The organism is Streptomyces sp. NPDC055189 (assembly GCF_053606765.1).
In genome coordinates this window covers 167270-281281 of sequence record NZ_JBSGSG010000001.1, presented here as the reverse complement: position 1 = coordinate 281281, position 114012 = coordinate 167270, and the positions used below count along the sequence as shown (strand labels likewise).

92 protein-coding genes and 2 pseudogenes (2 of these 94 only partly in view) are annotated in these 114012 nt (G+C 70.7%); 39 read left to right on the top strand and 55 right to left on the bottom strand.

Going from position 1 to position 114012, the window contains the following annotated elements; translation table 11 throughout:
- Positions 1–602 carry the 3' portion of a glycosyltransferase gene (locus ACWFR3_RS01265; RefSeq protein WP_453732422.1) on the top strand. It extends 898 nt beyond the left edge of the window, so only the last 602 of its 1500 coding nucleotides appear in the window; the start codon falls outside the window, past its left edge; the stop codon is at positions 600–602.
- Positions 599–844 (top strand): hypothetical protein, encoded by a 246-nt coding sequence (locus ACWFR3_RS01260; RefSeq protein ID WP_453732421.1) that lies wholly within the window; start codon positions 599–601, stop codon positions 842–844. Before ACWFR3_RS01265 ends, ACWFR3_RS01260 begins: the two co-directional genes overlap by 4 nt.
- 10 nt (positions 845–854) lie before the next feature.
- On the opposite strand, the gene ACWFR3_RS01255 is transcribed toward ACWFR3_RS01260, so the two are convergent.
- On the bottom strand, positions 855–2078 hold the full coding sequence (locus ACWFR3_RS01255; protein WP_453732420.1) for a hypothetical protein: 1224 nt from the start codon (positions 2076–2078) through the stop codon (positions 855–857).
- 123 nt (positions 2079–2201) lie between these two features.
- On the bottom strand, positions 2202–2897 hold the full coding sequence (locus ACWFR3_RS01250; RefSeq protein WP_453732419.1) for a cytidylate kinase family protein: 696 nt from the start codon (positions 2895–2897) through the stop codon (positions 2202–2204).
- Between the two features lie 503 nt (positions 2898–3400).
- Between ACWFR3_RS01250 and ACWFR3_RS01245 the strand changes: the two genes are divergently transcribed.
- The gene (locus tag ACWFR3_RS01245) at positions 3401–4516 is read left to right on the top strand and encodes a PP2C family protein-serine/threonine phosphatase (RefSeq protein ID WP_453732418.1); all 1116 of its coding nucleotides are present in this window, start codon (positions 3401–3403) and stop codon (positions 4514–4516) included.
- Between the two features lie 205 nt (positions 4517–4721).
- Here the strand turns inward: ACWFR3_RS01245 and ACWFR3_RS01240 are convergent, their stop codons facing one another.
- Positions 4722–5627 carry an NADP-dependent oxidoreductase gene (locus ACWFR3_RS01240; RefSeq protein ID WP_453732417.1) on the bottom strand — a complete coding sequence of 302 codons (906 nt, stop codon included), beginning with the start codon at positions 5625–5627 and terminating at the stop codon, positions 4722–4724.
- A 152-nt stretch (positions 5628–5779) separates the two neighbouring features.
- Here ACWFR3_RS01240 and ACWFR3_RS01235 point away from each other — a divergent pair, with 152 nt between their 5' ends.
- The 3 genes from ACWFR3_RS01235 (at position 5780) to ACWFR3_RS01225 (ending at position 10887) form a co-directional block, all read left to right on the top strand.
- On the top strand, positions 5780–6166 hold the full coding sequence (locus ACWFR3_RS01235; RefSeq protein WP_453732416.1) for a winged helix-turn-helix transcriptional regulator: 387 nt from the start codon (positions 5780–5782) through the stop codon (positions 6164–6166).
- A 300-nt stretch (positions 6167–6466) separates the two neighbouring features.
- Positions 6467–8923 (top strand): carbohydrate-binding protein, encoded by a 2457-nt coding sequence (locus tag ACWFR3_RS01230; RefSeq protein WP_453732415.1) that lies wholly within the window; start codon positions 6467–6469, stop codon positions 8921–8923.
- Between the two features lie 5 nt (positions 8924–8928).
- A complete protein-coding gene (locus ACWFR3_RS01225; protein WP_453732414.1) occupies positions 8929–10887 on the top strand; it encodes a ThuA domain-containing protein in 1959 nt (652 codons plus the stop codon).
- A gap of 100 nt (positions 10888–10987) precedes the next feature.
- On the opposite strand, the gene ACWFR3_RS01220 is transcribed toward ACWFR3_RS01225, so the two are convergent.
- The gene (locus ACWFR3_RS01220; RefSeq protein ID WP_453732413.1) at positions 10988–12973 is read right to left on the bottom strand and encodes a potassium transporter Kup; all 1986 of its coding nucleotides are present in this window, start codon (positions 12971–12973) and stop codon (positions 10988–10990) included.
- A 414-nt stretch (positions 12974–13387) separates the two neighbouring features.
- On the opposite strand from ACWFR3_RS01220, the gene ACWFR3_RS01215 reads away from it, so the two are divergent.
- The gene (locus ACWFR3_RS01215) at positions 13388–13918 is read left to right on the top strand and encodes a hypothetical protein (RefSeq protein ID WP_453732412.1); all 531 of its coding nucleotides are present in this window, start codon (positions 13388–13390) and stop codon (positions 13916–13918) included.
- Positions 13919–14033: 115 nt separating this feature from the next.
- Here ACWFR3_RS01215 and ACWFR3_RS01210 read toward each other — a convergent pair whose 3' ends face one another.
- Together ACWFR3_RS01210 and ACWFR3_RS01205 are read right to left on the bottom strand one after the other, a co-directional pair.
- Positions 14034–15251: an MFS transporter gene (locus ACWFR3_RS01210; RefSeq protein ID WP_453732411.1), complete on the bottom strand. Its 1218-nt coding sequence runs from the start codon at positions 15249–15251 to the stop codon at positions 14034–14036.
- 5 nt (positions 15252–15256) lie between these two features.
- Positions 15257–16615 (bottom strand): FAD-dependent oxidoreductase, encoded by a 1359-nt coding sequence (locus ACWFR3_RS01205; RefSeq protein ID WP_453732410.1) that lies wholly within the window; start codon positions 16613–16615, stop codon positions 15257–15259.
- 168 nt (positions 16616–16783) lie between these two features.
- Here ACWFR3_RS01205 and ACWFR3_RS01200 point away from each other — a divergent pair, with 168 nt between their 5' ends.
- Positions 16784–17149 carry an ArsR/SmtB family transcription factor gene (locus ACWFR3_RS01200; RefSeq protein WP_453732409.1) on the top strand — a complete coding sequence of 122 codons (366 nt, stop codon included), beginning with the start codon at positions 16784–16786 and terminating at the stop codon, positions 17147–17149.
- 23 nt (positions 17150–17172) lie between these two features.
- On the top strand, positions 17173–17769 hold the full coding sequence (locus ACWFR3_RS01195; RefSeq protein ID WP_453732408.1) for a hypothetical protein: 597 nt from the start codon (positions 17173–17175) through the stop codon (positions 17767–17769).
- Positions 17770–17838: 69 nt separating this feature from the next.
- Here the strand turns inward: ACWFR3_RS01195 and arsM are convergent, their stop codons facing one another.
- The 4 genes from arsM to ACWFR3_RS01175 form a co-directional block, all read right to left on the bottom strand.
- Complete coding sequence (gene arsM / locus ACWFR3_RS01190) at positions 17839–18639, bottom strand: arsenite methyltransferase (RefSeq protein WP_453732407.1); 801 nt, start codon at positions 18637–18639, stop codon at positions 17839–17841.
- Positions 18640–18749: 110 nt separating this feature from the next.
- Complete coding sequence (locus ACWFR3_RS01185; protein ID WP_453732406.1) at positions 18750–19811, bottom strand: ArsO family NAD(P)H-dependent flavin-containing monooxygenase; 1062 nt, start codon at positions 19809–19811, stop codon at positions 18750–18752.
- On the bottom strand, positions 19808–20923 hold the full coding sequence (arsB, locus tag ACWFR3_RS01180; RefSeq protein WP_453732405.1) for an ACR3 family arsenite efflux transporter: 1116 nt from the start codon (positions 20921–20923) through the stop codon (positions 19808–19810). Before arsB ends, ACWFR3_RS01185 begins: the two co-directional genes overlap by 4 nt.
- Positions 20923–21228, bottom strand: coding sequence for an ArsR/SmtB family transcription factor (locus ACWFR3_RS01175; protein WP_453732404.1), 306 nt, complete (start codon positions 21226–21228; stop codon positions 20923–20925). Before ACWFR3_RS01175 ends, arsB begins: the two co-directional genes overlap by 1 nt.
- A gap of 66 nt (positions 21229–21294) precedes the next feature.
- Here ACWFR3_RS01175 and ACWFR3_RS01170 point away from each other — a divergent pair, with 66 nt between their 5' ends.
- The 5 genes from ACWFR3_RS01170 to ACWFR3_RS01150 all read left to right on the top strand — a co-directional run bounded on the left by ACWFR3_RS01170 (position 21295) and on the right by ACWFR3_RS01150 (position 25021).
- The gene (locus ACWFR3_RS01170) at positions 21295–21930 is read left to right on the top strand and encodes an arsenate-mycothiol transferase ArsC (protein WP_453732403.1); all 636 of its coding nucleotides are present in this window, start codon (positions 21295–21297) and stop codon (positions 21928–21930) included.
- A 54-nt stretch (positions 21931–21984) separates the two neighbouring features.
- The gene (locus tag ACWFR3_RS01165; RefSeq protein ID WP_453732402.1) at positions 21985–22404 is read left to right on the top strand and encodes an arsenate reductase ArsC; all 420 of its coding nucleotides are present in this window, start codon (positions 21985–21987) and stop codon (positions 22402–22404) included.
- 227 nt (positions 22405–22631) lie between these two features.
- Positions 22632–23144 (top strand): DinB family protein, encoded by a 513-nt coding sequence (locus ACWFR3_RS01160; RefSeq protein ID WP_453732401.1) that lies wholly within the window; start codon positions 22632–22634, stop codon positions 23142–23144.
- A 427-nt stretch (positions 23145–23571) separates the two neighbouring features.
- Positions 23572–24171, top strand: a complete 600-nt coding sequence (locus ACWFR3_RS01155) for a GOLPH3/VPS74 family protein (RefSeq protein ID WP_453732400.1) — start codon at positions 23572–23574, stop codon at positions 24169–24171.
- 178 nt (positions 24172–24349) lie between these two features.
- Entirely contained in the window at positions 24350–25021 is a 672-nt protein-coding gene (locus ACWFR3_RS01150) for a DNA alkylation repair protein (protein WP_453732399.1), read from the top strand.
- Between the two features lie 236 nt (positions 25022–25257).
- Here ACWFR3_RS01150 and ACWFR3_RS01145 read toward each other — a convergent pair.
- Positions 25258–25374: pseudogene (locus ACWFR3_RS01145) on the bottom strand (IS21-like element helper ATPase IstB); the annotation flags it as partial.
- A gap of 124 nt (positions 25375–25498) precedes the next feature.
- Here ACWFR3_RS01145 and ACWFR3_RS01140 point away from each other — a divergent pair.
- Complete coding sequence (locus ACWFR3_RS01140) at positions 25499–25798, top strand: hypothetical protein (RefSeq protein ID WP_453732398.1); 300 nt, start codon at positions 25499–25501, stop codon at positions 25796–25798.
- A 274-nt stretch (positions 25799–26072) separates the two neighbouring features.
- Here the strand turns inward: ACWFR3_RS01140 and ACWFR3_RS01135 are convergent.
- Positions 26073–26204, bottom strand: a pseudogene (locus ACWFR3_RS01135) (transposase); the annotation flags it as partial.
- Positions 26205–26560: 356 nt separating this feature from the next.
- Here ACWFR3_RS01135 and ACWFR3_RS01130 point away from each other — a divergent pair.
- Complete coding sequence (locus tag ACWFR3_RS01130; protein WP_453732397.1) at positions 26561–27199, top strand: hypothetical protein; 639 nt, start codon at positions 26561–26563, stop codon at positions 27197–27199.
- Positions 27200–27317: 118 nt separating this feature from the next.
- On the opposite strand, the gene ACWFR3_RS01125 is transcribed toward ACWFR3_RS01130, so the two are convergent.
- The 3 genes from ACWFR3_RS01125 to ACWFR3_RS01115 all read right to left on the bottom strand — a co-directional run bounded on the left by ACWFR3_RS01125 (position 27318) and on the right by ACWFR3_RS01115 (position 28299).
- Complete coding sequence (locus ACWFR3_RS01125; protein WP_453732396.1) at positions 27318–27644, bottom strand: hypothetical protein; 327 nt, start codon at positions 27642–27644, stop codon at positions 27318–27320.
- Positions 27641–27826, bottom strand: a complete 186-nt coding sequence (locus ACWFR3_RS01120; RefSeq protein ID WP_453732395.1) for a hypothetical protein — start codon at positions 27824–27826, stop codon at positions 27641–27643. The genes ACWFR3_RS01125 and ACWFR3_RS01120 overlap by 4 nt, the downstream gene beginning before the upstream one ends.
- A 62-nt stretch (positions 27827–27888) precedes the next feature.
- Positions 27889–28299, bottom strand: a complete 411-nt coding sequence (locus tag ACWFR3_RS01115; protein ID WP_453732394.1) for a VOC family protein — start codon at positions 28297–28299, stop codon at positions 27889–27891.
- Between the two features lie 219 nt (positions 28300–28518).
- Here ACWFR3_RS01115 and ACWFR3_RS01110 point away from each other — a divergent pair, with 219 nt between their 5' ends.
- A complete protein-coding gene (locus ACWFR3_RS01110) occupies positions 28519–28875 on the top strand; it encodes a hypothetical protein (protein WP_453732393.1) in 357 nt (118 codons plus the stop codon).
- 222 nt (positions 28876–29097) lie between these two features.
- Positions 29098–29703, top strand: a complete 606-nt coding sequence (locus tag ACWFR3_RS01105) for a peptidase inhibitor family I36 protein (RefSeq protein WP_453732392.1) — start codon at positions 29098–29100, stop codon at positions 29701–29703.
- Between the two features lie 234 nt (positions 29704–29937).
- Here the strand turns inward: ACWFR3_RS01105 and pip are convergent, their stop codons facing one another.
- The gene (gene pip / locus ACWFR3_RS01100) at positions 29938–30903 is read right to left on the bottom strand and encodes a prolyl aminopeptidase (protein WP_453732391.1); all 966 of its coding nucleotides are present in this window, start codon (positions 30901–30903) and stop codon (positions 29938–29940) included.
- A 205-nt stretch (positions 30904–31108) separates the two neighbouring features.
- Between pip and ACWFR3_RS01095 the strand changes: the two genes are divergently transcribed.
- Both ACWFR3_RS01095 and ACWFR3_RS01090 read left to right on the top strand, forming a co-directional pair.
- On the top strand, positions 31109–32413 hold the full coding sequence (locus ACWFR3_RS01095) for a DUF6348 family protein (RefSeq protein ID WP_453732390.1): 1305 nt from the start codon (positions 31109–31111) through the stop codon (positions 32411–32413).
- A gap of 187 nt (positions 32414–32600) precedes the next feature.
- Complete coding sequence (locus ACWFR3_RS01090) at positions 32601–33086, top strand: phospholipase (RefSeq protein ID WP_453732389.1); 486 nt, start codon at positions 32601–32603, stop codon at positions 33084–33086.
- A gap of 33 nt (positions 33087–33119) precedes the next feature.
- Here ACWFR3_RS01090 and ACWFR3_RS01085 read toward each other — a convergent pair whose 3' ends face one another.
- The 8 genes from ACWFR3_RS01085 to ACWFR3_RS01050 all read right to left on the bottom strand — a co-directional run bounded on the left by ACWFR3_RS01085 (position 33120) and on the right by ACWFR3_RS01050 (position 48940).
- A complete protein-coding gene (locus ACWFR3_RS01085; protein WP_453732525.1) occupies positions 33120–34001 on the bottom strand; it encodes a carbon-nitrogen hydrolase family protein in 882 nt (293 codons plus the stop codon).
- A gap of 43 nt (positions 34002–34044) precedes the next feature.
- Positions 34045–34365: an AzlD domain-containing protein gene (locus ACWFR3_RS01080; protein ID WP_453732388.1), complete on the bottom strand. Its 321-nt coding sequence runs from the start codon at positions 34363–34365 to the stop codon at positions 34045–34047.
- A 49-nt stretch (positions 34366–34414) separates the two neighbouring features.
- Complete coding sequence (locus ACWFR3_RS01075) at positions 34415–35170, bottom strand: AzlC family ABC transporter permease (protein WP_453732387.1); 756 nt, start codon at positions 35168–35170, stop codon at positions 34415–34417.
- A gap of 89 nt (positions 35171–35259) precedes the next feature.
- The gene (locus ACWFR3_RS01070) at positions 35260–40557 is read right to left on the bottom strand and encodes an amino acid adenylation domain-containing protein (protein ID WP_453732386.1); all 5298 of its coding nucleotides are present in this window, start codon (positions 40555–40557) and stop codon (positions 35260–35262) included.
- 20 nt (positions 40558–40577) lie between these two features.
- Entirely contained in the window at positions 40578–44345 is a 3768-nt protein-coding gene (locus ACWFR3_RS01065) for an amino acid adenylation domain-containing protein (protein WP_453732385.1), read from the bottom strand.
- Positions 44342–47308 carry an amino acid adenylation domain-containing protein gene (locus tag ACWFR3_RS01060; RefSeq protein WP_453732384.1) on the bottom strand — a complete coding sequence of 989 codons (2967 nt, stop codon included), beginning with the start codon at positions 47306–47308 and terminating at the stop codon, positions 44342–44344. The genes ACWFR3_RS01065 and ACWFR3_RS01060 overlap by 4 nt, the downstream gene beginning before the upstream one ends.
- A gap of 91 nt (positions 47309–47399) precedes the next feature.
- Complete coding sequence (locus ACWFR3_RS01055) at positions 47400–48230, bottom strand: SDR family oxidoreductase (RefSeq protein WP_453732383.1); 831 nt, start codon at positions 48228–48230, stop codon at positions 47400–47402.
- Complete coding sequence (locus ACWFR3_RS01050) at positions 48227–48940, bottom strand: thioesterase II family protein (protein ID WP_453732524.1); 714 nt, start codon at positions 48938–48940, stop codon at positions 48227–48229. Before ACWFR3_RS01050 ends, ACWFR3_RS01055 begins: the two co-directional genes overlap by 4 nt.
- A gap of 532 nt (positions 48941–49472) precedes the next feature.
- Between ACWFR3_RS01050 and ACWFR3_RS01045 the strand changes: the two genes are divergently transcribed.
- Positions 49473–50360, top strand: coding sequence for an MBL fold metallo-hydrolase (locus tag ACWFR3_RS01045; RefSeq protein WP_453732382.1), 888 nt, complete (start codon positions 49473–49475; stop codon positions 50358–50360).
- Here the strand turns inward: ACWFR3_RS01045 and ACWFR3_RS01040 are convergent.
- The 4 genes from ACWFR3_RS01040 to ACWFR3_RS01025 form a co-directional block, all read right to left on the bottom strand.
- Complete coding sequence (locus ACWFR3_RS01040) at positions 50348–50749, bottom strand: squamosa promoter-binding protein 15 (RefSeq protein WP_453732381.1); 402 nt, start codon at positions 50747–50749, stop codon at positions 50348–50350. The genes ACWFR3_RS01045 and ACWFR3_RS01040 overlap by 13 nt on opposite strands.
- Positions 50750–50865: 116 nt before the next feature.
- Positions 50866–51417, bottom strand: a complete 552-nt coding sequence (locus ACWFR3_RS01035; protein WP_453732380.1) for an adenylate kinase — start codon at positions 51415–51417, stop codon at positions 50866–50868.
- A gap of 203 nt (positions 51418–51620) precedes the next feature.
- The gene (locus tag ACWFR3_RS01030) at positions 51621–52706 is read right to left on the bottom strand and encodes a sensor histidine kinase (protein WP_453732379.1); all 1086 of its coding nucleotides are present in this window, start codon (positions 52704–52706) and stop codon (positions 51621–51623) included.
- Positions 52699–53394 (bottom strand): response regulator transcription factor, encoded by a 696-nt coding sequence (locus tag ACWFR3_RS01025; RefSeq protein ID WP_453732378.1) that lies wholly within the window; start codon positions 53392–53394, stop codon positions 52699–52701. Before ACWFR3_RS01025 ends, ACWFR3_RS01030 begins: the two co-directional genes overlap by 8 nt.
- A 467-nt stretch (positions 53395–53861) precedes the next feature.
- Here ACWFR3_RS01025 and ACWFR3_RS01020 point away from each other — a divergent pair, with 467 nt between their 5' ends.
- Positions 53862–54098 (top strand): hypothetical protein, encoded by a 237-nt coding sequence (locus ACWFR3_RS01020; protein ID WP_453732377.1) that lies wholly within the window; start codon positions 53862–53864, stop codon positions 54096–54098.
- A 27-nt stretch (positions 54099–54125) separates the two neighbouring features.
- Here the strand turns inward: ACWFR3_RS01020 and ACWFR3_RS01015 are convergent, their stop codons facing one another.
- The 3 genes from ACWFR3_RS01015 to ACWFR3_RS01005 all read right to left on the bottom strand — a co-directional run bounded on the left by ACWFR3_RS01015 (position 54126) and on the right by ACWFR3_RS01005 (position 55923).
- Positions 54126–54824 carry a hypothetical protein gene (locus ACWFR3_RS01015; RefSeq protein WP_453732376.1) on the bottom strand — a complete coding sequence of 233 codons (699 nt, stop codon included), beginning with the start codon at positions 54822–54824 and terminating at the stop codon, positions 54126–54128.
- Positions 54825–54895: 71 nt separating this feature from the next.
- Positions 54896–55195 carry a DUF6919 domain-containing protein gene (locus tag ACWFR3_RS01010; RefSeq protein WP_453732375.1) on the bottom strand — a complete coding sequence of 100 codons (300 nt, stop codon included), beginning with the start codon at positions 55193–55195 and terminating at the stop codon, positions 54896–54898.
- Entirely contained in the window at positions 55192–55923 is a 732-nt protein-coding gene (locus ACWFR3_RS01005; protein ID WP_453732374.1) for a vWA domain-containing protein, read from the bottom strand. The genes ACWFR3_RS01010 and ACWFR3_RS01005 overlap by 4 nt, the downstream gene beginning before the upstream one ends.
- 823 nt (positions 55924–56746) lie before the next feature.
- On the opposite strand from ACWFR3_RS01005, the gene ACWFR3_RS01000 reads away from it, so the two are divergent.
- The 4 genes from ACWFR3_RS01000 to ACWFR3_RS00985 all read left to right on the top strand — a co-directional run bounded on the left by ACWFR3_RS01000 (position 56747) and on the right by ACWFR3_RS00985 (position 60589).
- Complete coding sequence (locus ACWFR3_RS01000; protein ID WP_453732373.1) at positions 56747–57091, top strand: STAS domain-containing protein; 345 nt, start codon at positions 56747–56749, stop codon at positions 57089–57091.
- 275 nt (positions 57092–57366) lie between these two features.
- Positions 57367–57915 carry an EF-hand domain-containing protein gene (locus tag ACWFR3_RS00995; RefSeq protein WP_453732372.1) on the top strand — a complete coding sequence of 183 codons (549 nt, stop codon included), beginning with the start codon at positions 57367–57369 and terminating at the stop codon, positions 57913–57915.
- A 420-nt stretch (positions 57916–58335) separates the two neighbouring features.
- Entirely contained in the window at positions 58336–59814 is a 1479-nt protein-coding gene (locus tag ACWFR3_RS00990; protein ID WP_453732371.1) for a helix-turn-helix domain-containing protein, read from the top strand.
- 154 nt (positions 59815–59968) lie between these two features.
- Positions 59969–60589 (top strand): peptidoglycan-binding domain-containing protein, encoded by a 621-nt coding sequence (locus ACWFR3_RS00985; protein ID WP_453732370.1) that lies wholly within the window; start codon positions 59969–59971, stop codon positions 60587–60589.
- Positions 60590–60849: 260 nt separating this feature from the next.
- Here the strand turns inward: ACWFR3_RS00985 and ACWFR3_RS00980 are convergent, their stop codons facing one another.
- Positions 60850–61620, bottom strand: a complete 771-nt coding sequence (locus ACWFR3_RS00980) for a methyltransferase domain-containing protein (RefSeq protein WP_453732369.1) — start codon at positions 61618–61620, stop codon at positions 60850–60852.
- A gap of 402 nt (positions 61621–62022) precedes the next feature.
- Here ACWFR3_RS00980 and ACWFR3_RS00975 point away from each other — a divergent pair, with 402 nt between their 5' ends.
- Positions 62023–63102, top strand: coding sequence for a polyprenyl synthetase family protein (locus ACWFR3_RS00975; RefSeq protein ID WP_453732368.1), 1080 nt, complete (start codon positions 62023–62025; stop codon positions 63100–63102).
- Between the two features lie 214 nt (positions 63103–63316).
- Positions 63317–64114 (top strand): SAM-dependent methyltransferase, encoded by a 798-nt coding sequence (locus tag ACWFR3_RS00970; protein ID WP_453732367.1) that lies wholly within the window; start codon positions 63317–63319, stop codon positions 64112–64114.
- A gap of 185 nt (positions 64115–64299) precedes the next feature.
- Here the strand turns inward: ACWFR3_RS00970 and ACWFR3_RS00965 are convergent, their stop codons facing one another.
- Entirely contained in the window at positions 64300–65253 is a 954-nt protein-coding gene (locus tag ACWFR3_RS00965; RefSeq protein WP_453732366.1) for a LysR family transcriptional regulator, read from the bottom strand.
- A 124-nt stretch (positions 65254–65377) separates the two neighbouring features.
- On the opposite strand from ACWFR3_RS00965, the gene pcaD reads away from it, so the two are divergent.
- A complete protein-coding gene (pcaD, locus tag ACWFR3_RS00960) occupies positions 65378–66184 on the top strand; it encodes a 3-oxoadipate enol-lactonase (protein WP_453732365.1) in 807 nt (268 codons plus the stop codon).
- 367 nt (positions 66185–66551) lie between these two features.
- Positions 66552–66995 (top strand): hypothetical protein, encoded by a 444-nt coding sequence (locus ACWFR3_RS00955; RefSeq protein ID WP_453732364.1) that lies wholly within the window; start codon positions 66552–66554, stop codon positions 66993–66995.
- 347 nt (positions 66996–67342) lie between these two features.
- On the opposite strand, the gene ACWFR3_RS00950 is transcribed toward ACWFR3_RS00955, so the two are convergent.
- Positions 67343–67972 carry a TetR/AcrR family transcriptional regulator gene (locus ACWFR3_RS00950; protein ID WP_453732363.1) on the bottom strand — a complete coding sequence of 210 codons (630 nt, stop codon included), beginning with the start codon at positions 67970–67972 and terminating at the stop codon, positions 67343–67345.
- A 130-nt stretch (positions 67973–68102) separates the two neighbouring features.
- Between ACWFR3_RS00950 and ACWFR3_RS00945 the strand changes: the two genes are divergently transcribed.
- Complete coding sequence (locus ACWFR3_RS00945; protein ID WP_453732362.1) at positions 68103–69554, top strand: amidase; 1452 nt, start codon at positions 68103–68105, stop codon at positions 69552–69554.
- 183 nt (positions 69555–69737) lie between these two features.
- Here ACWFR3_RS00945 and ACWFR3_RS00940 read toward each other — a convergent pair whose 3' ends face one another.
- Positions 69738–70130: a tautomerase family protein gene (locus tag ACWFR3_RS00940; RefSeq protein WP_453732361.1), complete on the bottom strand. Its 393-nt coding sequence runs from the start codon at positions 70128–70130 to the stop codon at positions 69738–69740.
- 403 nt (positions 70131–70533) lie between these two features.
- On the opposite strand from ACWFR3_RS00940, the gene ACWFR3_RS00935 reads away from it, so the two are divergent.
- A complete protein-coding gene (locus tag ACWFR3_RS00935) occupies positions 70534–71190 on the top strand; it encodes a phosphotransferase (protein WP_453732360.1) in 657 nt (218 codons plus the stop codon).
- Positions 71191–71404: 214 nt separating this feature from the next.
- On the opposite strand, the gene ACWFR3_RS00930 is transcribed toward ACWFR3_RS00935, so the two are convergent.
- The 4 genes from ACWFR3_RS00930 to ACWFR3_RS00915 form a co-directional block, all read right to left on the bottom strand.
- Positions 71405–74341 carry a hypothetical protein gene (locus tag ACWFR3_RS00930; protein WP_453732359.1) on the bottom strand — a complete coding sequence of 979 codons (2937 nt, stop codon included), beginning with the start codon at positions 74339–74341 and terminating at the stop codon, positions 71405–71407.
- 2 nt (positions 74342–74343) lie between these two features.
- Positions 74344–76200 carry an HSP90 family protein gene (locus ACWFR3_RS00925; RefSeq protein WP_453732358.1) on the bottom strand — a complete coding sequence of 619 codons (1857 nt, stop codon included), beginning with the start codon at positions 76198–76200 and terminating at the stop codon, positions 74344–74346.
- Between the two features lie 148 nt (positions 76201–76348).
- Positions 76349–77335 (bottom strand): hypothetical protein, encoded by a 987-nt coding sequence (locus tag ACWFR3_RS00920; RefSeq protein WP_453732357.1) that lies wholly within the window; start codon positions 77333–77335, stop codon positions 76349–76351.
- A gap of 248 nt (positions 77336–77583) precedes the next feature.
- Positions 77584–79317 carry a chitinase gene (locus ACWFR3_RS00915; RefSeq protein WP_453732356.1) on the bottom strand — a complete coding sequence of 578 codons (1734 nt, stop codon included), beginning with the start codon at positions 79315–79317 and terminating at the stop codon, positions 77584–77586.
- A 279-nt stretch (positions 79318–79596) separates the two neighbouring features.
- Between ACWFR3_RS00915 and ACWFR3_RS00910 the strand changes: the two genes are divergently transcribed.
- The 4 genes from ACWFR3_RS00910 (at position 79597) to ACWFR3_RS00895 (ending at position 84438) form a co-directional block, all read left to right on the top strand.
- Positions 79597–80175 (top strand): phosphoesterase, encoded by a 579-nt coding sequence (locus ACWFR3_RS00910; protein WP_453732355.1) that lies wholly within the window; start codon positions 79597–79599, stop codon positions 80173–80175.
- Positions 80172–81737: an alkaline phosphatase D family protein gene (locus ACWFR3_RS00905; RefSeq protein WP_453732354.1), complete on the top strand. Its 1566-nt coding sequence runs from the start codon at positions 80172–80174 to the stop codon at positions 81735–81737. The genes ACWFR3_RS00910 and ACWFR3_RS00905 overlap by 4 nt, the downstream gene beginning before the upstream one ends.
- Before the next feature lie 265 nt (positions 81738–82002).
- Positions 82003–82803 carry a PTS sugar transporter subunit IIA gene (locus tag ACWFR3_RS00900; protein ID WP_453732353.1) on the top strand — a complete coding sequence of 267 codons (801 nt, stop codon included), beginning with the start codon at positions 82003–82005 and terminating at the stop codon, positions 82801–82803.
- Positions 82804–82866: 63 nt separating this feature from the next.
- Positions 82867–84438, top strand: coding sequence for a PTS ascorbate transporter subunit IIC (locus ACWFR3_RS00895; protein WP_453732352.1), 1572 nt, complete (start codon positions 82867–82869; stop codon positions 84436–84438).
- Positions 84439–84523: 85 nt separating this feature from the next.
- On the opposite strand, the gene ACWFR3_RS00890 is transcribed toward ACWFR3_RS00895, so the two are convergent.
- The gene (locus ACWFR3_RS00890) at positions 84524–85111 is read right to left on the bottom strand and encodes a hypothetical protein (RefSeq protein ID WP_453732351.1); all 588 of its coding nucleotides are present in this window, start codon (positions 85109–85111) and stop codon (positions 84524–84526) included.
- Positions 85112–85145: 34 nt separating this feature from the next.
- Positions 85146–88922: a CHAT domain-containing protein gene (locus ACWFR3_RS00885; RefSeq protein ID WP_453732350.1), complete on the bottom strand. Its 3777-nt coding sequence runs from the start codon at positions 88920–88922 to the stop codon at positions 85146–85148.
- Between the two features lie 100 nt (positions 88923–89022).
- On the opposite strand from ACWFR3_RS00885, the gene ACWFR3_RS00880 reads away from it, so the two are divergent.
- On the top strand, positions 89023–90009 hold the full coding sequence (locus ACWFR3_RS00880) for a hypothetical protein (protein ID WP_453732349.1): 987 nt from the start codon (positions 89023–89025) through the stop codon (positions 90007–90009).
- Here the strand turns inward: ACWFR3_RS00880 and ACWFR3_RS00875 are convergent.
- The 13 genes from ACWFR3_RS00875 to ACWFR3_RS00815 all read right to left on the bottom strand — a co-directional run bounded on the left by ACWFR3_RS00875 (position 89990) and on the right by ACWFR3_RS00815 (position 111494).
- Positions 89990–92662, bottom strand: a complete 2673-nt coding sequence (locus tag ACWFR3_RS00875) for an AAA family ATPase (protein WP_453732348.1) — start codon at positions 92660–92662, stop codon at positions 89990–89992. The two genes, ACWFR3_RS00880 and ACWFR3_RS00875, sit on opposite strands and share 20 nt — an antisense overlap.
- Positions 92659–94128 carry a hypothetical protein gene (locus ACWFR3_RS00870; protein ID WP_453732347.1) on the bottom strand — a complete coding sequence of 490 codons (1470 nt, stop codon included), beginning with the start codon at positions 94126–94128 and terminating at the stop codon, positions 92659–92661. The genes ACWFR3_RS00875 and ACWFR3_RS00870 overlap by 4 nt, the downstream gene beginning before the upstream one ends.
- Positions 94125–94826 (bottom strand): 4Fe-4S single cluster domain-containing protein, encoded by a 702-nt coding sequence (locus ACWFR3_RS00865; RefSeq protein WP_453732346.1) that lies wholly within the window; start codon positions 94824–94826, stop codon positions 94125–94127. The genes ACWFR3_RS00870 and ACWFR3_RS00865 overlap by 4 nt, the downstream gene beginning before the upstream one ends.
- Positions 94823–96397: a vWA domain-containing protein gene (locus ACWFR3_RS00860; RefSeq protein ID WP_453732345.1), complete on the bottom strand. Its 1575-nt coding sequence runs from the start codon at positions 96395–96397 to the stop codon at positions 94823–94825. The genes ACWFR3_RS00865 and ACWFR3_RS00860 overlap by 4 nt, the downstream gene beginning before the upstream one ends.
- On the bottom strand, positions 96394–97782 hold the full coding sequence (locus ACWFR3_RS00855; RefSeq protein WP_453732344.1) for a sugar kinase: 1389 nt from the start codon (positions 97780–97782) through the stop codon (positions 96394–96396). Before ACWFR3_RS00855 ends, ACWFR3_RS00860 begins: the two co-directional genes overlap by 4 nt.
- Positions 97779–100283 carry a hypothetical protein gene (locus ACWFR3_RS00850; protein ID WP_453732343.1) on the bottom strand — a complete coding sequence of 835 codons (2505 nt, stop codon included), beginning with the start codon at positions 100281–100283 and terminating at the stop codon, positions 97779–97781. Before ACWFR3_RS00850 ends, ACWFR3_RS00855 begins: the two co-directional genes overlap by 4 nt.
- Entirely contained in the window at positions 100280–101500 is a 1221-nt protein-coding gene (locus ACWFR3_RS00845; protein WP_453732342.1) for a hypothetical protein, read from the bottom strand. Before ACWFR3_RS00845 ends, ACWFR3_RS00850 begins: the two co-directional genes overlap by 4 nt.
- 41 nt (positions 101501–101541) lie before the next feature.
- Positions 101542–103455 (bottom strand): hypothetical protein, encoded by a 1914-nt coding sequence (locus ACWFR3_RS00840; protein ID WP_453732341.1) that lies wholly within the window; start codon positions 103453–103455, stop codon positions 101542–101544.
- A 461-nt stretch (positions 103456–103916) separates the two neighbouring features.
- Positions 103917–105041, bottom strand: coding sequence for a macro domain-containing protein (locus ACWFR3_RS00835; protein WP_453732340.1), 1125 nt, complete (start codon positions 105039–105041; stop codon positions 103917–103919).
- A gap of 15 nt (positions 105042–105056) precedes the next feature.
- Positions 105057–105773 carry an RES family NAD+ phosphorylase gene (locus ACWFR3_RS00830; protein WP_453732339.1) on the bottom strand — a complete coding sequence of 239 codons (717 nt, stop codon included), beginning with the start codon at positions 105771–105773 and terminating at the stop codon, positions 105057–105059.
- The gene (locus ACWFR3_RS00825) at positions 105773–106456 is read right to left on the bottom strand and encodes a hypothetical protein (protein ID WP_453732338.1); all 684 of its coding nucleotides are present in this window, start codon (positions 106454–106456) and stop codon (positions 105773–105775) included. Before ACWFR3_RS00825 ends, ACWFR3_RS00830 begins: the two co-directional genes overlap by 1 nt.
- A complete protein-coding gene (locus tag ACWFR3_RS00820) occupies positions 106440–109853 on the bottom strand; it encodes a CHAT domain-containing protein (protein ID WP_453732337.1) in 3414 nt (1137 codons plus the stop codon). Before ACWFR3_RS00820 ends, ACWFR3_RS00825 begins: the two co-directional genes overlap by 17 nt.
- A 759-nt stretch (positions 109854–110612) precedes the next feature.
- On the bottom strand, positions 110613–111494 hold the full coding sequence (locus ACWFR3_RS00815; protein ID WP_453732336.1) for an SDR family oxidoreductase: 882 nt from the start codon (positions 111492–111494) through the stop codon (positions 110613–110615).
- A gap of 90 nt (positions 111495–111584) precedes the next feature.
- On the opposite strand from ACWFR3_RS00815, the gene ACWFR3_RS00810 reads away from it, so the two are divergent.
- Both ACWFR3_RS00810 and ACWFR3_RS00805 read left to right on the top strand, forming a co-directional pair.
- Positions 111585–112163: a TetR/AcrR family transcriptional regulator gene (locus tag ACWFR3_RS00810; RefSeq protein ID WP_453732335.1), complete on the top strand. Its 579-nt coding sequence runs from the start codon at positions 111585–111587 to the stop codon at positions 112161–112163.
- Between the two features lie 774 nt (positions 112164–112937).
- Positions 112938–113333 carry a hypothetical protein gene (locus ACWFR3_RS00805; RefSeq protein ID WP_453732334.1) on the top strand — a complete coding sequence of 132 codons (396 nt, stop codon included), beginning with the start codon at positions 112938–112940 and terminating at the stop codon, positions 113331–113333.
- Positions 113334–113595: 262 nt separating this feature from the next.
- Here ACWFR3_RS00805 and ACWFR3_RS00800 read toward each other — a convergent pair whose 3' ends face one another.
- On the bottom strand, positions 113596–114012 hold the 3' portion of the coding sequence (locus ACWFR3_RS00800) for a hypothetical protein (RefSeq protein ID WP_453732333.1). It continues 36 nt past the right edge of the window; the window shows 417 of its 453 coding nt (coding positions 37–453); its start codon lies off the right edge, out of view; the stop codon is at positions 113596–113598.

The window sequence follows — 114012 nt, the reverse complement described above, 5'->3', positions numbered from 1 at the left end:
GGCGCACGGCACACGGCCAGGGACACCGCCTCGGCTCGTGGCTCTTCGGCCTGATCTGGTTCTCGCTCCTGGCCACACCCGTCCTGCTGGTGGCCTGCTCCGCCTCGCTGCTCTACCTCTACTTCACCGACCACGAGCGGGCCTGGCCCCTGTTCCACTACCTCTGGGTGATCAACCTCGTCTGCTACCTGCTGATCACACTGATGGCCGCCGTGATCGACCCCGGCACGTTCCGGCGCAGCTGGTTCGAGGCCCTGATCTACCCCGGTGTGATCGCCACCGCGATCCTGGTGATCACGGCGCTGCCGGGCGTCTTCCTGCCGCTGCTGGAACGCTCCGGGCTGCTGCCCGCGGACGGATCGGTGCATCCGCTGATGCTCGTCATCTACACCTGGCTCGCGCTGTCGATGCCCATCGCCTGGATCGCCAAGCTGCTGACGGGCACCCGGCTGCGGTGGCTGGCGCCGCCGTTGCTGCACCTGGCCGGGTACGGCGCGCTGCTGGCCGCCTGCCAGGTCGCCTCGTTCGTCCAGGAGATGCGCCATGCGGAGCTGCGCTGGGACAAGACGGAGAAGACGGGAAAGGTGGCGGCAGGGCAATGAGGAGCGACGACGACGGTGCCACAGCCGCTCCCCCGCCGGACGGCCCCGATCCGCACGCCCCGGCCCCACACGCTGATCCGCACACCCTGGCCCGCCACGCTGATCCGCGCGCCCTGGCCCGCCACGCCCGGGACCTCACGCGCCGGGACCGGCGCAGCGACCGGCGTCTGTTCTGGTGGGCGCTCCTGGTCCTGCTGCTGATCGCGGCCGCCCTCGCCGCCCGCTGGCAGTGGCTGCTGTGACAGCGGCCCGCTAGCCCAGGTCGAACGGGTTGTCGCCGCGCGCCGCCATCGCGAACCAGGCCGTCGTACCGGTGTGCAGACTGGCGTACAACTTGTCGCCGTCACCCGTGTCCAGCCCGTCGGAGGACGCCGCGACAAGACCGTAGCCGTCCGCGTTCGGCGCACCGGACTGCGCCGAACGCAAGGAATCCAGGAACCGGTCGGCCTGGCTGGAATCGCCGCTGCCGTCCCTCGCCCGCAGCGCGCACGCCAGATGGGCGGTGCCCTCGAACCACACCTTCGACGTGTCGGCGTCGCTCACCGACACCCCGACGAACCCGCCGTCCTTCGCGGCCAGGTTCCTCCGCGCCCAGTCAACAGAACCCGCGTGCCGCCCGTCCTTGGTCGCCAGATAGGACCAGGTCTGCGGATCCTCGGGCACCGGCGTGCGGTTCACCGTTTTGCCGTCCGTGCCCGTACCGGTCCAGAACGCGCCCCGCTCCTGGTCCCACATCGCGTGCAAGAACGCGGCGGCCGTGTCCGCCCGCTTGCCCCACACGTCGTCGCCCGAGACCTCGGCAAGCCGCCGGAAGAACCCGGTGACGTCGATGTTGTGCTCGGTCGACTTCCAGCGCAGCGCGGTGCCGCCGGAGTTGAAGCCTCCCGTATAGCCGTCGATGCCCCGGGAACTGTAGGCGTTGTCCTGGATCCACTGCGCCATGCGCAGGGCCCCTGCGCGGAAGGCGGCCGTGCCGGTGGCGTGGTGCGCGTGCAGCAGCGCGAGCCCGGCCCAGGCCGAGGTTCCGGTGAAGGAGTCCGCGGCGGCCGGCTCCGGCACGCGCTTCCCGGCGGGCAGCTTCCCCGACGTGTAGGACTGGCGCAGCCGCCCGTCGTCCTCGCTGTCCCGGTCCTGGAGGTCCAGGAGCGTCCGCGCCAGTGCCTCGGCCCGCTTGAGGTCACCGTCCTGGCCGCGCTTGCAGTACGCGATGAGCGTGACCGCGACGTCGTAGGTGAAGGCGACCGTGGAGTGGTGCCGCGCCATATAGCCGCCGGTGTAGCTCCGCGGAAGCCCCGGACGGGTGCCCGCGGCTTCGTCCACGCAGCGGTCCAGGAACGTGTAGGCGCGCTCGACGGAGTCACCGGAGGCAGCGGCACCGTCCGCCGAACACCCGCCGATGGCTCCGCCGGCGCCTCCCATCGCGCAGCTGGCGAGCAGCATCGTGAACATCCGCCGATTCATGCGCACTCGTGACATTTGGCCATCTTGCCCGTGCGGAGCCGCTCACGGCATGCGGACCACGCCCGAGGCGGGGCCGTCCGCCTGGCCGTCGAGGCGCCGACGGCCCTCGCGGAGTCATTGTCGGTTCCTGTGTATTGATCAGTGTGGTCGGACTTCCCAGGTCGGCAGTTGGAGCTGCTCGTTGTTCACGATGATGTCGGCGTGGTCGGTCGGGTGGGCTGTGGCGAAGTAGAGCTGCTGGGCGGGGATGTAGCGGTGGCGCCAGGACCGTTCGATTTCGGCGGTGTCGGCGGTGTCGGCCGTGGATCCGGCCAGTGCTGCGCCCCGGTCCCTGGCGCGCTCTACTGTCCGTTCGAAGGGAACGGACACGAAGATGCGCAGGTCCCATCGGTCGATGAGTTCCGGGCGCAGGAGGAAGACGCCGTCGAAGAGCAGTACGGCGTGTGCGGGGGCGGTCGCGGCCGGCGGGGACGATGGGGTGTCGGTGTCACGGTCGTAGACCGCGTGCCGGAACCTTCGGTCTCCGCCCGGGCCCAGCGGATCGAGCAGGACCCGGCACAGGGCAGCATGGTCGTGGGCGTCGAAGTAGCAGCCGTCGGCCGAGTACTGGCCGCGTCGGTAACGCTGTGCACGGGGGAAGAGGAAGTCGTCGACGGTCGCGCGGATGACGTTGCGGTCCTGCGCGCGCAGGGCGACGGCGAGCTCGTCGGCCAGCGTGGTCTTGCCGGAAGCGGGCGGCCCGTCGATTGCGACCCGCAGCGGGTGCGCCCTCGTGACGGATCTGACCTCCTCGGCCAGTCGGCTGATGAGCTCGCCTCGGGTGCCTTGGTCCATTGCTGCCTCTCTCACGGTGTTTTTGTTGAGCACCCACGTCAGGCTGCGGTCGCCGGCTCGCGTTCGACGAGGGCGCCTCGTTCGAAGCGGGCGCCGGCGCGGACCAGCGAGCCACACGTATCCGTGGTCGGTGGTGGCGAGATCACGGTCCTGGAAGGTCGTGGGGCCGGCCTGCCACTGTCCGGTCAACCGGGTCAACAGGGTGACGGTGGGCGGGGACAGCCCGGCCAAGGTACCCGGGAACTGCCCCGGCGCGGGGGCGAAGTCGCCGGTCGACGGGCCGTGCAGACCTGTCCGGTGCGGTGGCGCGCAGGCGGCCCCGAACCACCATCACCCACGCGTCCACCCGCGCATGGCTCGACACCCCGGCCAGCTCCTGGCCCCTCTAACGCCCACCGCACAACCGGCCATCTACCGGCCCGCAACCTTGCAGGCGCCGGCAGGCGGCCGTGCCGCCCATCTCTGCCGGTGCGAGCGGGACAAGCCCGGTGTAGATAGGAACCATGCCGCCGCGTCCCGATGCAATGCGCCGACCGGTGCGAGCGGGGCGGGCGTTGGTCGCCATCCCGATCGCGTGGATCGTTGCGGTGTCCGTGATCGACATTCTTGCGCCGCCCGACATCCATTTGGGGCCGCTGCTCGTCGCGGCTCCGGCGATCACACCGTCGTTCGGCGGCCCCCGGGCGGTGGGACTGGTCGCTGCGCTGGCGGTGATCGCGCAGACGACGATCGGGGTGGTGCGCGACCCTGACGACTTGCTCTCGGCCAACCACGAGGCACAGATCGCCGCCCTGGTGCTGGTCGGCACGAGCCTCGTGATCTTCTGCGTACTGCGCGAGCGCCGGGCCAACGAGCTGACCCAGGTGCGGTACGTGTCCGAGGCCGCCCAGCGTGTCGTGCTGCCGCCGCTGCCCACGCGGCTCGGACCGCTGCGCGTCGCCTCCCTGTACCTCGCCGCGGAGGCCGAGGCCCAGATCGGCGGGGATCTGTACGCGGCGGCACGCACCGCCTCCGGCACCCGGCTGATCATCGGCGACGTGCGGGGCAAGGGGATGACCGCGGTCAATGATGCCGCCCTGCTGCTGGGAGCGTTCCGGGTTGCGGCCCACCGCCAGGCGAACCTGGACGAGTTGGTGACCTACCTCGACCACAGCGTGTGCTGGGACCTGACGGAACCGGGCGAGACGGGCCGGTACGGAGAAACATTCATCACCGCCGCCATCCTGGACATCCCCGACAGCGGCACCCGAGTCCAGATGATCTCCTGCGGTCACCCGCCGCCGGTCATCCTGCGCGACGGCCGGCCGACGACGATGGACGCCCTTCATCCCGCGCCGCCGCTGGGCCTGGGCGAACTGGCACACCCGCGCTACCACGTCGAAAGCTTCGAGTTCGAGCCAGGAGACCTTCTGCTGCTGTACACGGACGGCGTCACCGAGGCCCGCGACGCCAGCGGCGCCTTCTACCCGCTCGCCGAGCGCATCACCGGCTGGAGCGAGATCGACCCCGACGCGTTCCTGCACCGCTTCCGCCGCGACCTGCTGCACCACATCGGCGGACACCTCAACGACGACGCCGCCATGATCGCCGTTGAGCGCCTCGCCACGCCCGGGGCCTGATCATCCGGCCGCGGACCCCGTGCGCCCGGCCACCGGCCAACAGGGGCCGCTTGGCAAAACCGTCCCCGCAGTGATGCTCCCTCACTTGCCGACCGGCGCGACGGCCGCCTGTTCCCCGCGTGTGCGGGGCTGGCCCGGGGCCCTTCGGCTGCCTGACCGCCCTACTGCCTGCACCAACCACGGCGAGTGCGTCTCGATAACGCGCTCAGATGCAGATCACGATCTTTCCGCGTGTGCGGCCGCGCTCGGCGTGCGCGTGGGCGTCGGCGATCTGCTCCAGGGGCCAGGTGTACTCGATGCGGGGTGTGTAGCGGCCCTGCCGGCCCAGTTCCGCGGCCGCGGACAGGAGGCCGGAGTCGTTCTCCGCGTTGACCACGTGGGTGCCCAGGCGCTGGCCGCCGGCGTGGTCGGCGACCGTCGCCACGCGCGTCGGGTCGCCCGTGATCGCGACGAGGTCCTCCAGGGATCCGGAGGCCGCGGTGTCGAGGGCGACGTCGATGCCGTGTGGAGCCAGAGCAGTCAGGCGCTGGGCGAGGCCGGGGCCGTAGGTGGTGGGGACGGCGCCGAGCGAGGTGAGGAACTCGTGGTTGCGTTCGCTTGCCGTCCCGATCACGGTGGCGCCCTGTGCCACGGCGATCTCGACCGCCGCGCTGCCCACGCCTCCGGCGGCGCCCTCGACCAGAAGGCGGCGTCCCGCCAGGGAGCCGAGCGCGTTCAGGCCGCGCATCGCGGTGACGGACGCGAGAGCGGCGCCCGCAGCCTGCGCGTCGTTCCAGGCGTCGGGGGTGTGGGCCCAGGCCGAGAGGATGACCAGCTCGGCGGTCGCGCCGGTGACGCCGCCCAGACCGAAGACGCGGTCGCCGATGCTCACCCCCTGCACTCCGTCACCGATTTCGTCGACCACACCGGCGGCGTCGCGCCCGGGAATGGCGGGCAGCTCCAGGGGAATCCACTGGCGCAGGGCGCCGGCGCGCAGCTTCCAGTCGATGGGATTGACGCTGGCCGCCGCGACGCGGACTCGGATCTCGCCGGGGCCGGGGCGGGGGTCGGTGACCTGCTCGATCACCAGGCTCTCCGCCGGGCCGTACTCGTGGAAGCGGGCTGCGCGCATGATGTTCTGCCTTGTCTGTACAGGTCGAGATGATGGTGTTCCTTCGACGCCCGTGCTCCGCACCGGAATACCTCCCGTTGCGCCGATGCTCGAGAAGGTATCCAGCGGGTCGGTCACCAGCTGGATACCAAGACCCGAACGGGAGACCCTCGATGCCGCAACGGCCGCCGCTGCCAGCCGACATGTTCGACGAACTGTGCCCCTCCTCGCTGCTGCCCTTCCGCTTCGGCGACAAATGGGCGGCCATGGTCCTGCGCTGCCTGGACGGCGGGCCGCGCCGATACTCCGAGCTGCGCGTACCGCTGCACCGCGTCACCCCGAAGGTACTCACCACCTCGCTGCGCAGCCTGGAGCAAAACGGGTTCATCTCCCGCACGGTCCACACCGACCCCAAATTGCGAGTCGAGTACGCGCTGACACCACTGGGCCGCAGCCTGCTGGAGCCGCTGGACGCCGCGTGCCAGTGGGCGACCGAGCACTGGGACGACCTGCTCGACGCCCGCGAGAACGGCGAGGACGCCGTCTCCCCTGCCCGCTGACCCCGACCCGCACCGTCGGCGCCTGCCGCACGGGAGGGCCGGCGCGTCCCCGTGGCGGGCGAGGCAGCGGCCGGGTGAAACCCAGCGCATTTTGACACGGCCTTGACAAACACGGGAGGGGTCGCCAGGATGCAAAGCGTTCGCACTTCTGCGCAATTTCCTGTACCGAATGCGTAATTCACGCATGCACCGGCACAGCAGGTCGTACTTCAGTACGCGCTCACCAGCACTCCCCCTCGCAGCCAGCGCGGCCGGCGCGCGCCCTGCCTGACACACCCCCAAGCGTCAGGAGGATGCCCCATGTCTCCACGCCCTCGTCCAGGGCCCACGTTGCTCACCGCACTCGCGCTCATGCTGTCCGGGCTCACCGCCACCGCGGCCGTCCCCGCGGGCGCAGACGCCCGGGGCATCCCGGCAGCCGACTACCAGCAGGTCCAACTGGCCACAGGCGCAGCCGAGTTGGGTGAGGCGATGTCCCTCACGGTGCTGCCCGACCGTTCGGTCCTGCATACCGCCAGGGACGGCACGCTCAGATACACCGACGCCGCCGGGAACACCACCCAGGCCGGAAAGCTGGACGTCTACACCCACGACGAGGAGGGGCTGCAAGGCATCTCCGCCGCCCCGGACTTCGCCTCCAGCCGCCAGGTGTACCTCTACTACTCGCCCAAGCTTGACACCCCTGCCGGCGATGCGCCGGCCACCGGAAGCGCCGCCGACTTCGAGCGGTGGAAGGGGCACCTGAACCTCTCCCGGTTCACCCTCAAGGCCGACAACACCCTCGACATGGCCAGCGAGAAGGTCGTACTCGAAGTGGCCAACGACCGCGGCCAGTGCTGCCATGTGGGCGGGGACATCGACTTCGACGCCGCCGGGAACCTGTATCTCACTACGGGCGACGACACCAACCCCTTCGACTCCTCCGGCTACGCGCCCATCGACGAACGGACCGACCGCAACCCGCAGTTCGACGCACAGCGCTCCTCGGGCAACACCAACGACCTGCGCGGCAAGGTGCTGCGCATCAAGCCGACGGCGGCCGGCGGCTACACCGTCCCCGCCGGCAATCTCTTCGCCCCCGGCACCGCGAACACCCGGCCCGAGATCTACGCGATGGGCTTTCGCAACCCGTTCCGCATGAGCGTCGACAAGAAGACCGGCGTCGTCTACCTCGGCGACTACGGACCCGACGCCGGCGGCGGCGACGCGAACCGGGGACCCGGCGGCCAGGTCGAGTTCGACCGCATCACGGCCCCGGGCAACTTCGGCTGGCCCTACTGCACCGGCACCAACACCAGCGCCGAGACGTACAACGCCTACGCCTTCCCCAGCGGCCCGTCCGGCGCCAAGTACGACTGCGCGGGCGGCCCGGCCAACGATTCGTTCCGCAACACCGGACGGTCCACCCTGCCCGCGGCACAGGCCAGTTGGATCAAGTACGGCTGGGAGGGATCACCCCCGGAGCTGGGCAGCGGCTCCGAGTCCCCCATGGGCGGCGAGGTCTACCGCTACGACCCTGATCTGCAATCGCCGGTGAAGTTCCCCCAGTCCCTCGACGGCCGCTTCCTGGCCACCGAGTACGGCCGCAAATGGATCAAGTCGATCGAGGTGAAGTCCGACGGATCCCGCGGCACCATCGAGGACTTCCCGTGGACCGGCACCCAGGTCATGGACAGCGACTTCGGCCCGGACGGCGCCCTGTACGTCCTGGACTACGGCACCGGAAGCAACAACCAGGCCCTGTACCGCATCGAATACCTCGGCGGAACCAACCGCAGCCCCATCGCCAAGGCCGCCGCGGACAAGACCTCCGGCGCCGTACCGCTGACCGTGCAGTTCTCCTCCGCGGGCAGCTCCGATCCCGAGGGGCAATCCCTCAGCTATGCCTGGGACTTCGGCGACGGATCCACCTCGACCCGGGCCAACCCCTCGCACACGTACACCGCGAAGGGGACCTACCGGCCGACGCTCACCGTCAAGGACCCCCAGGGCCTGACCGGCAGCGCCAGCCTCGTGGTGACCGCGGGCAACACCGCACCCACCGTGTCGTTGCGACAGCCCGCTGACGGAAAGCTGTTCTCCTTCGGCGACACCGTGCCCTTCGAGGTGTCGGTGAGCGATCCGGAAGACGGCACGATCGACTGCTCCAAGGTCAAGGTCACCTATCTCCTGGGCCACGACAGCCACTCGCACGCCATCACCTCCAAGAACGGCTGCAGCGGAAGCATCACGGTGCCGGCCGACGGCGAGCACGACAGCGCGGCCAATCTGTACGGGGTCTTCGACGCCGAGTACACCGACAAGGCCGGCCTGACCACCCACAACCGGCGGACCCTGCAGCCGCGCCACCGGCAGGCCGAGCACTTCACCGCCCAGTCGGGCATCCAGATCGCCGGGCACGGCAACGCGGAAGGCGCCAACACCGTCGGCTTCACCGACGACGGCGACTGGATCTCCTTCAAGCCCTACGCACTCGCCGACGCGAAGTCGTTCACCGCCCGCATCGCCTCGGGCGGCGCCGGGGGCACGATCGAGATCCGCGCCGGTTCACCGACCGGAACACAGCTCGGCTCGGTGGCCGTACCCATAACGGGCGGCTGGGAGAACTACCAGGACGTCACGGCAAACCTGTCGGGTGCGCCGTCGGGGACCACGGACCTCGTACTGGTCTTCAACGGGCCCAGCGGCCAGGGCAACCTCTTCGACGTCGACGCCTTCACCCTCGCCACCGCCGCGCAGAAGGGACGTCAACCATGAACAGCATGCACACAGTGCTCAGGCGGCTGCGCCGCCGACCGGCCGCTCTCGCCATCGCACTGGCCGCCGCGCTCACCATACCGATCACCGCGCCGAGCGGACCCGCGTCGGCCGCTGCCACGCAGGACGCCGGCCCCCGGGCCGACACGGCCGCCTATGACGTCCTCGTCTTCTCCAAGACGGCCGGCTTCCGCCACGACTCGATCCCGGCCGGCATCGACGCCCTGCGCGGCCTGGGCCAGGAGCAGGGCTTCACCGTCACCGCCACCGAGGACGCCACGGTCTTCAGCCCGGCGGGCCTCTCCGGCTACGAGGCCGTTGTCTTCCTCAGCACCACCGGCGATGTCCTCAACAGCTCCCAGCAAGATGCCCTGCAGTCCTACGTCGACTCCGGCGGCGGCTACGCCGGGGTGCACGCGGCGGCCGACACCGAGTACGACTGGCCCTACTACGGACAACTCGTGGGGGCCTGGTTCAAGAGCCATCCCGCCATTCAGCGGGCCACCGTGGTCAACGAGGACCGCAGCCACCCGGCGACCTCTCACCTGGGAGCCACCTGGTCCCGCACCGACGAGTGGTACAACTACCGCGCCAACCCCCGCTCCGGCGTCCACGTCCTGCAGAGCCTGGACGAATCGACCTACAGCGGCGGAGAGATGGCGGGCGATCACCCCATCACCTGGTGCCACGCGCAGGGCCAGGGCCGTTCCTTCTACACCGGACTCGGCCACACCGCCGAGTCCTACGCCGACCCCGACTTCCGCGCCCTGCTGCTCGGCGCGGTCCGCTACGCGGCGGGGCAGGCGCCCGGCGACTGCGCGCCTGATGCACCAGACACCACGGCGGAGGGCAGCGCACCCACATCGGCCGCGGGCGCGCAGAGAGCCGAACACCCTGGGGCGAGCGGCGGTCTCAGCGCCCGGACGGCGCAGAAGAAGGCCGTTGCGCAGGGGTCGCAGAACGTCCACCTCTTCTACTACCCGTGGTACGGAAGCCCTGCCGTGCACGGCAGTTGGCGCCACTGGTCCCAGGGCGGTCACACCCCGCCCGACGACATCGGGGCCGACTACTACCCGGCGCTCGGCCCCTACGACTCCGGTGACATGGACGGTGCCGTTGCCCGGCACATGAAGCAGGTCAAACAATCCGGCGCCGGAGTCATCGTCTACAGCTGGTGGGGCCGCGGCGGTTACGAGGACCAGCTCGCCCGGGGCGTCCTGGACGCGGCGGCCGAAGAAGGCATCAAGGTGGCCTGGCACCTGGAGCCGTATGCGGGACGTACCGCAACCTCCACGGTGTCCGACATCCAGTACATCAACCACACCTACGGCAGCCACCCCGCCTTCTACCGCTCCGCCGAGCACGGCGACAAAGCCGCGTTCTATGTCTTCGAGAGCCTGCGCATCACCGACTGGAGCGCCCTCGACGCGGTGACGGACAGCAGCATCGTGCTCGCCCAGACGACCGACACCACGAAGATCGCCCACTTCTCGGGGATGTACACCTACGACGGGATCGCGGGCGCCACCGCCCCCGGCTGGAAGCAGGCCGGCGACTACGCCCGCGCCCACAACCTGATCTGGGCCCCGTCGGTCGCCCCCGGCTACATCGACGACCGGGCGGTGCCCGGCAACACGACTCCCACCCTCGACCGCGCGAACGGAGCGGCCTACGACCGCCAGTGGAACAACGCCCTGGACCCGGCCATCGGCGGCTCGCCCGCCTGGGTGTCGGTGACCTCGTTCAACGAATGGCACGAGGGGAGCTCCATCGAGCCCGCCGACAGTACCCCGCCGCCCGGTCGCGGCTATCGGACCTTCGAAGGAGCTTACGGAAAGACGGGGACGGCGGCCGAGACCGCCTACCTGGACCGGACGGCCTACTGGGTGAACCGCTTCGAGGGCAGAAGAAGCCAACACCTGCCGGCCAGGGACGCCGACCGCCACCGCGCCGCCCGCCGGTAGCCAACCCCCGCCGCGGGACACGGCCTGCCACAGCCCCCGGAACGCGCCTACGGTTCCGGGGGCTTGTGCTGGGAAGAGACGGTGGCGGTGGCCGGTATGCCTACACCTCGATGTGCGCGCCCATGATGACCGTGCGCTCGCGGGGCAGGCTGAAGTGCTCGGCGGCGTCGGAGGTGATGTAGGAGGTGGCGATGAACAGCCGCTTGCGCCAGGGCGCCATGGTCGGTGCCTTCCCGCGGCGGAGCTCGATCTTCGACAGGAAGTAGGACGCCTGGTCCAGTTGCAGCGGCCCTTCGGTTTCGGCCGGGTCGAGCAGGGCCAGGGTGCCGGGCACGTCCGGTGTCTCCATGTACCCGAACCGGGCGGTGACGTGGATGATCCCGTCGTCGCCGTAGCCCAGGTCGTCGACGACGAGTCGCCGGTCGGCCGGGACGCGGGGCACCGGCTCGGTCTTCAGGCTGAGGATGACGACCTGCTGGTGGCGCACGTGGTTGTGTTCGACGTTGGCCCGCATGGCCAGGGGTGCGGTCTCCTTGCCCCGGTTGAGGAAGACGGCCGTGCCGGGGACCTGGCGGGTGACGGCCTCGCCGTTGCGCAGGGCGTCGACGAAGTCGGGCAGTGACCCCTCGGCGCGGGCCCGTTGCGCGGTGACCAGCTCGCGGCCGCGCTGCCAGGTCGTCATGACGGTGAACGCGGTGAGGCCGATCAGCAGCGGCAGCCACGCGCCGTGCACGAGCTTGGTCATGTTGGCCGCCACGAACAGCAGGTCCACGAACAGGAGCAGGCCGCCGCCGACGGCGAGCAGCCAGCGGGGCGTGCCCCACTTGGCGCGGGCGACGTAGAAAAACAGCAGGGTGGTGATGGTGATGGTTCCGGTGACCGCCATGCCGAAGGCGTAGGCCAGCGCCGCGGAGGAGCGGAAGGCGAAGACCAGGGTGAGGACCGAGAACATGAGCAGCCAGTTGATCCAGGGGACGTAGATCTGGCCGATGGTGGATTCGGAGGTGTGCGCGATGCGCAGCCTCGGCAGGTAGCCGAGCTGGGCGGCCTGGGAGGCCACCGAATAGGCGCCGGTGATCACCGCCTGGGAGGCGATCACGGTGGCTGCCGTCGCCAGCAGGACCATCGGCCAGCGCCCCCAGTCGGGCACGAGAAGGAAGAAAGGGCTGCTGATGCTGTCCGGATCGTTGAGGATCAGCGCGCCCTGGCCCAGGTAGCTCAGGACGCAGGCGGGCAGGACCAGCAGCAGCCAGCCCCGGGTGATCGCCCGGCGGCCGAAGTGCCCCATGTCGGCGTAGAGCGCCTCGGCGCCGGTGACCGCGAGCACGATCGCGGCCAGGGCGAAGAAAGCCGTACCCCAGTGACCGAACAGGAAGCCCAGCGCGTACGTCGGGGACAGCGCCCGCAGGATGCCCGGGTGGTCGGCGATACCGGCGACGCCGCAGGCGCCGATGGCCAGGAACCAGGCGATCATGACCGGTCCGAACACCCGGCCCACCGCCGCGGTTCCCCGGCGCTGCACCAGGAACAGCAGCACGATGATGACCGCGGTGATCGGCACGACCGCGCTCTCCAGCGACGGCTCGACGACCTTGAGCCCCTCGACCGCGGACAGCACCGAGATCGCCGGGGTGATCATGCTGTCGCCGAAGAACAGCGACGCACCGAAGATCCCGAGCGCGGCCAGTACGAGCGCGGCCCGGCGCCCGCGCTGTGAACTCCACCGGCGCAGCAGGGTGATCAGCGCCATGATGCCGCCCTCACCCTCGTTGTCGGCGCGCATCGCCAGCAGCACGTAGGTGAGCGTGACGATGATCATCACCGACCAGAACACCAGCGACACCACCCCGTACACGTTGTCCGTGGTGACCGGGACGGGGTGGGGATCGCTCGGGTTGAACACCGTCTGGAGGGTGTAGATCGGGCTGGTCCCGATGTCGCCGAAGACCACGCCCAGAGCGCCGACGACCACCGCGAGACGCACCACGTCGCGCCGGCCCGCCCGACCGGTCTCGGCTGCCCCCGTCTCCGGTGGCTCCGGTGCGGATCCGTCATCCGACGCACTTCCCTGCCGGTGACCGGCCATGCCGCTCCTCCTCCGTGCCGTCCGCCGAGCCGCGGACCAAGGCAACGGGGCGGACGATACCTCCCCCCTCCCCCAACCGTCGCCAGGCGGTGCCGCCTTGTCCCGAGCGCCACGTCAGGAACAATCACCGGCTCTGACCTGGATTGATCCAAGGGATCCGCGGTTGCTCCCGGACGGGGTGAGCAAGCTGAACGGTCCTCGCTAGAGCCGGGGCCCTGGAGGGGGACGTGCGCCTCCCGGGCCTCGGCGGTCAGTGTGCATCTCGCCGGTTACGGCTCGCGGACGCTACACGTCACGACCGCCTCGCCGGCCCGGCATCCGCGGGCCCCAACGGAGTCCGCCGCCGTGTGAGACGGGCCTCGACCTGCCTATATGCTCCCTGGCGTACCGATCGTTGTAGGAGGAAACAACCCTATGCCCGCGTTCAAGCGCACCGCCCTCACCCTGCTCGCCGCCACCGCTGTCGCCGGCACCACGCTGGCCACCGCCACCACGGCCTCCGCGGCGAACTACCACTGCAAGAGCAGCAAGGCCTCCGTCGACAACCCGTCGTACACCGGCCCTTGGGCGGATAACTACAACTTCACCGTCAAGCTGTGCGCCAAGCGTTCCGGCGGCTACATCTACACCAACGCCAAGATTGACTTCGAGGGGCCCGTTTCGTACGTCAACCAGACGGACGTGCTCGACGCCGCCCGCTTCCACCTCCAGACCAAGAAGTCGGTCTCCGGCACCGACCCGGTCGTGAAGTCGGCGAACTACACCGGCCTGGAGTACAAGCTGGAGCACGGCAACACCGCCGGCAACGGGTCGTACACGACCGGGACGATCAAGTACAAGGCAGGCTCGGGCCGCTACCTCGCCGACGGATACATCCAGCTGGACTGGAACAGGGACGGCAAGGGCTACCGCAACACCCACTTCACCGCCTCCCCGACCGTCTAGACGCCGGCCGAACTCCCCCACCCGCAGGGCGCCCGGAGCGCCCGGCGGGTGTCTCCCCGCCAGCCGGAACGGCCCCCGCCGGCGCGGTTTCGCGCAGGCACCTGAGGATCCCGAATCAACGGCTGCGTGATCCAGCTGCCAAAACGCATGCGACGAGTGATGCCCCGGCCAGGACGACGAAGAGTGCCGGGTAGCCGCCGAGTTCCGCTGCCAGTGCCGCGCCGGCGAACGGGGCCAGCGCACCGGCCACCGTGACCGGTGCTGCCAGGAGTCCGGAGAGGCGGCCGTAGTAAGCGGCGCCCCAGCGGTCAGTGACCGCGGTGGCTTGAAGGAGGGTGAGGTTGCCGCGCACCATGCCGGCGAGCACCGCCAGCATCACGAGGAGCGGGATCGGTCCCGGAACGAGGCCGAGAGCCGCCGTTGTCGCGCCGGCCAGCGCGATGAGTACGACGGTGCGGGTGGTGGCTTCTGTGCGGCGGGCGAGGGTTGCGTACAGGGTGCGGCCGAGAGTCTGGCCCGCTCCGCCCAGGCCGAGTGCCCATGCCGCGGCGGAGGGGCTCGCGCCGCGTTCCGTCAGGAGCGGCACAAGCGCGATGACGACCGCGTAGATCGCGAAGCCGTTGAGGGTGAGGGTCGCGGTCAGCAGCAGGAAGGGGCGACTGCGGGTGATCGATTTAGTGGTCGCCGTTTCACGGTCGACGTGTGGTGCGGGAGTCGGAGGCCAGGGTGCCCGCAGGGCGAGGGCGTGGGCCGGGATGGTGACGGCGGCCAGGATCAGGGCCAGGAGGGCGTAGGTCGTGCGCCAGTCGAAGTGCGCGGCAAGGGCGGCCGTGAGCGGGGCGAAGACGGTGGAGGCCAGGCCCCCGGCGAGGGTGACGGCGGTCAGGGCGCGGATTCTCTGCTCGCCCCACCAGCGGGTGAGGGCGGCGAACGCCGGCTGGTAGAAGGTGGCGGCCATCGCGGCCCCGGCCAGCAGCCAGGCGGCGGTGAACGCGGCGAGGTTGGGCGCATAAGCGATCGCGAGGATCGCGGCGACCGCCAGCACCGATCCGGCGGTCATCACGGCGCGCGGCCCCCGCTGGTCAAGGACGCGGCCCACCGGTATGCCGACCAGCGCGGAGACCAGCAGGGCTGCGGAGAACGCGGCGGTCGTGGAGGTCGCCGGCCAGCCGGCGTCCGCCGTGATACGGGAGTTGAGCACCGGGAAGGCGTAGTAGACGACGCCCCAGCTGGTGATCTGGGTGGCGCACAGCGCGGGCAGCACGGCGCGCGGCCGCGACCGTCCCGGAGGCGCTGTTCCGGTGCCGGCCGCGCTCGTGTCGGCGTCGGGCACGCCGGTCAGCAGCCGCCCGACGCGGCGGCCGGGGCGCCGACGCCGATCTGCAGGGTGGACGGTGTCGCGCAGCAGCCGCCGCCATCGGTCTCGGCCTGCGGTGCGGACTCGTCGAAGAGGCCCGCGCCTCCGCAGACCCCGGTCTCCGGCAGGGTCAACTCCACGCGCTCGGCGGCCTCCTGGTCACCGGCGATCGAGGCGGCGATGGAGCGGACCTGCTCGTAGCCGGTCATGGCCAGGAAGGTCGGGGCGCGTCCGTAGGACTTCATGCCGACCAGGTAGACGTCCTTCTCCGGGTGGGAGAGCTCGCCCACGCCGTGCGGGTAGACGGTGCCGCAGGAGTGCTGGTTGGGGTCGATTAGCGGGGCCAGGTCGACCGGGGCCTGGAGGCGCTCGTCCAGGCCCAGGCGCAGCTCGCTCAGGAAAGACAGGTCGGGGCGGAAGCCTGTCAGGACGATGACCTCGTCGACTGGGTCGAGGCGGCGCCCGTCCTCGGCCACAAGGACCAGCTGTTCGCCGCTTGGCTCGACGGCGTCGGTGCGGAAGCCGGTGACGGCGTCGGCGTGGCCGTTGTCCACGGCGGCCTTGGCCGCCAGGCCGAGCGCGCCGCGGGCGGGCAGCTGGTCGGCTTCGCCGCCGCCGAAGGTCGAGCCGCTGATACCGCGGCGCAGGACCCACACCGCGTGGGTGTCGGGGGCGTCCTCGGCGAGGTCGGCCAGGTAGGCGAGGGCGGTGAAGGCGGAGGCGCCGGAGCCGATGACCGCGGTGCGCTTGCCCGTGTAACGGGCGCGTACGGAGGGGTTCTTGAGGTCGGGTACGCGGTAGGAGATGTGCTCGGCTGCGGTGCGCTCGCCGAGGGCGGGCAGGCCGTCGCCGCCGATCGGGCCGGGGGTGGACCAGGTGCCGGAAGCGTCGATGACCGCGCGGGCCAGGAGGCGCTGTTCGCTGCCGTCGGCGTTCTCGATGCGCACGGTGAAGGGCTGCTGCTCGCGGTCGGCGTCCACGACGCGGTCGCGGCCCTGGCGGGAGACGCCGGTGACCGTCGCGCCGAAGCGGACCCGGTCACCCAGGACGTCGGCCAGCGGCTGCAGATACGTCGTCGCCCAGTCGCCGCCGCTCGGATAGGTGTCGCCGTCCGGCTTGACCCAGCCGGTGGGGGCCAGGAGCTTCTCGGCGGCGGGGTCGACGACTTCGCCCCAGGTGGAGAACAGGCGCACGTGGCTCCACTCGCGCACGGCCGCTCCGGCGCTGTCGCCCGCTTCCAGCACGAGGGGGTCGATGCCGCGCTCGACGAGGTGGGCGGCGGCGGCCAGTCCGATGGGGCCGGCTCCGATGACGACGACGGGAAGCTGCTGGGTGCTCATGATGCTCGGTCTCCTCAAAAGCAGGGCTAAAAAGGTCAGCGCGTGGAGGTGAGAGCTGCCGACCGGGTGCGCCGCCCTGTTCGGGCGGCAGTCACGACGACTCCTTGTTTCGACGTCTGTCGATGTACGGAGCTTGCCACTGGTATCGATGAGTGTCAACATAGACGTATGTCGAAGTCGAAGATTGCCGAACTGCCGGTGCTGGACACCGAGGCCGTGGTGCCGTGCTGCCCGCCGATCACCGCCGGGGAGTTGTCGTCCGAGGACGCCGAGCGGATGGCCGCGATGTTCAAGGCGCTGTCCGACCCGGTGCGGCTGCGCCTGTTCTCCAAGGTCGCCTCACATCCGGGCGGCGAGGCGTGCGTGTGCGACATCTCCGACGTCGGCGTCTCGCAGCCGACCGTCTCCCACCACCTGAAGAAGCTCAAGGACGCCGGCCTGCTGACCTCCGAGCGGCGCGGCACCTGGGTCTACTACCAGGTCGCCCCGTCCGTCGTGGCCGCGATGTCCGCCATGCTCGACCTGCGCGCCTGACCGCAGGGCCGCCTGTGCGGCCGGTGCGGCCGGTCAGCCGCAGCCCGGAGGCGTTCGCCGGGCGGCGGGTCGTGGTGGTCGGCGGCGGCAACTCGGCGATCCAGATCGCTGCCGAGCTCGGCGCGGTCGCCGGCACCACGCTGGCCACCCGGCGGCCGATCGGCTGGACACCCCAGCGCCCGCTGGGCCGCGATCTGCACTGGTGGCTCAAGCACACCCGGCTCGACGTGGCCCCCATCCGGCGCCTGCTGGCGAAGGTCCCGGTCTCGGTCCTCGACGACGGCCGCTATCGCACCGCCCTCGAGCGGCACGGCGTCGACCGGCGGGATATGTTCACCCGCCTCACGGCCGAGGGTGTCATCTGGGCCGACGGAACGAAGGAAGCAGTGGACGCCGTCATCCTGGCGACCGGCTACCGCCCCGCCTTCCCTTATCTCACCGACAGCGGCGCCCTGGGCCCGGACGGCCGGCCCCTGCACCGCGGCGGCATCGCCACCACCGTGCCCGGACTCGGCATCGTCGGCATGGAGTTCCAGCGCAGCTTCTCCTCCAAGACGCTGCGCGGGGTCGGCCGCGACGCCGGACACGTGCTGTCCCGCCTGCGCCGCCCCACCGCGTAGCCGCCCGGCGGGCAGGACCTGCGATCTCAGCGGCGGCCCGCCCCGGCCCTTGGCGGCAGGCACCCTTGCTCAGCTGCAGCAGGAGCTCCGACCGGGTGCTGCGGTGGCCACCGCCGCCACGGCGCCCTGCGGCTTGAGCGCGCGCACGATCGCGGAGTGCATGCCGTCGGCGACCGGGTGGGACGGGACGACCTCCACGTCGGTGAATCCGGCGGCTTCCAGGCCCTGCCGGTATTCGGCAAAGGACAGCGCTCCGGCGATGCACCCGACATAGTTGCCGCGCTCGGCTCGCTCCGCGGGAGAGAGGCAGTCCTCGGCAACGACGTCCGAGATGCCGATCCGGCCGCCGGGTGCCAGCACACGGAACATCTCGGCGAAGACGGCCGGCTTGTCCACGGACAGGTTGATCACACAGTTGGAGATCACGACGTCGATCGTCCCGGCGGGCAGCGGCACCGACTCGATCGTGCCCTTGAGGAACTCGACGTTGGTGGCTTCGGCCTTCTTCGCGTTGGCCAGTGCGAGGGCGAGCATCTCCTCGGTCATGTCCAGGCCGTACGCCCTGCCCGTCCGGCCGACCCGGCGGGCAGAGAGCAGCACATCGATGCCGCCGCCCGAGCCGAGATCCAACACCCGCTCACCCTCGCGCAGTTCCGCGACGGCAAGCGGATTGCCGCAGCCGAGGGAGGCCGCGACAGCCTCCCCGGGCAGGGCATCGCGCTCGGCTGTCCCGTACAGGCCGGAGCCGAAGTTCGCATCGATCTCGGGCGCCCGGGGACCGCAGCAGGCCGTGCCGCCGTCCATGACCTTCTGGGCTGCGGCGGCGTACCCGGCGCGGACGCTCTCGCGGAGGTCGGACTGCTCGCTCATGAGGGTCCCCTTCCCTGCATCGAAGACTGTGGAATCAACCCTCCTCTCTGAATAGATGTCCGTCAACATAGAGGAGCGTCGAATCACGTGCGGCGCCGCCCGCGTCCGGCTCAGGACGTCAGGAGCAGCGCGACGTCACGGGCCATTTCGCGGGCGGGGCGGCCGACGCCGATCAGGGTCGCGGAGGCCGGTCCGGTCCAGTCGCCGTAGCCGAGCAGATGCACGCGGGGATCTCCTACGGCGCGGGTGCCCGCAGTCGCGATCCGCCCGCGCGGTCCGCGCAGACCCAGCGGGGCCAGGTGGGACAGGGCGGGCCGAAAGCCGGTACACCAGATCACCGCGTCCGCGCGAGCCGACGTCCCGTCGGTCCATTCCACTCCGCCGCCGGTCAAACGCCGGAACATGGGCTGGGCCTTCAGGAGTCCGCCATCGCGCGCCGCACGGACCGGCGGGACAGCGACGATGTCGCCGAGCGAGGCCACTCCGCCGGTGCCGGTCCGGCCCGCGTCGAGGGCACGGCGGCGGGCGGTCGCGGCGTCGAACAGGGCGCGCCCGTCGATGTCGTCGGCCAGGAACCGCGGCGGACGCTGGGTGACCCAGGTCAACTCGACGCCGGCCAGGGCCAGGTCGGCGGCAATCTGCGCGCCGGAGTTGCCTCCGCCCACCACGACGACCCGCTGACCGGCGAAGTCGGCCGCACTGCGGTAGCCGACCGTGTGCAGCTGGCGGCCGGTGAACAACTCACGGCCCGCGACCGCGGGCAGGAAGGGCCGCCACCAGGTGCCGGTCGCCGAGACGACCGCCCGCGCCGACCAGGTGCCCGCATCCGTCTCCACGCGCAGCCGCTCACCTTCGGGGCGTACCGCACTGACCCGGACCGGGCGCTGTACGGGCAGGTCGTAGCGCTGCTCGTAGTCGGCCAGGTAGTCCACGACGTGTCCGGCGTCCGGGTACTCCTCGCCGCTCTGGGCGGGCACCAGCCGACCGGGCAGGGAGGAGAACGCAGCCGGGGAGAACAGGTGCAGCGAGTCCCAGGTGTGCCGCCAGGCGCCGCCCGGATGGTTCTGGGCGTCGAGGATGACGAAGTCGAGCTTCTGCCGGCGCAGGTGGTAGCCGGCGGCGAGCCCGGCCTGCCCGCCGCCGATCACCACCACATCCGCCGTGTGTGTCACGGTGCCGTCGTCAGCGCTTGGGCGGAGAACTTCTTGCGCCAGGCCAGGGCTACGTACACCAGGCCGATCAGGACGGGGACTTCGATGAGCGGTCCCACGACTCCGGACAGGGCCTGGCCGGACGTGACGCCGAAGGTGGCGATGGCGACTGCGATGGCCAGCTCGAAGTTGTTGCCCGCGGCCGTGAACGCGAGGGTCGCGGTGCGGTCGTAGGCCAGACCGAGGCCCTTGCCCAGCAGGAACGTGCCGAAGAACATGATCGCGAAGTACACGAGCAGCGGCAGGGCGATGCGGACGACGTCGACCGGCTGGGAGGTGATCGTCTTTCCCTGCAGCGCGAAGAGGATGACGATCGTGAAGAGCAGGCCGTAGAGCGCCCACGGGCCGATCTTCGGAAGGAAGTTGGACTCGTACTTCTCCCGGCCCATCTTCTTCTCGCCGATGCGGCGGGTGAGGAATCCGGCAAGCAGCGGGACGCCGAGGAAGATGACGACGTTCAGTGCGATCTTCCACATGGAGATGTCGAGTTTCTCGCCGTCGCCCAGGCCCAGCCAGCCCGGCAGCAGGTCGAGGTAGAGCCAGCCCAGCAGGCCGAAGGCGATGACCTGGAAGACGGAGTTCAGGGCGACCAGGACGGCGGCGGCCTCGCGGTCACCGCAGGCCAGGTCGTTCCAGATGATGACCATGGCGATGCAGCGGGCGAGCCCAACGATGATCAGGCCGGTGCGGTACTCGGGCAGGTCCGGCAGGAAGATCCAGGCGAGCGCGAACATGACCGCCGGGCCGACGATCCAGTTGATGACCAGCGAGGACGCCATCAGCTTGCGGTCGCCGGTGACCGTGTCGAGCCTGTCGTAGCGCACCTTGGCGAGGACCGGATACATCATGATCAGCAGGCCGATGGCGATCGGCAGGGAGATGCCGCCGATCTCGACCTTGGCGAGCGCGTCGTTCATTCCCGGGATCAACCTGCCGAGGCCCAGGCCGACGGCCATCGCGATGAGGATCCACACGGCCAGGTAGCGGTCCAGGGTGGAGAGCTTGGCGACGATGCCGTCGCCGGAGGGCGCCGTTTCCTGGTCGCTGTACGGCGTGGTGTCGGTGCGGCTCATCAGCAGGCCCTCTTGTTGTCGGCCGCGGTGCGGGCGGAGGCGGCCAGCTCGGCGAACTGCTCGGAGAGCGTGGCCAGGACCTCGGGGCGCAGCCTGTAGTAGGTGAAGCGGCCGCACGGTTCGGTCTCCACCAGACCGGCCTCGCGCAGCACCTTCATGTGGTTGGAGAGGTTGGTCTGCTTGGCGCCGGTCTCCTCCACCAGGTGCGTCGTACAGAGCGTCTCCCGGGCGAGCAGGGTCACGATTTGCAGGCGGAGCGGGTCACCGAGCACCCGGATCACATCAGCGTCGACTGAAGTCAGCATGCACTGATACTGTCACATCATTCGGAGCTGATACCAGTCCACGATGATTCGTCGGGAGGTTCCCTCATGACCGCCTCGCCCCTCCCGCTCTTCCCCGACGAGCGGCTGTCCGCCGGGGTGGCCCGCCTCGCCTCCCGGCATACGGGCCGCTTCTCCGTGGAGACCGTGCAGTTGCTGCTTACGGACTCCTACCGGCGCCTTGCCGAACACTCCCGCGTGCGTACGCATCTGGTGGTGCTCTCCGAACGCCTCACCGGTGAACGTCTGGACGCCCTGGCTCACGCCGAGCGCACACCGGGCGGCGGGCCGCCTCGGGTGCTGTTCGTCTGCAGCCACAACGCCGGGCGCTCACAGATGGCGGCTGCGCTCCTGACTCATCGCGCGGGTGACCGGGTGACGGTGTCCTCCGCCGGCACGGATCCGGCCGAGGCGGTGGAGCGGGGCGTGGTCCAGGCCCTGGTCGAGGCGGGCGTGGATCTCGCCGACGCCTACCCCAAGCCGCTGACCGACGAGGTGGTCCATGCCGCCGACATCGTCATCACGATGGGCTGCGGAGACGCCTGCCCCGTCGTCGAGGGCCGCCGCTATCTGGACTGGCCGGTGGCGGACCCCGGCGGCGCGCCCATCGCCGTCATCCGCTCCATCCGCGATGCGATCGACACACACATCACCGCCCTGCTCGACACCCTGCCAGAGGTCTGAACATCCACTCCCAAGCCACCTGTTGACCGCTCATTGCCTGTGAAGGAAGACCTCATGACCACCACTCCCCTCGCCTCCGTGCTCTTCGTCTGCGTCCACAACGCCGGGCGCTCGCAGATGGCCGCCGGATTCCTCAACCACCTCGCGGGCGACCGGATCAAGGTCCGCTCCGCCGGTTCGATCCCCGGCGACCAGATCAACCCGGCCGCGGTCGAGGCCATGAAGGAGGCCGGCATCGACATCTCCGCCCAGAAGCCGAAGATCCTGACCACCGAGGCCGTCCAGGCCTCCGACTACGTCATCACCATGGGCTGCGGCGACGCCTGCCCCATCTTCCCCGGCAAGAAGTATCTCGACTGGGCACTGGAAGACCCGGCCGGCCAGGGAGTCGACGCCGTGCGCCCCATCCGCGACGAGATCAAGACCCGCGTCGAGGCCCTCATCGCCGAAATCGACACCCAGCAGATCGCGTGAGCAGCCCCTACGTCCGGCGTCCCCTTCGAGGTCGGTACGACTGACGGTCCGGCCTGGCACGGCCGCTCAAGGCGCTCCCGAACCCGCCCGTCCGAATAAGCTGAAGGAGGCCGGGCTGCTCGCCTCCAATCGTCGTGGCACGCGGGGCCCTTACTGTGTCGGGCTATCGGCTCTCGCCGCGGTGGGGGGCAGGTGCCGGGCGCTGCCCGGAAAGGCTGGTGAGTCCGATGAGTACTCCGTCGCTGGACCGTCAGGCGATTCACGAGGAACTGGAGCGGGCCCGTAGGACGTTCCACCAACTCCTCGACGACGCGAGCGATGCCGACTTGCGCCGGGCCACCGAAGGCACCCGGTGGACCAATGAGCAGCTGCTGTTCCACATGCTGTTCGGCTACATCCTCATCCGGCCGCTGCTGACCCTGCTGCGGATCTTCGGCCGGCTGCCGCGCTGCGTCGGCCAGGTCTTCGCCCGACTCCTCAACGCCGGAACCAAACCCTTCGACGTCGTCAACTACCTCGGCCCCGTGGGCGGCGCGAGACTCCTGGGGCGACGCCGCATGAAAACCGCGTTCGACCGCATGATCGCGTTCCTGCACCACCGGCTCGACGCCGAACGGGAGCGCGACTTCGCGCTCGCCATGCCCTACCCCACCCGCTGGGATCCGTTCTTCCACGACGTCATGACCGTCGCGGACCTCTACCGCTATCCGCTCCAGCACTTCGAATTCCATCGCCGCTAGCTCACCCTGGCCGACAAGGGCCGCTGATCGAGGGAAGGCTCCGACCTCGCAGCCGCCCAGCCATGGCGGACAGAAACGCGCTGACAAGGCCACGGCGCACGGCATCCCGCGCAGGGTCCGTAGGCGCTCGCAGCCCACGCCACCGCCCGGCGCAGACACGAGCGGTAAGCAACCACGAGGCGGCGCAGCACGTTCCGACGGCCCTGCCAAGCAATGCACGGCTGCCGTGCGTATTCAGGTGCCGTGCGTAGTCAGGACGGGCGGCGGGGCAGGGAGGTGACGACGCCCCCGCCGCCTTGCCAGAGGGCTCCGGCCACGCGGATGGGGCGATACTGATGGTGACAGTCGCCCCGCCGCCGGGCCGGCCCGTACGCGGGCCCTGTTGGCGGGGACGCACCTTTGCCGATGCCTCCGAGGGGAGCCGTTCATGACCACGGCGAAAGACCTGTTCATCATCGCCATGGACCTGAAGCATTCCGTGGGACAGGGCGACCTGTCCCTCGCACTCGCGGGAGCCGAACTCATCGATCTCATCGGTGCGGGGACGGTCGCCGTGGACGGCGACCGCATCGTGCCGGGCGGACAGCCGACGCAGGACGACCGGTTCCTGAGCGAGGCCGCCGCAGGACTCGCCCGGCAGGCACCCTACGAGCGGATCGAAGACTGGCTGTGGCGCCGCGGCCGAGACCTCTCGGCCGCGTACCAGGCCGCCCTGGAGGAGAACGGTGAGCTGAAGCCGCAACGAAGCGGTCGGCTGCCCTTCGGCCCGGAACGCATGGAACCGGTCGATACGCCCGCGCGCCGCCGTGCAACCGACCGCTGGAAAGAGAAGGAACCCGTCCTGGCCGCCCTCGCCTCGGTCGTGGGGATCGACGACGAACGGTCCGACGACGAGCCCGCCCTCGATGACGAGGCGGTGACGACCGTGCTGGCCGCCGTCCACGACGCGGTGATGGAACTGGAGGCCGTACGCCAGCGGCGGACCATCGAAAACGCGGCCTTCGCCAACCTCTGGCGCGGACCGTGAGCCGAGGCCGCCTCCGCTGGCTCGGTCATGCCTGACGGCGACGCGGTCGCACGACCGTCGGGCGGCGCCGGGGCCGGAGAAGCCCCGGCGAGCCGAAGGTCGGCGTGTCCGAACCAAGGCCGGCCTCCGTCATAGGGTGAATCGCTCACGTGGTGGACAGGTGGACAGGAGCTGCAAGATGCCCGAGGCGACGGTGGCCGAGGTGATGGCCGAGCTGGCCGAACTCGAGGATCCCCGGACACGCGAGGCGAACGAGAAGCACGGTGACGATCACGGTGTGAACCTCGGCAAGCTGCGCGCGCTCGCGAAGCGGCTGAAGACGCAGCATGAACTCGCCTGCGAGCTCTGGGAGACGGACCACACCTCGGCGCGACTCCTTGCGCTCCTGATCTGCCGCCCGAAAGCATTCGGGCGTGACGAGCTGGATGCCATGCTGCGCCAGGCGCGCACACCCAAAGTGCACGACTGGCTCGTGAACTATGCGGTGAAGAAGAACCCCTACGCCGAAGAGCTGCGTCTTGCCTGGTTGGCCGATGCGGATCCCGTGGTCGCCAGCGCCGGCTGGGCGCTGACCGTCGAGCACGTGGCGAAGAAGCCGCAGGGCCTGGACCTGGCGGGACTGCTCGACGTCATCGAGGCGCAGATGAAGGACGCCCCCGACCGCCTGCAGTGGGCGATGAATCACTGCCTGGCGCAGATCGGGATCGAGCACGCCGAGTACCGCACCCGTGCCATCGGCATCGGTGAGCGCCTGGAGGTCCTCAAGGACTACCCGACGTCCCCGGGCTGCACGTCTCCCTACGCGCCCAGCTGGATCACCGAAATGGTGCGCCGAAAGGAACAGAGCTGATCGCAGTCGCGGTCGCGGTCCGCCGCTTGCCCCCAGCATCGGGCGCTTTCGGGGACGACGGGTCCCCGAACCCGCCGCTGCAACCCGGTGTCGAGAACCGCCTGGGCTGCCCGGCGGGCGTGGAGCGCGGCCTCGGTGTCGCCGGTGAAGGTGGCGATGGCCATCGCTCCGTCGAACCGCACCGCCAACTGCGCCCCCACCGCATCCGCGTCGCGCACGCCCGCCTTGGCCACCAGAGCGGTCACGAGCTCTCGCACGGCCTGCTTGTAGCCCGCCACGGCGGCCTCGGTACCCAACGCGACCAACAGGTGCGATTTACCGGTGCCCGAGTCGCTTACTGATGGTTTCGGAATGAGATCCGGAGGCAGCGAGGCACAGGCGGTGCAGCCGGTTGAGGCGAGGGTCTGTCCGGCTTGCCCCATGCGGCTCTGTCTCACGGCTTGCCCGTCCGGGCTGGGCGCCGTGCACCGTGTGTTCATGGATCGATTCGTGGGTCAGGCCCGCCTCGAATGGTGGGCCAATCATGCGACGTGCCTCGAGAAGTACGACATTGACATCACTGTTGCTGTCGACGCGGTCGGCACGTGGCGGGCAACCGGTCGGCATGCCAAGGCCCTCGACACGACCCAGCGCGAGAGTTGGGACTTCCTCATGGAGATGGACCCCTACTTCTCTATTGTGTTTCCCGGCGAGGACGGCGGCGGGAGCTTGGTGAGAGTCTTCGAGGCAGAGGATGGAACTCTCACGCTCACGGAGGCGCCGGACGGGGGTCGGTGAACATCACCTTCGACCTCCCCTGAGTTCAGCCCCCAGGGACGGGAATCGGCTTTGCCGCCTTGCCACCGCCTCCGGCATGTCGCTCCTCGCTGATCTCTCAGAATGAAGTTCGCAGACGCCGAAGGCATATGAGGCTGCAGGCCAGTTCGAGCAGGCCCTGGTGCAGATCCGCGCGTCGTTCGCAGACGGCGGTACTTGTCGAAGTCGTAGCCCCGATCGGCATACAGACGCCGGGACTTGTGGCGTGGGCGTCCCAGTCCCGCAGCCGGCGTCAGGCCGTCACCCCGGAGCAGCCCACGGTCTCGGCCGGAACATCGCGCCAAGCGACACCAGTCCGCAGCACGTACATGACGCCCGCGAAGGCCGCCCGGTCCGGAACCCGAAGTCGCCCCGGGTAGCGACGGGGGAAGCGGCTGAAACGGGGAGTGGCATGTGTGTGCCGCCCGGCGTGGACGACATCTTGGCGCAACTGCGCACCACGCGGCGCCTGCGTGCTCGGGGCCGCTCCACCCTGCTGCGATCCGCACACGGGCTGTTCGCCAAGGCCCTTGTCGGGCCCGATCGCTGCCGTCAGGCGCCCGCCTCCTGCTTACCCGCGATGCCTCATCTGCGCAGGTCGCCCCTCGTGGCAGCTCGCTCGGAACCAACCGGCGAGAAAAGTGATCAATACACGTGTAGGCACTGAACGGCCCGATGCTGTTCGAGAACGGGAGTCTTGAGTTGAGGTTCACGGTCCATCCCCTGTTGTCCGGCAGACCCGCTGTGGCTGTGTTGGCCGCGGTCAGTATCACCGCGGGGGTGCTGATCGGCCGGGAGGGGCTGCGCACTGTGGTGGGCTGCGGCGCGCCCGACGACCCCTACCCCTCCCACACCGCGGCGGACTGGAAAGCGGGCGCGGACCACGTGGTGGTGGCGGTGCCGGCCTCCGAGCGGGAGAGCAACAGGCAGGACGTCGCCAAGGGGGCGGTGCGGTACACCGTCGACCGGGCGGTGACGTTCCGGAAGGAGAAGGTGCTGTGGTCCGCTGCCACCCCTCGGCATGAGCTGGGCACCGAGTTCGACATGACCGCCCCGGGCTGGTCGGTGTACCGCAACGGCAAGCGGATCAAGGGCACCGCCCCGGATGCGCCCCGGCTGGAGACCGGTCACACCTACGTCCTCGCCCTGCGCTGGGACGCCGACCAGTGGATTGTCCTGGGCGAGGGCGCGGCCGTGCCGTTCGACGACCATGTGGCGGGGCGAGGGGAGTGGTGCGGCCAGGTGCTGAGCGAGGACGACTTCGCCAAAGGCGAGCGGTTCTCGCAGAGCGACGACCACAGTCTGGAGCAGGCCGTGCACGGACAGGACGAACATGCCATCTCCCGCGAACTCGAGAAGGCGAGCAGCAGGAAGGGGCCGTAGCCCGGCTCGGCGAACGCACCGGGCCGGCCGTCAGCTCCCTCGCGGAGAGCCTCAGGCAGACGGTCCCGGAGTGACACCGGAGTGCGCCCCGGGCCGCCGCAGCGGTGTCCCGTCGATCTCATGGCGCCACATGATGTCGGTGACCCGGCTCCACCGCTCCGGCAAGATGGCGCCGGTACGTACTGGAGGGCAGCCCCAGCCGCCGGGCGGCGGCCTCCCGGGTGGACGCCCCGTCGACGAACGCGGCCAGGGCGGCGGGATGGCTCCTCTCGCCGCCCCGCTCCAGCGGGAGACGGCGGATGGCGTTGCGGAGTACGTCCTCCAGCGACATGGCGTGAGCCCGTACCAGGCGGCTGCTCTGTAGAGGGCTGAGGGCCAGTTCGTCGGGCCAGCGCAGCGTGCGCAGCGCGGAGGGGGCCGCGGCGGTGAACTCGGCATGTGTCATGACGAGGGTGTCACTGCCCTGCCCTGCCCGCCGGCGGTCGCGGTGGGGTCCGCGGGAGCGGCGCCGAGCATCTCGTCGGTCTTCTCCGCCAGCCAGGAGGCCGTGGGCAGAGGGCGCCAGTCATGGGCGGACAGCTGGTAGCGGTGACCCCCGACCTCCACCGTGGTGTCGAGGGGCCGCACGTCGCAGTGGAGCGAACATCTCCCCCGCCTCCAGGCGCAGCCTTTCGCGGAAGGCCCGCCGCTCAGTCGTGCTTGGGCCAGGTCGGTCCCTGGTCGGTCCAGATGACGCCCTTATTGCGGCACAGGCAGAAGGGGTGGCCGATCGGGTCGGTGTAAACCTGCCAACCGTAGCCGTTGGGGCCGATGAAGTCCTGCTGTAGCGTCGCGCCGAGGCCGAGGACACGGCGCTGCTCGGACTCGATCTCGTCGACTTCGAAGTCGAGGTGGAACTGCTTGGGGTGCTCGCTGTCGGGCCATTGCGGAGCGCGGTAGTCGTCCACCCGGATGAATGCCAACTCGATCTCGCCGAACTGGATGCCGGCCCAGTCCTGGGAGCTGCCTTCCTTGATCGGACGGCCCGTCACCTCGGAGTAGAAAGCCGCCAGCTTCATCGTGTCCGGGCAGTCGATGATGAAATCGGTGAGTCGCAACATCCCGCGATGTTGTCACAAGCTCACACCAGAATTCGAGACAGACCCTGAGCAGCTTCACTGAGGTGCGGATCAGCAGGGTAGTTCCGGTCAGGGAAACTGCCTATCGCCACAGGCGGTGGCGCCTCTAGCCTGTCGGCCATGCACCAGCATCGAAGGCGCGATCGGCGGCCAGCCCGCCGCGCGGGGCCGGTACCAGTGCGGCAGCAGGCTCCGGCCTTCGTGGCCGAGGGAACTGCTGTCGTACTCGTGGGCTACTTCTCCGGTAAGCAGAAGGACTTCGCCGTGTTGATGGACACTGCGGCCCAACAGGTGGAGAAGCACGGTGTGCGCGTCGTGGGCCGTATCGTGCAACGGCGCGGTGTCTCGGACGGCGGGGCCAGGAAGATGGCCCTTCCCTACTCTTCGCGGACTCTCCTGAGCGATGGAAAGGTCCGCGAAACAGCCGCACTCTGTGAACAGACCCAGGCCGACGCTGCCCTTTTCCTGACCTCCCTGACGGAGCGCCAGCGTCGCGTACTGACGGGAACACTCGGCTGCCCCGCTGTGAATCTGGCCGACGTAATAACAGCCGACTGATCCAGCCGTCACTCAGTGGGGAGTGCCCCGGCAGTGGGCCATACCTGCACGAGCGTACGTTCGCGGCCGGAACCGCCGTCATCCGCAGCGCTTACCGCGAGGGTTTACCCCGGCTCAACCCCGGGGTGGACGACCAGGCTGTGGCCCGCTGGGAATCTTCTGGAGGCGCCGCGAAGGGCGGCGCATTACGCGGAGAACCGCGAAAGAAACAGGGGGAACAACATGGCAGTCACCAAGGCACACGTCGCCATCGCGGCGGCAGGCGGGGTGCTCATGCTCGTCACCGGCGTGGGCACCGCCCAGGCAGGACCGGCAGCGCCGGCAGCCCCGCGCTTCGCCCAGCAGGCCCAGTCCGCGCACCTGACCAGTGCTCAGACCACCGCGCTGCAGGCAGACGTGGACCGCTACCTGGCCAAGACCGGCGGGACCCAGACCGCCCTCAACAAGATCGACCTCAAGGAGAAGGGCGAGATCCTCGTCGCCCTGCCCGGCGAGGCCCGCCCGCGCGACTTCGCCTCCGGCAACGGCACCCGCATCGCCGCTGACCCCTGCCTGGACGTTCCCGGAGTGTCCGGGAACTTCTGCGCCTACCAGCGCGACAACTTCCAGGGCACCATCATCAAGATGCGCCAGTGCAACACCAAGTACTACGTCTCCACCTGGGGCAGGGGCGGTTCCTGGGTCAACGACCAGACCCGCAACCTGGAAAGCCGCCGGGCCCGGATGTACAACCCCAGCGGCGGCCTGGTCTACAAGACGCCGCGCGCCTACAGCTCCGATGCCCATGGCGACTGGATGCCCGTCCGCTACGTCATCCCCTGCGGCTAGGCCCCTCCCGCAACGGCGCTCCCGACCCCGCCCCGGGCCGGGAGCGCCGCACCACACAGCACCGCACCGGGCAGACCACGGCCGCCCCGGATAGGGGTTCTTCAAAGACCAGCCAACCGGGGTGAGGGATCGAGTGGAGTCGCAGGAGCATTCCCAGAAAGGGCGCGGCCCGACAACGGCCCGAGCAATGAGCGCGACGACACAGCCGGGCACCTCACCGAAGATGCGAAATTCTCAGTAGCGGGCGTCACCGAACCGCTCGATCGCCTCCAGGATGGCGTCCCGCATCGCAGGGCTGCCCGTATGGCCCGACTCGTCGATCACCTTCAGCTCCGCATCCGGCCACGCCCCGGCCAGCTCCCACGCGGTCTTCAGCGGGCTCCCCAGATCGAGCCGGCCGTGAATCAGCACGCCCGGGATCCCGGCCAACCGGCCTGCCTCGCGCAGGAGTTGCCCGTCCTCGATCCAGGCGTCGTGGGCGAAGTAGTGCGCGCAGATCCGGACGAAGGCCATCAGCGCATCGTCGGGCCGGTCGCTGTACGCGCCGGGCCTGCCCAGTGCCTCGTGGGCGATGACGGCGTCTTCCCAAGCACACCAGTCCCGCGCGGCCTTGATCCGGACTGCCTCGTCCGTGCTGTTCACGAGCCGGTTGTAGGCGGCCACGAGGTTGCCGCCCCGCTCTGCTCGCGGCAGTGCGTCACGGAAGGCTTCCCAGGCGCCGGGCAGCAGGCGCCCGACGCCGTGGTAGAGCCAGTCGGTCTCTTCGGGCCGGGTCATGGTGACGCCGTCGATGACGATCGCGGAGACCCGTTCGGGGTAGCGCTCGGCATAGGCGAGAATCAGCGTCGAGCCCCAGGAACCGCCATACAGGAGCCAGCGCTCGATGCCCAGGTGCTCGCGCAGGCGCTCCATGTCATCGATCAGGTGCCCGGTGGTGTTGTGCTCGAGACTGACCGCCGGATCCGAGGCGTGCGGGCGGCTCTCACCGCAGCCCCGCTGATCGAACAGAATGATCCGGTAGACCTCGGGGTCGAACATCTGACGGCTGCCACGGCGGCCCCCGCTGCCGGGACCACCGTGTACGCACAACGCCGCTTTCCCCTCGGGGTTGCCGCTGGTCTCCCAGTAGATCCGGTTGTCGTCCCCGACATCCAGGAGACCGTGTGCATACGGTTCGACGGGCGGAAATGGCCGGGGCATGGCGGTTCCCTCCTCAATTACGCAGAACAATCCCGCGAGATTAGCCGATTTGCCCTGAACAGCGTCTGCCGATCCCTCCCCAGCCGGGGCAGCGAACAACCCGGGCGCAGCCGGCCCAGCAGAGTGGGGTGTGGCGATGTCCTCTCACGGCGCTGAGGAGCGGCCCGGGCTCTGCCCGGTCCGCCGGGCTCAGTACCATCCACGGATGTCCTGGATACGGCGTCGTACGCGCACAAAGGAACCGGCAGCGAAGCGGCTGCCCGACCTGGAGTTTCTCGGCCTGGTCAGGTCCGGGCTCGAGGCGTTCGCGCCCGGCGTGACGCAGGGCGCCCAGCTCAAGGGGAACTCGTTGATCAGCCCGCAGGGTTGGGCCGTGGCCGTGGCCCCGCCGCATCACGGGGGTACCCACCATTACGACCTGGTCGCGCTGCCGGATGCCGGTCTCCAGCCGGACGTGCCGTGCTTCTTGGACTGTGTCGAGTCGATGTCCGGCGATCCGCAGGACGCGGCGGACACGTGGGTGCACACCGCGGGCGCCTGCCTGCTGGAACTCCTCGACGGGCGCGCACACTTCGCGGACCGTGCGGGCCCTGACGACGAGTGCGGGGTGCCCGGCTGGCACGTGATCACCTCGGGCGCGGTCGGTCTCGGGCGCGACGCCGAGGTGAGCCAGTGGCTTCAGGGTGCGTTGTCGGAAGCCAACGTGTTGCGCCGGATCGCGGACTCGTTCACCGCGGATCTGGAATCGCCCTTCTTCAGTGGTGTCAAGGTTTTCTACGGCGGCAGTCCCGGCGCGATGCAGGCCGAGGTCCGCGTCAACGGTGAGCGGCACGAGGCCGCATCGGCAGCGCTGGCATCGCTCGGGTTGCCGGAGCCGACGGCGTTCACGGCAGTGCGCTTCTACGCGCTGCTGCTTCCGGTCGCGGCGGGCGGGGGTGAGCCGAGCTACCCGGCCGCTCCCCGGCTCGGTCTCTCTCCGGCCACCGGGCAGACCAATGGCCACAGTCACAGCCACAACGCCTGCGACGGCTACGACCCGCAGCATCCCGGCTTCGACCTGGACCTGCCCCACCTGATTGCCGAGCTCCCGGAGGAGGAGCGCAGGCGCCGCGTGAAGTCCGACACCGGCGCGATCATGACCGCGGAGGGGGTCGGCAACTTCCTCAAGGTCCGCCTGCCGATCCGTCTGGACGACGGACGCACGGTGAACTATCTCGCCTGGGTCTACCTGCAGGCAGCCGTGATCGATGACTTCGTGCAGCGCGTCCACAACGACCAATTGGCCGGCCACCGCTTCGAGGGCCTGTTCTGCAATGCCATCAGCCCCTGGGGCGACGCCCTGCTGCGCGCCCCCGTCGTCCTCGGCGGTCAGCGCATCAACGAGAACGGCTCGATCCGCCGCAGCGAAGTCCTGGAATCCGGCCACCCCCTGCTCAGCAAGGTCCTGAAGGACACCTGGCCCGCCGGCCTCATCCTCGGCAACCGCTTCCCGCAACCGCCGTCAAACTGAAGCGCCGGCAGGGTGCCCGGGCGCACCCGGACGCACCTCACCACATGTCGGAAGCGCAGTGACGGCTGCTCCCTAAACCTCGCCGGTCACGCGGAGTTCACTCAAAACTCTCGTTTGTTGAAGTGCCAACTGTGGGAATGAAAAGGCTTGTTGAGACGGAAGTGTCATCCCCCCGCAGGAGGCCCCCATGCGTCGTCGACTGACCGCCCTCGCCGTGAGCGCCGCATCCCTCACCCTGGGACTGGGCGTAGCCGCCACCCCCGCCCTGGCCGTACCCGCCGACAAGGCGCAGGTGCTCAGCAGGTGGACCCAGACCGACGCGGGCAGTTACAACGCCTGGGTGTCGGCCAACGGGAACCAGGGGGCCTGGAGCGCCTACCAGTTCAACTGGTCCACCGATTACTGCTCCACCTCGCCCGACAACCCCCTGGGCTTCCCCTTCAAGACGGCCTGTGCCCGCCACGACTTCGGCTACCGCAACTACAAAGAGGCAGGGACCTTCAACGCCAACAAAGCGCGTATCGACAGCGCCTTCTACGAGGACCTGAAGAGGGTGTGCGCGAGATACAGCGGTGCGACGAAGACCACGTGCAACGGGACGGCCTGGACCTACTACCAGGCCGTCGACAAGCTCGGCTTCTCCGGTGTGGTGGGAGACAGGGCCGCCGCCTGACCGGCCGCACCGTGGCAGCGTGCTCCGCCCGCGTCACCGCACGCAAGCCGTCGCACGAGGACCGTGGTCACGCTCACTCGATCCGCTGAGATCCCGTCCGGGCGACTCGGCGACGTCTTGCAACATCGTCAGCTGCTTGCGTACGGCTTCCAGGTCTGCATCGTCGAGGTCTGCGAGGGCAAGCGCGGGACCCTGGCTGCCCGCCTCTGCGAGGGCACGTCCGTTCGGTCCGTAGATCGCGCTTGTCCCGCAGAATTCCCGGGGGCCGTGCGGTCCCGTGAAGTTGGCGAACAGGACGTAGAAGGTGTTCTCGAGGGCGCGTGCCGGGAAGTAGACCGAGCGGCGGTGGTCAGAATCCCCGCGGGTGAACGCACCGCCGCAGAGGTAGGCGTCCGCTCCCGCAAGGGCGGCCGCACGGGCGTGCTCCGGGAAGCTCGCGTCGTGGCAGATCCCGATGGCCAGCCGCCAGCCGTCCACCACAAGGGTGTGGCATCCCGCCGTTCCCGGGTCGAAGATTTCCCTTTCCCGGGCTTCGAGGTGCTGTTTGTCGTAGACCGCTGCTGTGCGTCCTTGCTGATCGATGACGAGTGCGGAGATGGCCGACTTCCGGCCGAAGGCTCTGGGGGCGCCCACGATGGCCGTGACCCCGGAAGCACGGCAGGCTGCCCGGATCACTTCCAGCTCCGCGCCCTGTGGGTCAACGGCTCGGGCGGGCAGTGAGGCACGGAGCCATGCCGGCTCGTACCCGGTCAGGGACAGCTCGGGGAAGAGCAGAGCGCGTACTCCCTCCTCTCCTGCGGCCTTCACCACAGATGCCGCCTCCAAGGCATTATGGGCAACGTCTCCGGGGCGGGCCTGTGTCTGGGCGACGGCCACCCGCAGGGGTGCTCGGTTCGGGGGCAACGCGGTGTTCATCATCGGGCCCTTCGTGGCTGTGGGGTGGGTGTCCGGCAGTGGTTCAGCCGTTGAGCCGTTGGCTCAGGAAGAACGCGGTGATTCCGATGGCCGCGGCGAGAAGGAACTTCTTGGAGATGACTCCCGCGGTGAACGTGGCGATGCCGCCGATCAGGTAGAGGTTCGATGCCGTCAGCTCGATGCCCTTGCCCGAGGGCGCGAGAACGGCAGGAAACACCAGCGCGGCCAGGACCGCGGGCGGTGTGTAGTTGAGCAGTGTCTTCACCACCGCTGGCATCTCGCGGTCGGCGAAGGCGGCCAGAGGCAGGTACCGCGGCAGGAAGCTGCACAGCCCCATGCCCAGGATCAAGAGCGTCATGGTCATTTCGAACTCTCCATACCTTTGGTGTTCTCCGGCTCTTCGGCGGCCCCTGTCAGGCAGGCGGCGCCTCGTCGTGTCTGGATCCCTTCGTCGCGTATTCACATGCGGTGCCGACGCCCGCGCCGACCACGGTGGCCAGCACGACTCCCAGGTTGTAGGGCAGCGCGTGCGCCAGCATCACGGTCAGTCCGGCCGTGCAAATGACGGCGGCCACACGCCAGTTGGCCAGCCCGGTCGCGAGCATGGCGACGAACATCGCCGTCATCGGGAAGTCGAGTCCGAGTTCCTGCACATCGGGCACGGCCGAGCCAAGGAGCATGCCCAGGGCCGTCGACAGCATCCACGTGACGTACATGACGCCGGAGGCGCCGAGAAAGTACAGGTGTTTGTTGCGGGTGAGTTCGCCCTTCCTGAGCCGTTCGATGGCCACGAAGAAGACCGCGTCGATCAGCCCGAAGCCCAGAAGCACTCTCCACCGCTGCGGCACGTCCTTGACGTGCGGGATCAGGATGGTCGAGTAGATCAACATCCGGAGCCCCAGAATGAGGGTCGTCAGAATGATCGTGAGCCAGCCCGCGTCGTCGGCTATCAGAGCGAAGCCGACGAACTGGGCCGTGCCTGAGTTCACGGCCATCGCCAGCCCCAGAGTGGACCAGGCGGACAGCCCGCTGGACAGGCCGAGCACGCCGCCGGCGATGCCCAGGGGTATCACTGAGGCAAGGAACGGGGCCATGCTTTTCGCCCCGGCGAGCAACTGCCGGCGCGGGGTGAAAGCCGTCATGGCCTGCGGTGTGCCTGCGGTACTCATCGTCAGCCCACCTTCGTTTCCTCGATCTTCGACGTGCGGGCGTGGCCCGCCCGGCAGGAAGGTGGCCGGGGCTCCGGCCGGTCCCGGCATCAGCGCGTGTCGCCGGCTGCTTCCCGCCACCGGTCGAGCACCAGGGCGGCGACAGCGTCCGCAGCCGTACGGCAGAAGTAGTGGCCGCCTGTGCCGACCTCGGCGAGGCGTGGTGCATCGGCGAACAGCGACCACTGCTCGTAGCGCTCTTGGTGGCCCTGGGTCAGGGGGTCGTCCGTGGTGTAGACGGCCGTGATCGGGGCGCTGATCTTCGCGCTCGGGCCGTGCTCGAGCGCCCTGAGCAGGTAGCCGTTGGCGGAAGTGGAATCGTGGCGGACCACGCCTGCGAGGAACGCCGTCTGGGCGGGGCGCAGGGCGTCGAGCCCGGCGAGAGCGGTCTCGTCGGCCAGCCAGCGGACGATGCCCTCGTCCGTCATCGCGGCCACCTCGTCCAGGCCCGTGCGGGTGTCCTCGGCGGAGTGCAGCAGCTTGCCGCCCGTGAAGACGTGTGCCGGTCGGGTGCCGCCCGCCTCGAGGAGACGGGCGGTCTCCACTGCGAGGGCGGAGCCCACGCAGTGGCCCCAGAGCATGACCGGCCGCCCGGCGAGGGTGTGCCCGATCTCGTGGACCACCCGCTGCGCCGCGTCCTGCACCGACACGAAGGGTTCCTCCGGCCGCCCGCCGTCGTGGCCGGGAAGCTCCACACCGAACACGGCGACGCCGTTGTCGGCCTTGTCCAGTGCCGTGGCCAGCGGCTCGAAGTTGATGGCGTTGCCGCCCGCGTACGGGAAGCAGACCAGGGCGCAGTCGGCTCCGGACGGATCGGCCGAAAGGGGCTGCAGCAGGTTGTGCCCCTGCGTCTGGCTGCCGCTGTTCTCGTCCAAGCGGGTCTGGGCGACGTCGCACAGCGGTTGCAGGATGGAGTTGCGCATCAGGTCGGTCAGCGAAACCAGCCCGTCCAACTCCATGATCACGCGCATCGCCGACAGCGAACTGCCGCCCAGCGTGAAGAAGTTCTGGTCGAGCGTGATCTCGTCGAGCGGGACATCGAGCACCTTCGACCAGGCTGCGGCGATGCGCCTCTGGACTTCGCTGGCCGGTCGGCGGTGTGCCGACGGCCCGGCGGATACGGCGCTCCGCGGCGTCCCGGAACGGCCGAACGTGCGGCGGCTGCGCTGCTCAAGGCTGCCCAGCACGTCGATGCTTTCGGTCGTGCGGCGTCCGTACAACCCGGTCGTCACCGGTGGAGCAGCCGCGTCCCCGGCCACGAGAACGACCTCGCCGCGGGTGGCGAAGGGGGCCGGCAGGCCGTGTGCGTCGAGGATCCGTGCGCGGTAGGACCGTGTCCCGTCGGGCACGAACTGCTCCAGTTCGGCGGGCAGGGGCTGCTCGCGCTCTGCCGTGTCGAGCGCGAGCTGTTCCTCCTCGGGAAGGAGCACGGCGAGCTGGTGGGCGGCTGCGGGATCTGCCGTCATGTGCTCGAACGCGGCGATGTAGTACGCGCCCATCCTCTGTATCTGCCACGGTTCGAAGAGGTGCGCGTGGTAGTGCAGGCACAGCCGCACCTCATCGGTGCGGAAGTGGCGCGAGTATTCGGCGCGGAGCACGAACTCCGTCTCGGAGTTGGCCCGCACGTCCAGGAGCGAGAAGCCCTCGATCGCTTCGAGCTGCTTGAGCAGATAGAAGTGTGTGAAGTTGAAGGCCGTCTCGAAGAGCGCTGCCTGTGTGCCCAGGTCGTGCTTCATCTGGGCCATCGGATAGCGCCGTGCGGGCAGCAGGTCGGTCTCGGACCGGTAGACCTGGCGGATGAGATCCGCCCATGAGCCGTCGTCCATCCGTGCCCGGAACGGCACCGTGTTCAGGAACAGGCCGATCGCCCGGGTGGCGTCCTCGGCTTCGGGTCGGCCGCTGTGCTCGTAGCCGGTCATGACGTCCCGCTCCCCCGCGATCAGCGCGAGGACTTTGGTGTGTGCGGCCATCGCGACGTTCTTGACCGGGACGGACAGCTCGTTGGCCAGGGCGACGATGCGGTCCGAGAGGCCGTGCGGGAACTGCACCTCGTGGAAGAGCACGGGGAAGATGTCCGGGTCCGGGGAGACCTTGGTCCGGGGCAGCTCGGTGAAGGGGCTGCCCTCGAGCAGTTGGGCCCAGTAGGCGCGGTGCTCCTCGTTTTGCAGCGACTCCCGTTCGAGCGCGACGTAGGTGCGTGCGTGGTTGTCGAGGGGGGCGTCCGGGAGCGGCCGGCCCTCGCGCAGCCGGTAGTAGGTGTCGAAGAGCGTGGTGTGGACCAGGGTGATGCTCCAGCCGTCGAGGGCGGAGTTGTGCTGGCTGAGCGAGTAGCGGAACAGGTCGTCGCTCAGGATGTGCACGTGCAGCCGTACGAGGCCGGGCCGGGCCCAGTCGAACTGGCTGTGCTTCTCCTCCTCGGCCCAGGTGCGGTACCAGTCGTCCTGTTCCTTGCCGGTCTTGGCGCGGAGGTCGGCGATGGTGAGCGGAAGCGGCGCGTGTTCGTGCACGAACTGCAGGTACTCGCCGTAGCCGGTGAGGTGGTAGCTGGTCCGGAAGACGGGGTTGCGGTCCACCACGATCCGCACGGCCCGCTCGAAGCATTCGGCATCGAACGAGCTCTGGATGAGGTAGCTGATGATGTCGTGGTATTCGGCGGTGCCGTGGGACAGCTCGCTCTGGAACACCAGACCGGCTTGCAGCTGGGTCATGGGATAGGCGTCCTCGATCCCGGCGGGGATCTTCGCCCGGTCCTGTGCGGACAGCAGCTCGAACGGCTCGAAGGTGCGCGCCGCGGGAGCGTGCACGGAGGTCGGGCCGGCCAGGCTTGCGGCCAGTTCGGCAACGGTGGGGTTCTGGAAGAACTGCTGGAAGGTGAAGTCGAGGCCGGCCGCGCGGGCCTTGGCCAGCACGGTGACGAAGTGGATCGAGTTGCCGCCCAGGGCGAAGAAGTTCTCGTGCACGCCGACCTGGTGGGAGCCGAGCACTTCTGTCCAGATGCGGGCCAGGTCGGCTTCCTGCGGCGTCCGCGCGGCGACGTACTCGACGCCATCGCGCGCGGGCGGTGCGGGCTCGGGCAGGGCCCGGCGATCCAGCTTGCCGTTCGGGGTGAGCGGGAAGGCGTCCAGCGTGACCAGCCGGGCCGGGATCATGTATTCGGGCAGCGTGCGGGCCAGGTGATGTTTGAGTACGGCCTCCGCGACCGGCTCGGGGGACACCGCATAGCCGCAGAGGGAGGTCTGTCCGTCGTCCTGCGGGCGGGCGATGACCACGGCGTCCTGCACCGAGGGGTGCCGGCGCAGCCGCTCCTCGATCTCGCCCAGTTCGATGCGGTAGCCGCGCACCTTGACCTGGTGGTCGATGCGGCCCAGGTATTCGATCGAACCGTCCGCAAGCCATCGGGCGAGGTCGCCGGTGCGATAGACACGCTCCTCGCCGGCCAGCGGAGCGGCGACGAATCGTTCGGCGGTCAGTTCGGGGCGGTGCAGGTATCCGCGGGCCAGCGGGACACCGGCGATGCACAGCTCCGCGGGAATGCCGACCGGCTGCGGGCGCAGGTCCGAATCGAGCATCAGGATGCGGGTGTTGTCGATCGGCCGGCCGATGGGCACCCGGGTCTGTGTGCCGTCACAGGCGTAGTGCGTGACGTCGACCGCCGCTTCGGTGGGCCCGTACAGGTTCACCAGACGGGCGTCGGCGGCGATCTGGGCGAAGCGCCGTGCGTGCTGGGGGGTCAGTGCCTCGCCGCTGGCGAAGACCTGTCGCAGCGAGGCCAGTCGGTCCTGTTGCCCCGCTGCCAGGACGTAGTCCAGGAACGCGCCGAGCATGGAGGGCACGAAGTGCAGGGTGGTGACAGCGTGCCGCTGCACCGCGGTGAGCAGGGCCTGCGGGTCACGTTCGGCGCCCGGCGCGGGCAGGCACACCGACGCGCCCTCGAACATCCACCAGAAGAGCTCCCACACCGAGACGTCGAACGATGTCGGGGTCTTCTGCAGGATCACGTCGCCGGAGGTGATCGGGTAGGCCTTCTGCATCCAGGCGATCCGGTTGACCGCCGAGCGGTGCTCGATCTGCACGCCTTTCGGGTTGCCGGTCGATCCCGACGTGTAGATGACGTAGGCGAGGTCACGGGAGGTGCCGCCGACCGGCGGCGTGCTCGCCTGCGGTGCGTAGCTGGCCTCGTCGCCCAGATCCACGACCGCCGCGCCCGCAGCCACGAGGTGCAGGTGCCGGGGCTGGGTGAGCACGAGGCGGGCGGCACTGTCCTGGAGGATGTAGGCGATGCGCTCGCGGGGATTGGAGGGGTCGACCGGCAGATAGGCGCCGCCGGCTTTGAGGACCGCGTAGATGGCCACGAGCATCTCCGGCGACCGGTCGGCCAGCACGGCCACCAGATCCTCACGGCGGACCCCGCGGGCGCGCAGCGTGTGCGCCAGCCGGTTCGCCCGGGCGTCCAGTTCGGCGTAGGTGAGGCTGAAGTCGTCGCCCACGACGGCCACCGCGCCCGGGCTCGCCAGGACCTGGCGGCTGAACAGCTCGTCCAGGCGCACGCTGTCCTCGAAGGGCGCCTGCGTGCGGTTGGACTCGGCGATCAGTGTGCGATCGGCATCCGAGTGCAGGTCCAGGGCGGCCAGGGCCGCATCGGGGGCGTGGGCGGCCTGCCCGAGCAGGACAGCGCAGTGCGCAAGGAGCCGCTCGGCGGACTCGGGGCTCTGGCGGTCCCTCCGGTGCCGCAGCTCGAGGGCCAGGCCGGCGGGCTTGCGGACGAACGCGAAGACGCACCCGAAGGTGCTGCGGTCCGCCGCCCGCGTATCGCCCCCGACGGAGTCGACCAGGACCTCGGCGAAGGGGTGCTCGCCTTCCGGCACCCGCACCCCTGCCTCTTCGGCGAGCAGCTCGATCGGGAAGTCCTGATGCCGCAGTGCGGCCAGCAAGCGGGTCTTGACCAGACCCAGAAGGCCCCGCAGCGCGGTGTCCCGCGCGATCGGCAGGCGCAGCACCAGTGTGTCGGCGAGCGGCTCGGGGGCGCCCGCCACCGCTGCCGAGGGGACCGCCAGCACGACGTCCTCTGCGCCGGTGTAGCGCTGCAGGAGCGCGCCGATGGCGGCGATCAGTACGCAGTGCAGGGCGTCGTCCTGTCCCCGCGTCAGCTGCTCGAGACGCTGGGCCAGGGCGGGGTCCAGTTCGAGGGTGACCGTGGCGCGGGTCCCGCCGTGTGCGGCGGCGTTGATATCCAAGGGAAAGCCGGAGCGCTCGGGCAGGGCGGCGAGTTCGGCCCGCCAGAACGCACCCTCGCGCGGACGCTGTGCGGCGGCGACTTTGAGCTGGCCTCGGGTCTCTATGGATTGCATGGTGCCTTCCAGGGATCGGATCAAAAGTCGAAGTCGAGCGTGGGCTGGGGAGCGCGGGGTGCGGCGTCGGGCCGGCGGCCCAGTTCGCCAAGGAGCGTGTCCGGCCCGGCGAGCGCGGCATCGAGGATGGCCAGCAGTTCGTCGCGGAACCGCTCCACGGTGGGGCGCAAAAAGAGGCTGGTGGCGTAGGCCCACCGCGCCGTGAAGCCCTCGGGCTCGTCCTCGATCTGCAGGTTGAGGTCGAAGATCGTGCGCCGGGTGGCTTCCGGCCTCCAGTGCGGCCGGCCGCCGAGGAAGTCCACCTGGTGCAGTCCGGTGTCCTGCAGCGCGAAGAGGGTGTCGAAGAGCGGATTGCGGCGGAAGTCGCGCTCACCGGCCAGCGGCACGATCTCGTCGAAGGGATGGTCCTGGTGGTCCGCGGCGGCCAGGGTGTGCTCGGCGACCGCTCGCAGATGGGCGCGGAAGGGCATCCGGGCCGCAGGCCGGAACCGCAGGCAGAGCGTGTTGACGAACATCCCCTGGGCCCGGTCGACGCCGGGCAGGTGCCGGCCGGAGACAGGCGTGCCGACGGTGACGTCGTCACGCCCGCTCATCCGCCCGAGGAAGGCGGTGTATGCGGCCAGCAGCACGGCGAAGGCGGTGAGTTCCTCGGCGCGGGCCAGCTCGCGCACGGCCCGGCTGCGCTGCGGGCCGAGGGCGAAGGGCAGGTAGCCGCCTTCGGTCCGGCGCACCGGGGGGCGCGGCAGATCCGTCGGCAGGTCGAGGGGCTTGGGCGGCTGTGCGAAGGTCTGCGTCCAGAAGGCCCGTTGGGCCGCGGAGAGACGGCAGTGCTCCGGGCCTGACGCCCACTGTGCGAAGTCCCGGTAGGCCACCTCCGCCTCCGCCGGCTGCTCGCCGCGCATCAGTGCCGCCCACTCCCCCATGAGAAGAGCCAGGGAGTATCCGTCGGTGAGCAGGTGGTGCACGTCCAGGACCAGATGGATGCCCGTGGTGTGGCGCAGCAGCACCGCCCGCCACAGCGGAGCTCGGTGCGGGTCGAAGGCGCGGATCCACTGTTCCGTCCAGGCTTGTGGCCCATTACCCGGCGCCAGGACCACCTCCTCCAACAGCACGGGCAGGTCGGGGTGCACGTGCTGGTAGGGCTGTCCGCTCGCGTCGAGGGCGATCTCGGTGCGCAGCACTTCGTGGCGGGCCACGAGTGCGGCCAGCGCGGACCGCAGCTGCCCCGCGTCCACCGGCGGGGGCAGTTCGACGACGATGGGCAGGTTGTACTCCGTGCCGGCGGGGTCCTTGATCTGCTCGACGTAGATCCCTTTCTGCTGCGGCGAGAGCGGGGTGTGCTCCGTGGCCAGGCCCGGTCGCGGACCGTGGACACCTGCGTCCGCGGGGGTCGCGCCGCGGACGGCATCGGCGAGCGCGGCGATCGTGCGAGCGGCCAGCACGGTGGACACCGGGCAGAGCACGGCGAACCGGCGGCGGATGCGGGCGGCGAGGCGGGTGGCACTGAGCGAGCTGGCGCCCAGCGCGTCGAGCGTGTCCTCGATCCCGATCCCGCGTACGCCCAGGACGTCTTCCCAGAGCTCGACCAGGGCGCGCTCGATGTCGTCACGCGCCGGCTGCCCGCTTCCCGGGCCGTGTTCGCCGGCGACGGGCGCGGGTGCGGGCAGCGCTGCCCGGTCCACCTTGCCGTTGGCGGTCAGCGGCAGGGCCTCCAGCACGCTGATGTGCGCGGGCACCATGTGCGGCGGCAGCACCGGAGCGAGCTCCTCCCGGATTTCGCGCGCGGTAAGGGACTTGTCGCCGCAGACGTACGCGCACAGATAGCTGTCGGAGGAATCGGGACGGCGCCGGGCCAGCACCACGGCAGCGCGGATGCCGGGACGGCTCAGCAGTGCGGCTTCGACTTCGCCCGGCTCCACCCGGAAGCCGCGGACCTTGACCTGGTGATCGGTCCTGCCGAGGAAGTCGATGCTTCCGTCGGGCAGTCGGCGCACCCGATCGCCCGTCCGGTAGAGGACCCGGCCGGGCGCGAACGGGTGCGCGACGAAGGCCTGCGCGGTCAGTTCGGGACGCCCGTGGTATCCCAGCGCCATGCCGTCGCTGGCGACATACAGCTCTCCGGGTACGCCGGTGGGCAGCGGCATGCGGTCCTGGTTCAGGACGTACGCGGTGCTGTTGGGCAGCGGGCGGCCGATGGGCACACGGGCGCCGACGGGCCCGCTCACCCGGTGGCAGGTGGAGAACACCACATTCTCGGTGGGCCCGTACCCGTTGGTCAGGGTCAGGCCGGGGTTGGCGCGCAGCACGGAGCGGACGTGCTTGGCGGAGAGCACATCGCCGCCCACCAGCAGTTCTTCCAGGGCGCGAAAGGCCGTCGGATCCTCGTCGGCGAGCTGGTTGAACAGCGCGGACGTGAAGAACGCGGTGGTGATGCGCCGACTGTCCAGGGCCTGCTTCAGCTCCTCGACATCCAGGAAGGTCGCGCGGTCGAGGATGTGCAGGGTGCCGCCGCACAGCAGCGCGCCCCACATCTCCCAGACCGAGGCGTCGAAGCCGGTCGCTCCGATCTGAGCCATCCGGGTGGTGGCGTCCAGGCGCACGTAGTCGACATTGCGCACGAGGCGGACGATGCCGCGATGCGGGACCAGGACGCCCTTGGGCCGGCCGGTGGTTCCGGAGGTGTACATGAGGTAGGCGGCCGCTTCCGCGCCGCCCGGCGCCGGCGCCTCGGCGGCCGGCTGGGCCGACCAGTCCAGTGCGTCCATCGCGACGACGTGCCCGCGCGCGGCGAGGGAATCCACCGCCGCATCGAAGCGCCCGGTCAGCTCACGTGTGGTCAGTACCCGGCGTGCGCCGCTGTCCTGCAGGAGGTAGGCGACGCGGTCGGCCGGATAGTCGGGGTCCACCGGCAGGTAGATCCCGCCGGCCTTGAGGACCGCGAGCGCGCCGACGACCAGGTCCTCGGTACGCGGCAGCAGCAGCGCGACCGGCTCCCCGGGGAGGGCTCCGCCCCGGCGCAGCGCCTGCGCCAGCAACGTGCTGCGGCGGTGCAGGTCGGCGTAGGTGAGGGTGGTGTCCGCGTGGACGACGGCGGCGTGATCGGGCGTCGCCCGGGCGCACTGGGCGAAGAGCTGCTCGACGCGGCTGTCCTTGGGGTAGTCGCGGGCGGTGTCGTTGACTTCGTCCAGCAGCCAGGTGCGCTCTTCGTCGGCCAGCGGATCCAGGTCGCGCACCGCACGCCCGGGGGCCCGGGCGATCACGGCAAGCAGGTGCGACAGATGGGCCGCGTGACGGGCCACCGCGTCCGCCCGGCTCGCGGCCGGATCATGCCGCAGCTGCAGGACGGATCCGCTCTCGCTCTCCGTGAGGCACAGGACGAGCGGGCCGGCCGGCATCGCATCCTCGGAGATCTCCCCCTGCTGGTGCACCAGCAGGGGAAGGGACTGTGCGCCCGTTGGGTGCGGCTGCGCGGTGTCCAGGGCGCGCGCCGCCAAGCCCCGCAAGTCGCTCACGCGGCCGGCGGGATCGACGGTCAGGCGCACCACCGTCTCCTGGCGGCCCGGGCGCAGAAGCCTGAAGGCCATCTCCCGCTGGCCGCTGTGGTGGTGGAGCAAGGCGCTCCACGCCGCCAGCACCTCCGCCGCACTCGTGCGGGAGGGGGAGATGACCCGAAACGGTGCCGTTGTCCCGGCGGCATCGACCGGACCGTAGGCTCCGGCCGGAGCCGGGTCGGCCGGGCCTGGCAGCCACTCCAGGAGCCGTCCGGGATCGGCGTCGACGTCGCTCATCGGCGGGCACCCCCGTCCAGCACCTGCGCGAGCCGGCTCGCCGTCGGGTTGATGTACAGCTCGCGCAGGGCAAGCGCGGGGAGTCCTCGCGCCCGCATGGCCGCGGCGATGCGCACCGCGTACAGCGAGTTACCGCCGAGCTCGAAGAAGTTGTCATCGGGGCCGACGGCCACACCGAGGACCGATCCCCAGACAGCGGCCAGCGCGGCCGTGAGGCCGTCTGCGGGGCTCCGTTGCGCTTCGCCTGCGGTGGCCTCCCGCACCGATCCGGTCCTCGCGGCCGGTGCGGGCCCGGCGCTCTGCGTCATGGGCCCGGGCAGCTTCCGGGCGTCCAGTTTGCCGTTGGCGGTGAGCGGCAGCGCGCTCACCGCCGTCACCGTCGTCGGCAGCATGTACGCGGGCAGCACCTTGGCGGCCCGTCGCCGTACAGCTGCCGTATCGCCGCCCTGCAGCACCACGTACGCCTCGATGCGCACCCCGGCGGCGTCCCGCACCGGATCGCCGCCGAGGACGACGGCGGCCGCCGTGACGGCCGGGTCGTCGAGCAGGACATGGCGGATCTCGTCCAGTTCGATACGAAAGCCACGGACCTTGACCTGGGTGTCCAGGCGCCCCAGGTGCTCCAGCCGGCCGTCGGGCCGCAGCCGGCCCCGGTCGCCGCTGCGGTACATGCGCCCGCCGGTGAACGGGTCCGGCACAAAGCGCTGTGCGGTCAGCTCGGGGCGGCCCAGGTATTCCAGGGCGACGCCCTCACCGCCGACATAAATTTCGCCCGGCACGCCGCAGGGCACGGGGCGGCCTCGCGCGTCGAGAACATAGAAGTACCAGCCGGGCAGGGCCGGGCCCACCGAGCGGGACCCGGCCAGCGCCTCCCGGCGGGTCACGGTCTGCGCCGTCACATGCACGGTGGTCTCGGTGATGCCGAACATGTTGACCAGCCGGCACTGCCGCTCGGGGTAGCGGTCGAACCAGGAGAGCAGGGCGCGAGTGTCGAGAAACTCGCCGCCGAAGACCACAAGCCGCACCGCCAGCCGTCCCGCCTGGCGGAGCTCAGCCTCCATGAGCTGGGCGAACGCAGAGGGAGTCTGATTGAGCACGGTGACCCGCTCACGCGCCAGCAACTCCCGGAACTCGTCGGGCGATCGGGAGACCCAGTAGGGCACCACGACCAACCGGGCGCCGGTGAGCAGCGGCCCCCAGATTTCCCAGACGGAGAAGTCGAACGCACTGGAGTGGAAGAGCGTCCACACGTCATCGGCCGCGAGAGCGAAGTCCGCCCGGGTGGCCGCCAGCAGGGCGATGACGTTGCGGTGGGGCACCACCACTCCCTTGGGCCGCCCGGTGGAACCCGAGGTGTAGATGACGTATGCGGCATCCGCTGCGGCACGGCGCGCGTCCGCGACCTTGCCCTTCTGACCCTCGAACGCGGCGAGTTGTTCGGGCCGCAGGGTGCGAAGCCGCGCATGGCCGGGGAAGTCGTCGAGATGGGTGACCACGATGCACAGTTCGGCGTCCTCAGCCGTGTAGGCGAGCCGGTCGGCGGGGTAGGCCGGGTCCATGGGCACATAGACCGCGTCGGCCTTGAGCACGGCCAGCATGGTGATCACAAGGTCGGGCGAGCGCTCGAGGCAGATCCCGACGCGCTCGCCTGCCCGCACTCCGTGCGCGCGCAGAGCCGCGGCGTAGCGCTCGGCGCGCCGGTTCATCTCTGCGTAGGTCAGCGACTGGCCCTCCCAGGTCAGCGCCAGGGCATCCGGACGGTGCGCCGCCTGCGCGGCAACTGCTTCATCGATCCGCTGAGGCCGCCAGTCCAATGAAGTCGCCGGGCGCCCCAGAGCGGCCATCTGGCGGCGCTCGGACTCATCCAGCAGCTCGATCGCGGCCGGGTCCCCCTCGCCCTTGGCGGTGCGCAACTGCCGGTACACACGGGCTATATGACGCGCGAAACGCTGTGCCGCGTCCTCGTCGACATCCCTGATGCGGTAGTGGACGGCCAGTTGCAGGGACCCGTTGCCCGTGCGGCCAGGTACGACGGTCAGCGGGAACGGGGCCCTCTGGCACGGCAGGCGGATCCCGTCGCCGTCCGCCGCAAGCTCTTCTCCCAGCACACCCGCCAGGACCCGACCCCCGGCCGCTTCGGCAAGTTCGCTGTACTGCCGCCGGTCGCACCGCCCCTGGCTGCCGCCCAGGATCCGCCCTGCCTCGGCCAGCAGCTCGCCCGTGCCGCGGCGGCCCGACAGATCGACAGGCAGCAGTACCCCTGCGTCGAACGCCCCCAGCGCACCGTCCTGCCGGTCCGGGACGGCGGTCAGCGCTGCGACGACCGGGGTGTCCTGGTTCTCGTAGCGCCCCACGACCAGTCCAGTCGCCACCACGACGGAGGCCAGCACATCTGCGGCGCCGTCGCCGAGTGCCACGGTCACCACGCCCGTGCGGTCGCCCGCGGCAGCGTCACCCGTGGCCCACTCCACGCGCCCGGAGTAGTCAGCCTCCTGCCACCGCTTGCGCATCGCTGCATCCGCGGCGGCGAAGCGGGCCGGGCTGCGGAGGCTGAAGCGGGTATGCGCAGCCCGCCCGGTGATCACATCAGCGATCCACGCGAGCGAGCGGGCGTCGAAGCTCTCCCGGTGAGCGACGAGCACCAGGTCCGCGGGGCCGTCCGCGTACTGCAGCAGCACCGCACGCAGCCCGCGCTCTCGCGCATCCACGGGGCGGTGCAGCTCGGACCGTAATCGGTGTCGCGCCGTCGGGGAAGCGCTCGCGGCCGGCACGTGCTCGACCCACAGCCGGGGCAGCGGCCCGCCGGGGCCATCGCCCCACCAGGCACGGACAGCGTCATCGAAGGCACCGGCCAGCGCACGGGCGTCGGCGCCGCCGGGCAGTCGACCGTGCCAGCAGTGGCAGTACGCGGACGGCGGGCTGTCGGCCGCAACGGGAAGAGCACAGGCATCGGTACGGGGCACGGAGCGACCTCCGGAGCAGGAGTGGTTCAACGGGCGGCGGCGGACCGGCTCAGCGAGCAGCAGTCGGGCCGGAAAGAGACAGCAGCGCAGATCAGCGGGCGGTGAAGCCACCGTCGACCGTCAGCACACTGCCGGTGACCTGCCGGGACTCATCGGAGGCCAGCCACACGCCGGCAGACGCGATGTCCTCGGGCTCGATGAGGGCGTTCATCGGCTGTGCCTGCACGAAGGTCTCCTCGTGCTCGCTTACCGGCACGTCCAGGGAGCGCGCGATCTCGGACAGCATCCGGCCCTCGACCTGCGCACCGTCCCTGACCGAGCCCGGGCACAGCGCGTTGACCCGCACCCGGCGCGGAGCATAGTCAAGCGCCGCGGCCTTGGTCAGGCCGATGAGACCGTGCTTGGCGGCGACGTACCCGGCGAAGTGGCGATACCCCACCAGGCCCGCGGTCGAGGCAACGTTGATGATGCTGCCCGAGCGCTGCGCGGCCATCAGGGCGCCCGCCGCACGGATGGTGCGCCACGCCCCCGACAGATCGACGTCGATCATCAACTCCCACTCGTCCTCACCGATCTCGTGCGCCGCCTTGCCGGACGGCGCAGCGATGCCGGCGTTGTTGACCAGAACATCGATCCGGCCGAAACGCTCGACCGCCAGGGACACCGCCGCTGTGACCTCACGCATGTCGCGTACGTCCGTCTGCCGGGCCAGCACGCAGACACCGAACTCCCGGCAGAGATCCGCGGTGTACTCGAACTGGCTGGCCGAAGCCAGGGGGTAGGGCACGCCGGACAGATCCTGTGCGATGTCGAGCAGCACGAGATCTGCTCCTTCTCGCGCGAACGCCAGCGCGCTGGCCCGGCCGAGGCCGCGGGCCGCGCCGGTGATGACGGCGGTCTTGCCGGACAAGCGCTGCGTCATCGCGCTTCCTCCGCCGCGAGCGCGGTATCCATGAGCCGCAGCAGGGAGGCGGCGCCGTCGGCCAAGTACATGTGGCCGCCGTCGAACTCGGCCGTGGTGAGCCCGGCGGTGGTGGCCTGCTCCCACTGGGAAATCTGCGCCGTGTCCACCAGTTCGTCGTCGCGCCCCCGCATGGAGGTGATCGGCACGGGCAGCGGCTTGTCGGACGTCGGCCGGTAGCTCTCGTGCATCTCGACGTCTGCGCGCAGCACCGGCAGCAGCAACTCCCGCATCTCCGGCATTTCGAGGGCGGGATGGGAGTAGCCGGCGAACCGACGCACCTGCGCCAAAAAGCTCTCGTCGTCCAGTCCGGTGGCCCGGCTCTCCCTGCCGCTCCACGGCCCCGGCGAACCGCTCACGAAGAGCCTGACCGGCTCCGCCCCGTCCGCACTGCTGAGCCGATGCGCCAGCTCGTAGGCCAGCACTGCCCCCAGGCTGTGTCCGAACAGAGCCACACGGGCAGCACCACCGATCTGCTCGAGGACCCGGGAGGATGCCTCTTCCGCAGCCCGGGCGACGTCAGTGTGGGGCGCGTCGGTGAAGCGCTCTTCCCTGCCGGGCAGTTGTACGGGCAGGACATTCAGCCCTTCCGGTGCTTGCTTCTCCCACTCCTTGAAGAAGGATGCCCCCGCACCGGCAAAGGGCAGGCACACAAGGTAGGTCGGCTCCATGAAGCGAACTTCTCCCTTCAGGTCGTCAGACAGCGGCAGCATCCACTGCCGTGCGTGAGCAGGTGTGATCAGGAACGCGGTGCAGCACGCAGCGCGGGAATCGCCGGAGTCTGCCGCGGCGCACACCAGCACGTCAGTGATCTCAGCTGCGGCAGCGTCGGCGTTCGCGGGTTCCAGTGGGCGGACAGGCCCCGCGGGCACCGATCGCGGTGCGGGTGGCCGGGGAGTGTGTGTCCCGACACGGAGGGGGCAGGATTCGAACCTGCGAGGGCATGAGCTCGATCCGGGTTTGCCCGAAACCCCGTTGGGCCGAGCCGCGTTCCTCTCCCTTCGATATCCCGCAGCCGTGTCGCCCCGTGCACCGGTGAGACCGATCCTGCCGTCCTCTTCTGGGATTCCGCTGATACGTCCCTGAGACGCACGATCCGCCGTCGGGCCGATGGAAATGGAACTGGCATCGCCCTACACCCGACGGGCTCCGGCCTCCCCCAGGCATCCCCCGCGCTCGGGAAGGCATGGCAGGATCACGGTCATGCCCCTCAGCGTTCCCCGCCTCAAGATCGGCTCGACTGAGATCATCGCCCTCGCCGACGGCCAGGGCCCTTTCTTCTCCCCGCGTGCCGAGGCCTTCCCACAGGCCACGGCCGCCCAGTGGGCCGAAGTTGACCGCTACGACCCGGGCGCGGTCGACACCGAGGGCCGCTGGCGGCTCCAGTTCCGCGCGTACGCGATCCGCGACGACAAGGGCCTCACCGTCGTGGACGCCGGGATCGGCCCGGCGGACAGCCCGGCCGGATCGTGGGCGCCTGTGCCCGGTGCGCTGCCCGCATCGCTGGCCGCCGCGGACATCGACCCGGCCGACGTCGACACCGTGGTCCTCACCCATCTGCACACCGACCACGTCGGGTGGGCAGTCGTGACCGAGGCCGCCGTCCCCTCAGCGGGCGGGCCGGCGAACACCAACGCTTCGACCGGCGGCCGCCGCCCCTACTTCCCCAACGCCGAATACCTGCTCCAGCGGGCCGAGTTCGACGCCATCGACACGCTCAACCCGCAGCTGCGCGAGACCCTCACCGACCCGCTCACGGCCGCCGGCCGACTCCGCCTCCTCGACGGGGACACCCCGCTGCGCACCGGCCGCGCGATCGCCACGCCCGGCCACACCCCCGGACACCAGAGCGTGCTGGTCGCCCACGGGCGCGAGACGGCGCTCGTCACCGGCGACCTCCTGGTCCACGCACTCCAGTTGCTCCACCCCCACCTCGCCTACGCACACGAGGCCGACCCCGAGACCGCCCGGCACTCCAGACAGCGCATGCTCGACCGCGAAACCGCCACCACGCTGCACCTGGCAACCCCGCATCTGACAGAGCCGTTCCTCCCGGCGTGGGCCGTGGGCGCAGATCGTCAATACCGGTAGAAACCCTCGTCCCCCTCGTTCGGCTGCAGCGGCGCGAACTGGCGCAGTTCACCGCCCCGGATCATCCACAGGCGGAAGAACCCCTCCTCCTGATCCATGACCAGGAGCTGAACCAGGTTCGGCTCGCGCCACGGCATCTCGAACACACGCTGCTTGAGGGCGTCGAGGTCGGCATGGTTCAACGCCCCCGCCCACACCTCACACCCGGGGTGCTTCCAGCCACCCCACTGGTTGGTCCCGGGACTGGTGAGCGGCCTCAGGTAGCCGACCCCCCGGGCCTCTGGTTGAGCACGACGAGGGGCATCCGTCCGCAACCACTCGCTCAACGCCTCCACACCCGAAATGTCGGCCACGTCAACTGAGACCATCACGTTCGCCACCCAGCTCATAGCGATCGTTGTACAGCAGCAGCCGGCGCCCTCGCCCGTCTTTCCCCTCGCAGGCCGGCAACGTTCCCCGGCACTTCGACCGTCCCGCACGTCTCATCGCGCCGCGGCCTCGAGCGCTAAAGCTCTGCCCTGCCGGGCCTGCTGACGTCGCCGCTCGTACTGAGCCGACGCACCCATCCGCGGGTCTGGCGAGGGCTACGAAAACGCAGCACGTGTACGCCGAGTGCGGCCGCCTCGTCGGCCTGGCGGGCATAGCGGGGCCGGTTGGCGCGGTACTTGCGCCGGGCGTTGCGCCACACAGAGCGCCGTGCAGTGAACGTACGGCCGAAGGTCAGGCCGTTGGGGTTCGGCTCACGGCCCGTGACCTGGCGGGCCCACCGCACAAGGATGCGCCACGCGATCACGGAGAGGCGGTAGTCGAGCCAGACCAGGACATCGGCACGGTGCCACACGATGTCGGCGAGTTTTGAGTAGTTGCCCTCCACAATCCATGCCGGTTCCCCGGTGATGCGGGCGGCCTCGGAACGGAAGTCATCCAGCGCCAGCGCGCCGCCGGGGGTGAAGAGCACGGTGTCCAGACTGGTCACGCGGGCGCCGGTGCGTACGGACAGCTCCCGGGCCAGGGTTGTCTTCCCGGTGCCGGGCAGACCGAATACAGCGATCTTCACGAAGGTCCTCTCCGGGTCTGCGGGAACAGAGCATGGCCGACGCGTCAGCCTCCAGTCGAGCGGCGGCCGGTGCGTTGTCCGGACGGTGCGCGAACTCCGCGCCCGACAGGCCACCCGGCGCCCGCTGCCACCACCCTCTGACGGTCACCCCGGCCGGGGGTTATCAAGAGGCCCCGGCTGGTTGCCACTTGGTGGCTCAGGGCTCATCCTCCGGATGGCGCGGGCAATTCCACGGTGATACGCAGCCCGCCGGCAGGGCGTGGGCTGAGCGTGAGGGTTCCGTCGTGGGCTTTGGTGATGGTCTTGACGATGGCCAGGCCCAGGCCGACGCCCGCGTGGTCGGTGTGGATGCGCTCGGTGCCGCGCTGGAAGGGTTCGGTGAGGGTCGCGACCAGTTGTGGGGTGAGCTGCTCGCCGGTGTTCTCGACGGTGAGTGCCACGGTCGTGGGGTGGACGCCGGTGTGGACCCAGACGGTGCCCCCTTCCGGCATGTTGTGGACGATCGCGTTTTGTACGAGGTTCGTGGTGAGCTGCAGCAGGAGCGCGGGCGAACCGGTCGTGGGAGCGATGTCGCCGCTGGTCTCCAGGGTGACACGGTGCTTTTCCGCCAGCGGGTGGAGCGTTTCGGCTGCCTCCTCCGCGACGAGGGACAGGTCGACGTGCTCTCGGGCGAAGGACCGCTGGTTGGCGCGGCTGAGGAGGAGCAGGGCCTCGGTGAGGTCGATGGCCCGGGTGTTGACGGTGTGCAGGCGCTCGACGAGTTCGCCGGTGTCGTGGTGCGGATCGGCGCGGGCGACGTCGATGAGGGTCTTCGAGATCGCCAGCGGGGTACGCAGCTCGTGCGAGGCGTTGGCCGCGAATCTCTGCTGCTCCGCGACGTGCGCTTCGAGCTGCGCGAGCATCATGTCGAAGGTGTCGGCCAGTTCGCGGAACTCGTCCTTGCGTCCTGGCAGCCGGATCCGGTGGGACAGCGATCCGGCCGCGGCCGCGCGGGTGGCGTGTGTGATGCGGTCCATGGGCGCGAGCATGCGGCCGGCGAGGAGCCATCCTCCCAGGAGGCCGAAGAACAGGAGGAACACCATGACCGCAGCCGCCGTCGGCGCGAACCCGCGCACGAGCTCGGTGCCCGGACTCTGTTGCCACGCCCCCTCTTCGTTCGTCTTCAACCATCCCCGGCGCAGCAGGAAGAGCCCCGCGGCGCCGATCAGCAGGGCTCCCGCGAGCATGAGGAATCCGGCGTAGCTGAGGGTGAGCTTGAGGCGGACGCTCAGGCCGGACTCCCTATCCACGATCACCGCTCCCGCGCCCGGTGCCCGGTGCCGTGTCGATGCGGTAGCCGACGCCCGGCACGGTGGCGATGAGCCAGGGTTCGCCGAGGCGTTTGCGCAGGGCGGAGACCGTGATGCGTACGGCGTTGGTGAACGGGTCGGCGTTCTGGTCCCACGCGCGCTCCAGGAGCTCTTCGGCGCTGACGACACCGCCTTCGCCGGCGACGAGGACTTCAAGAACCGCGAACTGTTTGCGGGTGAGCGCAATGTAGCGGTCGTCGCGGTAGACCTCGCGACGGAACGGATCGAGGCGCAGGCCCGCGATCTCCCGCACCGGCGGCCGGTTGTGGGCGCGCCTGCGATCAAGGGCTCTGAGCCTGAGCACAAGCTCCAGGAGTTCGAAAGGCTTCGTGAGGTAGTCGTCGGCGCCGAGTTCGAACCCGGAGGCCTTGTCGTCGAGCCCGTCGGCCGCGGTGAGCATGAGGACGGGCATGCCGCTGCCGGAGGCGACGATGCGTTTGGCGATCTCATCGCCGGAAGGGCCGGGAATGTCGCGGTCGAGGACGGCGATGTCGTAGGTGTTGATATTCAGCAGTTCCAAAGCGGTCTCGCCGTCACCGGCGATGTCGGCCGCGATCGCTTCCAGGCGCAGGCCATCGCGGATGGCTTCTGCCATATAGGGCTCGTCCTCGACGATCAAGACACGCATGTTCTCAAGGCTACGAGGTGGCACATATCGTCAGCGTATCGAAAACCGCATGCGTGAGGACCTTCCTGCCGTGGTTCGGCCTGTTCGTCCCGCTGCCCGCGATGGCCTTCCCGCAGTGAGCCACAACGTCGTTGCCGAGAACCGCACTCCGGACAGCACCCCCGCTGTCGACGCGACGTGGGAAGCAAGCGTCCCAGTACACCGAGGCTGTGGAACAGGCCGAGGGGCATGCCGAAAACGCGGAGGCGACACTCGCGTTACCCGGGAACCCGCTCAACGTGCTTTTCCGGTTGTCGCGGCCGTTTTGGGTCATACGGCAGGAAGGCGGGCCGGCTAGGAATCGAGGACCTCATGCAACGAAGCTGTCGTACCGAGCACTTCACCCAGGTGAGCACTGCCCCTCACGCCCCCATGGGCCCGTGCGCTGACGCGGCACTCCATGCGGGCGCTGCTGCGGGAGCGGGCCGATGAGCGGAGGGCTGCCGCCGCTGAGAGACCGACACCTTGCCGCGGGCTTCATCGTCTTCATGTATCTGCTGGCCGGTGCCCTGTTGGCCGGCTTGCTCGTCACGGGGATCTCGCGCAGCGATCTGGCGGGAGGTGCGGCTGCTCTCGCGGGTGGGGCCCTGGGAGCGGGTTTCGCCGTGTGGCGTATCCGGCGGACGCCGGAGGAAGAGCGGGAAGACGACAACGGCTACTTCTGATGATGCGGCAGGAACGCGTGCCGCATCTCAGCAGCGGTACGTCAGAAACGCGATTCCGTTGTCCGGCTCCAGGGCTTCGATGCTCCTGCAGAAGAAGTCGTAGTACTCATCCGTCGGCAGGGAGTCCACTGCCACCCATTCCCCGCCCGCGGTCAGAAGGGAATCGACGACGAACACCCGCCGCGCGCACTGGGCCATGTACTCCTCGAGCCCGATACTGAATCTGGCCACGGCGTCGTCGCCGACCCTCAAATGCAGTTCCGGTCGGGCCAGAACATGCGCCATGAGCGGCTTTCGGCGGTAGCGCACCCACGCCTTACCGGGGCGGATGTCCGTGGCCTCCGGGTCCTCTTCCATGAACTCCGCCAGCGTGCGGACGGCCGGAAACTGCCGGACGAGCCCCTGCCACATCATCCACAGCTCGCGGGCCTTCTCAGCAGCGCGGAGACGATGCGCCGCCAGATCGAGCAGGCCCACCGGCCCCCCGTCGCACAGATACGGGGGAATGCCGCGAAGGTCCCCGCGCGCGTTCACAGATTCCCTCAGCAGCCGGGGGTCACTCTCACTGCCGGGTTGCACGAAGAACTCACAGCCGGATTCTCCGATCCACCAGGTTCGCCACTCCCCGGCCCCCATGACGCCGAAAGGCTCCATGGCGGCACTGATCTGCTCGTAGAGCGGGGCATCGGATCGCTCCGTACACACCAACAGGGATTCCCCGGCCACCCGGCCGCCTTTCCAAGTCCAGAAGGAGCAACGCCGCGCCCCGTTCCCGTCCCGCAGTCGGCGCCAGCACATCATGCCGGAGCGGCGAGCTCCCTCGACAGGTGTTTTCGCTGGATGTCGGTGTGCAGCACGTACAGGATCCCGAACAAGACCTGTCGGTCCGGGGCGGGCCGGCTGCCCTCGGTGAGGAACCCGCCGCCGCTCTTCTCGCGCAGCACCGGCGCGGGCGGACCGGTCTCCTGACCGGACCCGCCGTTGTGGCCGTTGGGATGGCCGACCGGCGTGCCCTCGAGCCGGTCGGCGGTGAGCACGCCGGGGTCCTCAAGGCTGCGTGCCGCATGCCTCCCCCGGACATCGGCACGGCTCTTCACACCTTCGCATCGACGATTCCGGCAGCGCGGGCAGCGGCCAGCCAGTCGGGAAACTCCTGCAGCAGCCGGTCATAGAGGACTCCGTCACTCATGGCCCCAGGGTCCCGGCCGGCGTGAAAGAAGTCGGCGTTGTCCACGACCCGCTTGCCCGGCACGGCGAGTTCATCGAGCCTGTGCAGGAAGCGGAACTCGTTCTCGTCGGGGTCGCCGAAGCCGATGAACTGCCAGAACAACGGGAGCCGGGCGGCCTTGCACAGGAAGCGTTCCGCGGCGGGGCGGCTGGTGGGCCCGCCGTCGGTCTGGAACACCACCAGAGCCGGCGCCGTGCTGCCGGAGTCCACGTAATGATCTATCACCGCGTCCATGGCCCAGTGGTAGTTCGTCCGGCCCATGTGCCCCAGCGCTTGGTGCAACTTCTCGATCCGGCCCGCATAGTTGTCCAGATGAAGATCGGCTGCCCCGTCGAGGTCGGTGGAGAAGAACACCACCGGCACCACGCCGTCATCATCCAGATGCGCGGACAGCGACAGCACCTGCTCGGCCAGGCGCTGGACCGTGCCGTCCCGGTAGTACTCCCGCATCGACCCGGACCGGTCCAGCACCAGATAGACCGCGGCCCGCTCCCCCTCCAGGCGGTTCTTGCGCAGACTGACAGCGGCACTCTTGTACAGGCTGACCAGACCCGGCGCCCTCGCCTCCACCTTGGCCAGACTGATCGCAGCAGACATCGGCTCCCACTCCTCTCGCAAATCACACGCACGGGCCGCACCACGAAGACCCGGCCTTGGGGAGGCGGCATCCCACCCCGATCCACAGGGCGTTGACGATATCTCCGTTGACGGTGCTCTCGTGTGCGCGCGGTCGCTTACCCGGCAGCAGCGCCGAGGTGCGTCAGCCGAGTCCCAGATCCGCTGCGGCAGGCACATAGAGCCTGTCGAGCTTGCCGACCAGTCCGTTGCGTGTATTCGTGGGCAGCAAGCCATGCCATCGCCAGCACCCGGTGCGCCCTGTGCCCTGCCGCCCGGCGTCCGGCGTCCGGCGTCCGGCGTCCGGCGTCCGGCGTCCGGTCAAGCCACACGTGCCTCACTCAGCTACCCCTCCTGCCTTGCAATCCAAGACGCCAACCCGCGGGGCTCCCTTCGTTTCAAAGACCAGGAAGCCGCCGGTCCTAGAGCCGGACTGTTTCAAAGGGCAGGCTGAGGCGGGCAGTCGCGTCTCCTGGCCCGCGTCCACCGCGCCAGCGGGAACGGCATGATCCCGTATCTCACCCGCCAGCGCGCAACCCTCGCACAGATACCTGCCGACCGCGCAGCCGCAAAGACCGCTATGCCGCACAGCACCCGAACCGCAATCGCGGACAGGACAAGCCACGTTGGAGTGACTGCAGGGGACGGGAATCCTCCCGGCAGGTGCGGACGCTCCCCCGCTGCCCGCGGGGCCTCACGCAGCAGAAATGCCACACAGGGTCGAGCCCGTGCAGCAATGGGCACAGATGAGGAGACGAGTACCGAATTGCCGCGTGCCCGGACCCCGCACGTCAGGAGCTGCCCCATGCCCAGCAACAGCCGCCCCCCGCTCGCCCTGGAACAGCACGCGAGAGACGGCACCTGGGTCGTGGCCGTCCGGGGCGAGGTAGACGCGAGTTCCATTTACCCGCTGCACCGCGCCACGCAGGCGGCAGCCGAGGCAGTGCCCACCCTCGTACTGGACCTCAGCGCGGTGACGTTCGCGGATTCCTCTGCCCTGAATCTGCTCATCACCCTCCACCACACCACCACACTGCGCGTCGCCGCACCGCAGCCCCAGCTTCAGCACCTGCTGAGCATCACCGGCGCCGACCAGGTCCTCAACATCTACGCCACGACGGATCACGCCTGCGCAGCCGGGGCCCGGTGACACCGGGCGCCCCCGCGGGCTGCGCTGCCTTCGTCCAGGGTGACCAGGGCGGAACGGGCGAATTGCACGGCAGCACGCGCAGGGCGGGCGAGGGCGGAGACCGCCCCTGCCGCCGGCGATGGAAACCCGGCATCGGCCGACGGGGACAGCGCCCGTGACCTACAAGGGCCGAAGGCCCAGGGCTGAAAATGCGGCAGCCCGCCACTCCTCCCGATCCACGACGGCGGCCGAGAATAGACCTGGCCGAGCCGCTGACGCGGATTTACCGTGCGCCTATGACTGAGCTGCGCAAGCGCAAGTACGAGCGGTGGTTCCACGCCGCCGACGTCGACGGCGACAGCGCGATAACCCGGCAGGACGTCGTCACGATGAGCGAACGCTACGTCCAGGCCAGGGGCCTCCTCCCCGACTCCCCTCAGGCACGGCAGATGTACGAGACCATGCACGGGTTCTGGGAGTCCGTGATCGCCCCCGCCGACGCCGACAAGGACGACAGGGTGACCGCAGGGGAATTGACGCAGGCGTTCGCCGCCACCTTCACCAATCGCGCTCACTACGCCGAGGAACTCGGACCGGTCGCCGACCGCTTCTTCGACCTGGCCGACGCCGACGGTGACGACGCGATCAGCCTCACCGAGTTCACGCACATCTTCGGAAGCACCGGGCGGGCCGCCGACGACGAGTGTGCCGAAGTGTTCAACGCGCTCGACCTCGACACCTCCGGAACCCTGTCCCGGATCGAATACCACAAAGCCGTATGCGAGTTCTTCTACGGCGACAATCCCCGCTCACCCGCCAACAACATCTTCGGCCCTCTCGCCTAAGGGAAGCAGCCGACCCGGCTCGCCCGGCGGCTCGGGGTTCGGGGCTCGCACGACGGAGCAGGGCAGCGGAGCCCTCGGTGGCGGGATCGCTTCTGCCGAGCACGCCCGGGTGTCCCGCCACAACACACCACAACGCACGGGTCACAGACCTGGACATCGCACGCGCCGTGGCAGCCGGGCCGACTGCCATCCCCTCCCGGGCCACCGCCTCCTGCTCAACTGACCGTACGCCAGCAGTGATCAGCACCCACGTAGGTTTCTGACGAGCCGTTGAGTGGACAGTTCCTGACCACACGGCTCCGGCCCGGTCCACGGTCCAAACCGTTCAGCGTTCATTTACGGCGCGCTGCAAGGGTGGAGACGAGCCTTCACCGGTGGCGCACCCTTGCGCCTCCGCCGGAGGGCCGGCGGAGGAGAGCCGTGGCCAGACCCCACGTCCTGGATGAGCTGCTGCGCCAGCTGAGGTCTCGTGTCTGGCGGAGTGGTGATCCTGATCCGCAGGCGTTGGTCGACTGGATGGGACGGCAGCTCGGCGCACAGATCGCCCTCGTGGGCCGGCCAGGCGAGGTGGAGGTGTCCACCGCCCGCTTCGCGCCAGACCTCCTCGTGCAACTCCAGCCGATGCTGGCGCAGTTGGCCAGCGGACAGCTGGCCGCTGCCGCCTCGCAGGCGGGCGTGTTCCATGTGCGGTGCGAAGTGCTGGGCGGGCAGGTGCCGCGTCCGGTGCTGGTGGTGGTCAGCCCGACGCCGCTGACGCGGGAAGCCCTGACGCTGGCGTCTCATGCCGGCGCCGTGGTCGAGGTGTTGCGACGCGTCCGGCAGGCCGACGACCTCGCATTGCGCTCCCGGCAGTCGGCTGCGCGGCTGCGCCTGGCGGTCTTCATGGCCTTGATGACCGGAGAACTGACGCTGGCCCGCCGGATGACGGCCGGCGCTGTTCCGCCGTTGCTGGACGCCGAACGTGTGCGTGTCCACCTGCTGCGCTGCCCGCCCGCCGACCGCGGCAGGCTCATCCATGCCCACGAGGATGCGTCGGGCTATCACGGGCGTGGCCTGATGGTGCGCTGTCCCGTCTACGACGAGCACCTCATCTGTCTCCTGCCCCCGGACCACGAGGGCGACGGTGCGGAGGGCGATCTGGCCACGCCTGTGCGCGCCCTGGTGCAAGACAATCCGCACTACGCGCTGGGCATCAGCGCATCAGTACCCCTGAAGGACACCGCGCAGGCGTACGACCAGGCCCGCCACGCTCTGGCTGTTGCCTGCCACACGCCCGAACGGCTTGCCCACTACCGCGGCCGGCCGCCGCTGGCCGGGCTGCTCCCCCGTCACCAAGCCGTCGCCTGGGCCCGTGCCTTCCTGGAGCCCATCAGCACCGGTGCCCGGCTCACCCTCGACATCACCAGCCTCGCCCTCAACTTTCCCCGCTCCGGTGTCGCGCAGCTGCTCGGCATCAGCCGCAACACCGTCACCGCCCATCTGGCACGGGTCCAAGACGCCCTCGGCGTCGACCTGCAGGACCCCCTCAGCCGCGCCGACCTGGCCCTGGCCCTGGCGGTCACCGGCCTCCCGCTGCCCGACAGCAACGACGGAGCCGGGCCCGCGCCGACGCCCTCGGCGGACAGCCTGCTGTCCACCCGGGCGGCCGTCACCTGGGCCCACGCCTTCCTCCAACCCCTGCGGGCCGGCACGGACCACAGCGTGCACCAGACCCTGCGGGCCTGGGTCGAGGCCGGCACCGATGCCCAGCGAACGGCCCGGAACCTCGGCATCAGTCGCGCCACCGTCCGTGCCCGCCTGCGCACCGCCGAACAGCTCCTGGAGCGCAGCCTCCTGCCTCCCGGCCCCGGCACCCACGACCTGGTCCACGCCTTGCGCATCACCGGCCGTGCACCGTGAACAGTCACACCCCCGCAGCTGCGCACCGTGCGCATTGCCCGTCGTCGACAGCGCTTTCTAGAGTCTGTTTCACCTGGTCTGCGATCTAAGTTGCTCAGGTTCAACACGGCGCGTGGCCCACAGGCACCGTCGTCTACCAACGGGGAGGAACTCCATGAACTTCCGTACCACGCGAGGCCGTACGGCCACCGCAGCGATGGGTGCCCTGGCTGCCGCCACCCTAACGATCAGCGCGACGCCGGCCTCGGCTGCCGCGTCCGACGGCTATATCCGCGGCGCCGGCTCCATCTACGACGACCTCGGCGACGAAGGCACGCTGTCCACATCCTCGTACGCGAGATCCAACCTGGCCTGCTTCTGGCAGAACGTCCTCTACGCCGAGGGCGCCACCGAGGCCAACGGCACCGTCATCGACCGCTCCGACATCGACGGCGCCTTCGGCGGCAACACCAAGTTCGCCACGAGAACCCTGCAGAAGCGCTGGGGCCTGACCACCGATGGCATGGTCGGCAACAACACCTTCGGCAAGCTGGACGAGAAGCGGGTCTACCATCCCGACGCCGACGGCAGCGGCGTATACAGCGGCAAGCTGCAGTACTTGAGCACCGACTCCGTCACCGGCCAGATCAAGGCCAAGTACCACGGCAAGCTCCACAGCTTCAACATCTACCGCAACGGGACCAACGGCCGCTGGTCCTTCGTCGTCCTGAAGAACGACAACGGATCGATCGTCCCCACCCACTACAACGACACCTGGTCGCATTGCACCAGCTAGCAGTGCTTCGCCAGGGCGCTGCGCCTCATTGTGGAGAGGGATCCGAAAGGCCCGGGGCGGCGGTGACGAGGACGACGCGATGGCGCCCGCCGCCCCGAGTGCGCCCTCGCAGTGGACGGACCCCCAACCCCCCGCAGCAGGCAGCCGTGCTCACGCAGGACTGCGACGGCGGACGGCGGGGCCTCCTCGGTCCTCTTGAGTTGCACAACTGCGAGCTGCCGGGAAGCCCCGCCGATCGCCGTGCGGAAGCTTTCTGCGGGTCAAGCCGCCTTTGCGAAGACGAGCACTTCAGTGGAGGCGAAGCCCAAGGGTGCCGGGAAACTGGCCTCCAGGCTGCACCCGAGGGTCGCGAAGAGATCCACGCACGTCCGGCGGGGAACGGCGGCCGGGTAGGAGTCGTGCCCCACCCCGCCCTGCGTTGCCCAGGCGCGCATCGTGGCCGGGTCCAGGCAGGTCTCTGTCATGACGTCGAAGACGATCCGCCCGCCAGGTCGCGTGACGCGTGCCATCTCGAAGAAGTAGCGGCAGGCGCCGAGGAAGGTCAGGGTGTTGAAGACCTTATGGGCCTGCACGAGGTCGATGCTGCCGTCGGGGGTCGGGGTGAGGCTGCATTCAGCGGTCGGCTGGGCGACCACACCGTATGCGTCCACCAGGTAGTCGGCCCAGGGCGCCGCCGTCTCGTAGATTTCGTAGCGGCTTGGTGAGCACTCCTTCAGGGTCTTCTCCAGATATCGTCCGGACCCGGGGCCGATCTCCAGCACGGTGTCCGGGCCGGCCGCGAAGACGCCGAGAGTGCGCAGTTCATCGATGGTGGACTGGGTGGCGCCGGGTGTGCCGTTCATGACCTCGTCGAGGTAGTCACCGACCGACAGACCGGCCGTCCGCGCAGCCCGCATCGTCGCCTCGAACGGAAGGAAGTCGTCCACTCCACCCCGGTTGTTGGTGCTGCGCACGATGTCGAATCCGGCGCGCCCCAAGAGCCGTTTGACCCCCGACTTCAACACTGACGTTCCCCTCTCCGCTGCCCGCATCAGGCATGACCCCCCGGGTCGTCTCAACTCTCGGTCACCGAAATGCAGGGAAGCGCGGACGCAGATGCGCAGGGAGGGCGGCGCCTCCGGCCGCCGTCGCCCGCGCTCTGTCCCCACGGCCGCCGCCGCCCGGTTTTCCAGGGTAGCCGCGGGACCTCCTCACGGACCTTGTTTTCCCGCACCCCCAGCACCGACGAACCAGCCACTTCCGCCAGTGGAGCTGCTCTCCGCCGCCGACTGCCTCCGGCTGTATCCCATGACGGCACGGACAACGGCGATTGCAGGCTTCGGACAGTTCCGGTGATCTCGATTGTCTGCCACCGGTCTCGGCCGCATTTACGTCAAATGGCAAGCTGGCCACTCGCGTCCATACGTCCATATGGGAAGGCCAGCCGGAAGTCTATGAACAGCAATACTCTCAGCGCCCTGGAGCGTGCCGCCGGCCATCAACAGCGGTTCAATGCGGCCTTCGAGAAGTACTTCGCGAATCTCCCCGGCGATCTCAACGGTGCACAGCTGGGCCGTTTCCCGCCCCGCTGCCTGGAGTTGCTGGCGCAGTTGTCGTTGCGTGGCGGGAAGCGGGTCCGGGTCGCCCTGCTCTATGAGGCGGCGGCCCTCGTCACGGGCCAGGAGGTGGCGGGGCTGGCGGAGGCGGCGCTGAGTCTTGAGCTGCTGCACAGCCACGCGCTCATCCTCGACGACATCATGGATGACTCGCCGACACGGCGCGGCGGCCTCTCGACGTACTACGCCTGCCGTGAAGACCTCCCGCACCACCCGCAGGCCGCGCTGGGACTGGCCATGATGGTGGGCGACCTGGCCGGTTTCCTGGCCCTGCGCGTCCTGCTCGGGGCCGATCTGCCCGCCGACAGCAAACAGGCCCTGCTCGACGTCCAACTCGGCGTGACGACCGACACCGTCATCGGCCAGGCCCTTGACCTCGAACGTGACGTACACCCCTCGTCCGATGAGGCGTTGCTGGAGACGGTGGTCGAGTACAAGACGTCCCGCTACACCATCCTGGCCCCCTTGCGCCTGGGACTGCTGGCCGCAGGCCAGGACCTGGCGGAACATGAGGAGAGCCTGCGCCGCTATGCGCAGTTGGCCGGCCTCAGCGGCCAGATACGCGACGATTACCTCGACCTCTTCGGCGACCCCGACGCCACCGGCAAACCCCGGGGTGCCGACCTGCGGGCCGGTCGCCTCACCTACCTGACCCGCCAGCTCCTTGCCGTCACCAGCGGAGACGAGCACGCCACCGTCAAAGCCGCCCTCGGCACCCCCCGCTGCACACCGCAGACCATCGATCGTATCCGTGACATCGCCCACCGCCACCACGTCCACACCCGCCTGGAGAAGTCCATCGACCACTACGCCCGGGCCGCAGCGGAGGAAGCTGCCTCCTGGCACCGCCACTGGAACAAACAGGCCGTCACCGTGTTCGAGCAGCTGCCGCTGTGGAACGTCCACAGAACCCGGTGACCTTCTGCCCGCGCATCATCCGACGCGGCACCCGCATGCGCGCCTGGAGCGCGAACTCGCAACAATGACAGGGACGTTGAAGTAGCACCATGGGCAGGCGTGTCCGTCCGCACCGGCGTTGCGCCTGGGCACACGGGGTGACAGCCTGCCTCGAGCAGACGGGACGGTTCCGCTGTCCTTGCCCCGCCCTGACCATTTTGAGAGAGGCACCATAATGAGCAGTGAGCCGGCAGACCTCCACGAGATAGACACCTCCCTTCCGCACAGCGCGCGTGTATGGAACTACTGGCTGGGCGGCAAGGACCACTACGAATCCGACCAACGGGCCGGTGACGCCTACAAGGAGAAGTTCCCCCTGATCGTCCCGATGGCCCGGGAGTCACGCGATGTCCTGCGCCGCTCGGTGACGTGGATGGCCCGGGAAGGCATCAGACAGTTCCTCGACGTGGGTGCCGGGCTGCCTACCGCCAATAACACGCACGAGATCGCCCAGCGCATCGCGCGGGACAGCCGGGTGGTCTACGTAGACCACGACCCGATCGTCCTGATGCACGTCGACACGCTGTTGCGAAGCACGCCCGAGGGCGCCACCGATTACGTACTGGCGGACATGCGCGACACCGACAAGATCCTTCAGGGCGCGGCGAAAACGCTCGACATGTCTCAGCCCATCGGTCTTGTGATCAATGATGTGCTGGGTCACATAGACCCCTGGGAAGACGTACTGGCTTTGGTGCGCGGCCTGTTGGCGGGGCTTCCTTCCGGGAGCTATGCCTCGCTGAGTCATTCCGATGCCGACGATGAGCTGCACCGCAGCGTGCAGGAGGAGTACAACAACTCCGGCGCCATTCCCTACATTCTGCGCAGCCCGGAGCAGACTGTCTCGCTCTTTGACGGACTTGAACTCATCGATCCCGGCTTCGTTCCCTGGCCGCAGTGGAAGCCGGACGCGGCCATGCCCGGCACGCTGACCATCCGGGCCGGATGGGTCGGCGTGGCACGAAAGCCATAACACTCCCCTGCCCCGCCCGACGTGGGGCGGCACGGCGCGGTCCGGGCAGCCTCGGCGCCCGGGCCGTACCAACAAGCTGCACAGCCGCGGGCGGCCGGCATCGAGCATCGACCGGTCCATGCAGGAGAGCTTGACCGAGGGCTCTTGCCCGCCGCAGCGGGGGCCGGTTCGTCGACCGACCGCCGTCAACTGCGGTGTGGGTGTTGCGGCGGCTTCTTCGCGCCGGGGACACGGCCCAGCGCCGGCCGCAGTACCGGTGCATGACGCTGCAAGAAGTCCCACAGCTGGTCGGCGACCGGCCCGTGCGGCCGGTCGCGCCGGCGGGCTGCCGAGAGGTCCTCGACCACACCGGGGAAGTGCCGTCCGGCGATGGAAAGCAGTCTTCCGTCACGCAACTCGGTCTCGATCATGAACCGCGGCACGTGTCCCCACGCCATGCCGTGCAAGATCAGCTCCTTCTTCATGAGGTGGTCCGGCACGGAGCTCCGGGGCGCGCCTTCGACCAGGAAGTGGCCTGGTTCGGACGGATGCCGCGCTGAATCCCGCACCACGCACTGGGTGAAGGTCTGCATCCGCTGCGGTGTGATGTCACTGTCCGGAGGGAAAGGCAGGAAACCGGGCGCCACGACGGGCACCAGCGCGACGCGGCCGAGATCGATCCACTCCATCCGCACATCGCTCTTGGGCACGCGGTGCACCATGAGGTCGGCTTCGTCCTCCAGCAGCCGCTCCCAGGGGCCGGTGACCGTCTCGAACTGCAGGTGCAGCCGTGTCTGCGGGCACTGCGCGAAGAAGCCGCTGAGCATCTGAAGCACCGGCGGAAGCGGGCACAAGTCGCCCAGCACGACACGCAGTTCGGCCTCTTCGCCCATCGCCAACTGCTCGGCGTACGTCTGCAGCTCCTCTGCCTCGTGCAGCAAGAAGCGCACCTTGCGGTGGAAGGCGTGCCCCGCCTCGGTGAGCCGGACCCGATAGCCCGAGCGGTCCAGCAGGTCCAGGCCCAGCTGGCGCTCCAGCTTGGCGACTGCTGCGAACACGGAAGGGTGCGAGCGGTGCAGCCGCTCGGCGGCGGCCTGGAAGCCGCCGTCGAGCACCACGGCGTTGAAGCACTGCAACTCGTGGAGCGTGAAATTCGACATTGTCCAGAGAACCTACAGGGCTCGTCCGGTCTTTGTAATAGCACTCTGCCGGGTGGTGTTCCTAGGCTGAGCGCATAGCCGCTGCATCACCGGATCACTAGATCTCTGGATCACTGGAGCTGACATGTCTTCTCAGACCCTTACTGCCATCACCACCGGCGACGGCGTCCGCATCGCCTACCGATTCGACGGTGACGAGGACAAGCCGGTGCTGCTGCTCTCGAATTCCATCGGCACCGACCTGTACATGTGGGATGGCCAGGTGCCGGCTCTGACCGAGCACTTCCGGCTGCTGCGCTACGACGCGCGCGGCCACGGTGCCTCCGATGTCCCCGACGGCCCGTACTCCCTGGACCGGCTGGGGCGCGACGTGGTGGAGCTGCTGGATGCCCTGGGCCTGCAGCGGGTGCACGTGCTGGGCCTGTCCCTGGGCGGAATCGTCGCACAGTGGCTGGGGATCCACGTTCCGGAGCGCGTCGACCGCCTGGTTCTCTCCAACACCGCCGCCTCCCTGGGCCCGGCCAGTCAGTGGGATCAGCCGATCGCCGAACTCCTGGCAGCCCCCGACATGCAGGCCACCGCGGACATGTTCCTGCACAACTGGTTCCCGGCCCACATGCTGCAAGGCGACAACGAGGTCGTCGAGGGCTTCCGCCGCACCCTGCTCGCCACCCAACGCCAGGGCGTGGCCGGGAGCTGGGCTGCGGTGCGCGACTACGACCTGCGCCGCACGGCCACGCTCATCCCCAACCCGACGCTGGTCATCGCGGGCGAGCACGACACCGTCACCTCCGCCGACCATGGCAGGGAGCTCGCCGCGACCGTTCCCGGCGCGCGGTTCACCCTTCTGCCCACGGTGCACATGGCGAACGTCGAGGGGCAGGCTCAATTCCTGGACGCCGTCGTGGCTTTCCTCACCGAACAGTCCTGAGAGACGGTTTCTCCGCCTGCGCAACGGTTGTGACGGTCACGGCACCTGACCGCCCGGCAGCCCGTGGCTGCGCCCGCATCCTGCCGGGGTGGGCCGGCCCGGCCCAGCTCGCGACCGTCCTGTCGTCAGCGACCTCGAACACGGTCATGCCCGCGACGACCGCGTCGGCCAGTCCCGCCTCCGTACCCCTGCGCCGGCACCAGCCGGCACGATCCAGGTCAAGCCCGTTCGATCCCCCGTGCGCAGGGGTATGCCCTGCCTTGCCGACCGCACGTCAGGGCTCGGACCGGATCTGGCTGATGGGGGAATCGTGCGCACTCGCGTATCCGGACTGGGCCTCGGTCCGATCCGAGGGGACTACGCCCTCATGACCCCGTTCGCGGGCACCCTGCTGCAGATACTCCGGGGATTCCTGCTGATCGCCTGGGTCGTCATGGCCGGTTTCACCGTGTTCACCCCTGACCAGGTCGACGGGAACCTCGCCTGGACGACCGCGGTGGTGATCGCGGTCTACACCGTGACGCTCGTTTGGCGTCTGCTGACCGCCCGGCTCGGCATGAACCGGTGCTACCTCCTGGCGGAGGGGGTGGCCGTGACCAACCGCTTCGGCCGGGTGACCGATTCCGTGGCCTGGAGCGACGTGACCGGTATCCAGCAGACAACGGTCGTGGAACTCTACATGGGAGCGCACCGCATGGAGATCGGCCGGAACCAGACCGCCAAACCCCTTACGTTCCTGGCACCGGGCGTGAAATCGCAACTGGTGAAAGCGCTGCTCACCGAGGGCCGCCGCGCAGGAGCCCTGCAGTGAGGGGCATCGGGGTCCCGGGTCGTGGCCAATCGCTATGGCAAGCGCGGATACATCCACCTCGGAACCGTCACCCTCGCAGCCCTCATGATCTGGCTCCGCACATGATCCGGGAAACCGCGCCTGACCCGGGCCAGTAACCCCCTGCACCAGACGAGCCACCCGGGAGCAGGATCAGGTTCCCGGCCCGTCGAAGAGACCCGGCCGTACACCACGACGCGACCGGACATCCCCGCACCGGGTGGTCGATCAGCCGTGCCTGGCCGTGATGTTGAACATCCAGCTGATCCCGAACCGGTCTACGAGCGAGCCCGCCACGTCGCCCCACTGCTGCTCTTCCAGAGACAACGTCACGGGTCGGTGGCTGCATGAGGTGCGTCGAGGGGAGGGCGATACTGCGCCAGGATTCCCTCGACGATTGCCATCAGGCGGTCCCCCGCTTGATCGATGCTTCCGTTGTGAGTGCTGACCTGCGCACCTTCCAGTACGAAGGTGATCGCGGCCGCTGCCAGCTCGGGATCGCGCAGCCCGGCCCCGGTGCACATGCCGACCAGCCTGCGGGTTTGGTGGGCCTTGTGCTGCTCGATCACTTGCCGTGCAGGGTGGGAGCGGTCGGGCAGTTCGGCGATGGAGTTGATGAACGGGCAGCCCCGGTGCGAAATCGCGGGCAATCCCTCGGCGATGAAGCGGGCCAGGCCAAGGATCTGGTCCATGGGCCGGCCGGGGTACTCGGCCTCGACCCTGTCGAAGGCCGCCTGGTAGTCGGCGGCGACGATCCGCAGCCACTCAGCGACCAGCGCGTCCTTGGTTTCGAAGTGCCGGTAGATCGCCATTTTGGTGGTCCCGGCCCGTTCGGCGATCGTCTGGACACCCACCCGCCGGATCCCCTCGCTCTGGAAGAGCTCTTCCGCGGCGTCGAGAATGCGCTCGCGAGGCGGCAGTTTGGCCACCCTGCCCGGTCTGCTGACGCTTGCCGCCATGACTACTCCCTGACTTCCGGTCCGTTGCGGGACCCCTCAATTCCCCTGTTACGGTACCAGTCGGTCCCGGACGATACCGTTGGGTATCGTCCGGAACCGACTGGTACCGTTCGTTCCAATGGGAGTGACAGTGAGAATTCCCGAGTACGTGAGCTTCGACGCGGTCGGGCTCGCGGAGCTGGTGGCCGCAGGCGAGGTAACCCCCGCCGAACTGGAAACAGCCGCACGGGAGGCCGCTCAGGCGGTCAATCCGCAGATCAACGCCATCGTGGAGACATGGCCGGCCGACGATGAGCCCACCCCCGGCAGCGCACCGCTGGCCGGGGTTCCTTTCCTGATCAAGGACATCGCAGTCGCCATGGCCGGGAAGCGGATGGAGCTGGGCAGCCGTCTCGCGGCCGGCAACGTCTCCGGCGCCGACTCTTCCCTGATGCGGCGCTTCCGTCGCGCCGGGCTCGTGACGTTCGGGCGTACCGCGACACCGGAGATGGCCTACAGCAACACGACGGAACCCGTGCTGTACGGCGCGACCCGCAATCCGTGGGACCCGGCGCGCAGCGCGGGCGGATCCAGCGGGGGCGCCGGCGCGGCCGTCGCGGCCGGCGTGGTCCCGATCGCGCACGCCACCGATGCCGCCGGCTCGATCCGCGTCCCCGCCGCCCACAACGGCCTGTTCGGATTGAAGCCCACCCGCGGCCGGGTCTCCGTGGGCCCCTACTTCGACGAGCTCTTCAACGGCCTGGTCGTGCACGGCAGCGTCAGCCGCACCGTACGCGACAGCGCGACACTGCTCGACCAGATCCGCGGCCCGGAACCGGGTGACCCCTACTTCGCCCAGGAGCCGTCCCGGCCGTACGCGGAGGAAGTCACCCGCCACCCGGGCACGCTACGGATCGGCGTACTGCCCCAGGCATGGGGCGGGCACCGTACGACTGCGCCAGTGGCCGACGCGCTCTCCCGCACCATGCGCCTGCTCGAATCACTCGGCCACCGGGTGGAAGAAGTCGAGGTCGATCTCGGGGTCACCTGGGAGGAGTTCGTCCTGGCCAGCGCCCGTCAGTGGACGGCGAATCTCACGGCCTCGGTCGACGAGCTGGCCGCCGCCTTCGGCCGGCCCATCGACCCCTCGACCCTGGAACCGCCCATCCTGGCCAGCTATCAGTACGGGCAGCGGGTCACCGGCGCCCAGTTCGTGACCGCTCTCGAGATCCGCAACCGCATCGCCCGAAGCCTGGCTCGGTACTTCGACACGTACGACGTGCTGCTCACCCCGACCGTGCCGGAGCTTCCCCTGCTCCTGGGCACTCATGGGACGGGCGCGGAGACACTGGACGGCCTCGGCTGGCTTCGGCATCTCCTGGATCATTCGCCGTTCACCGCGGCGTTCAATGTCGCGGGCACGCCTGCCATGTCGGTGCCGGTGACGGCCGACGCGGCAACGGGGCTTCCGATCGGCATGCAGTTCGCCGCCGGGTACGGGCTCGAAGGCCGCCTCTTCCGCCTTGCCGGACAACTCGAGCAGGCAAGCCCCTGGTCGGGCCGGATCCCTGCGGTGTGGGCAGGAAATCCCACGGCGCACTGAGGAGTGCTCCTGGAGCCGGTAAGCGCACACGCGGGTCGGTGTCCGTTGACGTATCTCAGCGGACACTGGCGTGCCGGGGCAGCTGGGTGAGCTGGGTGCCGTAGGCCGGTGAGCGGCCAGCCCGGGGAAACCGACCGGGCGGCCTCCAACCTGCCCATGTGACAACTGCCGTGCTTCTGCTCATCACTGCTGTCGTTGGAGGTACTGGGCCTCGCCGTTGCCGAGTGACCAGTCGGCATTGTCGTTCTCGGTCAGCACGACGAACATGTTGCGCGATTCGGTACCTGCGTAGTCCCGGGCGAGTTCGGCGATGCGCCGGTAGAGGGCCTGCTTCTGCGTGTCCGGGCGGCCGGCCCGCAGCGTGATGGCCACGTACACGATGCCCTCTTCGCGCTGCACGCCGAGATAGGTGCCGTGGCGCAGCACGCCGTGCTCTCCGTCGTGGGCGGTCAGGATCTGGAAGTGGTCGTCGTCGGGGAAGCCCATCGTCTCGCCGAGCGCCTCGTGGACGGCCCGTCCCAGTGCCTTCAACCGCTGTGCGTCGCAGTGCATGGCGTCAATGCGGACGAGTGGCATGTTGCCTCCAGGATCGGTCTGCGATGTAATTTGATCACTGTACATACCAGTAGGTACAGCCGGTAGCCGCGTCCCTGTGCCGGAAGCAGCCGCACAGCCTGCGCCACGGGATGCCGAAGCCGGCGGAGACCGCCCACCACCAGAGGCCCCTGTGACGACGGCGAGCGGCTTTAATCGGCACGGTGACTTCCTCACCGCAGAGTTGGGCCCGTGCCGAACGGCTGGATGCCCGCCGGATGACCGATGCTCTCCATGCGCAGACCGGTGTCCGCCTGCGAGTCGACGGTCCCTGTCCCGGCGGGCAGGTGGGTGCGGCCTATGTGCGCTGGCCTGATGGCCGACGCTCCGTCCTCAAGTGGAGACCGCAATGCCGGGCCGCGGGCTGCAGACAGGGCCGCTGGCGGTGACCGAAGCACTCCGGCTGGCGGGCTACCCGGCACCCGCCACCGAACTGGTCGCCCAAGTCGGGCATGCGGCGGTCATAGTGCAAGAACTCCTGCCAGGCACACAGATCGGCCGTTTCGACCGCCGCGGCCTGGAGCAGGCCATCGCGCTCAACCAGATGCAACGCGGCATGCTCGCCCACCGCACCGGCATCCCCACGATGGACCTGCACCTGCTCGAAGACGGCCCCGGATACTGCCTGCACGAGCCCCTGCTCCGGCACAGCCGCCGTACCGCCGCACTCGAACACTGGATCACCGCGGTCGGCAGCGGCCCTCCCGCCCTCCTGGCCTCAACCGACGCCGTCCACACGGACTTTCACCCCGGCAACATGCTGGCCGCCGGAGGAACGATCACAGGAATCATCGACTGGGACGGGGCCGCCCGCGGCGATCACCGATTCGACCTGGTCACCCTGCGCTTCGGCATCCACGCCACGGACACCGAGCCGGGGGTGACCCGGCATCTCGACGCGGTCCTCGATGCGCTGCCCGAAGACCTGCTGCAATCAGCCTGGGCCCACATGAGTCTGCGCATGGTCGACTGGGCGATCCGCCACTTCTCCCCCACCGACGTGGACCACTGGCTGGACCTGGCGGAACAGCGCGCGCGCTGAAGCCCGGCCGCACACGGCAGGGACGACGGCCTCGCCCGCCATCCCCTCTATCAGGCCGACGCTGCAAGGCAACCGCCGTCGCTCACCGAGCGCGCACGGCGCAGACGCCCGGGCGCGGACTGAGCTTTATGACGCGCAACAGCCCTCACTCAGTGGATAGTGACCGCGCTTACGTCCGGTGGCCCGCTTCTCCCCCGGTGCCGGCCCCGCCGCGTTACTCCTCGTCGCGCAGTCGGGCGGCCAGGGAGGTGAGTGGCTCGGTGTCCTCGGTGTGGCCCAGGGCGTTCAGGCGGGCGACTGCCTCGTCGAGGCGGGTGAGGGCGGGGGCGGGGCGTTCCAGGTAGATGCCCTCCACCGCGCTCGCGAGACGGACGCACTCGGCCCATTCGCCGGCGCGGCCCTCATCGTCCGCTGCCGGTTCGCCGAGCAGGGTCAGGGCCTTCTCCAGGGCTGCCAGGGCGTCTTGGTACTCACCGGCGTGGGCGTTGACCCGCCCGTATTCGTAGGCCAGCGCGGTGTCCAGGGAGCGGCCGTGCGTCGTGTGGGCGGCGGCGCGGGCCTCGTCGGCGATCCGGCCGGCGTCGGCGAGGTAGGTGAGGGCGTCGGCCAGGCCGTCGGGGCCCTGCTGCCGGGTCTGGAGGCGGGCGAGTTCGCGCAGGCAGTTGCTGAGCTGTTCGTAGCGAGGGGCCCGGGCGTGGGCGGCGAGCGCCTGGTCGGCGGCTTTGCGGGCCTGGTCGAACTCGCCGGATTCACCGAGGAGTACGGCCGTCTCGCCGGCGATCATGGAGTGGCTTGCCGGGTCGTCGTCCCAGCCGGCCGATTCGGCGGCGAGGGCGACGAACTCTGCCGTGGCGGCCTTGAGGTCCTCCCCCGCGTGCAGCGCACGGGCGCGGATCAGGCGCAGTTGGGCCGCGAGCCGGTCGTCCAGCTCTCCGCCGGCGACATCCGGTTCGGCCAGCAGGGAGTCGAGCAGGGCGATGCAGTCCTCGATGCGTCCCAGATCGAGGCTGAGTTGGGCCGCATTGCTGTAGGTGCAGAACGCGTCGGTCCGGTTGCCGAGGCGCAGGTCCAGTTCCGCCGACCGCGTCAGGTGGCGCAGTGCCTCGTCGGGGCGGTCCAGGCGCATGCAGGCTTGGGCCAGATCGCCGTGGAGGCGGGTGGCATCGACGAATTCGGCCGGCCAGTCGGCGGCCAGGCGCAGGGCCTCGGTCAGGTCCGCGTGTGCGGCCTGCGCGTCGTTCAGGCCCAGTTGGATGCGGCCGCGCAGGCCGAGCGTGCGGGGCAGGTGCCAGGCGGGGCCGTGCGTGTTGAGCCGGTCCAGGAGGGCGTCGGCCTCGGTGACGGCGGCGAGCAGGGCGCCGGAGAGGGCGTGTGTGCTGGCCCGCAGCAGCTGGGCATTGGCGATCTGGCCGGCGAGGTCGTGCCGGGTGGCGAAGTCCTGCAGCAGGTTGATCTCGGCGAAGGCGGGCTCGGCGTGCTCCTGGCTCCGTGAGGTCTGCAGGCGCAGGCAGAGCGCGGCCGCCCGCATGCGCAGCAGGCGGGCCTCCTGGTAGGGGGCCAAACCGGGTGTCTGCTCGTGGAGGCCGACCATGGTCACGTGGGCGGCGGTCAGCGCGGTCGTCTTCGCCTCCGTCTCCCCGGCGTCCTGCGCGGGGTCTTCGGCGGCGGCTAGCAGGGCGCAGGCGCGGGCGAGCGCCGCGTGGCCCGGTGCGCCGGCGTCCTCGTACAGGCCGGCGGCCTCTTCGTTGAGGGCGGCGGCGTCGGCGTACTGGTCCTTTTGTCCGGCCCGGTTGGCCTCGTCGCTCAGCAGGTCCGCGCGCAGCTGGGCGAGGGGGCCCACGGCCGGGTCCTGGGGGTGGGTGTAGGAGCGGGCGGCGGCGAGCGTGCGCAGCTGCTTCCAGCAGGCCCCCGCGTCCGGGTGTGCCTGCTCGTCCAGAGCCCGTGCGTGGAGGATGAGGTCGGGCAGCGACTCGGGGACGGCGGCGGCCGGGCTGGCGGCGGGTGCGGCGAGCGGCGCGGCCGGGGCGATGTCGTCGAGGCCCCGGGTGCGCAGGGTCAGTTCCAGGGCGTCCAGGAGCGGGGTGCCCTCGAGGCGGGCGCTGCGCTGGTCGGTGTGGGCCGTGGTGCCGTTGCGGGCGTCGAAGCGGGCGGCGAGGTCCCGGGCGCGGTTGCCCACCTCGGCGCGCAGGCCGGCCACCGTCCAGGTGCGTCCGGCGTATCCGGCGGCGGGCAGGTCGCCGTGCCCGAGGAGTTCGACGCGCTTGAGGAGGACTTCCGCGCCGGTGAGGAAGTCGAACAGGTCCAGCGGCGATTCCACCTCCTCGAACAGGTTGCGGTTCTCGGCGAGCAGTTCCAGACCGCGGGCCTCGTTGCCGGTCAGCGCGCAGAATTCCAGGTGCCTGCCGATGTCGCCGGACATCGCGGGGTTGCGCCGGCAGCCGCGGTAGCCGGTCAGGTGCAGGGCGCGGGCCCGGTCGGTGTGGCCGGTGCGCACCAGGGGCAACAGCGCGTAGGAGATGGAGCGGGCCGGCTCCTCCTGGCAGGATTCCTTCCCGGCGAGGACGGGTTCCCAGGCGCGCAGCGCCCGCTCGTCGTCGCCTGCCGCGAGGTGGTGGCGGGCGCGGGAGCAGATCTCGCAGGCCTCGCAGTCGCTGAAGGGGGTGCGGGTGCGGCCCGCCCACAGCTCGTAGGCCGCTTGCGTGTCCTGGCCGAGGTGGGCGGCGAGCTGGTAGGCCTGTCCGTAGTAGGGCTGGAGGCCCAGGTCGGCCTTCGTGTAGCGGTCGCGCATCTCCGTGAGCCACTGGCGCAGGCTGGACAGCGGTATCTCGGGCAGGGCGCGCAGGGCGTGGGCCACCCATTTGAACCGCCAGAACAGCAGGTGGCGCAGGCGCTCGTCGAAGACGTCGGGCTGCTCGTCGAAGAGGGTGAGCAGGCGGGCGAAGACGACGGGCGACTTGCGGGGTTCGGAGCCGTAGGTGTAGGCCTCCTGGAGTTCGAGCAGCGCGTGGACGAGCGGGACGGGCTGGTCGAACTGCTCGGCGGCGTCGACGAGTTCCTCGGCCCTGACGGTCCGGGTGCGGCCGTAGGGGCGCTCGTCGTTCTCCTGGAGCGCCTCGTAGAGCGCGTCGGTGGTCTGGGGTGCGGTCGGCATCGTCAGTTGTCCTTGCGCAGGGCGTGGGCGAGAAGGTCGAGGAAGGAGCGGTTGATCAGGCTCGATTCGGCGGGCCGGAGCGGGCGCCGGGACAGCAGCGCGGCCTGCCCGTAGAGGGCTTCGGCGCTGGTGCGGGCCAGCTCGGGCTCGTCGATGGCCACGGCGGTGCGCACCAGCGGGTTGAGCTGGTTGAGGATCAGCTGGGCTCGCGGGGCCTCCTGGCGCAGGGCGCCCAGGATGTCGCCCCACAGACCGCCCTCCTGCTCCCGGGCGAGCTGGGAGCGGGTGCGCTCGTGCCGGGCCTCGCGGCTGTCGATGAGCAGGGCGGGGGCGGAGGCGGGCTGGAAGGTGCGCAGCGCGACGTCGCAGTCGAAGACGGCCAGGGCGTCGCGGGCCCGGGCGAGGTAGGCCGCGGCGGCCAGTTCCGTCTCGCGGTCGACGGGGTCCAGGTGGGCGGTCAAAACCGCCGGGTCGAGGTCGGCGACGCTGACCTCGGGCCTGATCTCGGGCAGCCGGTGGACCAGTTCACGGTCGTAGGTGTAGCCGCCGTTGACGACGCCCAGGCCGGCGGCCGAGGCGATCGCCGCGATCTGCCGGAACTCCTCCACGCTCGAGGTCACGAGCACAGTGCGGTGGGTGCGCGCGAAGGCGTCGAGGGTGGTGTGCCCGTCGCTGGTCTCGAACGGCAGCCAGGGCAGCAGCATCCGCAGGATCTCGTCGTCGTGCACCGCCAGCGACTTCACGGCCAGGTGGTGGGCCTGCAGGAAGCGGGCGAGCAGGTCGGGGTCGCTGGCGGCGGCCCGGGCGATCCACGCGCGCAGCCGCTCGGCGAGGGCCTCGCGGACGGCGGCGAGGGTGTCGTCCTCGTAGAGGGACTCGCGCGATGCCGTCGGGCGCAGGCTCTCGGCGTCGACGACGCAGCGGACGAAGAACGCCCACTCGGGCAGGATCTCCTCGGCCTGCTCGGACAGCAGCATGCCCTTGACGTGCACGCGGTGGCCGTGGCGGCGCCCGGCCGGCACCGCCTCGGGCAGCACGCACGCGATGCCCTTCAGGCCCACGGCCGGCAGGTCGAGCTCGATGGTGTCCAGCGGCGTGAACCCCAAGACCTCCTCGCCCCAGGCGGCCAGCGCGCGGGAGCGGGCTCCGGGTGTGGGGTAGGTGCGCGCCCAGGGTGCGGGCTCGGCGTTGACGCGGGCGCCCGGGCCGTGTGCTCCGCCCGTGCCGTCGTCGAAGGTCACCGGGTGGCGCAGCAGGGAGCCGAAGTGCCGGGCCAGCGCGTGCACCTGCGCCGGCCGGGTCCACTCGCCCGCGTCGGCACGCGGCGTCAGCGTGACGGTGGTGCCGGGCCGGGGGCGGGCGGAGGCTGGCAGGGCGCGGATGGTGTAGCTGCCGTCGCCGCGGCCCCGCCACTCCACGACCGGCGCGTCGGGGGCGCGGGCGGATCGACTGACGACGTGGATCTCGTCGGCGACCAGGAAGCAGGAGAGCAGCCCGATGCCGAACTGGCCGATGAAGTCACCGCGCTGTTCGGCGATCTGCTCGGCGCGCTTGCTGCTGCGGCCGATCGTGGCGAGGAAGGTGTGGACGTCGGCCTCGGTGAGTCCAACGCCGTCGTCCTCGACGCGCACCATCGCGCCGTCGGCGTACAGGCGGATACCGAAGGCCTCGGCCGGGGCGTCCGGTTCAAGACCGCGGCGGGCGGTCAGCGCGTCCACCGCGTTCTGCATCAGTTCGCGCAGGTAGACACGGGGGCTGGAGTAGAGGTGGTGGGAGAGCAGGTCGACGAGGCCGCGCAGATCCACCTGGAAGGTGTGGTCGGCGCCGACCGGGGTCGCGGCGGTGTGGGGCAGAGTCATCGGCAGTCCGGAGTGGGAGGAGCGGCAGGGGGCGGGCAGATCGGGAGCGGCAGGCCCCCGGGCGTGGCGGCGGCAGGCAGGCTGGCCGGGAACGGCGCGTTCAGGCGTGGCGGTGCTGGCGGGCAGGCCGGCCGGGAAGAGCGCGTCTTCAGGCGTGGCGGTGGTGGCGGGCGAAGCGCTTCTCGGGCTCGGCGAGGAACTCCCACGGCCAGCTGGTGTAGGCGCCGTCGAGCGTCTGGAAGACGCGCCGGATCGTGTGGCGCTCCTCGGCCAGCGACAGGGCCATGGCGAACATGTTGAAGTCGCCCTGCCAGCCCGGGCGGCGCACATAGGCGGGGTGGAGGATGCTGCGGTCGGCCGCGGCGCGCAACTCGTCGCGTATCTGCGGGGTTTCGAGGCAGTCCCCGCTGTCCGACTCGACCCAGTCCTCGATGTGCGCCATGGCGATCACGCAGCCGAGACGGTGTCCCTGCGGGGCGCGGGCGAAGGCGTCGCGGGCGAACGCCAGGGCCTGGCCCGGCTCGCCGCCCCACCGGGGCTGCATCTGCGACAGCCATTCGAGGTGCGTCTCCAGGTCCAGCGGGTTGCGGCGCAGGGCGGCATGGAGGCGGGTCTCGTTGATGGCGTGGCCCACCGACATGCCGCGGCCGGAGGTGAGCAGGCGGCGCCACGGCGTGACCCATTCCGGCTGCAACTCAGCGGCCTCGAACAGCTGCTCCTCGGCGATACGCAGCCGCTCGTGGAACACCCGCCACTGGTCCTGCGAGACGTTCACGGCGCGATCGGCGGTACGCGCCTCCCAGCCCCAGCTGATGTGCCGTGCCCCGGATATCAGCAGGGCGGTCGCCCGGTCTTCCTTGTCCTCCGCGACGGCGCGGCCGATCCAGTCCTGCACGCCGCCCAGGTCGGCCAGTTCGCCGAGGATGTGGTGGTCGCGGCCGAGATCGAAGGGCGCCAGCGCCGCCTTGACCGCCGCCCAGTCACCGGCCTCGGCCGCCTCCACCAGCGCGAGCACCCGCACGTCCCCCAGCGCCCGCAACGTGTAGGTCCCGTTTCTCTGCCTGCGCGGGACGGGAAGGGCGTACGGATCCGCCTCGGGTCTCTCCTGGCCCCTGCCGAACAGCTTGCCGAGCATGCCGCGCCCTCCCCTGGTCCCGCGTGATCGTCCGGTGCAGCATAGGCGGACCCACCGACACGAAATCCACAGGGTATTCACATTCACTTCACGGGCCAGCCGGTGGAGCCGCGCCGGACCCTCGCCAGGCTCCGGCTCGTGGGGTTCCCGCGCCGGGCCCTGGCAGGGCAGTACTGGCTGTACTGCACTGCCAGGACTCCGGGCGGCCGGGGGGAAGGACTCGGCCGCCCGTGTCGTCCGTCCGTCCGCTACGGAAGGCTGTGCACCTTGGGCCCGACGGAGTTCGACCACGTACTGCCCGCCGTCGCGTCCCAGTTGGTGGACCACGTCATGGCGCCGCGCAGCGCCGGGTAGGTCTTGGACGGCTTGAAGGAGCCGCAGCCGGTGCCGCGGGTCAGGCAGTCCAGGGCGTTGTTCACGACCGACGGGGCCACGTAGCCGCTGCCCGCGCCGCGCGTGGACGCCGGGACGCCGATGCCGACCTGCGAGGGGTCGAGGCCGCCCTCCAGCTGGATGCAGGCCAGCGCGGTCAGGAAGTCCACGCTGCCCTGGCTGTAGACCTTGCCGTCACAGCCCAGCATCGAACCGCTGTTGTAGTACTGCATGTTGACGACCGTGAGGATGTCCTTCACGTTCAGCGCCGTCTGGAAGTAGCCGCCGGACGTGGACTGCATGTCGATGGTCTGCGGCGCCATCGTGAGCACCATGTTCGGGCCCGCCTTCGCGGACAGCTGGCGCAGCGCCTTGCTCATGTAGGTGGGGTTGAGGCCGTTCTCCAGGTCGATGTCGACGCCGCTGAACCCGTACTCCTGCATCAGCGCCCAGGCGCTGTTGGCGAACGCGGTCGCCGAGGCGTCGCTGTTGACCGAGATGGTGCCCTTCTCGCCGCCGACCGAGAGGATGACGGACTTGCCCGCGGCCTTCTTCGCGGCGATGTCCGCCTTGAAGTCGGCGGTGGAGGCGTAGCCGACGGCCGGGTCGAGGTTGAAGGTGATCTGGCCGGGCGTGGTGGTGGCGTCGGCGAAGGAGACGGCGATGATGTCGTACTGCGCGGACACATCGCGCAGCTTCTGCACGGTCGCGCCGTTGTCGAAGTTCTGCCAGTAGCCGGTCAGTGCGTGCTTGGGCACGGTGCCGCCGTCTCCGCCGCCGCCCTTGGCGGTCCGTGCGGACACGGCCGTCGACTTCGCGGACTCACCGGCCGCGTTCGAGGCGCTGACCTGGAAGCTGTAGGCGGTGTCCGGCGTCAGACCGGTGACGGTGGTGGAGGCGCCGCCGGCCGAGGCCACCTTGGTGCCGTCGCGGTAGACGGTGTATCCGGTGGCCGTGGACACCGGGGTCCAGGACAGGTCCACCGACGTGGACGTCGTCGTGCCCGCCTTGAGGCCGGCCGGCACGGCCGGTATCTCCACCGGGTCGGTGCCGCCGCCCCCGTCGGGACCGAGGACGCTCACATCGTCGACGTAGTACGCGCTCTGTCCGTACCAGCCGTGCGTGTACACGGTGACCGACGTGGTGTTCGCGCCGGTGGTGAAGCTGGTGGAGAGCTGCTGCCAGGACGAGGTGCCCGGCGTCCAGGTCGACACGTCGGTGGTGCCGGTGCCGCGGGCGCCGAGGTAGGCATAGCTGCCCTGCACCCAACTGCTGAGCTTGTACGTCGAGTTGGGCTTCACCTTGACGATCTGGGAACACTCGGCGTGGTTCTGGCCCGAGGGAGTGGCCTTGAGCGCTTTGGTGCCACCGTGCACGGGGGAAGTCACGGCGGCGCCGCTGCCGGCGGCGCAGGTCCAGTTGCTCAGGTCCGACTCGAACCCGGCGTTCTTGGCCACGTTGACGTCCGCTGCCGCGGCGTCCGCCTTGGCGTCCGCCGACTGCGCGGGCGCGGCGAGCGCGGTGACGGCGAGAGCTGCGGCCGCGCCGACGGCGATCGCCGTGCCGATTCTCCGGCGAACGCCGGGTCTGCCCTTACGTACACGGTCCACGAAATGCCTCCAGAAAGAGGTGAAGGACGACGGTGAGAGTCGGTGGCCACCGCTACTGTGCGCAAAGCTGGTCCAGACCAATCGAGTTGTCAAGACCTCTGGCGAAACGTCCCGACCGCGGAACGCTCGAGGCACCCGCGACTGAACCGGCTGCGTACGGCGATGCGCAGCGACGTCCGGCGGTGCCCGGCGGTAACAGAATTCGCCGGAATGCTTCTCCTGGTTCACGCGGGGCTGGTGGGCTGACCGCGCTCAACTCACCGATCACAGGAGGCATGCGTGAATCTCGTCGTCAACGGCGACGCGGAGAGCGGGTCCGGCGGCAGCGCCGATCCCGTCCCGGCAGTCCGCGGCTGGAAGGTCGCCCAGGGAGCCCCGGCGCTCATCGCCTACAGCCTCGGCGGCGGCTACCCGACCGAGTCGGACGCCGGACCGGCCCGCCGCGGCAGCCGCTTCTTCTCGGGCGGCAACAGCCCGCGCACCGCGCTGGTGCAGGACATCGACCTGCCCGGCGGCGGCCCGACCGGACGCCGCGCCGTCGACGCGGGCAAGGTCCGCTACACACTGGCCGGCTGGCTCGGCGGCTATGCCGGGCAGGAGGACGGCGCGCGCCTGTCCGTGGAGTTCCGCGACGCCAAGAACACCCCGCTCGCCCTCAGCGTCCTGGGCCCCGTCAGCGCGGCCGACCGGCAGAACAAGACCGGGCTCCTGGAGCGGACGGCCGAGGCCGCCGTGCCGCCCACCGCCCGCTCGGCACGCATCCTGCTCGTCTTCACGCGCAGCGGCGGCGGCACCTCCAACGACGGCTACGCGGACGCCCTTTCCCTCACCCTCAGCGCCACCGGAGCCCGCCGATGACCGTCAACCGCCGTGACCTGCTCAAGTCCGCCGCGACCGCCGGCGCGCTCAGCCTGGCCTGGCCGCTCGCCGCGGGCCTGACCCCGGCGCAGGCCCGCGAGGCCGCCGAGAACCTGGGTGCCGAGTACGACCGCGCCCCCTTCACCCTCGGCGTCGCCTCCGGTGATCCGCAGCCGCACTCCGTGGTGCTGTGGACCAGACTCGCCCCCGAACCGCTCGCCGCCGAGCAGAGACTTCCCGAGGTCGTCGAGGTCGAGTGGGTCGTCGCCAAGGACCCCCGGCTGCGCCGCATAGTCGCCCGGGGCACGGCACCGGCCTCCGCGACACTCGGCCACAGCGTGCACGTCCCGGTGAACGGCCTCGCCCCGGGCCGCCACTACTGGTACGCGTTCAAGGCACTCGGAAAAACCAGCCGCGTCGGGCGTACGAAGACGGCGCCGCGCGGCCGCGTCTCCAAGGTCACCTTCGCGGCCGCCAACTGCCAGGCGTTCCACGACGGTTTCTACGCCGCCCATCGCGGCATCGCCCGCGAGAACGTCGACTTCGTCATACACCTGGGCGACTACATCTACGAGCACGGCCAGGTCGGCGGCGTCCCCGAGCAGCACGTGCGGGACCACGACGGCCCGGAGATCCTCACGCTCGCCGACTACCGCAAGCGGCACGCCCTGTACAAGGGCGACAAGTCGCTGCGCGAGGCACACGCCGCCCACCCGTGGTTCCTGACCTGGGACGATCACGAGGTGGTCAATGACTACAGCGGCACCGGCGGCGGCGCCCCGCTCATGCGGCGCCGCGCGGCCGCCTACCAGGCGTGGTTCGAGCACATGCCGCACCGCGACTCCTTCGGCGGGTCCGCACTGCCCGACCCGGAGATCCACCGGGTGCGGCGCTGGGGCGACCTGCTGGAGCTCGCCGTCCTGGACCTGCGCTCCTACCGCTCGGCACAGAACCTGCCCGACGGCACCATCCTGGGCACCGAGCAGAAGGCCTGGCTGAAGAAGACCGTCGACCGCGCCCCCGACGCCTGGCACGTATGGGCCAACTCGATCATGCTGAGCCAGCTGAGGGGCCGTCCCGGCGGCTCGTACATGTTCACCGACCAGTGGGACGGCTTCCTCGCCGAGCGCAAGGAGGTCCTGGCGCACGTGCACGACAGCGGCCTGGAGGACCTGGTCGTGATCACCGGTGACTGGCACTCGGCGTTCGTCGACGACATCCGCACCGACTTCGACGATCCTGAATCCCCCTTGCTGGGAACGGAGTTCACCGCGCACTCGGTGACCTCCGGCGCGTACTCCGCGGACTGGAACGCGGCCAACGGCCCCCTGATGGGCCAGGCCAATCCGCACCTGAAGTACTTCGAGGGCAACCGGTACGGCTACGACGTGTACGAGGTGACACCGGAACGCTTCAGCGCGCACATGCGGGTCATCGGTGACCGCCGGGACCCGCACTCGCCCGTCAGCACCCTGACGACGTTCCATGTCGACCGGGGCACGGCCGGGTCCTACGAGGACGAGGACACCAAGGGGTCGCCCGCCCAGTACCGCCGGGACTGACACCGGATCTCAGGCGTGCCCCGGCCGGGCCGGGGCACGCCCGGGTGCCGTTCGCCACGCGGCTGCAGACGCTGTCCGGCGCGGAGCGGATCGACGCAGCGTCCCCACGATCCGCCTCCGCCGCACGTGAGCGGGGAGGTGCCGCGCGGCAGAGGACGTACCGAGGGCCATCCAGCGGAGAAGGTGACGACGGCCGCGACACGTCACCCCGGGACCCCGACTGCATCTTCATCAGTTTCGGGCCCCGATGAGGTATCCCTGCCTCATGCCCCAGCTCACCGAACTGCTCCCCGTCGAGGCCATCCGCCTCGACGCCCCCGCTCCCGACTGGCAGGGCGCCATCCGTGCCGCCGGGGACCTCCTGGTCGCCAACGGCGTCAGTACGGACGTGTACACCCGGGAGATGCTCCGTACGGTGGAGGAGAACGGACCGTACATCGTCGTCGCTCCCGGCTTCGCCTTCGCCCATGCACGGCCGTCGCCCGCCGTGCATCACACCGGCATGTCCTGGGTGCGTCTGGTCGAGCCCGTCCCGTTCGGCCACGAGTCGAATGACCCGGTCCGCCTCGTCGTCGCCCTGGCCGCGACGGACGCCTCTGCGCACACACAGGCGATGGGCGCCCTCGCCCGGCTGCTGGCCGACCCGGAGACGGTCGACGCCCTGGACCAGGCGCCGACCCCCGAGTCGGTGCGCCAGATCCTCGTACGGGCCGAGGAGCCGGCCGAGGCGGCGGAGCCGGCCGAGCCCGCGGCCACCAAGGCCGCCAGCGGCTCCGGCGGCACACACACCATCCTCACCGTCTGCGGCAACGGCGTCGGGACAAGCCTGTTCCTCAAGTCGACGCTCGACAAGGTACTCGACCGCTGGAAGTGGTCCCGCTACATCAACACCGAGGCGACCGACACCATCTCCGCCAAGGGCAAGGCCTCGGAGGCCGTCGCCATCCTGACCTCCCGTGAGATCGCCAGGGCGCTGGGCGACGTGGGCGTGCCGGTGCGGGTGATCGAGGACTTCACCAACACCAAGGAAGTCGACGCCGCACTGCGTGATCTCTACGACGTCTGAGCCTGCGGCCTCCCCCGCACCGCGCCCCTCCCCGCCGAACCTCCAGGAAAACCCGGGAACCCCATGAACGTCCTTGTCGACATCGCGAAATTCATCGTCAATGAAATCCTCGCCGTCCCCGCCTATCTCATCGGCATCATCACCGCCGTCGGCCTCATCGCCCTGAAGAAGTCGGCCGGCCAAGTCGTCGGCGGCGCCATCAAGGCGACGCTCGGCTTCCTGCTGATCGGCGCGGGCGCGACCCTGGTCACCGCCTCGCTCGAACCGCTCGGCAAGATGATCACCGGTGCGACCGGCTCGCACGGCGTCATCCCCACCAATGAGGCCATCGTCGGCATCGCCCAGGCCGAGTACGGCTCGCGCGTGGCGTGGCTGATGATCCTCGGGTTCCTCGTCAGCCTGCTCCTGGCGCGCTTCACACCGCTCTCGTACGTGTTCCTGACCGGCCATCACATGCTGTTCATGGCGACTCTGCTGACGATGGTCCTGGCCACGGCAGGAGTCACCTCGTGGGTCGTGGTCGTGGCCGGCGGTGTCCTGCTGGGCATCATGCTGGTGGCGATGCCGGCCTTCGCCCATCCCTGGACCAAACGCGTCACCGGCAACAACACCGTCGCCGTCGGGCACTTCGGCACGGCCGGCTACATCGTCTCCGGCGCGACCGGTCAGGCCATCGGCAAGAAGAGCCGCTCCACGGAGGAGATGAACCTCCCCGAGGGCCTGCGCTTCCTGCGCGACTCGATGGTGGCAACGGCCCTGTCCATGGTCCTCATCTACATGATCATGGCCATTGTGTTCCTGGCCAAGGCCGGCAGGACGGAGGCATTCCAGGCGTACTCCTCGGGCAAGGGTGACCCCGGCTCGACCGGCATCGGCAACTACCTGATGTCCTCCCTCGGCCAGGGCCTGCAGTTCGGCATCGCCGTCGCCGTCATCCTCTTCGGCGTCCGCACGATCCTGGGTGAACTCGTCCCCGCCTTCCAGGGAATCGCCCAGAAGGTCGTGCCCGGCGCCATCCCCGCCCTGGACGCACCCATCGTCTTTCCCTACGCGCAAAACGCCGTCCTGGTCGGCTTCATCTGCTCCTTCACCGGCGGCCTGGTCACCCTGGGGCTGCTGGCCGGAGTCCTCAACCCCGCGTTCGGCACGGCCCTTGTCCTGCCGGGCCTGGTCCCGCACTTCTTCACCGGCGGCGCGGCCGGCGTCTTCGGCAACGCGACGGGCGGCCGGCGCGGCGCCGCCGTCGGCGCGTTCCTCAACGGCGTCATCATCACCCTCCTGCCGGCGTTCCTGCTCGGAGTGCTGGGCTCGTTCGGCTCGGCCAACACCACCTTCGGGGACGCCGACTTCGGCTGGTTCGGCTTGATCATCGGTAACGCGGCGAAGGCCGGCTCGGTGGCCGGCATCGTCCTCATGCTGCTGATCGGCGTCGTCATCCTCGTCGCCGCCATCGCCTGGCAGAAGAAGGTCGTCGACACCGGCTGGGACCCGGGAGCCGGGCGCGACAAGCTCCTGCCTCCCACCGCGCGGGAGACCCTCGAGGCCCAGGAGACCTCCGCCCCGACCACGACCCGCCAGTACGCGAAGATCGCCCCGCCCGCGGGCGCGCCGAAGCCGCCCCGGCCGGAGGAATAGGCCCTCCTCTCACCCGCCGCTCGGTCACGCTACGGACCGAGGGGCGGGTGCCGCGTCGTTCAAGGTGGACGACCTGGCAGCGGGATCAGAGCGAAGCCTGGTCCACGCCGAGATCGTGGCGCATGGCATGACGCAGTCCGCTCAGCAGCGCCCAGGACACCTCGATGTCCACGTCGAAGTCGTCAAGTTCCCGCTCACGCGTCTCCAGTTGGCCCTCGATCTGCTTGAGCCGTCCGTAGCTGGCGTTGAGTTGCTGATTGGCTTCCCGCGCCACCGAGAACACCGCCGCGGGCAGGATCATCTCCGCCTCCGCATAGCTGTCCCGATGGGCCAGCCGCTGGGTCTCGAGTTGCTCCCTGCACGCGTCGACCTCGGTGCCGGAGCGCAACGCGTGCAACAGGTTGACCTGAGCTGTCTGGTACTGGCGTGCGGCGGTGTTGAAGGCGATGTAGCACGCACGCCGCAGTGCGAGCAGCTCGCGGTGCGCCGCCTCCGCGTGCTCGGCCCGGCGTACCCGCTCGGTGTGCCGGCGTTCCTCCCGCTGGGAAGCGGCGAGAGCCTGCAGTTCCATCCGCTTGGTCTGATCGGCCCGCCGCTGGGTCAGCAGAGCCGCTCCCAGCGTGCCCAGCACACCGGCCGTAGCGGCCGCCAAGGTGATCCAATCGCCGCCCACCGCGCCGTCCCCCTCAGCTGCTCATCCCGAACGATCATTCCGAATGATCACCCCGCCCGACCCTATCGGTGCACCGGGCGCTCTCCTGTGTTCCCCATCGGCCGCTCGGCGCCGGATTGCCTTGATGGGTGAACGCCGCCCAATGTTGCAGGTGGTGGAGGTCGGGCCTGGTGGCTTCGGTCCGCAGAGGGCCCTGGAGGGTGGGCGGCGGTTTGCGGTGCGGGTCGAGCATCCAGAGCTGGGCGGCGCGCAGGGCGTCGGGCGGGGCAAGTCCGCCGGCGGTGAGGTGGTGGTGGAAGACCGCCATCATCACCGAGGTCGGACCGTCACGCACCGCCCAGCGGGAGCCCACGACGTCGGCGGCTCCGCCGGTGACCAGTGCGGTGGCCAGGGTCAGCGCCTCGTCGTGGTGGCCCGTGCTCAGGTCGGTCTCGCAGGCGCTCAGGACGACCAGCGGTCCCGCCATGTCCCGTCCCCGGTCGGCGCAGGCGTCAAGCACGTCTGCCACGGCGAGCCGCCCGCCATCGGGTCCGGCACCGGGCGGCACCGCGAGGCGGAGCTCCGAGTCGGTGGGCCGGGGCGCGGCGACGGCATGGCACGACAGGTGGATCAGAGAGGCGGGCGTCGTGCCGCCGGGCAGCACGGTGAGCAGATCCTGCGGCGTTCCCTCGGCGTCCCGCTCTCCGTCGGCGGACAGGAACTCCCCGTACCGCAGGGCCTGGTCGTAGCAGCCGGAGCGGAGCGCCTCGACTTCGAACTCGGCCCAGGGAAGGGTAAGTTCGGGGTCGGCAACGAGGACCTGCGGCCCGGCGGCGAAGGGCATCCGGCGCCGGGCCGATGCGGCCAGGAACTGGGCGCCGGAGGGCGCGTAGCTGATGACCGCCTGCTGGCAGGCGTATTGATGCCCGTGCCCGCCGGCGTCCCTGCTGCGTGCGGCGTGCCAGGGGACGACGCCCAGCGGACCGCACGGCACCAGGACGATCCGCGGCGGTCGGCCGGCGGGCTCGGAGGGCAGGGCGGCGAGCACCGGAGCCAGAACTGCGTCCCACGCCCAGTCGCACAGCGCGGCGAGCGCTTGTGTCCAGTATTCCTCGCGGGCGTCCAGCTCCGCGGGTTCCATGGCCGGATCGGTGAGCGCGCGGGAGCGCTCCGCCGCCGCGTCCAGGTAGTGGTCCAGCGGTGGGCTGCCCGGATAGCGCAGCTGCGGCAGGTCGAGGGTGACAGGGAGCGCGCCGGGGCGCAGGATCAGCGCACGACCGGGGAACAGGCCATCGGCCGTCTTGATGCCCGCCACCAGGTACACCAGCGCGTCGGCGCCCGCGGCGGCGAGCCCCGCGGACAGTTCGGCCGGGTCGGTGGTGCCGAGGAGCCGTTGCGCGCCCGACCCCTCAGAGGCTCCCCGGTTTACGCCGAGGGCCGCGAGCACCCTGCGCCGCAGCCCGCTGGGGATGGGTGAACTTCCCGCAGGGTCAGCGACCTCGAGGGCTGCCGCGGCGCCGGAGTGATCGGTCGTGTCGGGGCGCGGGGTGCGGACGGGGACCTGGGTCCGCCACTGGCGGGCGAGTTCGGGGTGTCCGGCGGCTTCGAGCAGTGTGGGGATGTCGCGGGTGGCGGCGGCCGACTGCAGGACCAGTGCACGGCCGCGCTCCAGGTCGGCGACCGCGTCCGCGGGCCGGCCGACGAGGAAGGCGATGTGTGCCAGCCGCCACGACAGTACGGATGCGTTGAGTGCCGCCGACAGACCGTGGTCGGCGCCCGCCTGGATCAGGACGTCGGCGGCCAGCTCGCCCAGCGCCGCGCGGAACATCTCCACGCCCTTGTGCCGGTCGTCGGCGGCGCTCGGGCCGTGGCGCGCGGCGCGCATGATGTGGGCCTCGCCCAGTTTGGTCAGGACGTCCGCGCCGTGCGCCCGGCCGCGTCCGCGGGCGAGCAGGACGCGGGCGCGGGTCAGTTCGGAGATGGCCTCGTCGAGCAGTTCCCCGGAAATGTCCCCGCGCACCACGTCGAAGAGCATGCGCAGGCCGAGAGCGCTTCGTCGGTCGTACTCCTGCTCGTGGTAGGCCTGCGGGTCATCAAGGCTGCGGCGGAGCACGGAGAATTCGGCATGCAGGATCGCCGCTTCGGGCTCCTTGCGCCAGGTGAGGTCGAAGCCGCCTTCGGACATCGGCCCGTCCTGCTGCGCGGGTGCCAGGAGCGCGTCCAGTTCGGCCATCCGCTCCTCCAGCGCCCCGCGCCGCTCGTCATCCGGCAACAGGGCGTCGTACCGGCCGCGCAGTTCCTCGTGCAGGCCGGGCAGTGCGCCGTGGTTCCCGGTGCGCTGGGCATAGCGCAGTTCGCAGGCGGCAGCGGAGAGTGCGAGATCCATGGCGAAGGGTGCGTCGAGCGGCACCGAACCTTCCCGCTCCAAGGCGGTGCGGAGCTGTCGCAAGGTGGCCAGGGCGGTGTCGGAGTCGTGGAAGCTGCCGCCGTGGTCGGCGGCGTGGTCCGTGATGCCGACCAGGTCCGCCTGCAGGGACACGGCCCACCAGGAGCCGGCGGGGCTCGCGTCGATCGCATCCCGGAGCAACTGGGCGGCGTCGTCCAGATAGCCGATGTCACCCGTGCGGTGCGCCAGCAGCTGATGCAGGTTGGCCGCCATGCGCCGCTCCCGGATGCCGGTGTACTCCATGAGGTTCCGCAACTGGGCGTCGAGATGCGAGTGGAGTCCCGGATCCACGGCTGTACGGATCGGCCAGTCCGCCAGGCGCTCCGCACGGTCACCGTCGGCCAGGGGTGCGGGCCGTTCCACCTCGGCCCAGTCGGTGTACTCCCCCGTCAGATGTTCCAGGACCAGCAGCAGGAAAGCGTGCAGTCGTGCCACCCGGCCCCGCTGCGGGGTGTCCGGCGGCAGCGCACGCAGGCTCGCCAGGGCCAGGTCCGCGGCGCGGCGCACCCCCTCGGCGCCCGCCGCGCTGCCGGCGGCCGCCTGACCCAGCAGCCGCGAGACGTCCGTGCCCAGTCCCAGGTCTTCGGGCACGGCACTGGGGCCCGACCCGGAGAGCTCGACGAACAGCCATACGAGGACGCGGGTGTACCGGGCCGTGCTGCAGGTGGCGGCCAGCTCCGTCAAGCCGCTGACGGCATGCAGGAGTGTGTCCTGTGCCGGGTCCGAGGTGGCGGATCCGGGATGCCGGGTGGACCTGCCTTCCTCCGTGGGCGCGGCTTCGCCAGCCGAGAGCATCCGCTCGATGACCTCCCTGTTCCTCGCGGTCTGCAAACGGAATTCCTCGTCGCCGGGCGCCCGGGCGATGCGGTCGACCACTTCCTTCGCTTCGCCCAGGTCACGACGCAGCGCGTCCGTCAGCAACCGTCCGTCTCCCGCGTCGAGCAGCGCGTTCTGCAATGCGGTATAGGTGCCGTCGGCCCGCGGCAGGGCCCAGGGCACGAGCAGGAACATCAGCAGCATGCGGCACAGCACCGCGTGAGAGCCGTCGAGCGGCCCGTTCCGGTCGACCCAGCGCAGGCGTTGGATGGCCTCCGCCCGCTCGTCGGGGTCGCACCCCTTGCTTTCGCGCCGCAGGTGGCAGCGCGCGCCCTGCAGCAGGCCCAGCTGTATGAAGACCAGGGCGAAATCCTCCTTGCGGGCGATCAACTCCTGCTCCAGGGCGGCGAGTTTGCGGATTCCGTCGGTCAGCGCGCTTTCGTCGGACCAGTCCGTCTCCTCCATGAGCTGATGCGTGGCATGGACGACCTCGACCGCGCGATCCTGCCGTGCCGCCGCTTGCCGGGCGGCGTCCGCGCCGTATTCTCCGCGTGGCGTCTCGTCAGTCATGACTCACCTCTCCATCTCCGCTCCCGGCGATACGCTGGCGATCAGTACGGCCCGGGGGCGCCGCGCGGCGCCCCCGTCGAGTACTCCAGGAGGGGGCACCGTGCACGAAGCCAGGCAGGGGATCGCGGACGCGCTGACGGACGCCGGACCGAGCGAGCGGGAGACCGCCCTGCTGGTGCTGGGCCACGCCGTGCGCTGGGCCGCCGCCACGCTGGGCGAGACCGCGCAGGACGCCCCGCAGCAGCCCTCCGACGGAGCCGACGCCCTGACCGCCCTCTACGCGTTGGACGAGGCGCTGAGCGATGCCCGCGCCCTCAGTGACGCGCTGCCCGGACTGCTCGAAGCGGCGCGGGCGGGCGAGCGGCTGGGGCAGAGCACGCGGGACCTGATGGACGAACTCACGTCGGCGGCCGAGCACGTGGCGCAGGAACGGGCCGCGCTGGATGAGTTGCAGGCGCGAGAGACCGAGCTGCGCCGTCGCCGCGCGGAGCACGAGAAACTGCGTCAGGAGGCCGACGAACTGCGCCGCCTCGAACAGCTGGTGACGGAGCTGGACGCACTGCAGGTGCAGCGCACGGAGATCGACGGCAGGCTGCGGGAGCTGCGCGCCCTGGACCCGGACACGAGCGACCGGGAGCTGTGCGCCGACGCCGAATCCCTGCTGCGCCTGACCGAACAGCAGCTCGCCGTACTCGCCCCGCGCACCCGCCAGTCCCTGGAACAGGTGGCTGCCGCGCAACGGACTCTGGCGGACACCGAACGGGAGATGAACGAGCACGCCAGTGACCTCGCCTCGCTGCGCCAGAAGTTGGAGCAGGTGCGGAGCGAGCACAGTCCGGTGCTCGCCGCCCTGTCCCGTCACGCCCGGGCCGACGGGGAGCTGGCGCGGGCCCTGCGCGCGGCGGCAGCCGCGAACGGTGCCGGGCCGGCGGGCGATCAGGGCCTGTCCCTGGAGGACGTCGTAGCGCTCACCGAGAGCGTCGAGCGACGGCTTGCCGAAGCGGACGGGGCCCTGAGCCGCGCGCTGGCGGACCAGGACACCGCGGACGGCGACGGAGAAGCGAAGATCACGAGCGGTTCGGCCTGAAGCCGGGCCGGGACTCCGACCCGGTCCACACCCGTCGCCCCCCGCCCTCCGGGAACGCACCGCCGTCCTTCCCTTCCTCGGGCTCCGGTACGTCCTGGGGCAGCAGCTCGGGCCCCTTGTCCCCGGCACTCCAGCGGGCGGCCTTGCCGCCCTCCATGATTTCCAACAGCTTGCGTACCTCCCGGGCGTTGCCGAACGACCCCGGGTGGGCCCATCGCTTCTCCTGCAGCCACTGCCGGGCGGCTTCCAGGGCGGCATCGGTGATCACATAGCCGTTCTCGGTCGCCAGCCGCCGCAGGATCTCTTCGAGTTCGTCCAGGGAGAACTCGGGGAACGGCACCTTGACCGTGAACCGCGACCGCAGTCCGTCGTTGAAGTCGAGCAGCCGCTCCATGTGGTCGGGGTATCCGGCCGCGACCACGACGAGCCGACCGCGCCAGTGCTCCATCTCCCGCAGCAGGGTGTCCACCGCCTCCGGGCCGAATCCGCCGCTCCCGCCGGCGTCCCGGACCAGGCTGTACGCCTCGTCGATGAACAGCACCCCGTCCAGGGCCCGTTCTACCGCGGCACGGACCAGGCCCGCGGTCTGCCCCGTGTAGCCGGCGACGAGGTCGGTACGGGTCACCTCCACGACGTGGCCGGAGCGCAACAGGCCCAGCGCACGAAAGAGCTCCCCGAATTGCCGGGCCACCGTCGTCTTCCCGGTTCCCGGCGGCCCCGTGAACAGCAGGTGCGGCGGGTCGAAGGCCCCGGCTTCGCGCTCCTGGCGCATCTGCAGCCGCTGCGTGAGACCCGTCAACTCCCGGCGGGCCGGCCCCAGTCCCACATACCGGTCGAGTCCCGCGAGGAGCTGCTGGGGGTCCGGTGCCGGCCGGGGCAGGTGCGTGCGGTAGGTCTCGGGGATGTCGTCGGCGTTCACGGGTCGCTCCACGTCCCGCCCGACGCGCACGGACCACCGGGAGTGGATGGCGTCGGCGAAGGACCGCGTTTCCCGGGCGTTCCCGAACGTCCTGTCGCGAGTCCGGTGCATTCCCTCCACGATCTGCCGCAGCATTCGTGCCGTGTCCTCCTCGACCGTCAGGCCGCGCTGTGACAGCCGGTTCAGGAGGGTCGTCTGCAGGATGTCGGGGCCGTAGTCGGGGAACGGGACGATGTTGGTCTCGGGAACGCGGCTCCTGAAGCCCGGGTTGGCGTCCAGGAACTCCGTCATCTTGTCCGGGTAGCCGGCCATGACGACCACCAGGCGCTCCCGGTCGTCCTCCATGCGCTTGAGCAGCACGTCGATCGCCTCACTGCCGAAGCCGTCCCGCTGGTCGCTGAGTCCGTACGCCTCGTCGATGAACAGCACGCCGTCCAGGGCCCGGTCGATCAGCTCGTTCGTGCGCAGCCCGGTCTGCCCGACGTACCCGGCCACCAGGTCACTGACCTGGGCCTCCACGCAGTGTCCCCGCTCCAGCACGCCGACGTCGCGGTACATCTCACCGACCAGGCGGGCCACGGTGGTCTTGCCCGTGCCGGGGTTCCCCGTGAACACCAAGTGCCGGGCGGGCGGTTCGGTTCGCGACGCTCTGCCCCGGGACCCGAGTTCCTCGCTCGCCGCCGCTTCCGCGCGCAGGCCGTCGAAGCGTCGCACGAGCTCCTCCGTGCCCGGCATCGCGGCCAGTTTCTCCCACGCGGTGCGCTCGTCGGCGATGGATCCGCCCAGCCATTGCCGTACCGAGTCAGGGTTCAAGGTCTTCTCCTCCAGACGTAGTTGTCCGAGGCGTTCTCGCCAGACCCGGGCGGTCTGGGGCTGCCCGGCCATTCCCCGGACCACCCGGTCCAGGTCCCGCCACTCGACCCCCAGTCCTTTGCGCAGCCGCAGCGAATGCACCAGCCGTTCCAATTCCGGCTTCTTGGGCAGCTCGATGCGGTGGGTGCCGCCGCGTGCGGGCTCGTCGTGCCGCTGGGTGACGAACGTCTCCAGCTGCGGGCAGTGACCGAGCTGGGTCAGGAACTCGGCCACCCGGCCCAGGGTCGGTCTGTTGAACACCAGGATCCACTGGTTGCCCTCGACCCCGTCGGCCGCCCACTCGGCCAGGGCCCCGGCCAGCTGGCGCGGAGCCCGGTTGTGCAGCAGGAACTCGTCCGCGTGCGGGAACACCACGGCCGTACGGTGTGTGGTGCTGCGCAGGTGCGCGGTGAGCGTCATCACGCCGAACGGGTCGGAGATCCCCGAGGCGCGGGCGGCCCCCGATCCCGTGGCGGTGTTGCGGGCCGGTTCCGCGGCGGGCGCGGCATTGAGGAGCTGCGTCCCGCCGAGGGGGCCGCGCAGACCGGTGTGGTGCATGCCGCGGGTCCCTGAGCGGCCGGTCGTTTCCGCCGTGCGGCGGGCGGGGCGGCGGGATCGGTCCCAGGACGCCCGGTCGCGGAAGTAGACCGGGTCATGCAGGGTGCTGAACACGATCCGCTCGAACCCCGCCGATCGCAGCATGCGCCAGATCGACTGCTCCATGGAGCGGATGCGGCCGGTGCTGTCGACGAAGATGTCGCCCACGCCCGGCCCGTAGAAGACCGTGAAGGGTTCCCCGTTGCGCACGCTCTGCGGAGCGAGCCGTTCGGTGCCCGGTGGGCATGCGACAACGGGGGCGTCCTTCGTCAGGGACGCGTTCATGGGGCGGGGCGCTCCTGCTCGGCCCGGTCGGGCTGCCCGCCGCCGCGGGCCGGCTGCCACGGGAGGGGATCGGTCTCCCCCTGGCCCGGAACGGGCACCGGTTTGCCCGGAACAGGCACCGCCTCGCCCGGATCAGGCACCCCGTTGCCCGGATCAGGCACCGGCCGCGCGGGCTCCACCCCCATTGGCACGCCCTCTTCCCGCAGCGCCGCGTACACCGCATCGGCGCGGCTGCGGAGTTCGGCCTCCGCGGTGGTGTCGTGGTCGCTGGACTCGACCCGGATCACGGTCCGGTCCGAGTCCTCGTCGGCCTGGGCGATCTCGACTCTGATCTCGTTGCCGGAGGCGGTGTTGCGCAGGCGGGCGTGGAACGCTTCCCGGGGGTCGTCGGCGGCGTACCCGGACTCTTCCTCGACGAGGTCGTAGTAGGCGATGTCGTGGAGGGTGCGGGCCACGACGTCGGCCAGGTTGACGCGCAGCTGCGAGGCGAGCTGGCGCATCCCGGCCTTCTCCACGGCCTCGCCCAGGCCCCGTTCGAGCCGGGGTGCCTCCTCGTCGCGCAGGACGTGCAGGTCCGTCACGTCGGTGTGCGGGTCGCGGGCGCGGTCGAGCGCCGCGGCCGTGTCCGCGAGGACCTGGTCGAACTCGCCCCGGGACCAGTGCACGACATCCAGCGAGTACCCGGCGACGGGCTGCGCGTCGGGTCCGATGACGGGGCGGTGCCGGTTGTCCTCCGCCAGGGACTGCACCTGGACGAGGGCCTCCACGGCCTCCTGCTGGGCCAGGCAGCGCTGGAGCTCCCGCTGCTCGATCTCCACCCGCAGGTCGCTCAGTTCGTGGAAGGCTTCCTGCGCGACGGCCAGCGCTGCATCGAAACGGCCCTCGCCCGCCGTGCCCCGGGCGGTGGCGACCCGTCGGCGCAGCCCGTCGAGCCGGCCGGGGGCGTAGCGGTCGTGGGGCAGTGCCTCCTCGATGAGTGCGGCCATGGTGTCGGCGTCGGCGAGCCAGGTGCGCGCGGTGTCCTCGGCGTGGGCCCGGTCGGCCTTGAGCACGTCGATGTCCTGCGTGAGGCGCGCGGTCTCCGCCCGTCGTTCGGCGCGCTCCGCGGCGAGGGCGCGCTCGGTCTCCCGGCGCTGTTCCTCCAGGCGCCGGCGGGTGTGCTCCTCGATGCGGCCGGCCGTCTCCTGCAGGTCCTGGTGCAGGCGTTCGGCCTGTTCGCTCAGCTTGCGGGTGGTGTCGGCCTCCATCTGCCGGGTCCGGTCGCTGAGCTTGCCGATCGCCTCGTCCTGGCGGCGCTGCTGTGCCCGCACCCTGGAGAACGCCTTGTCGACATCGGCTTTGGTCTGCTTGCGCACGTCCTTGACCAGACGCGGGATGTCCCGTTTGACGGCCTGGAGCTGGCGTGCCCTGTGCTGCAGACGGTGCCATTCCGACTGGTCGATCTGGATCAGTTTCCTGCCGCTCATGACTGCCCCTTCTCCTGCGGATGTGCACCGGACTCCTGCGGATGTGCACCGGAACGATGGGGGTCCGGGCCCGTCGTGCGGGCGCGGACCGTGTCGACCGCTCGCTCGAAGGCGGCGGGGAGGTCGCGCGGCGGCACCCCGACCAGCAGGGCCTCGCGGCCGTCGATCGCGATCTCCACGTCGCGTGCGCGGCCCTGGAAGTCGTAGCCGCTGTCCAGGAGGCGCGGGGTGAGGTGATGGACGCGCTGGTTGCTGCTGCCGCGCAGACCGCGCCCGTCGTTGCGGGCGGCCACGTACAGGCCGTCGATCAGGACATCGACGACGGCGAGCAGTTCGGTGACGCCGGGCGAGGGCGGCCGGGTGCGCAGCCGTTCCAGGCGGTGCCCGGTGAAGCAGATCACGGACACGTCTCTGATCTGCCGGGCGCGGCGGACGAGGCGGGCCAGGCCTGCGGCCTGTGCCATGGGTTCGCCGCCGGAGAGGGTCACTCCGGTGACGCGGCGATCGGCGAGCAGTTCGGCCGCCAGGTCCTCGGGGTCCGCCCGGCGGGCCGGGCGGTCGGGGATCCACTCCGGGGCGAGACAGCCCGCGCAGTGGAAGGGGCAGCCCTGCACCCACACCACGGAACGCACTCCGGGTCCCAGCGCCCGGGTGCCCACGTGGGTGGCGGCCACGTTCAGCGGCTGCTGCCCGGTCACCGCGGGCCCTCGGGACGGACGCCGGCGAAACTCGGTCCCGCTGCCGGGCTGTCGAGGCGGTGGGTGAACGACAGGCCGCCGACCACGGCCCTGGCGCCCGGCGCACAGACCACCCGGTCCGGTCGGCCGCTCGCACCGTCCGGCACATACCGGATCATCAGGTCCACCCTCGGTCCCCGGTCGGTGCGGCGGCGGTGTCCGTGCACGGTGCCGTGTCCGCCGCCGCGCGGGCGGAACGTCACGCGCCGCCCGGTGAGCGGGATCTGTTCGGGGATGCCGTTTCCGAAGACGGGTGCGGTGGCCAGCACGCCGGTCAGGGCGGGGCGGTTGACGCTGCGCCAGCGCAGCGCGCCGAGCACCAGGGCCGCGGCGAGGACCAGCAGCATTCCCGGCAGCAGGAGGGCCGAGCCGACGTCGGCGCGCACGCGCAGGGGGTCGCCCGTGATCCCCGCCGCCGCGGGCACCTTCAGGTCCACGTCGGGTGCCAGGGCCGTGCGCCACGGTGTCGACACCTGCCCGCTCACCCGCAGCGCGGCCGAGGCTTCTTCGGTGTGCCGGAAGGGCCCGCCCCCGCCGGGCTTGCCCTCCAGACGTACGGGATAGGTCCGGGACTCGCCCGGCTTGAGGGTCAGTTGCCGCGGCACCCCGCTGACGTCGAGCGCGACACCGGCCGCCGAGACGCGGGTGTCGCTCACGGTGAGCGGCACCCGGGCGGTCGCCGAGCGGAAGGTGATCGAAGCGGTGGCGGAGCCGTCGGTGAGGTCGCGGGTGCCGGTCGGCTTCCAGGACGCGGTGACGCCTTTGCCCTTGTCCTCGGCGAGCAGGTTCGCCGCCGACCGGGCCCGGGTGTTGTCCCCGGCCCGCTGGAGATAGCGGCCCAGGTCCTGGATGCTGCCCGGGCGCAGGACGGTCGTGTTGTCCACGACGTCCCCGAGCCGGTCGGCGCCGCTGGCTCCGGAGGCCAGCGGCAGTGCGTATCCGGCGAGTTCGGTGCCCTTGGCGAGAGCCTCCGCGCGCTTGTGCAGGGCCTTCCAGGGCGGGCCGGACGACTTGGGGTAGGCGGTGCGCTTCGGCGGCTGGTGCTTGCCGTCGGTGAGCATGACCACCGAGGCGACACGCGCCGCGTCGTCCCGCTTCAGTTCGCGCAGGGCCTGGTCGAGGGCGGCGCCGATGTCGGTGCCGCCGTTCGCGTCGGGCTTGTCGGGCAGCTTGGCGGCGATGGCCGCGGGGTCAGCGGCCGATCCGATGTATCGCGCCTCGGGCCGGTCGTCGAAGGTGACCAGGGCGACGTGGTCGGTGCGGTTGAGCCCGCCGAGGAAGGTCCGCAGGGTCTTGCGCACGGTGTCGTAGCGGCCTTTGGCTTTCATCGAACCGGAGGTGTCCACCAGGATGACGTAGTCGACGGGCTGTTCGGCCACGCCGAGTTCCCGGTAGACCTCGTCCCGGCTGGGCCCGTCGGCGGCCGTCGCCGGGGCGCCCGCCGCCGGCAGGCCGACCAGCAGGGCGGCGGTCACGGCCGCCGCGCGGCGCAGCGCGGTCGTGGCTCGCGGTGACCAGGTAAATGGCTTCACGTGCGGACTCCTCCGGTGTCGGGCGGGCGGTCGGTCCGCGCGGCCCGCGCGTCGACCGGCAGGGCGCCCAACGGGATTTCGGTGGGCGTGAGTTGGGGTGTGGGCGGGGCGGGCGGGTGCGCGTCGTCCTGGCTCTGTCCGAGCGGCCGCAGGACCAGGCGGGCGGTCCCGTCGTCCGTGACGCGCAGTCCTACGTGCAGGAACACGTCGGCGATCGCGGGCACCATCACCGTCGCCGCGGGCACGGCGCTGCCCGCTCCGGTGTCGCGGACCACGAGGCTGACCTCGCGTGGGCCGCCGCCCGCGGCCGGGGCGGTCCTGAGCCGCACCCGTTGCCCGCCGTCCTCGGCGAACACGGTGGCTCCGCCGGGCAGCAGCGTGCTCGGCGGGCTGATCAGCAATTCGCCGTCCCGGGGTCGTCCGGCGACGGTGCGGTGCACGCGCGCGGCGACGGCGTAGGGGTAGCGGTCGGCGGCGTCGGTCCGTCCGGCCGCCACCAGAGCGGCGCCGAGTACCGCGGCGCAGGCGGGGTCGGTGCCATCGGGCAGCGCCAGCGCCGGGCCCAGGCGTTCGGTCAGGTGACGGATCAGTGTTCCCGAGCGGGCCGGGCCGCCCACGGCGATCACGGGCAGCCGGTCCGGGGCGGGGCGGGCATCGGCCAGAGCCCGGTCGAGTCCCCCGGTGAGCCGGGACAGGGCACGGTGCACGATGCCCGCGGTGATCTCCCGGCCTGCCACTTCGTGCACCACGGTGTCCGCGAACCGCTCCGCGCGGTCCGGGCGCCGGGCCATCTGGTCGAGCGCGGCCTCCGTCCGCCGGGCGTTTTCGGTTCTGGCCAGGCTCAGTGCGCGCAGCACCTGCGGATGGTCGTCGGCCAGGCCCGCCCCCTCCAGCACCGCCGCGTCGAACGCGGCGCCGTAGCCGGCGGGGCCGGGTTCGTAGCGGGTCACCCGGGAGACGGCCACCATCGTGCCCAGCGGGGCGCACCGCTCGATGTCGATCCCCGACGCGCCCAGATCACACATCAGCAGCGGCCCTGCGGGCGATTCGCCGGCATCGCGCAGCAGCGCCAGTACGGCGTGCGGCGCGCCGAGGAGGCGGGGGCGCGGCGCCCCGACGTCCGGGGCCGGGCGCTCCTGCTCCCCTGGCGGCACGACGAGGACCAGGCTCTGGGGTGTCCCGCAGTGCTCGCGGTAGGCGGCGCAGACCAGGCGCAGGGCGGCGTCGCGGTCCTCGCGCAGCGCGGCCGGGGTGGGCAGGCCCTGCCCTGGCACTCCTCCCGGCAGGTCCACCAGCCGGGGTGGCCCCTCCGCGTCGGCCCGGGCCACGCGCAGGAAGCGCGAGCCGACGTCGACGGCGATGGCGGGAGCGGCGGGCGGCGTCATCGGTCCCTCCGCGGCAGGAGCCGGCCCAGCCCCCTGCGGCTGTCCCGGCGTGCGTCGCCGCCGACGGCCGTGGGCCGCGGCGCGTTGGACGCCTGTCGCAGGTGTGCCAGGACGGTCGTGTGCCAGGTCTGCTGATCCCGGCTGTAGTCGGCCAGCAGCCGGCGCAGTCCCTCGTGCCGGTCGCCCCGCACGAGGAACCCGTACATCCGCACCCCCGGCAGGCCCGTGGCGAGGCCGTCCATGTAGTGGGCGACCTGCTCCAGGCAGTACGGGCCCTGCTTGATGGTCCAGTCCGCGACCGCATCGGACAGTTGCGCGGGCAGCCGTCCGTCGGGCGCGGCGGCCAGCAGGACACGGGCCGCGGCCTCGTAGGAATCGGGCTCCTGCACCGCCGTGTGGAAAGCGTGCACGGAGCGCAGCCACGCCATGTCGTGGCGCCGGCTCACCTGATCCATGAGGTAGGGCGGGACGCCGCGGTGATCGAGGGGATGGTCCTGGCCGGTGAGCCTCCGGTACAGCCGCCCGCACAGCTCGTGGCGGAAGCTGTCGGGCAGGTCGCGCGTCAGCCGCTCGATGACCCACCAGCCGCTGGGGCCCGGCGTGCCCTGCAGGAGCGCGTCGACGGTCAGCCGCCGCAGTTCCCCGTCCGAGTCGATGCGGTCCTCCAACTGGTAGGCGTAGGAGCGCAGTTCGGCTTCGTCGGCCAGGCGTTCCAGGCGGGGCATACCCGGCTCGCCGCCGGCCCGGGTGGCCGCGCCAAAGAGGTCCGCGTCGGCGGCCACGGCACCCGGGACCGGTGCGTCGACCGGCACGAGGAGCCCCACGGCGTCGCCCAGACCGCGTTCCAGGCGGGCGACACGCCACAGCCCGGGCCACATCAGGCCAAGTACATGCGGGCGTCCCCGCAGCCGGGCGATGTCCAGTGTGGTCCGCCAGCCGTCGTCGCACGCCTCGGCGAAGTCGGCGGCATCCGTGGCCGTGGCACCGGCCGGTGACGCGCCCAACAGCACGGCCCCGAAGCGCAGCCAGCCTGGGGTGGCGTCGGCGGACATCTCGGTTCCGGCCCGGCTCACCAGCCGTTCGAGCGGATCGAGGCTGCGCTTCTTGTGCTGCAGAAGGCACTTGAGCCAGGCGTCTGCGACGGCCGGTTCGCGCACCAGGAGGCGGTCGGCCCGGGTCGTGCTGCGGCCCCGCAGGTTCTCGGCCATGTAGATGAGCGAGCCCGTCCAGCCGCGCGTGGGTTCCGGGTCGGCCTCCACCAGGGCGTGGAAGAGGTCGTCGAAGCTTCCGGCCCGGTGCGGCTCGACGGCGTCGTGGATGCCGCCCAGGTGGTCTTCGGCCCGCTTGAAGGACTGGGCCGGGGCTCCGGCGGCCAGGACGTCCCGGGCGAGGAAGGAGCACACCCGTCCGGACCAGTGCTCGGCGAGGAGCTCGCCGGCGCGCGCGTTGCCGGCGCGCGCCTCGCGGGCCAGGTAGGCGGTCAGGGCCTCGAGTTGCGGGGTGTCGAGGGATGCGAGCGGGTGCCGGTCCAGGACGCGCGCCACATCGGCCGGGCGTCCGGCGCCGGAGCGGATCTCCTGGACCACCAGGTCCAGGAGATCGGCCTCGCGCAGGACGTCGAGGGCAGCGCGCGGGTCGGGTGCGGCCGTGACCGGTTGCGCGGCGGTCAGCAGGTGCGCCACCAGCGTCGCGGTGTCGGGGGTCTTGGCCCGCAGGCGTTGCAGGTCCTGCAGGTAGGCGCCGGCGGCTTGGTCGCGCGGTGGCTGGGGCGGGGCCCCGGCGAACTCCGCAGTGGTCTGCCCGGCTCGCGCCGCCGACGCGAAGAACAGCCGCAGGTCGTGCTCCGCCTCGCCGGTCCAGGTCGCGGCGCTCAGCCAGGTGCGGCAGGCGTAGGGCAGGAGGGCGCAGATCGCGTCGAGGATCCGCACCCGCGCGGCGCCGTCCGGCAGCGGCCGTCCGGGGCCAGGGGTGAGGGCCACCTGCCGGTCGTCCAGGAGCAGCGCGGCCACACCGGACGCCCAGGCGAATCCCACCTCGTCGATGACCGCGGCCAGTTCCTCGGGGGTCGTGCCCGGCACGGTGAGCGTGGTCGGGGTGTCGTCGGACGGCGGGTCCTGCGGGTACTCCGGCCGGGCGCGGTCGATCCCCGACCAGGTCAGGGCGGCTCGCTGTGTCGCCGTCCAGTCGAGCAGGGTCAGGCGCCAGGTGTAGCTGGGGGCGCCGGTGCCGTCGGACGTCCCGTCCCAGCTGGTCTCGACGCGGGCGCAGGCGGGGTCGGTGCCGGTCTCGCCCGTCCCGAGGAACACCTGCCAGGGCAGCGCGCCGTCGGGGTCGTCGTGGCCGCTGGGCGCGCCGGTGGCGGCGGCGCGCCAGAGGTAGGCATCGGCGCGGCCGGCGGGGAGGCTGCTGCGCAGCACCGCGTATCCCATGGTCCGTCCCGGGTGCTTGCCGAGCACCGCCGTGTGCGCGGTCAGCCGTCGCGCTGCCGGGTGCTCGTTCACCGCTGCTTCTTCCCGGGCAGGCTCTTCGCGCGACGCTCGCGGCTGCGGTCGCGGTGGACGCGCTCCTCCAGATCGATCAGCGGCTCCAGGACGTTGATCGGCACCGGGGAGGTGCGCAGGCGCTGCTTCTTGTCCACCTGGACGGGCTGGACGTAGTCGTTGTAGTCGAAGACGTGCTGCGGGGTGAGCCGGAAGCCGACCGCGGAGGTCGCGTAGTACGAGATGCGCCGGCGGTCGAAGTAGGTGTACAGGGCGTCACGTACGAGGCGTGCGTTGGAGCCGCGGAAGTCGTCGCACATCCACTGGAAGTACTGCTCGCCCTTTTCCTCGGGCACGTGGGGCAGCGCGGTGTCTTCCGTGTCCTGCTTGACCCAGCCCAGTTCGGCGGCGGGCTGGAAGATGTCCGGGTGGTCGAACTTGGCGACGCAGACAGACACATGGTGGGGGAGCTTGCCGTCGATGAGCCCTTGGCGGTTGCGGACCTGCGCGGTCAGCTGGATGAGGGTCGACTGGAGGAAGTTGAAACTCTCGGTCGCCTCGTTGGCGTCGCCGAGCGGGTCGAAGACGTAGATCAGCCCCTGGGCGCGGGCCAGCCGGTCGACGAGTTGCCGCTGTTGGGGGTGGCCGTCGCCGAAGACCTCGCCGGCCGCGTCCTGGATGTCGAGGACGAAGTTGGGCCGTCGGCTGCCGACGCCCCACTTGCGCTTCTTCTTGGGCCCCTGGACGGACCAGGCCATATCCCGGACGCCCATGGTGGCTTCGGGGAAGGTCCGTTGGCGGGTGAGTATGTCGACGCCCTGGCTGAGGAACGCGCTGGCCTCCGGTGTCATGCCGCTGATGTTCCAGGCGCCTTCGTGGTGGCGCTGGTATTGCATGGCGGCGATGGGCAGGGCGAACAGATACGTCGTCTTGCCCGAACGCGGCGCGCCCCACAGACCGATTCTGATGCGGTCCGCGTCCTCGCCGCCGGTCGGGACGCGGGCGGGCTCCGGGGAGGGCACGGTGTCCGGGACGGGCGGGAACTGCGCGGCCCGGTCGGCTCCTGCCCATGGGCGCGTCGGCTCGGGGGGCGTTGGCCCGGGGCTGCCCTCGCCGTGTCCTGCGGGCTGGCCCGGCCCGTTGCCGTTGGCCTCCGGTGCCGGTGCCGGTGCCGGTGCCGTGCCGGACGGCTCGTCGCGGTTCGGGTCGTGCCGGTTGGGGTCGTAGAGATCGGTCATGGGGCTCTCCTCGTGCTGGGCCACGATGCGGGGCGGTGGTGTCACATGAGCGGGGCGGCGAAGGCGAGCGGGCACTGCGGGCCCTCGTGCCGCCAGGGCGGATCGAGGGCCCGGACCACATCCAGGGCCGAGTCGGTTCCGGGGCGGAACACCCCGTCGGCGCCGAGGGTCTGCCACGCCTCGGCGGCATAGCGCCCGACGCGTGCGCTCGCCGCGTCCGGCGCCGGGCCGGTCGGGGCGTTGACGCGGGCCAGGACGCGGAAGCCGTTGCGGCGCAGCCGGGTCAGGGCGCCGCGCCAGTCCGTGGCGTGCGGGCAGGCCGGAACGAGGCCGTGCTGGCGGGGCGGTGCGGGCGGCCGGCGGCCGACGATCAGCAGGACCCGGCACACCTCGGTGTCGCCGCGGGGCTGGGCGGGCACCGACGCCACGTGGTGCAGCGCGTCCTCCAGGGAGGACACGGTGTCCTGCCGCCGCAGGGCCGGTTCCCAGCCGCCGAGCGCCGCGGGAAGCTCGGCCGGCGGGCGCGCGAGGACCGGGGCGCGCAGCAGGATGCCTTCCTTGGCCCAGGTGCTCTCGTAGTCGGTGTGGTCGTAGTGGCCGACGGCTCCGACCCGCACGGCGGTGCCGTCGTGGTCCCTGCGGGCCAGCAGAGCGGCGACCTCTCCCACGAAGGCGAGGCGTTCCTCGGTCTCCGCCCGGTCGGCGCCGCTGAGTTCGACGGTGAAGAGCAGGTCGAGGCGGGGCGGACGCACGATCCGGCGCGGCAGCCCGGACAGCAGCCGGGGCACGTCGAGGACGGCGGGCTCGGGCAGTCGTGCGCCCTGGTGGCCGGCGGGGGCGATGAGGTCCACCTCGCCCGGCCCGCGCAGCACGAAGGTGAGCCGGGCCGGTTCCATCGCCCCGACCGTGACCTGATGCCCTGTCAGCGCCGGGGCGCCGCTCCCGTCGGCTGCCGGCGTACCGGCGAGGACGGGCAGGCAGAGCGGGGCGTGTACCGCGGTGCCGCCGTACACGGTGACCTCGGTCGTCGCCGTCTCGCCCGGGCCCAGCCGGGAACCCGCGGGGAACAGCACGTGGCTGTGCGGGCGCACGGCCCCGGTGTCCCGGTCGGCACGGGCCAGGAGCAGGGTGTGGTCGGCCAGGAGCGGCAGCGTGCGCAGGAGGCGGCGCACCCTGCGCGGGGCGGCGCGGTGCTCCGGGGCGTCTTCGGCCCCGCCTCGCCCGGGCGCAGGCATGGGCCGGGCGTCGCGGGACGGTTCGCCCGACTCCGCGCTGTCCCAGGGGAGTTCGAGCCGCACGGCGCGCGTGCGCGCCACGACGGCGACGGCGCGCCGCAGCAGCTCCCAGCCCTGCGGGGGCCGCAGCAGGACGAGCACGGGCTGGGGGCCGGCGGGCAGGCTCGTGGTGAGCCATTCCTCCACGGCGGCGTCGAACTCCCCGCGGTCCACGGGCGGGAGCGTGCCGCAGCCGCCCGCGAGCTGGAAGCGGCGCGGTGTATCGCCGGTGTCGAAGGCGGGCAGGATCGCGCGCCAGGTGACGCTTCCCGCGTCGTAGGGCGCCGGGACCCCGGCTTCCGTGACGCCCACCCGTGTCAGGTGCAGTCCGTCGGCCGCGGCCTCGACGAACGACAGTTCCTGCGGCCGTCCCTGGCAGAGCTCGTCGAGCGCCGGGCCGCGCCCGGGCGTGGCGGGGACGGCTTGCGGGATGGCAGGGGGCGGCGCCTGGTCCGGCTCGGGCGGTCCTCCCCGCACGAGGCCCTCGAGGCGGCGGCGCTCGTCCGGGGCCCGTGCGGCGAGGGCCGCCGCCCGCAGGTCCCAGACATGTTGCGCCGCGCCCAGTGCGCCCTCGGCGTCGGCCAGGTCCCCGGCCGTCAGGGCGCCGAGCACCAGGTCGCCGTTGAGGCGCCAGCCGCAGACCGCGCAGACATCGCGCCGGTCCTCCGGAGTGGCACACACCGGACAGGCAGCATACAAATCACAGCCCCCCGTCATCCGTTCTTCTCCTGGCGCACCACCGCGGTCCGACCGCTGTCGAGGACATGCCTCTGCGGTCGCGGCAGGAGCCCAACTCCCTTTCAAGAGAGACATGATGATGGCAGGTCAGATCTTTTTGCGGGCACCTTCCGTGAACCGCTGACAGAACTCCCCGCGGGCTTCATCATGCGCTCACGACTGGAATCCGGACTCCCGGTCGCCGTCGGCGCCGCGCCGCTCCCCGATACCGGCACGACCGTCCGGACAGACCACTGCACGATCTCGCTCACCGCCCTGCCCCGCATCGGCCGGCGCCGTCGTCGCACGCATGGCGGCGCACGCCCCGACGGTTGATCCGGCAACCCGAACTGCGCCGCGCCCTGCCCGGTCACGCGCTTGCAGCACGTGGCCGGGAAGGAGCGGCGTCCTTCTATTGCAGCGGGTCAGCCGGTCGCGGGCCGGGCACCTTCCGGGCGGATTCCGGCCACAAGCCGCTCCACCAGGGCCGCCGCCTCCGGTGTGTGCACCACGAAGTGGACGTCCCACGACGCCCCGCGCGCCAGCTCCGCCTCGATCGCCGCCCAGACGGCGCCCAGGCTGACGTGCTGCGGCAGTCCGCCACGGCCGGAGCCCAGCAGCGGCAAGCACACCGACCTCAGCGGCGGAGCGCCGTGCCCGGACTCCTCGGCCAGCAGCGCGAAGACCCGGGACACCGCCCTGGTGACGTCGGCCGGCAGCACGTGGTAGTCGTTGGTGCCCGCCCGGGGCACGGCGATCGCGGCGTGGTAGACCCGCCGCACCCCCTGGGCGGCCAGGGCACCCGAAGCGGTGGACACCACCGTGCCGGGCAGCACCGCACGGCCCGACGTGCCGTGCCGGGCGGCCCACTTGCGCAGTTCGTCGTGGAGCGGGTCGTCGATCACGTCACCGGTCACCCCCCAAACGGTCGCCGCCCGCCGCAGCGACGCCGCGACCGAGGACTTGTAGGGCTCGGGCAGCGCGAGGTGGACGTTGGTGGGAGAGACGACGACGTCCACGTCCCGCAGCAGCTCCACGGGGTGCAGGTGCACGGTGAGCGCGGCCTGTCGGCCGCCGGCGAGCACCCGCACCGTGCGGTGCGTGACGACGTCCCACTCCCCCGTGCCGCCGGGTGGTGCTCCCGCTGCGGCCTCTTGCTCCTCCCGCGCCGCCACCAGGCGTACGACGTGCTCGGCGACCTGCCCCAGGACCATCATTTCGTGGTCCTTGCGGAAGCGCTCCACGCTCACCCCGTACAACGAGGCGGCCCTGGCCCGGCGCGAGGAGGCCGGCCAGTCCCGGGTGCCCTGCGCCAGACCCAGGGTGTACTCGGCGGCCGTGCGCAGGGTGCCCGCGTCCAGGAGCGCCACGGCGCGGCGCAGCAGCGCCTCGATGCTCGCTCCGCGCGCGCGGGAGCCCTCTTCGGCCACCGCTTGCGCCGCCGACTCCAGGTGCGGCAGCGTACGTCCGCGCAGTCGCACCAGACCGATGCGTCGGACTTCCCTTATCTCACGGAGAATTGACGCATGGTCAGGGGTGCGCGATGCCATGCGCTCACCATGGCATCACGCTTCTCTGTGGACAAGCGAGCCCGCGGGCGTCACTCCCGGCGCGGGCGTGAGATCTCCGCGCGCAGCGGTTCGAGGTACTCGTTCGCCCGGTCGATCCCCGCGTCGGAGTCCAGTTGCGCGATCCCCGAGTCGGCCACCACGTACGTCCAGCGGTTTGCCGTCGCAGTGCGAGAACCGGTCGTGGAAGAGCACCAGGGCGCGCTGCGGCCGGTTGTGCCGGGACTGCCAGATCAGCCCCATGACGTCGGGGGCCTGCGCCCGGATCTCGCTGGCCCAGCGCCGGGCGGACACGTAGTTGCGCTCGTCCTCCAGGAGCGTCGACTCCTGGCAGACCGCGGCGAGGTCCTTGGCCTCGATCAGCGAGACCAGGATCAGGTCGCACCGGGTGCGCAGCACGCTCAGCGAGCGGCGCACGACCGTGGCGTAGGGGATGCGCCGCTGCCCGGCAGGCTGTTCGAACCGACGGGAGCGCAGCACGCTCTCCGCGAGGGCCGTGGTGGCGGTGTCCGCCAGGTAGAGGCAGTGGTACGGGTCGAGCGGTGTGCCGTCGAACCGGTTGCCGTCCGTGAACTCGAACGGGTCCGCCAGGTTCGGGTTGAACTGGTGCGGCGCGTAGCGCGTGTTGTGCACCCGCCACAGCTCCGTACCGGCCGGGATCACATGGCGCACGGGCCGCAGTTCGAGCTTGGTCATGGGAAAGAGGCCGGTCATCAGTCCCCCTCCACGAGCGCGGTGGCCGCGACGACCAGTTCCTGGTCCCGCCGTCGGCCCAGCAGCGCCGCGGGGGCCCCGCCCAGCCAGGTGTTTCCGCTGAGCCACCAGGCCGCGGCCCCCCAGGGGTCGATGTCGGCCAGCAGCAGCCGGTTGATCCGCAGGACGATCTCGTACGGGGTTCCGCAGCCGGTGGGGAACTGGAACTGCGGGTAGCGCTCGCCGCCTTGCGGGTCGGCGAGCCGGATCAGTTCGGGCGGCGGTGCCGCTCCCCCGCACCGGGCGTGCGCCTCGTCCGCGGAGAGGGCCGGCGCGCGCAGGATGTCCTCCGGGGTGCCGTCGGACATGCCCGGTGCCGGGGCGGGAGCAGGTGTCGCCAGCAGCAGCGCCAGCACCTCCTGCGCGCCCGCGACCCCGGCCGATTCGGGCGCCGCGCCCATCAGCCGTACCGAGTCGGGCAGCCGTGCGGGGTGCTTGTAGGGCAGCCCCATCAGGAGCTGCCGGACGTCCTGCCATGCCCTGCGGAACGCCAAGCCGTCCTCGGGTGCCACCGTGGCCAGCGCCTCCAGCCTGGTGAGCAGCCAGGCGTATTGCTGGTCGCCCAGTGCCGCGCGCACAGCGGTGCGATGTTCCCCGATCAGCCTGAGCGCCCGGCCGACCCCGCCGTCATCCCTCGCGTTCATCCGACCCCCTCCCTGCGTCCGTCTTCGTCGTCCCGGTCCGGCCGGGGTGCCCCTGGTGGATGAAGGCCGCCCACAGCCGGATGTGGTCGAGGTCCGGTCGTTCCGCCTGCCGCAGCAGCACGCCGCCCAGCGATGGCGGGTTCCGGCGGCCGGGGTCGAGCATCCACAGCTGAGCGGCCCGGAGCGCGTCGACGGGGCTGAGCCCCTCGGTGTTCAGGTAGTGGTGGAACACCGCCATCAGCAGGGCCGATGCGCCGTCGTCGGCCGCCCATCGGGATCCGACCACGTCCCGCGCGCCGCCCGAGACGAACGCCGTGGTGAGCGTCAGGGCCTCGTCGTGGTCGCGGGTGCTCAGGTCGGTGTGGCAGGCACTGAGGACGACCAGCGGCCCGTCGGCGGTCTCCTGCCGCTCCGCCGGCCGGTCCAGCAGCCGGGTCACGGTCAGCGCGCCCGGATCCGTGCCGTCCTCGGCCGCGGGCGGCTGCCCCATCGGCTCGGCCAGGTGCAGGGCCGAGACGGTGGGCCGAACACCCGTCGAGCCGTGCGAGGCGACGTGCAGCAGGGAGGCCCCGTCGGCGAGCAGCGCAAGCACCTCCTCCGGGGTACCGGCGACCAGCTCGTCCTGCGGCACGTCGGAGACCTCGCCGCACAAACGGGCCCGCGGATAGAAGGCAGTGCGCAGGGCCATGACCTCGGCCCCGGCATACGCCAGGTCCAGGGTGGGATCGGCGAGCAGGACCGCAGCGGCCGCCGGGTCGCGCGGTGCGCGCCGCACCGTGCGCAGGAACTGCCCGCCGGATGACGCGTAGCTGAACACCGTGCTCTCGCACAAGAAAGCATGCCCGCCGGCGGTGGGCCTGCGTGCGGCGTGCCAGGGCACCATGCCGAGACGGCCACAGGGCACCAGGACGATCCGCAGCGGTTCCTCGGCCCCGGCGCCGCCGCGCGTCAGCCCTTCGTCCAGGGCGGCGACGACCGGGGCGAGGACGTCGTGGGCCCAGTCGCACAGCCCCGCCAACGACTCCTCCCAGGCCCGGGGGGCTGCCTCGTCGTCAAAGTCCGCCGCGTCCCGCAGCGCGGTGGCGTCCAGGTAACGCTCCAGCGGGCCCATTTCGGTACCCGACAGGAGCGGCAGGACCTTGAAGGCGACGCCGCGCTCGGGCGCCACCACGATCGCCGCTCCGGCGTCCGCGTCCTCCCCGGGGACGAGGTAGACGAGCGCGTGGGCGCCGCTCGCCTCGATCCCGTCCGTGAGGTCGGCCAGCGTGGGCGTGCCGAGCAGACCGTCCCGGTCCCGGTCCCGGTAGCCGAGGGCTTCGAGGGCGCGGCGGCGCAGGGTGCTGGGCAGTTCGCTGGGCACCCCCTCCTGCCCGGATCCGCCCTGCTGCGCACCGGGCCCGGTCGCGACGGCGCTGCGCCACGCCCCGGCGAGTTCATGGTGCCCGCCCGCGTCGAGGAGTCCGGGCACGTCCGACGAGGTGGACGCGGCGTGCAGCACCAGGGCCCGGCCCTGTTCGAGCGCGGCCACCGCCTCGTGCAGGCGCCCCTGCGAGGCCGCCCACAGTGCGGCCTGCACGCCCCGGTTCGCCCCGGAGCGGGCGGCGAGAAGTCCGTGCTCCGCACCGGCCTGGAGCAGCACGTCGGCGGCGAGCGCCGTCAGCGCCTCCTCGGCCGCGCTCAACGCGCTGATGTCCTGGACGTCGTCACGGAGCACGCCGCGCTCCCGGTATGCCTCGGCCAGCCTCCACAGCGCCTCGGCGGCGATCCGCGGCGCCTTCCCCTCGCGTACGGCGTCCCGCACCCGCTCCAGTTCCCCGATGAGCACGTCCAGGACGGCCGGGTCGCGGGTGAGCCCGTAGTGCAGGGCCGTGGAGAGCGCGGCGGCGTACACCTCGTCCGCGGACGCATCCGGCGGCGGCGAGACATGGTCGAAGGCGGGCGCAGTACCGCCCGCGAGCGCCGTCTTCAGCAGGCCGAAGTCGGGCACGTGCGGCAGGGACATCCCCTCGGTGAGCCCCGGGCCGATCGTGCGGGCCCCGGCCATGCCCTTCTCCAGGAAGGGCGTACCCAGCCGTACCAGGTCGAGATCGCCCGTGACGGCACCGAGCTGGGTGTGGGCCGCGCCCAGCGTCAGGTCCACGACGAAGCGCAGCGGATGCCCCTCGGCGAAGGACTTGTCCAACTCCTGCGCCTGCGCGAGGAGTTCATGCAGCACTTCGGTGTCCTGCGCCTCGCCCGCGTCGAGCACCTTGGCGTAGAGCGCCTGCGCCCGCCCGACGACGGCAGGGTCCCGGACCCCCGCAGGCAGCGGCCCGTCGTACCCCTCGAAGTAGCGTGCGACGGCGTCCATGTGAGCACGACCCGCGGACCGGTCCTGGATCGTGCCGCCGACTCCGGGACTGATGCTGAGGAGCAGCGCCTTCAGGGCCTCGATCTCGGCCGTCGGATCGAGGCCGGGCGGCGGCTGATCCTGTACGGAACGCAGCTTGCCCAGAAGGTCGTTGAGGGCCTGAGGATGCCCGCTCTGGAGCATCGCGTCGAATCCCCGGGAGGTGGCACCCACCGCATCCATGGCGGCCGCGATGCGCCGGATGTCACCGAGCCCGAGCGCGGCCCAGTCCTCGGGTTCGGCGGCGGAGGGCGCCGGCGCGGTCTGTCCACCGCTCGCCGACCCCTCGCTCGCCGACCCCTCGGTCACCGGTCCCTCGGTCAATGGCCCCTCTTGCCCACCGAACATCTGCCCCATCGTCTGCAGGAGCGTCTGTGCGAACGGATCGCCGGGCGGCATCAGGTCCGCGAGGATCGCGGTGAACTGCGGCCCTGTGCTGGTCCGCATCAGGTCGGTCATCCGCCGGTACTGAGCCAGGAACTCGGGCGGCAGCGGCAACTCGGCTATCTCGTCGGCCAGTTCATGCAGCTCCGTCGCGGCGCTCATTGTCCCGGCGGGCCCGGACCGCATGAGCCAGTCGCAGAACGCCGCCAGGTCGGGCACGTTCCCGGGAACGCCAGGCTGCGACCGGACCGGCGTCAGGAGCGTCAGCAGGAACAACGCCGCCCAGCGCCGCTCCTGCGCCCCGGTCGCGGCGCCGATGGCGGTACGCGAATCCCGCGCGTCACGCAGGAGCCGCTCCGCGCGCTCCCGGTCGGCGGGATCCCCCGCCCCCGCCGACAGCCGCAGGGCGAGCGCCCCGCCCAGCCAGACGTTCACGGCTCCCCGCAGGCCGAGGTCGTGGCCCAACAGTGCGGCCAACTGGTCGAGTTCGGCGATCGCATCGTCGTACACCTTCGGCGGCACCGCCTGCGCCCCCATCGCCGGGACCAGCTTCCTGACCCGCTCCGCCGCTTCCGCCGCCCACGCGCGCAGCCCCTGAACTCCGCCGCTCTCCTCGTCGCCCACCCGCACCGCCTTTCCCCCGAAGCCCGGACCGCCACAACGACTCCACTATGCCGATCCCCCGGACACGGGGCGACGAGATCCCCGGCATTGACCACAAGGCGCCCGGGACACACCCAGTTCGACCCGCACCTGCAGCGGCACCTCGCGCGTGATGTCGTGTTGCTGACTGAACGTCTGGTCCGTAATGGACTACGGGAGTTGGTCTCGCAGGTGGTGCCGGAGGTGGCCGACTCGGCCGCAGGGTGGCGTGCGACGGTGCCACGAAGAGGGAATTAAAGGGGGCTTCATGAAGGAAAGCGACATGTGGTACGTGATTCTTGATCACACTGAGCACAAGCTCAAAGTGCGGCACGTACAGGGGACCAAGGAGGACGCGCGGGAAGTCGCGCGCCAGATCGCGCGTACGCACGTCTGGACGGGTAAAGGGACACGTGAGATTCACCAGGTGGCGAGGACATGTGGTTCGTGGCCTTCCGGCACACATCGGGCCACACCTCCGAGGGGCATGCGTTCCGCGTATACGTGAGCCAGCTGGTGGAGGTCCTTGAGCCCGCTCCTGAGGAAGAAGAGCCCGAACCCCAACGCCGGCGTTTCGGCCGCAGGCATCGGTAACGGTCGGTGCCTGCAAATGAAGTGGGCCACCTTCTGAGGATCGGGGCTTTATGTTCGGGAATCGGCGTCCACGCAGCGCCGTGAGGCAGGTGAGGGGAGCCTGCCGGGTGTCGGCGTGAGCGCCGCGCACGGGCCTACCGGCACCGGTCAGGGCTGGATGTTCTCCAGGTCTTCCAGGAGGGCGGGGTGCTTGGGCTCCCAGCCGAGGGTCCGGCGGGTGTGGGCGCTGGAGGAGGGCTGGTCGGTCGCGAAGATCGGGCCGAGCGGACCGTAGGTCTGCGAGGGCACCGACTCGACCGGCAGACCTAGCCGCCGGCCGATGACCGCGGCGATGTCGCGCACCTGGTCGCCCTCGTCGGCCACGGCATGCCAGGCGCTGCCGGCTTCGGCCTGTTCCAGGGCGAGCCGGAAGAGGACCGCCGCGTCGAGCGCGTGGACGGCCGGCCAGCGCTGGGTTCCGTCGCCCGGGTAGCCGGACACCCCGCTCCGGCGTGCAATGTGGGTCAGCAGGCCGGCGAACCCGCCAGTGCCCTGGTTGTGGACCGTGCGCGGCAGGCGTACGGCCGTACTGCGCACCCCGTGCGCGGCCAGGTCCAGGATCGCCGTGACGGTGCGGCCACGGCCGCCGACCGGTCCGTCGGTCGGCACCAGGTCGGCCTCGGTGGAGGCACGGCCCGGGGCCTGGGGTGTACCGGAGACGGTCACGAGAGGTCGGTTGCTGCCCACGAGCGCCTCGCCGAGAGCCGTGAGGGCGGCGCTCTCCTCGGCGACGTTATGCGCGAGGGCCTCGGGGCTGCTGAAGTCATTGCCGAACGCCAGGTGGATCACCCCGTCGGCCTGACGGGCGCCGGCCCGCAGGACGTCCGTATCGGCGAGGGCCCCCCGCAGCGGCTCGGCGCCCGCCGCCTCGGCAGCGCGCGCGGATGCGTCGGAGCGGGCAAGCGCCAGGACGCTGTGGCCGTTGCCGAGCAGTTCGGCGACGACGGTGGACCCGATCAGACCGGTGGCACCGGTGACGAAGACACGCATGGTGAAACCTTCCCGCAAGTGATGGGACTCTTGTCCCATCACACGCTACCAGGGTGACGGGACAAGAGTCCCATCACATATGCTGGCCTCATGGGCAGATGGGAACCGGGCGCACGCGAGCGCCTTGTCGTGGCCGCAGTCGACCTGTTCACCGAGCAGGGCTACGACGCCACCACGGTCGCGCAGATCGCCGAGCGCGCCGGGGTCACCAAGAGCACCTTCTTCCGGCACTTCCCCGATAAGCGCGAGCTGCTGGTGGCCGGACAGGAGACGCTGAGCCAGCTGCTGACCGAGGGAATCGCCGAGGCACCCGATGACGCCACCCCGCTGGAGGCGGTCGCGGCCGGACTTGAGCGCGCCTCCAGCACCATGGGCCCCATGAACCGCGAGCTCGCCCCGCGCCTGAAGGCGGCCGTCGCCGCCAGCGCCGAGCTGCAGGAGCGCGACGCCCTCAAGACCGTCAGCCTCGCCGCCGCGATGACAACCGCCCTGGTCGCCCGCGGCCTGCCCGACCCCACCGCGGCCCTCGCCAGCGAACTGGGCGTCCTGGCCTTCAAGCGTGGGTTCGCCCAGTGGTCCGAGGGCGAGCGCGACGGCACGGACGAACTCGCCGGATACGTCCTGGCGGCCCTGGACGAACTGCGCGCCGTGAGCGCGTCGCTGGGCTGACCCAACCCAACCAACTGCCCATCGGCGGGCAGCACATCGACCCGTCACCCGTCGGACCTGTTGGCAGACGCGCCTGCGCCACAGCGCACCCCCCTACGGCTTCTTCCTCCTGGTGGCTCGCGTGCGCAGCCGTCGGCAATTCACCATGTCACCGGCCCTGTTAATGACCGTGGGTGATCGCCGGAGGCATGCCGGTTGCGGGTGGTTCCACCGAACCCTGACGCGAAGCGGCCCATCGATCACACGGATGTCGGAGGGCCGAGCTCAGCAAGCTGGGCAGGAGCGGCAGACAGCGTCTCGCCTGGGGAACACCGGACGAGGAGAAGTCCTAAGGCAGGACGAAGCCGTCCGCCAGGTTCCCCCGTGGCGGACGGCTCACGTCCATACGTCCAGAGTTCAGAATCGGTGCAGGCAACAAGGTGCTCTGGCCACTGAGCTACGCCGGCCCGAAGCCGGCGACGGGATTCGAACCCGCGACCGCCCCATTAAAAGTGGAAGTAGCCCGCCCCTGCGCACCTGGACCCCTCCACCGTAGCGATCACCACACGGCGGCGCACCGCATTTTTCTGTCCGCAGCGCACAGAGCCCCCCAGGGGCTTACCGCCCGGGCACGGCCGGGGGCGGCGGCGCAAGGCAGAGCGCGGCGGGATCCTGGGAATCCTCTCGTGTTGTTCGCCGACGGGGCGCTGTCAGCCGCACTGTGTCGTTTCCGGGCGGGGCGTCATACATGCGAAGGGGCCCTGCGGAGCAGCCGGGCGGAGGTAGCGTTCCGGCATGACGCCAGCCCGGCCCCTGTTCCCGCCCTACCCGATCCGCGGCGTGCACGTGCGGCACCTGAAGCAGAACTGCGCGCCGCAATTCGCGGAGATAGCGGTGGACTTCGAGCCCGCAGCGGAGGGCTTCGTCTTCAAAACAGCCCGAGGGCTGTCGGTGGCGTACGAACCCGCCGACAACTTGCCGCGTTTCTTCGCGGCGGCCGCCGCGGGAATCGAGGAGCAGCTGAACCTGCCCGAGCACGGCATCGTGACCGCTACCCGGGTGGTGCTGCGCGGCGCCCGCGCCGACACATTCGGCTCTCACGAACTGGCGTTCAAGGTCGCGGGCTACCTCGCCGCCCGCAAAGCCCTGGAATCTGCGGAGGGTGCGTTGGCGAGGGCGCATGGCAGTTGATGCGAAGGGAGACTGCCGCCCTGCTGGTCTCTTGGTGCCCAGGGCTCGCATGGCTGCCTGTTCCGCGCCAGACAGCAGGAACAGCATTCCTACGATCAGCGAGAACAACGGTGAAATGAGCGCCCTGCCGAGCATCTCCAAGAGGGGCATCTGTCCCGGCCTCAGGCGCGGCGCCCCGGCCGCCCGGAGCACATCGGCGGGGGGTGCGGGAATCTTGTCGAGCGTGCGCCGTTCCGCGGCCTCGGCCTGAATACCCCTGCCGTCACCACGGGTCCGTCAACTGGACCGCGGAGAACTCGAATCGGTGCTCCTGCTCGCTGACCGCCGCCACCGCGCCGAGGTCACTCCTGAGGAAGACCCATGAGGCTTCCCTGGCCCGGCGGATCGAGGCAAACCAGCCGGGCCGCACCCGCAACTCGATCCACGGTGCGAGGTCGAGGCCGGTGAACAGGAAGGCCGTCGTGCGGAAGCCGTGCCGGGCGAGGAGTTCCTCCGCCCACGCGTCCAGATGCTCCCCGGGAGCCTCGTGGTCCAGCGCCGCGGCGGGCTCATGGGACATGCTCCAGAATCCCCGTACGGCATCCAGAGCCCCGTCGGGCACCTCTGCGGACGCCAGGGTGCGCGCTGTGGCGATGTCGGAGGCGTCGCGCAGCATGCGGTCGAGTTCCTGCTTCTCTCG

What these genes read in the sequence shown, in the direction of transcription:
- pip (WP_453732391.1), bottom strand. Translation starts at nt 30,903, where the DNA reads ATGCCCCGGCCATTTCCGCCCGTCGAACCGTATGCACACGGTCTCCTG.
- ACWFR3_RS01245 (WP_453732418.1), top strand. Translation starts at nt 3,401, where the DNA reads ATGCCGCCGCGTCCCGATGCAATGCGCCGACCGGTGCGAGCGGGGCGG.
- ACWFR3_RS01235 (WP_453732416.1), top strand. Translation starts at nt 5,780, where the DNA reads ATGCCGCAACGGCCGCCGCTGCCAGCCGACATGTTCGACGAACTGTGC.
- ACWFR3_RS01225 (WP_453732414.1), top strand. Translation starts at nt 8,929, where the DNA reads ATGCACACAGTGCTCAGGCGGCTGCGCCGCCGACCGGCCGCTCTCGCC.
- ACWFR3_RS00985 (WP_453732370.1), top strand. Translation starts at nt 59,969, where the DNA reads ATGAACTTCCGTACCACGCGAGGCCGTACGGCCACCGCAGCGATGGGT.
- ACWFR3_RS01165 (WP_453732402.1), top strand. Translation starts at nt 21,985, where the DNA reads ATGACCACCACTCCCCTCGCCTCCGTGCTCTTCGTCTGCGTCCACAAC.
- ACWFR3_RS01220 (WP_453732413.1), bottom strand. Translation starts at nt 12,973, where the DNA reads ATGGCCGGTCACCGGCAGGGAAGTGCGTCGGATGACGGATCCGCACCG.
- ACWFR3_RS01140 (WP_453732398.1), top strand. Translation starts at nt 25,499, where the DNA reads ATGGATCGATTCGTGGGTCAGGCCCGCCTCGAATGGTGGGCCAATCAT.
- ACWFR3_RS01240 (WP_453732417.1), bottom strand. Translation starts at nt 5,627, where the DNA reads ATGCGCGCAGCCCGCTTCCACGAGTACGGCCCGGCGGAGAGCCTGGTG.
- ACWFR3_RS00845 (WP_453732342.1), bottom strand. Translation starts at nt 101,500, where the DNA reads ATGACCGATCTCTACGACCCCAACCGGCACGACCCGAACCGCGACGAG.
- ACWFR3_RS01090 (WP_453732389.1), top strand. Translation starts at nt 32,601, where the DNA reads ATGCGTCGTCGACTGACCGCCCTCGCCGTGAGCGCCGCATCCCTCACC.
- ACWFR3_RS00955 (WP_453732364.1), top strand. Translation starts at nt 66,552, where the DNA reads ATGACCCCGTTCGCGGGCACCCTGCTGCAGATACTCCGGGGATTCCTG.
- ACWFR3_RS00965 (WP_453732366.1), bottom strand. Translation starts at nt 65,253, where the DNA reads ATGTCGAATTTCACGCTCCACGAGTTGCAGTGCTTCAACGCCGTGGTG.
- ACWFR3_RS01075 (WP_453732387.1), bottom strand. Translation starts at nt 35,170, where the DNA reads ATGAGTACCGCAGGCACACCGCAGGCCATGACGGCTTTCACCCCGCGC.
- ACWFR3_RS00950 (WP_453732363.1), bottom strand. Translation starts at nt 67,972, where the DNA reads ATGGCGGCAAGCGTCAGCAGACCGGGCAGGGTGGCCAAACTGCCGCCT.
- ACWFR3_RS01080 (WP_453732388.1), bottom strand. Translation starts at nt 34,365, where the DNA reads ATGACCATGACGCTCTTGATCCTGGGCATGGGGCTGTGCAGCTTCCTG.
- ACWFR3_RS01255 (WP_453732420.1), bottom strand. Translation starts at nt 2,078, where the DNA reads ATGTCACGAGTGCGCATGAATCGGCGGATGTTCACGATGCTGCTCGCC.
- ACWFR3_RS01070 (WP_453732386.1), bottom strand. Translation starts at nt 40,557, where the DNA reads ATGCAATCCATAGAGACCCGAGGCCAGCTCAAAGTCGCCGCCGCACAG.
- ACWFR3_RS01260 (WP_453732421.1), top strand. Translation starts at nt 599, where the DNA reads ATGAGGAGCGACGACGACGGTGCCACAGCCGCTCCCCCGCCGGACGGC.
- ACWFR3_RS00905 (WP_453732354.1), top strand. Translation starts at nt 80,172, where the DNA reads ATGACCGTCAACCGCCGTGACCTGCTCAAGTCCGCCGCGACCGCCGGC.
- ACWFR3_RS00805 (WP_453732334.1), top strand. Translation starts at nt 112,938, where the DNA reads ATGACGCCAGCCCGGCCCCTGTTCCCGCCCTACCCGATCCGCGGCGTG.
- ACWFR3_RS01050 (WP_453732524.1), bottom strand. Translation starts at nt 48,940, where the DNA reads ATGGAGCCGACCTACCTTGTGTGCCTGCCCTTTGCCGGTGCGGGGGCA.
- ACWFR3_RS00925 (WP_453732358.1), bottom strand. Translation starts at nt 76,200, where the DNA reads ATGACTCTGCCCCACACCGCCGCGACCCCGGTCGGCGCCGACCACACC.
- ACWFR3_RS01020 (WP_453732377.1), top strand. Translation starts at nt 53,862, where the DNA reads ATGAGCGGAGGGCTGCCGCCGCTGAGAGACCGACACCTTGCCGCGGGC.
- ACWFR3_RS01045 (WP_453732382.1), top strand. Translation starts at nt 49,473, where the DNA reads ATGCCCCTCAGCGTTCCCCGCCTCAAGATCGGCTCGACTGAGATCATC.
- ACWFR3_RS01230 (WP_453732415.1), top strand. Translation starts at nt 6,467, where the DNA reads ATGTCTCCACGCCCTCGTCCAGGGCCCACGTTGCTCACCGCACTCGCG.
- ACWFR3_RS00995 (WP_453732372.1), top strand. Translation starts at nt 57,367, where the DNA reads ATGACTGAGCTGCGCAAGCGCAAGTACGAGCGGTGGTTCCACGCCGCC.
- ACWFR3_RS01250 (WP_453732419.1), bottom strand. Translation starts at nt 2,897, where the DNA reads ATGGACCAAGGCACCCGAGGCGAGCTCATCAGCCGACTGGCCGAGGAG.
- ACWFR3_RS01025 (WP_453732378.1), bottom strand. Translation starts at nt 53,394, where the DNA reads ATGCGTGTCTTGATCGTCGAGGACGAGCCCTATATGGCAGAAGCCATC.
- ACWFR3_RS01065 (WP_453732385.1), bottom strand. Translation starts at nt 44,345, where the DNA reads ATGAGCGACGTCGACGCCGATCCCGGACGGCTCCTGGAGTGGCTGCCA.
- ACWFR3_RS01160 (WP_453732401.1), top strand. Translation starts at nt 22,632, where the DNA reads ATGAGTACTCCGTCGCTGGACCGTCAGGCGATTCACGAGGAACTGGAG.
- ACWFR3_RS00815 (WP_453732336.1), bottom strand. Translation starts at nt 111,494, where the DNA reads ATGCGTGTCTTCGTCACCGGTGCCACCGGTCTGATCGGGTCCACCGTC.
- ACWFR3_RS00875 (WP_453732348.1), bottom strand. Translation starts at nt 92,662, where the DNA reads ATGAACGCGTCCCTGACGAAGGACGCCCCCGTTGTCGCATGCCCACCG.
- arsM (WP_453732407.1), bottom strand. Translation starts at nt 18,639, where the DNA reads ATGAGCGAGCAGTCCGACCTCCGCGAGAGCGTCCGCGCCGGGTACGCC.
- ACWFR3_RS00825 (WP_453732338.1), bottom strand. Translation starts at nt 106,456, where the DNA reads ATGAACGCGAGGGATGACGGCGGGGTCGGCCGGGCGCTCAGGCTGATC.
- ACWFR3_RS01040 (WP_453732381.1), bottom strand. Translation starts at nt 50,749, where the DNA reads ATGAGCTGGGTGGCGAACGTGATGGTCTCAGTTGACGTGGCCGACATT.
- ACWFR3_RS00885 (WP_453732350.1), bottom strand. Translation starts at nt 88,922, where the DNA reads ATGACTGACGAGACGCCACGCGGAGAATACGGCGCGGACGCCGCCCGG.
- ACWFR3_RS00920 (WP_453732357.1), bottom strand. Translation starts at nt 77,335, where the DNA reads ATGCTCGGCAAGCTGTTCGGCAGGGGCCAGGAGAGACCCGAGGCGGAT.
- ACWFR3_RS01055 (WP_453732383.1), bottom strand. Translation starts at nt 48,230, where the DNA reads ATGACGCAGCGCTTGTCCGGCAAGACCGCCGTCATCACCGGCGCGGCC.
- ACWFR3_RS00975 (WP_453732368.1), top strand. Translation starts at nt 62,023, where the DNA reads ATGAACAGCAATACTCTCAGCGCCCTGGAGCGTGCCGCCGGCCATCAA.
- ACWFR3_RS01000 (WP_453732373.1), top strand. Translation starts at nt 56,747, where the DNA reads ATGCCCAGCAACAGCCGCCCCCCGCTCGCCCTGGAACAGCACGCGAGA.
- ACWFR3_RS00895 (WP_453732352.1), top strand. Translation starts at nt 82,867, where the DNA reads ATGAACGTCCTTGTCGACATCGCGAAATTCATCGTCAATGAAATCCTC.
- ACWFR3_RS01200 (WP_453732409.1), top strand. Translation starts at nt 16,784, where the DNA reads ATGTCGAAGTCGAAGATTGCCGAACTGCCGGTGCTGGACACCGAGGCC.
- ACWFR3_RS01115 (WP_453732394.1), bottom strand. Translation starts at nt 28,299, where the DNA reads ATGTTGCGACTCACCGATTTCATCATCGACTGCCCGGACACGATGAAG.
- ACWFR3_RS00855 (WP_453732344.1), bottom strand. Translation starts at nt 97,782, where the DNA reads ATGACGCCGCCCGCCGCTCCCGCCATCGCCGTCGACGTCGGCTCGCGC.
- ACWFR3_RS00835 (WP_453732340.1), bottom strand. Translation starts at nt 105,041, where the DNA reads ATGGCATCGCGCACCCCTGACCATGCGTCAATTCTCCGTGAGATAAGG.
- ACWFR3_RS01150 (WP_453732399.1), top strand. Translation starts at nt 24,350, where the DNA reads ATGCCCGAGGCGACGGTGGCCGAGGTGATGGCCGAGCTGGCCGAACTC.
- ACWFR3_RS00810 (WP_453732335.1), top strand. Translation starts at nt 111,585, where the DNA reads ATGGGCAGATGGGAACCGGGCGCACGCGAGCGCCTTGTCGTGGCCGCA.
- ACWFR3_RS01105 (WP_453732392.1), top strand. Translation starts at nt 29,098, where the DNA reads ATGGCAGTCACCAAGGCACACGTCGCCATCGCGGCGGCAGGCGGGGTG.
- ACWFR3_RS01125 (WP_453732396.1), bottom strand. Translation starts at nt 27,644, where the DNA reads ATGACACATGCCGAGTTCACCGCCGCGGCCCCCTCCGCGCTGCGCACG.
- ACWFR3_RS00970 (WP_453732367.1), top strand. Translation starts at nt 63,317, where the DNA reads ATGAGCAGTGAGCCGGCAGACCTCCACGAGATAGACACCTCCCTTCCG.
- ACWFR3_RS01095 (WP_453732390.1), top strand. Translation starts at nt 31,109, where the DNA reads ATGTCCTGGATACGGCGTCGTACGCGCACAAAGGAACCGGCAGCGAAG.
- ACWFR3_RS00930 (WP_453732359.1), bottom strand. Translation starts at nt 74,341, where the DNA reads ATGCCGACCGCACCCCAGACCACCGACGCGCTCTACGAGGCGCTCCAG.
- ACWFR3_RS00940 (WP_453732361.1), bottom strand. Translation starts at nt 70,130, where the DNA reads ATGCCACTCGTCCGCATTGACGCCATGCACTGCGACGCACAGCGGTTG.
- arsB (WP_453732405.1), bottom strand. Translation starts at nt 20,923, where the DNA reads ATGAGCCGCACCGACACCACGCCGTACAGCGACCAGGAAACGGCGCCC.
- ACWFR3_RS01215 (WP_453732412.1), top strand. Translation starts at nt 13,388, where the DNA reads ATGCCCGCGTTCAAGCGCACCGCCCTCACCCTGCTCGCCGCCACCGCT.
- ACWFR3_RS01005 (WP_453732374.1), bottom strand. Translation starts at nt 55,923, where the DNA reads ATGTCTGCTGCGATCAGTCTGGCCAAGGTGGAGGCGAGGGCGCCGGGT.
- ACWFR3_RS01170 (WP_453732403.1), top strand. Translation starts at nt 21,295, where the DNA reads ATGACCGCCTCGCCCCTCCCGCTCTTCCCCGACGAGCGGCTGTCCGCC.
- ACWFR3_RS00980 (WP_453732369.1), bottom strand. Translation starts at nt 61,620, where the DNA reads ATGCGGGCAGCGGAGAGGGGAACGTCAGTGTTGAAGTCGGGGGTCAAA.
- ACWFR3_RS01205 (WP_453732410.1), bottom strand. Translation starts at nt 16,615, where the DNA reads ATGAGCACCCAGCAGCTTCCCGTCGTCGTCATCGGAGCCGGCCCCATC.
- ACWFR3_RS00870 (WP_453732347.1), bottom strand. Translation starts at nt 94,128, where the DNA reads ATGAGCGGCAGGAAACTGATCCAGATCGACCAGTCGGAATGGCACCGT.
- ACWFR3_RS01085 (WP_453732525.1), bottom strand. Translation starts at nt 34,001, where the DNA reads ATGAACACCGCGTTGCCCCCGAACCGAGCACCCCTGCGGGTGGCCGTC.
- pcaD (WP_453732365.1), top strand. Translation starts at nt 65,378, where the DNA reads ATGTCTTCTCAGACCCTTACTGCCATCACCACCGGCGACGGCGTCCGC.
- ACWFR3_RS00900 (WP_453732353.1), top strand. Translation starts at nt 82,003, where the DNA reads ATGCCCCAGCTCACCGAACTGCTCCCCGTCGAGGCCATCCGCCTCGAC.
- ACWFR3_RS01155 (WP_453732400.1), top strand. Translation starts at nt 23,572, where the DNA reads ATGACCACGGCGAAAGACCTGTTCATCATCGCCATGGACCTGAAGCAT.
- ACWFR3_RS00830 (WP_453732339.1), bottom strand. Translation starts at nt 105,773, where the DNA reads ATGACCGGCCTCTTTCCCATGACCAAGCTCGAACTGCGGCCCGTGCGC.
- ACWFR3_RS01175 (WP_453732404.1), bottom strand. Translation starts at nt 21,228, where the DNA reads ATGCTGACTTCAGTCGACGCTGATGTGATCCGGGTGCTCGGTGACCCG.